Below are 113,466 nucleotides of genomic sequence, written 5' to 3'. Positions count from 1 at the left end.
AATCATGGCTGAAATCACCAACGCCGTGCGTTTCCCGAACGGTAACGCGGCTGCAACTCCGTTGGTCGATAAAGACATCACCAGCGACCCGGGCGTTTATCCGCCGGCGGACGTGCTGGCCAAGCTGTACGCGATTGCCGACTTGCCGGCCGCGACCCAGCGGATCATGACCCGCAGCTGGACCAAGATCAAATCGGGTAAATAAGTAAAACCCCTGTAGGAGCGAGCCCGCTCGCGATGGTCGTCAACGATAACGCTGGGTGCCTGGCACCCCGCGGTGCTCTCAGGTTCATCGCGAGCAGTCGAGCGTCGACCGGCTGCTCCTACAGGTATCTGTATAAAAGTTTTGCTGGAACGGTTTTTCGAGGGTAAGTTGCGCGCCGGTTTTGTTGCTGGGCAATCACGGTTGTCATGTAACGCGGGGCAACTTGGGCCCAACTAATTTCAGAGGACCTCCACGTGCCTATTTTTTCTTTGTTGCGCAATGCCATGCTGGTCGGCGCCGGGCTGACGATTGCCGTCAGTGTCCAGGCCGCCGGCACCGTGCATATTTATAACTGGTCGGATTATATCGGCGAGAGCACCCTGGCGGACTTCCAGAAAGAGACCGGGATCAAACCGGTCTACGACGTCTTTGATTCCAACGAAACCCTGGAAGGCAAGTTGCTGGCCGGGCATACGGGGTATGACGTGGTCGTGCCGTCCAATCACTTCCTCGGCAAGCAGATCAAGGCCGGCGCTTTCCAGAAGCTCGACAAGTCGCAGCTGCCGAACTATTCGAACCTCGACCCGGTGCTGCTCAAGCGCCTGGAGCAGAACGATCCGGGAAACCTGTACGCCGTGCCGTACCTGTGGGGTACCAACGGCATCGGTTACAACGTCGACAAGGTCAAGGCCGTGCTGGGTGTCGACAAGATTGACTCCTGGAGCGTGCTGTTCGAGCCAGAGAACATCAAGAAGCTGCACAAATGTGGCGTGGCGTTCCTCGATTCCGCTGATGAAATGATGCCGACGGTCCTTAACTACATGGGCCTGAACGCCAACAGCACCAACGAGGAAGACTACAAGAAGGCGACCGCCAAGTTGCTGGCCGTGCGCCCCTACGTCACCTACTTCAACTCGTCCAAGTACATCACCGACCTGGCCAACGGCGATATCTGCGTGGCGGTCGGGTTCTCCGGCGATATCTTCCAGGCCCGCAACCGTGCCCAGGAAGCCAAGAAAGGCATCAACATCGCCTACGCCATTCCGAAGGAAGGCGGCGCTCTCTGGTTCGACATGCTGGCGATTCCGAAGGATTCGGCCAACCCCAAGGAGGCCCATGCGTTCATCAATTATTTGCTGAAACCCGAGGTTATCGCCCAGGTCAGCGACTACGTCGGCTATGCCAACCCTAATCCGGGGTCGGACAAACTGATGGAACAGTCCATTCGCACCGACGAAGCGGTTTATCCACCGCAAGAGGTGCTCGACAAGACCTACGTGTCCGTCGAGTTGCCACCGAAGATTCAACGCTTGATGACCCGCAGCTGGACCATGGTCAAGTCGGGTAAATAGTTTCAAGGCTCAAATATCCAAGGTTGGCTCACCTTGAGCGAACTGCACTCTTTTTTTCTGGGAGTTTCGTAAATGGCAGTTGCCTCCGGCGCCTATAAGAAAGCCCTCGAGGGCGACCAGCAACCTAAACAGGTGCTGGTCAAAATCGACCGGGTCACGAAGAAGTTCGACGAGACGATTGCCGTGGACGACGTGTCCCTGGAAATCAAGAAAGGCGAAATCTTCGCCCTGCTCGGCGGCTCGGGATCGGGCAAGTCCACATTGCTGCGCATGCTCGCAGGTTTCGAACGGCCCACGGAGGGGCGCATTTTCCTCGATGGCGTAGACATCACCGACATGCCGCCCTACGAGCGGCCGATCAACATGATGTTCCAGTCCTACGCCTTGTTCCCGCACATGACCGTGGCGCAGAACATCGCCTTCGGCCTCAAGCAGGACAAATTGCCTGCCGCCGAAGTCGATGCGCGAGTGGCCGACATGCTCAAGCTGGTGCAGATGAGCCAGTACGCCAAGCGCAAGCCGCACCAGTTGTCCGGTGGCCAGCGTCAGCGTGTGGCCCTGGCTCGTTCCCTGGCCAAGCGACCGAAGCTGCTGCTGCTCGACGAACCGATGGGCGCACTGGACAAGAAGCTGCGCTCGCAGATGCAGCTGGAGCTGGTGGAGATCATCGAGCGCGTCGGCGTAACCTGCGTCATGGTGACCCACGACCAGGAAGAGGCCATGACCATGGCCGAGCGCATCGCGATCATGCACCTGGGCTGGATCGCCCAGATCGGCAGCCCGATCGACATCTACGAAACCCCGACCAGCCGCCTGGTCTGTGAATTCATCGGTAACGTCAACATCTTCGACGGTGAAGTGATCGACGACGCCGAGGGCCACGCGATCATCACCTGCAAGGACCTCGACCGGAAGATCTATGTGGGCCACGGCATCAGCACCTCGGTGCAAGACAAATCCGTGACCTACGCGATCCGTCCGGAAAAACTGCTCGTGACCCCGACCATGCCGACCTGCGAATACAACTGGTCCAGCGGCAAGGTGCACGACATTGCCTACCTCGGCGGCCACTCGGTGTTCTACGTCGAATTGCCGAGCGGCAAGATCGTCCAGTCCTTCGTCGCCAACGCCGAGCGCCGTGGCCAGCGGCCGACCTGGGGTGATCAGGTCTACGTGTATTGGGAAGACGATAGCGGCGTGGTACTTCGCTCATGAACATGCGCAAATTCAAGCGTCGACTCAATCGAATAATTCCCGGTGGCCGTCAGATGGTCATCGGGGTTCCCTTCATCTGGCTGTTCCTGTTCTTCATGCTGCCGTTCTTCATCGTCTTGAAGATCAGCTTCGCCGAAGCGGACGTGGCCATTCCTCCCTACACCGAAATCTACAGCTACGCCGAGCAGAAGCTGCAGTTGCTGCTTAATCTGGGCAACTACGCGATGCTGGCCGGTGACGAGCTGTACATCGCCGCTTACCTCGGCTCGTTGAAGATGGCGTTTTTCAGCACCATCCTCTGCCTGCTGATCGGCTACCCGATGGCCTACGGCATCTCCGTTGCCCGCAAGGAAGTGCAGACGGTGCTGGTGCTGCTGATCATGATGCCGACCTGGACCGCGATCCTGATCCGCGTGTATGCGTGGATGGGCATCCTCAGCAACAACGGCCTGCTCAACGGTTTCCTGATGAGCATGGGCTGGATCAACGAACCGCTGCAGATCCTAAACACCAACCTGGCGGTCTACATCGGTGTGGTTTATTCCTACCTGCCGTTCATGATCCTGCCGCTGTACGCCAACCTGGTGAAGCACGACCAGAGCCTGCTGGAAGCTGCGTCGGACCTGGGTTCGAGCACCTTCAACAGCTTCTGGAAAATCACCGTGCCGCTGTCGAAAAACGGCATCATCGCCGGCTGCATGCTGGTGTTCATCCCGGTGGTGGGTGAGTTCGTGATCCCGGAACTGCTCGGCGGCCCGGAAACCCTGATGATCGGTAAAGTGCTCTGGCAAGAGTTCTTCAACAACCGTGACTGGCCGGTGGCGTCTGCCCTGGCGGTGGTGATGCTGGCGATCCTGATTGTGCCGATCATCCTGTTCAACCGCAGTCAGGCCAAGGAAATGGAGGGTAAAGAATGAAGCGCTTCCGTTTCTCGAGCCTGATGCTGGTAGTGGGTCTGTTGTTCATCTACCTGCCGATGCTGATCCTGGTTATCTACTCGTTCAACGCCTCGAAACTGGTGACGGTGTGGGGCGGCTGGTCGATCAAGTGGTACGTCGGCCTGCTCGACAACTCGCAACTGATGGGCTCGGTGGTGCGCTCGCTGGAAATCGCCTGCTACACGGCGGTGGCGGCGGTGGCGCTGGGTACCCTGGCGGCGTTCGTCCTGACGCGTATTACGCGCTTCAAGGGCCGTACCCTGTTCGGTGGCCTGGTGACCGCGCCGCTGGTGATGCCTGAGGTGATCACCGGTCTGTCGCTGTTGCTGCTGTTCGTGGCCATGGCGCAGATGATCGGCTGGCCGCAGGAACGCGGCATCATCACCATCTGGATCGCCCACACCACGTTCTGTGCGGCCTATGTGGCGGTGGTGGTCTCGGCACGCTTGCGCGAGCTGGACTTGTCCATCGAAGAAGCGGCCATGGACCTGGGCGCGAAGCCGTGGAAGGTGTTCTTCCTGATCACCATCCCGATGATCGCACCGTCGCTGGCAGCGGGCGGCATGATGTCGTTCGCCCTGTCGCTGGATGACCTGGTGCTGGCGAGCTTCGTGTCGGGCCCGGGGTCCACGACCCTGCCGATGGAGGTGTTCTCGGCGGTACGTCTGGGGGTGAAGCCCGAGATCAACGCCGTGGCCAGCCTGATCCTGTTGGCAGTGTCGATCGTGACTTTCCTGGTCTGGTTCTTCAGCCGTCGCGCCGAAGAAGGTCGTCGTCGTGCGATCCAGCAAGCGATCGAAGAAGCGGCCGCCGACTCGTGGAAGCAACCGGACGTGCGTCGGGCGCAGGCGCCGGAAGCGGCTTGAGCCTGATGCCGGGTTGACCACAACACTGCGGTCAACCCGCCCCCCTGTGGGAGCGAGCTTGCTCGCGATAGCGGACTGACATTCAACATCGATGTTGACTGTGATGCCGCCATCGCGAGCAAGCTCGCTCCCACAGGTTCTTTGGCGGTCAGGAAATCCAAGGAGATTGGCGAATGACCTCGACGAAATTCATCGGCTTGAATCCCGGCTCCTGATCCACCAGCACATCCGTCTTCACATTCCCGAACGTAGTCTGCGGACGATGACGCAAGCCATCGGCAAACGCGCAAATGATGCACTCCTTGAACCCCTCACCCCGTGGATGCGCATGCACCACTTCTTCACGCTGCACGCTGGAGAACGCCGCGTAGTCCATGCCCAGCACGTCCATCTCGACTCCAGCCGTTACCAGCGCCACGGTGGGCCGCAAGTACTGAGTAACGCCCGGTGTGGTGTGCAGGGCAATCGATAGCCAGACCTGTTCGATATCGTCGTCGCTCAGCCCGTAAGGCTTGAGAAATGCGGCTGCCGCATTGGCGCCGTCGACTTCGAAACGCTCGTTGTCGCTGCGGTGCCCCTCCACCAGGCCGAGGTCATGGAACATCGCGCCGACGTACAGCAACTCCGGGTTGTAAGCCAATTGCTTGCGCTCACCGCTCAGGGCGCCGAACAGAAAGACCCGACGCGAGTGGTGGTAGAGCAGGTCCGATTCGATGTCACGGATGTATTCGGTGGTGGCCTTGGCCAGCGCGCTGTCGGGGATCCTGATGCCGGCGATGGTGGTGCTCATGGAGTTTTCCTCGTCGTGAACGCCTGGGTGGCGCTGAGGGTTTCAGTCTGTTCCGCCCCCCGAAACCGGACAATCGCGCCATGGCTGCGATCCCGGCCAATGAGCATGCATATCGCGCCAACCTCGCTTGTTGCGCCTGGTTTGGCTAGGGTTGCTCGCACTAAACCCGCTTTTGTGGCGAGGGGGCTTGCCCCCGTTGGGTCGCGAAGCGGCCCCAATGCTCATTCAGGTAAACCGCGTTCAAGCGGTTTACGACTGCTGCGCAGCCGAACGGGGGCAAGCCCCCTCGCCACAGGTACGCGTCAATCCTGATTCATAAAAGGCGTTTCGAACCATGAGTAAAACCATCGCCATCGTGGTCTTCGCCGGTGTCCAGTCGCTGGATGTCACTGGCCCCATGGATGTGTTTTCCGAGGCCAATCGATTCCTTGCCCCGCAGGATCACTATCGGCTGGAGGTGATCGGTGTCGAGCACGGGATAATGGCGTGCTCCAACGGTTTGGCACTCAATGCCCATCGGCATTTCAGCGAAGCGCTCGAGGCGTACGACTTGTTATTGGTGGCGGGCGGGCCGCAATTACCGTTCATGAGTTTCGGCGTGGCGTTCGACACCTGGCTGCGCGGGGCCTGCGGGCGGGCGCAGCGGTTTGGCTCGATCTGCAACGGCGCCTTCATGCTCGCCCGCGCCGGGTTGCTGGAGGGGCGCACGGTCACCACGCATTGGCAGGACGCATCGGATCTGGCGGCGCTGTGCCCCTCGTCCCGCGTGGAAGCGGATCGACTGTACGTTGAGGACGGCGACCTGTTTACCTCGGCCGGGGTCACGGCGGGGATCGATCTGTCGTTGTATCTATTGGGCCGGGATCACGGACCGGAAGTGGCGCTGAATGTCGCCAAGCGGCTCGTGGTGTTCACCCAGCGTTCGGGCGGGCAGTCGCAGTTCAGCCCGTTCCTCACGCCCCACGCCGAACCGGACTCGGCGGTGGCGATGGTCCAGCATTACGTGCTGGCCAACCTGACGGGCGATTTGGCCATCGCCGACCTGGCCAATGCGGCCAACATGAGCGCGCGCAATTTTTCCCGGGTGTTTGCCAGGGAAGCGAAAATCACCCCGGCCGAGTTCGTCGAACGCGCGCGGGTCGATGCAGCGCGGGTGATGCTCGAAAGCACTCGTGCGCCGCTCAAGACTGTGGCCTATCAATGTGGATTTCGCGATGCCCAGCACATGCGCAGTGTGTTCAATCGCAGGCTGGGGGTTACGCCGCAGCAGTTCAGGTTGAATTTTTCGGCGATGGTTTGAAGCATGAATCTGCATTGCTCTTGCGGGCCCCTTCGCGGGCAAGCCCGCTCCCACAGGTTTCTCTGGTGTTCACAAAATTTGTGTTCGACACAGATCCCTGTGGGAGCGGGCTTGCCCGCGAAGGGGGCGGTCCAGCCAATGCAAAATTACTGAGCCACCCGCGCCGGCAACAGCTTCAACGTACTGCGCGTATTGGCCGTGACTTCTTCATCATTGAGATGCGCCTGGAAGTACATCCCCTCGATGTAGGCCTCGGCCTGGTCATCATAGTGACTGTCGAACACTACGCCGCTCTGGCCAACCGGGTTGACGGTCAGGCTGTGGGCCGGGTCGGCGAAGTCGATCAGGCGCCGGGTCGAGGGGCCGTAGGTGACGGGCCAGGGTGCCGGGCCAATCTTCGCCGAGAGGTTGTTCGGTACTTCATGGCTGCCGGGGGCGGCGAAGGGGCCGACATTGAAGACCAGGTCCAGTGGCTTCTGCTGCCCCAGCGGATGACCATGGGTCAAGGTGTGCGCGCTACCCCACTGCCATTGCGAGGCGTCTGCGCCGAGGGTGCTCTTGAGGTGGGCGAGGCTGGCTTGCCAGGCGGTCTTCACCGTGTCGGCGCGGGTTTCCTTGCCGAGGGTGCTGCGGTTGTCCCACCACGGTGAATCGGCGCTGGCGGCCAGGCGGGGGAGCGCGGCGTCGATCACCCGGGTCGAGAGCAGTGTTTCGAAAAAGTCGTTACCCAGTTCATCGTGCATCGTCGCGTCAGTCAGGTTGAACAGCAACTGGTTGAACAGCGTGGCGCTGGTGGAATCGAGCGGGTAGTCGCCTTTCCACTGGGCCAGTTGCTCCACCAGTTTGAGTTCGGCGGGGTCGCTCACCACTTCGCGCAACACCGGCAGCAGCGGCGCCAACAAGCGCGGGCCGTAGGCGGTGGTGGTGCCCAGCTGCAGTTTCTGGCTGTTTTCCAGGTCCCATTTCACGGCTTTGTCGCTGAGCTGGCGATTGAGCTGCTGGCCGCGATCGGCAAGGTTGTAATAGCCGGGAATCTCCATGCCGGTCGGCGACACCGGCTGGAAGTTGGCCGAGACGATGTAGCCCCGCGCCGGGTTTTCTTCCTGAGGGTTGGCGCTGAACGGATAGAAGCCATCCTTGTCGGCCTCGGCGCTGCTGCCGTCGAGGATGAACCATGGGCGTACACCCGCCGGACGTTTCGGCAGTTGCGCCGCCGCCCACCAGCCGATGTCACCCTTGGCATTGGCCCATACAACGTTCAGGCCCGGTGCCTGGATTTTTGCTGCGGCACCTCGGGCCTTGGCCAGGGTGTCGGCGCGATTGAGCTGGTAGAAGCCCTCCAGGATCGGGTTCTGGCTTTCGAGAAACGCCCACCACATGGCAATCGGTGTCTTGCCGGCGCCGCTGCCCAAGGCATCGTTGACGATCGGGCCGTGGGGCGATTGACGCAGTACCAGCGTCACCGGTTCCTGGCCCTTGACCGCAATCTTCTGTTCGCTGGAGACCATGTCCACCCACTTGCCGCGATACCAGACCTGATTGGGATTGTCCGGGTTGACCTTCTCGGCGATCAGGTCGAGGTCGTCATTCTGGAACATGGTGATGCTCCAGCCGAAGTCGTTGTTCATGCCCAGGGAGGCGAACGGCATCAAGGCCTGGTAATGCCCGTAGAGTTCAAAGCCCGGCGCGGAGAGTTGGGCTTCGTACCACACCGATGGAGCGGAAAAACGTATATGCGGATCGCCCGCCAGCAGTGGCTTGCTGCTTTGGGTCCGGCTGCCCGCGACGACCCAGGCGTTACTGCCCTCGAACTGGGGCAGACCGTTGTCAGCCAAGGCTTGTTCGCTCAGGCGGGCGAGGGCGTTGAGGTCTTTCCAGTCGGCACTGGCCAGGGAAGGTGCGGTCCCGTCGAGCACGCCTTTGGGCTGCCAGTCGAGATCGAAAACGCTCAGGTAGTCAGGGCCCAGTTGATCGCGTACGAATGTCAGCAAAGGTTCGGTACGAAATGCCGCCGCAAAACTGTAGGCCATGTAACCGGCGATGCTGATGGTGTCCTGGGCGGTGAACGGGCGTTTTGGAATGCCCAGCACATCGAACTCCACGGGTTTGGCGTGGCTGTCCTGATACTGGTTGATGCCGTCCAGATAAGCCTGCATGGCGATGAAAGAGGATGACTGTTTGTCGAGATTGGCGAAGTAGGTTTCAGCGCGTTCGCGAATGCGCAGGCTGCGCATCAGTTTGTCGGTGTCGAGCAGCTTCGGTCCAAGCACCTCGGCCAGTTCGCCACGAGCCAGGCGACGCAGGACTTCCATCTGGAACAGGCGGTCCTGGGCATGCACGTAGCCGAGCGCGCGGTACAGGTCGAGTTCGTTGTCGGCGCGGATATGCGGAACGCCGCGCTCGTCGTAGCGCACGGTGACCGAGCCTTGCAGGTGTTGCAGTTCCACCATGCCCTGGCGTGACGGCTGCTTGCTGTAGAGATACCAGCCGGCTCCGGCGGCCAGCACGACAATCAACAGCGCGAGAGCGGTCAGGCTGCGTTTCATGGGGACTCCTTGTTGTTATTGTGATTCCAGGTGCCACTGTGTAACACGGCGCGCCGGCTTGGCGCATCGCCCATAGGAGGGATTCGTATTGGCGTGTCTTTGCCTACTTCGCCGGATCGACAGGCCACGGGCAGTAACACCCCACCGCCAGTGTGTGCGTGGCACTCACCGCTCGGCCTTCATCGAGCGCTTGCAGGATGGGTTCGATAAAGCTGTTGCTGGAATTGCAGGTCAGGCCCTCGCTGTAGGGGCCGAAGTACGCCAGTTTGCCGCTGCGATCCCAGATTGCCACGGCCGGGCTGGCGGGGATCTGTTCGGAACCGGGCAGGACGTCGATGGTTTTCAGGCGGCTCAGGGTGCCCGGTAACTGGCCATGGCTACCGGGTTTTTGCACGGTATAGAATTCCACGCCGTGGGGGACATAGCGCTCGACCAGTTCGGTCAGGTGTTGTTGATTGCCGACGTTGCATGGGCAGGCCGGGTCCCAGAAATGCACCAGGCGGATGGCGCCAGGGCCTGCGAGGTCATCGGGAAGGCGCAGCGGATCCCCCGAAAACATCGCCGTGTGCTCGCTGAACGCCCGCAGGTAACGCCCCTGGAACCAGTCGTAGGCCGCCCACAATACGCCGGCACACACCACGGCGAGCAGGCTGGCAAACAGGGTGGCGCGAAAGGGCGGGCGCATCGGTTCAGTCCTCGAAGGTCGGCTAGCTTGCCATGCTTGCCGCGACAGAAGAATATCGCAGGCCTATAAAGTCCGTTTCACGCTCTGGAATCGTCCATGCCGGCCACTTTCGACCCTGATCTTCTACGTGCAAGTCTGCTGCCACTGGCGGCCGGGCAGCCGTTGTCGACGCAGGCGAAGGCCTACCAGCAGTTCTACGGGCTGGATTTTGCGCAGCGTCAGGTGCGCAGCGGTCTTGGACGCTTCGAGGTTGATGGATATCAGTTGGTCAGCCAGTTCTGGTGGCCCGAGCGGGCGAAGGCGACGCTGTTTGTCATCCACGGTTTCTACGACCACACCGGTCTCTACCGGCATGTGATCGAATGGGCGCTGGACCAAGGCTTTGCGGTGATTGCCTGCGACCTGCCGGGACATGGCTTGTCCAGTGGCGAACGGGCGAGCATCAAGGATTTCGCCGAGTACCAGGACACGTTGCAGGGGTTGTTCAGCGAGGCGCAATCCCTCGAATTGCCGCAACCGTGGCACCTGTGCGGGCAAAGTACCGGCGGGGCGATCGTGATCGATCATGTGTTGAATGCGGGGGCGAGCAGCCCGGCCCAGGGGCAGGTGATCCTGTTGGCACCCTTGGTGCGGCCGCGCGCGTGGGGTTGGTCGCATCTGAGCTATTACGTGCTCAGGCCGTTCGTCAAAGCCATCGCCCGGCGCTTCAGCGAGAACTCCAACGACCCGGCCTTTCTGCCGTTCCTGCAAGCCGATCCGTTGCAGCCGCTGCGTCTGCCGACAGCCTGGGTGGGCGCGCTGGCACGCTGGATCAAACGCGTTGAAGCGGCGCCGGTCAGCACCAGGCGGCCGCTGATCGTGCAGGGGCAGGCGGACATGACCGTGGATTGGGAACATAACCTTGAAGTGTTGCGGGGCAAGTTTGATAGGCCGCAGGTCTTGATGTTGCCTGAGGCGCGACATCATCTGGCGAATGAAACACTGGCGATGCGCACGGAGTATTTCGGGTTTTTGAGCAGGCGGATGAGTCGTCAGAATCGGTAAGCAAGATCAAAAGATCGCAGCATTCGGCAGCTCCTACAGAGCGATCTTTTCACTGGGTCAGGTTCGAATTGCTCTGCCCCACCGCCAACCCCGCGCGAATCGCTGCCAGTGCCGCTTGATAGTAAGCCTGGCCTTGCGTCGATTCGGCAAAGGTCGCGAACTCTTCCAGCTCGTCGTCCGACAGGTCGCGATAGACATACAGCAGCGTGTTGTTCAGGTCGCTGCCAATCTGGTCCATCAGGCGCTGGCGCTGGCCGTTGAGCATGCCCTGGGCCTGACCGGCACCGAGCAATCCCGGGATCATCGAACTCAGGCTGTCGGCGGCCACACCGGCAATCGCCAGGCTGACTTCCGCGCCAGCCTCGCGAGCAGGCAGCGCTTGTGCCAGATGGCCGATGATCAAAAGGCGGCTGTCACTGGCCTGCATCTTTGGCAAGCCCTTGGCATTTTTCGCCAGTTGGTCGCGACGGGTCGCCAGCAACTCGGCAGCAACGATCTTCTTGCCCAGAGGCGACTGAAAAAACGTCAGTGCAGGTTTTGGATCGGCGAGGTTCTTGCGCAATTGCGCTTCGGCGCGCTGGTCCACGGCCTGGGCGGAAAATCGCTGATTGCTGTTATTGACCAGAGCCTGATACACCGCCGGAGGCAGGCTGCCCTGATAGCGTTGCTGGGCAGCCGAGAGGGCGTCGTTGAAATGCGCGCGTTGTTCCGGCCAGCCGGCGACCTTGTACAACTGGTCGTGGCCGTCTGCCCAGGCGGGCAAAACGCAGAACATCAGCAGTGATAAAAGCAAACGGCGCATAGGGACTCCTGTCAGCAGGCGACTATTCTCCGTGTGGTATCCGTACTTGTCGAGAATTCGTATCAACCCGCTGCGCGGCTCTGTCGGATTTTCGGGCACAGGAATACTATGCGCGGCATGCAAATATCCTCTGATCACCCGCTGCTGTTACGAATCGTCGACGACCTGGCCGAGCACGGCTGGTCGCAGCAGAATATTTTCCTGCCTCAGGACCTGACCAGAGCGCTGGCGGCCGAGTGTCGCAAACGTGCTGCCGAGGGTGAACTGGCTCCGGCCGCCGTGGGACGTGGGCCGTCGTCGGAGATCCGCGAAGGGATTCGTGGCGACCATATCCAATGGATCGACCCCGGCCAGGCCGAGGCTTGCGACAGCTATCTGAGTTTGATGGACAGCCTGCGCGAGGCGATCAACCGCGGTCTGTTTCTCGGCCTGGAGGATTTCGAAAGCCATTTTGCGATGTACCCGCCCGGGGCGTTCTACCTCAAGCATGTCGATCGCTTTCGCGATGACGACCGGCGCATGGTTTCGGCGGTGGTTTACCTCAATGACGGCTGGCTTCCCGAGCACGGCGGCTCGTTGCGCATGTACCTCGACAACGATCGCGTCCACGACGTGCAGCCTACCGGCGGCTGCCTGGTGGTGTTTCTCTCCGGAGAGGTTCCCCACGAAGTCCTGCCCGCGACCCGCGATCGCCTGTCGCTGACGGGCTGGTTTCGGCGGCGCGGCAACGAGCCGTTCTGATCATGCAGAAAATTCTCGTCAGCCGCTGCCTGTTGGGCCACCGCGTTCGTTACGACGGCGGGGCCAGCGGGCCGTTCGATCAGCTTCAGCAATGGCTCGACGAAGGTCGGGTCGTGCCGTTGTGCCCGGAAGTCGCCGGTGGCTTGCCAACGCCTCGGGCGGCCGCGGAAATTCCAGGCGGGCAGGGCGCGCAAGTCCTCGATGGCCAGGCCGTGGTGATCACGACCGAGGGCGAGGATGTCAGCGCGCAGTTTTTGTCGGGGGCGTATCAGGCGCTGGAACTGGTGCAAAAACACGGCATCCGCATTGCCGTCCTCAAGGCCAACAGTCCGTCCTGCGGCAATCTGCTGACCTATGACGGGACGTTCAGCGGGGTGAAGGTCAGTGGCGAGGGCGTGACGGCGGCGCTGCTCAAGCGCCATGGCGTGCAGGTGTTCAGTGAGCTGGAGTTGCCGCAGGCGGCTCAGGCGTTGGCAACACTCGATTAACGAGCGACAAAAGACACTGTGGGAGCGAGCTTGCTCGCGATGGCGGCCTGACATTCAACATCAATGTTGACTGGACTGGCCTCATCGCGAGCAAGCTCGCTCCCACAGGTTCTGCATTCACTTCAGTTCTGCAGCTTCGGCACCACATCCGCCCCCAACCACTTCTGCTCCAGCGCGTGCAGTCGCCCATCATCCTTGATTCGCTGCAAGGCGTTTTCCAGGCTGGCATGGAACGCCGGATTCCCCTTCTGAAACGGAATCGCCAGGCTCACGGCCGGGTTGGTTTTGGGCTTCCCTTCGGTCAGCGACTGCACCAGCAGAATGGAGCGCGGCTCTTCTTTCTGCGCGATCAATTGCGCATGGGCTTGAACGTAGGGTTCGCTGAAATCGAAACGATCACTGAGATCCGGGGTCACTGCTATGTGGTTGATAGCGATGTCGTATTTGCCGCTTTCGACGCCGGTCAGCAGATCGCTGCCGTCGGTGACGACAAAGTCGGCCCGGACATCGAGTTCACTTGCCAGCAGTTGGCCCAGTTCGACTTCGAAGCCGGTGAGCTTGTCGCCATCCTTGTAGTTGAAGGGGGGAGTGTTGGCTTCAACGGCTATGCGCAACTCGCCCCGGTCGTTGACGTCATCAATCAGTTCGGCATGAGCCAAAGGGCTCAGAAGGGGTAGCAGGCAGATCAGGCCAGGCAGAAAGCGCATGGTCACTCCTTTGAATTTATTATCGCGACCCTCTGATTCAGGCTCGCTTTGCTATGGTTGTCGAGTGCCTTCGACAACGAATGGCCATGAAGTTGTCATGGTCACGCGGATTTTACGAAAAAACTGGAGAAGAGAATGAAAACCTTTATGTCACGTGCTGCTTTGGCTGGCCTGTTGATGGGTGTTTCGGTGCTGGCCAGTGCTGCAACGCCGGCTCCGAAAGGCGCCGAAGTGTCCATCGTGTCTCCCAAGGACGGCGCGAATGTTCCACAGACTGTGGTCGTCAAGTTCGCTGTTGAGAATATTGCCTTGGCACCGGCGGGCGATACCACCAAGAACACCGGTCATCACCATTTGCTGATCGATGTCGATGAGTTGCCGGCCGCCGGAGCGCCGATCCCCAAAGATGCCAACCACCAGCATTTCGGCGCCGCGCAGACCCAGGCTGAAGTCACGCTCACGCCGGGCAAACACACCCTGCAGCTTGAACTGGGCGATAGCAACCATATGCCGTTCGATCCACCGATCGTTTCCGAGAAGATCACCGTCAATGTGAAATAAAAAAGGGAGCCCGCTTCGCTGGGGCTCCCTTTTTTATAGTTGCAAGCTGCAAGCTATAAGCTTCAAGTCAAAGCGAAAACGAACTCAACTTGCCGCTTGAAGCTTGCCGCTTGTAGCTGCTTTTAGAACAACACCCGACTACGGATGGTGCCTTTGACGTGTTGCAGCTTCTCTTGCGCCAGGTCCGAGTACTCGGCGTCGACGTCGATCACCACGTAGCCAACCTTCTCGTTGGTCTGCAGGAACTGACCGGAGATGTTGATGCCGTTTTCGGCGAAGACTTTGTTGATCTCGCTGAGTACGCCCGGAATGTTTTCGTGGATGTGCAGCAGGCGGTGCTTGCCAGGGTGAGCCGGCAGGGCCACTTCCGGGAAGTTCACGGACGATACCGAGGTACCGTTGTCGCTGTACTTGACCAGTTTTTCCGCAACTTCCAGACCGATGTTGGCCTGGGCTTCAGCGGTAGAGCCGCCGATGTGCGGGGTCAGGATCACGTTGTCCAGACCACGCAGCGGGCTTTCGAACTCTTCGTCGTTGGAGCGTGGCTCCACCGGGAATACGTCGATGGCCGCGCCGATCAGGTGCTTGTCCTTGATGGCGGCCGCCAGGTGGTCCAGTTCGACCACGGTGCCGCGGGCGGCGTTGATCAGGATGCCGCCTTTCTTGATGGCACGGATTTCTTTCTCGCCCATCATCCACTGGGTGGCGGCGGTTTCCGGTACGTGCAGCGAAACGATGTCGGACATCGCCAGCAGCTCGTGCAGGTTGCCTACCTGGGTGGCGTTACCCAAAGGCAGCTTGGTGATGGTGTCGTAGAAGTACACCTGCATGCCCAGGCCTTCCGCCAGGACCGACAGTTGAGTACCGATCGAGCCGTAACCGACGATGCCCAGCTTCTTGCCACGGATCTCGAAGGAGTTGGCCGCGCTCTTGATCCAGCCGCCACGGTGGCAGGAAGCGTTCTTCTCAGGGATGCCGCGCAGCAGCAGGATCGCTTCGGCCAGCACCAGCTCCGCTACGGAACGGGTGTTGGAGTAGGGCGCGTTGAACACCGCGATACCGCGTTCGCGGGCAGCGTCCAGGTCGACCTGGTTGGTGCCGATGCAGAAACAGCCGACCGCAACCAGCTTCTTCGCGTGATCGAAGATCTCTTCGGTCAGTTGAGTGCGCGAGCGAATGCCGATGAAGTGAGCGTCAGCGATCTTTTCCTTGAGCTGGGCTTCCGGCAGAGAACCCGTGAGGTACTCGATGCTGGTGTAGCCCGCCGCCTTGAGGACGTCGACAGCCGATTGGTGGACGCCTTCGAGAAGAAGGAACTTGATCTTGCTCTTATCGAGAGAAGTCTTGCTCATCTGCGTAAACCTGTATCCCGGAGAAAATTGGCAGGGAAGGGAGCAGCCCAGAGCTGACCCGGACGGCAAGAAAGCCGTGCCGCAGAATAGCCGTTGGGCACTATGCTGCGGGGTCGGTATGCTAGCATATGCGCCCCGCTAAACACTCATTCCTGCGACGTGAAGCGTTCTCAGGATGACCATGAATTGTTCGAGAGTTCTGTCGATGACCAATCCTGCCTTGATTGAAGAGCTGAAGACCCTGGTTGAGCCTGGCAAGGTGCTGACCGATGCCGACTCCCTGAATGCTTACGGTAAGGATTGGACCAAGCATTTCGCCCCCGCTCCGACCGCCATCGTGTTCCCCAAGACAACCGAACAGGTCCAGGCCATTGTCCTGTGGGCCAACAAGCACAAGGTGGCGCTGGTGCCGTCCGGCGGCCGTACGGGGCTGTCCGCTGCTGCCGTGGCGGCCAATGGCGAAGTAGTCGTGTCGTTCGACTACATGAACCAGATCCTCGACGTGAACCTCACTGACCGCACCGCCGTTTGTCAGCCGGGCGTGGTCACCGAGCACCTGCAGAACGTGGCCGAAGAAAACGGCCTGTACTACCCGGTGGACTTCGCTTCGGCAGGATCGAGCCAGATTGGCGGCAATATCGGCACCAATGCCGGCGGAATCAAGGTGATTCGCTACGGCATGACCCGTAACTGGGTCGCTGGCATGAAAGTCGTCACCGGCAAGGGCGACGTGCTGGAACTGAACCGCGACCTGATCAAGAACGCCACCGGCTACGACATGCGCCAGCTGTTCATCGGGGCTGAAGGCACACTCGGGTTCGTGGTCGAAGCGACCATGCGCCTCGATCGCGCGCCGAAAAACCTGACGGCGATGGTTCTCGGCACCGCCGATTTCGACTCGATCATGCCGGTGCTGCACGCCTTCCAGAGCAAACTCGACCTGACCGCTTTCGAATTCTTCTCCGACAAGGCCCTGGCCAAGGTCATGGCCCGTGGCGACGTGCCGGCGCCATTCGAGTCCGACTGCCCGTTCTACGCGCTGCTGGAATTCGAAGCGACCACCGAAGAAGTGGCTAACCACGCCCTGGAAACCTTCGAGCACTGCGTCGAGCAGGGCTGGGTGCTGGACGGCGTGATGAGCCAGAGCGAAACCCAGTTGCAGAACCTGTGGAAGCTGCGCGAGTACATCTCCGAAACCATCTCCCACTGGACGCCGTACAAGAACGACATCTCGGTCACCGTATCGAAAGTCCCGGCGTTCCTGAAGGAAATCGACGCGATCGTTGGCGAACACTACCCGGATTTCGAAATCGTCTGGTTCGGCCACATCGGCGACGGCAACCTGCACTTGAACATCCTCAAGCCGGATAACCTGAGCAAGGACGAGTTCTTCGCCAAGTGCGCCACCGTCAACAAGTGGGTGTTCGAAACCGTCGAGAAGTACAACGGTTCGATTTCCGCCGAGCACGGCGTGGGCATGACCAAGCGGGATTACCTGACCTACAGCCGTTCGCCGGTCGAGATCGAGTACATGAAAGCGGTCAAGGCAGTGTTCGACCCGAACGGCATCATGAACCCAGGCAAGATCTTCGCGGTTTGAGCTGCAAACCTTACGCACCCTTGAAGGCAGGAGACGGTAAATGAGCTATCAGCACCAGTATGTCGACGGTACGCGTATTCATTTCCCGTTGGGGAAAGTGGTGTGCATCGGCCGCAACTACGCCGAACACGCCAAGGAACTGGATAACCCGGTGCCGACCGAGCCGCTGCTGTTCATCAAGCCGGGCAGTTGCGTGGTGCCGCTGGAAGGTGGTTTCAGCATTCCCACCGAGCGCGGCTCGGTGCACTACGAATCGGAGATCGCGGTGTTGATCGGCAAGCCGTTGTCGACCAGGCCGAGCCGTGAAGAAGTGCTCGACGCCATCTCCGGTTTCGCCCCGGCCCTGGACTTGACCCTGCGCGACAAGCAGGCCGAGCTGAAATCCAAGGGTCTGCCGTGGGAAATCGCCAAGTCATTCGACGGTGCGGCGGTGATTGCTCCGTTCGTGTCAGGCAGCACCTTTGCCGACCTGACCGACATCGGCATCCGCCTGACCATCAACGGCGAACTGCGCCAGGACGGCAACAGCAGCGCAATGCTCAACCCGATCGTGCCGATGATCCAGCACATGGCCGGCTGCTTTTCGTTGCAGGCCGGGGATGTGATCCTCACCGGCACGCCAGTGGGCGTCGGTCCGCTGAATGTCGGTGACGAGATCGTCCTGGAACTCCCGGGCGCCAGCCGCTTCACCAGCAGCGTTCGCTAGTTGTAGCGCCGTTGTACCCTGTGGGAGCGGGCTTGCTCGCGAAGAGGGCGTGACAGTCGACATAAGTGTTGCCTGACACACCGCTTTCGCGAGCAAGTCGAATCGTCGCACCGCCGCTCCCACATTGGTTTTGTCGTGGCCTGTAGATGGCCCACCCTGTCATTTCCCGTTTTTTTCACATCCTGTCTGGATAATTTCAGGGCTTTCGGCCTCTGAGCCGGCCCCAAACTGTGCTATTACCCCTAGCCTGAATTTCTGGAACGCATTCCCCAATGGCCACTCCTCCGCTATCCACGCTTAAACCTGCACGTCGCTCTCGCTTCAGCCTGCGTTGGCACACCTGGCTGCTACTGGTGGCCGTTGTCGCCTACGGCGTTGCATTTGCCATGCACTGGGATGCGCGGGGCGTGCTCTGGGTGAAAGAGCAATTCAAAAGCCCGGCCGAGCGTCAGGCCAGTGTCTGGCTGCCGGACTATCGGGCGGTGATCGATGCCAAGCCGTTGCCGGGCATGGAGAAGGACGAAGCATCGGACGTGGCCTATGACCCTCAGACCAAGACCCTGTTTTCGGTCATGGGCAAGAACCCCTTCCTGGTCGAGTTGAACCTGCAGGGTGATGTGCTGCGCAAAATGCCATTGGTCGGCTGGAGCAACCCGGAGGGCGTCACCGTGCTGGGCGACGGCCGACTGGCCATTGTCGATGAGCGCGAGCATCTGATCTCTATCGTCAAGGTCGCTGCCGAGACTCGCGAACTGAACATCGCCGACTTCCCGAAATACGACCTCGGCCCTTCCAAAGACCAGAACAAAGCCTTTGAGGCTGTTACCTGGGATCCGGGCAATCAGCAACTGGTGTTGGGTGAAGAGCGCCCGCCGGCATTGTTTACCTGGAAGGGTGACGGCAAGGTCCTGACCGGCGACAAGCTGAAGCTGGCCAGTCATGCGCTGGACATGCGCAACCTGTCGGCGCTGGCCATCGACCCGCGGACCGGCCACATGCTGGCGCTGTCCGCCGACTCGCACCTGTTGCTGGAGCTGGACAAGAATGGCGAGCAGGTCAGTTTCATCACCCTGTTGGGCGGCTTCAACGGCCTGAAAAACACCATTCCGCGCGCCGAAGGCGTGACCATGGATGAAGCGGGTACGCTGTACATGGTGAGTGAGCCGAACCTGTTTTATCGCTTCGAAAAACAGAGGTAATGCCTCTGTAGGAGCTGCCGCAGGCTGCGATCTTTTGATCTTTAGCGATCTGGTGGACGCCAAAGTCAAAAGATCGCAGCCTGCGGCAGCTCCTGCGTTGATTGCGTATACGAAAAAGGCCCGCGGCCATTAAGCTTCAGTTCAGACGGGCGTGATATTTCATCCGCCTGTTTTGACCCTGAGCCCAGCCGAATGCGTCGATTTGCCCGCCCCAAATCCCTGATTCTGATCCTGTCGGTGATCTCGCTGATCGCCCTGGTTGCGCTCGGCCAATACCTGCGTCTGTTCGAGCGTGCCTGGTTCAATCTGCATACGCTGTGGCAGCCGGTGAGTTCCCAGGGCATGGGCCTTGATCAATACCGGGTCGTGACCGAAGCGCAGGTGATCGATGGCCTGGCGGACAATGTTTCAGCGTTGACCTACGACCCGGTGCGCAAAAGCCTGTTCACCGTCACCAACAAGCACAGCGAGCTGATCGAGTTGTCCCTCGACGGCAGGATTTTGCGCCGTGTGGCGCTGGTCGGTTTCGGCGATCCGGAGGCGGTGGAGTTCATCAGCGAGGACGTCTATGTGGTCACTGATGAAAGCCAGCAGCGGCTGATCAAGATTCGTCTGGAGCAGGACACCACTTTCGTCGATGCGGCAGACGCCGAGCAGATGACCATTGGCGTCCACATGGGCGGCAACAAGGGTTTCGAGGGCCTGGCTTACGATTCCGTGGGCAAGCGCCTGTTCGTCGCCAAGGAGCGCAACCCGATGCTGATCTACGAGGTGCACGGTTTCCCGCGCTTCAATCCTGAAGAGTCCTACTCGGTACACGTGATCAACGACCCCAAGCGTGATGCCGGGATGTTCGTGCGGGATCTGTCGAGCCTGCAATATGACGAGCGCAGCGGGCATTTGCTGGCGCTGTCGGATGAATCGCGGTTGATTCTGGAGCTGGATGTGAGCGGGCGTCCGCTGAGCACAATGTCGTTGGGCAAGGGGCGCCAGGGCCTGCAAAAAACCGTGCCGCAAGCGGAGGGGATCGCCGTGGACGACGACGGTACGCTGTACCTCGTCAGCGAGCCGAACCTGTTTTACGTGTTCAAGAAACCCGCACAACCCTGACCGACACCACAAAATACTGTGGGAGCGAGCTTGCTCGCGATTGCGGTCTGTCATTCAACATTTCAGTCGACTGACACGGCCTCATCGCGAGCAAGCTCGCTCCCACAGGTCATTCATCTGCCCAGAGAATTTGGGCAGTGTGGCTTATTGGGCGCGCAGGGTCTTTACGCCTTCGCTGGTACCCAGCAGCAACAGATCCGCCGGACGCGCCGCGAACAAACCATTGGTGACCACGCCGACGATCGCGTTGATCTGTGTCTCCAGCTCCACCGGGTTGGTGATCTGCATGTTGAACACGTCGAGAATGATGTTGCCGTTGTCGGTCAGCACGCCTTCGCGGTAGACCGGGTCGCCACCGAGCTTCACCAGTTCGCGGGCCACATGGCTGCGGGCCATCGGGATGACTTCCACCGGCAGCGGGAAAGTACCGAGGACCGGCACCAGTTTGCTGGCATCGGCGATGCAGATGAAGGTCTTGGCCACGGCCGCGACGATCTTCTCGCGGGTCAGGGCGGCGCCGCCACCCTTGATCAGGTTCAGGTGCTCGTCGCTTTCATCGGCGCCGTCGACATAGAACTCCAGGTCGCTGACGGTGTTCAGTTCGTACACCGGAATCCCGTGGCCCTTGAGGCGCGCGGCGGTGGCTTCGGAACTGGCGACGGCGCCATCGAATGCGCCCTTGTGCTGGGCCAGGGCATCGATGAAGCAGTTGGCGGTGGAGCCGGTGCCGACCCCGACGATGCTCTTGTCGTCGAGTTTCGGAAGGATGAAGTCGACGGCGGCCTGGGCCACTGCCTGTTTGAGTTGATCCTGGTTCATGCGGGCTCCGGAGTGCCGAGGAGGGGACGAAAGGCCGGCATTATAGGCTTCGGGGCGGTGAAGGTCATTGCCCGATTGGCAGGTCAAAACATCGAACCTGTAGGAGCTGCCGAAGGCTGCGATCTTTTCGCTGGCTTAAAACCACCTGTTTAGTGTGGTCGCCCGCCCAAAATGCGGGTTAGACTCCTTGGTCCCGCCCAACCCGCTCAGTGATGCTTTCCGATGCTTGAACAGTACGTCAAAAAGATCCTCACCTCGCGCGTTTATGACGTTGCCGTAGAAACCCCGCTGCAGTCTGCCCGCCAGCTTTCCGAGCGGCTGGGCAACAGCATTTGGCTCAAGCGCGAAGACTTGCAGCCGGTGTTCTCCTTCAAGATTCGCGGCGCCTACAACAAGTTGACCCAGTTGAGCGATGAAGAGCGCGCCCGCGGCGTAGTGACGGCTTCGGCGGGCAACCATGCGCAAGGCCTGGCCCTGGCGGCGAAGGTGCTGGGTGTGAAAGCGACCATCGTCATGCCCAAGACCACCCCGGAGATCAAGGTCGAAGGCGTGCGCTCGCGTGGCGGTAAAGTGGTGCTGCACGGCGATTCGTTCCCGGAAGCCCTGGCCTACTCGCTGAAACTGGTCGATGAAAAAGGCTACGTCTATATTCACCCGTACGACGATCCCCACACCATTGCCGGGCAGGGCACCGTGGCGATGGAGATTCTGCGCCAGCACCCGCAGCCACTGGATGCGATTTTCGTCCCGGTGGGCGGTGGCGGCCTGATTGCCGGCATTGCGGCGTACGTGAAGTACCTGCGCCCGGACATCAAGATCATCGGCGTCGAGCCAGATGACTCCAATTGCCTGCAAGCCGCCATGGCGGCGGGCGAGCGTGTGGTGTTGCCGACCGTGGGCATCTTCGCCGACGGTGTTGCGGTGGCTCAGATCGGTCAGCACACCTTTGACATCTGCAAGGATCATGTCGATGAAGTGATCACCGTCAGCACCGACGAAATCTGCGCCGCTATCAAGGATATCTACGACGATACCCGCTCGATCACCGAACCTGCCGGCGCATTGGGCGTGGCCGGGATCAAGAAGTATGTCGAGCAGCGCGGCGTCAGCGGTCAGACCTTCGTGGCCATCGACTCCGGGGCCAACGTCAACTTCGACCGCCTGCGCCATGTCGCCGAGCGTGCGGAGCTGGGCGAGGGCCGTGAAGCGATCATCGCCGTGACCATTCCCGAGAAGCCGGGCAGCTTCAAGGCGTTCTGCGAAGCCATCGGCAAGCGCCAGATCACCGAATTCAACTACCGCTACAACACCGGCAGTGAAGCGCACATCTTTGTCGGCGTGCAGACCCACCCGGAAAACGACCCGCGCAGCGCCCTGATCGCCAGTCTGAGCGAGCAGGGTTTCCCGGTACTGGACCTGACCGACAATGAACTGGCCAAGTTGCACATCCGCCACATGGTCGGCGGGCGTGCGGCGCATGTGGTCGACGAAGTGATCCTGCGTTTCGAATTCCCGGAGCGTCCGGGGGCGTTGTTCAACTTCCTCAACAAGCTCGGCGGGCGCTGGAACATCTCGATGTTCCATTACCGCAACCATGGCGCGGCGGATGGCCGTGTGGTCGCGGGCCTGCAAGTGCCGCACGACGAGCGCCACCTGGTACCGGCGGCGCTGGAAGAAATCGGTTACCCGTACTGGGACGAAAGCGACAACCCGGCCTATCAGCTGTTTCTTGGCTGAGGGGCTACGCTGTTGGGCAGGTCATAAGGAAATCGAACAATGGAAACGTTAACTGCCCTGAAAGCGGCGCACATGGTGGCAACTGTTGTACTGCTGGCTTGTGCGCTGGGTCTGGGCGTCTGGGTTTTGCTGGCGCGGCGCAAGGGTGATGCGACGGCGGGAAGCCGCACCCTGCAACGGCCGCATGTATTTGTCTGGCTGTTGATGGGGCTGGCGCTGCTGAGCATGCCGTTTACCGGCTGGTGGATGGTGCACCTGGTGGGCTGGCCGCTGGGTCAGACCTGGTTGCTGGCCTCCAGTGTGCTCTACACCGTGGCGGCACTGGCGTGGTTCTGGCTGCTGGTGCGGCTGAACAAGCTGCGTAAAGCGCCGGGTGGCGTGGGGAAGTTCACCTTTGCCCTGGCGTTGTTCAGTTTTGTCTGTTTTGTTGCCATTGCGGGGTTGATGGGAGCGAAGCCGGTTTAGCCCGAAAAGATCGCAGCCTTCGGCAGCTCCTACAGGGGAAGCCTGTAGGAGCTGCCGCAGGCTGCGATCTTCTGATCTTCAGTCGCGCAACGAAATCACCGGCCAACCACGCTTCTCAGCCTCGGCCCGCAGATTCGGGTCCGGATCAACCGCCACCGGATTCGTCACCTGCTCCAGCAACGGCAAATCATTCATCGAGTCGCTATAGAAGTAGCTGTCTTCCAGCGTAAACCCGGTTTCTTCCAGCCAGCGATTCAACCGCGTCACCTTGCCTTCGCGGAAGCACGGCACGTCGGTGCTGCGTCCGGTGTAGCGGCCGTCGAGCATTTCGCATTCGGTGGCGATCAGGGTTTCGACGCCCAGGCGCTCGGCAATCGGCCCGGTGACGAAGCGGTTGGTGGCGGTAATGATCACCAGTTTGTCGCCGGCGTCGCGGTGCTTGGCCAGCAGCTCAATGGCCTTGGGCAGCACGATCGGTTCGATGCAGTCGCGCATGTAGTCGCTGTGCCACTGATCCAGCGTGGCCATTTCGGTACGCCCGAGGACTTCAAGGCAGAAGTTCAGGTAAGCAGCGTTATCCAGTTTGCCGGCCAGGTAATCCTGGTAGAACTCATCGTTGCGCGTCTTGTAGGCGACGGCGTCGAGAAAGCCGCGCTCGCACAGGTAATCGCCCCAAGCGTGATCGCTGTCACCGCCCAGGAGGGTGTTGTCCAAATCGAATAAAGCCAGGCGCATTGCAGTTACCCGCTGAAAAGTCAGTAAAAAGGCGACAAGAATACGGTCTTTTCACAAGAGTGCACATAAGGTAGGAACCTTCGTTGCCGCCTTAACAACCTTTGTGGAACAATGCGGCGACATGCGTTTGCGAGGTTGTTGCCGTGATCGACCCCGATGGTTTTCGCCCCAATGTCGGGATCATTCTGACGAATGACGCCGGCCAGGTGCTATGGGCTCGCCGAATCAATCAAGATGCCTGGCAGTTTCCACAGGGAGGAATCAACCCCGAAGAGACGCCGGAAGACGCCTTGTACCGCGAGCTGAACGAAGAAGTAGGCCTGGAGCGCGAAGATGTTGAAATTCTCGCCTGCACCCGGGGCTGGTTGCGCTATCGTTTGCCGCAACGTCTGGTACGTACCCACAGCCAACCGCTGTGCATCGGCCAGAAACAGAAATGGTTTCTCCTGCGCCTGGTCTCCAACGAGCAGCGGGTGCGGATGGATTTGACCGGTAAACCGGAATTCGATGGCTGGCGCTGGGTCAGCTATTGGTATCCGTTGGGCCAGGTGGTGACATTCAAGCGCGAGGTGTATCGACGCGCTCTCAAAGAGCTTGCCCCGCGCCTTTTAGCGCGCGACTGACGACGGAGTTCGACCCCGAGCCATGCTCAATACGCTGCGCAAGATCGTCCAGGAAGTTAACTCCGCCAAGGATCTCAAGGCGGCGTTGGGGATTATTGTGTTGCGCGTCAAAGAGGCCATGGGCAGCCAGGTCTGCTCGGTCTACCTGCTTGACCCCGAGACCAACCGCTTCGTGCTGATGGCCACCGAGGGCTTGAACAAGCGCTCGATCGGCAAAGTCAGCATGGCACCCAACGAAGGTCTGGTTGGCCTGGTCGGTACGCGCGAAGAACCCCTGAACCTCGAAAACGCTGCGGACCACCCGCGCTACCGCTACTTCGCCGAGACCGGTGAAGAGCGCTTCGCCTCATTCCTCGGGGCACCGATCATTCACCACCGCCGCGTCGTCGGCGTGTTGGTCATTCAGCAAAAAGAACGGCGCCAGTTCGATGAAGGTGAAGAAGCCTTCCTCGTGACCATGAGCGCGCAGCTCGCCGGCGTTATCGCCCACGCCGAAGCCACCGGCTCGATCCGTGGCCTCGGTCGTCAGGGCAAAGGCATCCAGGAAGCCAAGTTCGTCGGCGTGCCGGGTTCGCCGGGTGCGGCAGTGGGCACGGCGGTGGTCATGCTGCCGCCGGCCGACCTGGACGTGGTGCCGGACAAGACCATCACCGACATCGACGCCGAACTCGGGCTGTTCAAGACCGCCATCGAAGGCGTGCGCGCCGACATGCGCGCGTTGTCGGCCAAGCTTGCCACGCAGTTGCGCCCGGAAGAGCGGGCCCTGTTCGACGTCTACCTGATGATGCTCGACGATGCCGCGCTGGGCAGCGAAGTCACCACCGTGATCAAGACCGGTCAGTGGGCCCAGGGCGCGTTGCGCCAGGTGGTCACCGATCACGTCAACCGTTTCGAATTGATGGACGACGCCTACCTGCGCGAGCGCGCCTCGGACGTCAAGGACCTCGGCCGGCGCTTGCTGGCTTATTTGCAGGAAGAGCGCCAGCAAACCCTGGTCTACCCCGACAACACCATTCTGGTCAGCGAAGAACTGACGCCGGCGATGCTCGGTGAGGTGCCGGAAGGCAAGCTGGCCGGCCTGGTGTCGGTGCTCGGTTCCGGTAACTCCCACGTCGCCATCCTCGCCCGCGCCATGGGCATCCCGACTGTGATGGGCCTGGTCGATCTGCCGTACTCCAAGGTCGACGGCATCCAGATGATCGTCGACGGCTACCACGGCGAGGTCTACACCAACCCGAGTGACGTGCTGCGCAAGCAGTTCGCCGAAGTGGTCGAGGAAGAGAAGCAACTGGCCCTCGGGCTGGATGCGCTGCGCGATCTGCCGTGTATCACGGTCGATGGCCACCGCATGCCGCTGTGGGTCAACACCGGCCTGCTGGCGGACGTGGCGCGTGCGCAAAAGCGCGGTGCCGAAGGCGTGGGCCTGTACCGCACCGAAGTGCCGTTCATGATCAATCAGCGGTTCCCGAGCGAAAAGGAACAACTGGCGATCTACCGCGAACAACTGGCTGCGTTCCACCCGCAACCGGTGACCATGCGCACCCTGGACATCGGTGGCGACAAGTCGCTGTCGTACTTCCCGATCAAGGAAGACAACCCGTTCCTCGGCTGGCGCGGCATTCGCGTCACCCTCGACCACCCGGAAATCTTCCTGGTGCAGACCCGTGCCATGCTCAAGGCCAGCGAAGGCTTGAACAACCTGCGCATTCTGCTGCCAATGATCTCCGGCATTCATGAACTGGAAGAAGCGCTGCACCTGATCCACCGCGCCTGGGGCGAAGTGCGCGACGAAGGCTGCGACGTGCCGATGCCGCCGATTGGCGTGATGATCGAGATCCCCGCGGCGGTGTACCAGACCAAGGAACTGGCGCGGCAGGTGGACTTCCTGTCGGTCGGTTCCAACGACCTGACCCAATACCTGTTGGCCGTGGACCGCAACAACCCGCGGGTCGCCGATCTTTACGACTACCTGCACCCGGCGGTGCTTCAGGCCTTGCAGAACGTCGTGCGTGACGCCCATGCCGAAGGCAAGCCGGTGAGCATCTGCGGTGAGATGGCCGGTGACCCGGCGGCGGCCGTGCTGTTGATGGCGATGGGTTTCGACAGCCTGTCGATGAACGCCACCAACTTGCCGAAGGTGAAGTGGATGCTGCGCCAGATCAACCTGAGCAAGGCCAGGGAATTGCTGGCCGAGCTGATGACCATCGACAACCCGCAGGTTATCCACAGCTCGCTGCAACTGGCGCTGAAGAACCTCGGGTTGGCGCGGATGATCAATCCGGCTGCGATCTTTCAGATCTTGATCTCCACTTCCCCAAGATGCCCGCCATACGGCCCGAAACTGCGTTCGACGATATGCCGCGTGCCATCCGCCTGTACAATCAACGCCGTACTCGCCCGCGTCCCATAACTCTGGCTGGCAATGAACACACTCGACAGCAACGTCTCGGTCGCCAGCCCCACGCCGGTATCCGGCAACTCGGCAAACGGCGCGGTCTGCGCATCGCTCAATAACGCCAGCAGTGCCTGAGGCTGCGGATCATCCAGCACCTCGCTCAACGCCGCCCTGGCCTTGAGCAGCTTTGGCCACGGCGTATCCAGCCCGGCATTGGATAAACCGTAGACCCCCGGGGGCAGCATGACGGCTTCCGATTCACGTTGATTGAAGTGCCAGAGCTCATGGGGATTGCCGACCAGCAGGTTAAAGCCGCCATATTCCAGCGAACGGTCGACAACGTCGGCTAAATAGTCGTCAATTGTCAGCTCCCCGGTGAGAAAACGCGCGACCAGTTCCCCACGAGACTTGCGCCCAGGCGGTCGGTGGGGGTCGCGGATATTGGTCAGCGCCGCAAAGCGTCCGTTGGCGCCGACACCGAGCCAGGTGCCACCGGCCTCGAGATCACGCCCCGCATGCACGTGCGGGGCTTCGGGCCATGGCGCCAGAGGAAGGCTGGGGCGGGCGTAGAATTCATCGCGATTGGCCGCCACGACCAGCGGTTGGGCATGGCCCGGGCGCCAGGCAAAAACAATCAGGCACATAAGGGAGTCCTTGTGTGTTTTTTGCCCACTCTACGCAGACATCGCTCATCGATCCATCGCCTTGCACAGTGGAGCTTGAGGCCATGCATCCGTTACCATGCCGCTCCGGTTTTGGGGATGCGGGCGGGACAACCATGGAATTTCTGCTCTATCTGGCGCTCGGCGCCTGTGCAGGTGTGCTCGCCGGGCTGTTTGGCGTGGGTGGCGGAATCATCATCGTCCCGGTGCTGGTGTTCAGCTTCAAGGCCCAAGGCTTCGATCCGTCGATCCTCACGCACTTGGCCGTGGGGACGTCCCTGGCGACGATCATCTTTACCTCGGTCAACGCGGTACGCGAACATCACCGCCGTGGCGCCGTGCGTTGGCCGATCTTCATGTGGATGACCGTCGGCATTCTGATCGGTGCCGGGTTCGGCGCCTTGACGGCGGAAGCGATTTCCGGCCCCAACCTGCAGAAACTCATCGGTGTATTCGCCCTGGTGATCGCCGCTCAACTGGCACTGGACGTCAAGCCCAAGGCCAGCCGAACCGTGCCGGGCAAACTCGGTCTGACCGTGGCCGGCAGCGTAATTGGCTGGGCCTCGGCGATTTTCGGCATTGGCGGCGGTTCGTTGACCGTGCCATTCCTGACCTGGCGCAGCGTACCGATGCAGCAAGCCGTGGCCACTTCATCGGCCTGCGGTCTGCCGATTGCCCTGGCCAGTGCATTAAGTTTCATGATTCTGGGCTGGCACGATCCGTTGCTTCCGGCCCATAGTCTCGGTTTTGTTTATTTGCCGGCGCTGCTGGGCATTGCCCTGACCAGCATGGTGTTCGCCCGTTTGGGCGCGCGACTGGCCCACAGGTTGTCGCCGAGGTTGCTGAAAAGGCTGTTTGCCGCTTTGCTGTTCTGCGTCGGTCTGAACTTTCTAGTCTGAAGCATCTGCTCTGACGCACAGCGCAATCCTGGCTTAATCCTGAGGTGGCAGCGTCGCCCGGGAATTTTTAAGATTTGAACTCTAACGAGGAGTCGCAATGCTGCCTTACCCGCAGATCGACCCGGTGGCCCTGGCCATCGGTCCGCTGAAAATCCACTGGTACGGCCTGATGTACCTGATCGGCATCGGCGGCGCCTGGCTGCTGGCCTCCCGCCGGTTGAACCGCTTCGACCCGACCTGGACCAAGGAGAAGCTCTCCGACATGGTGTTCTGGATGTCGATGGGGGTGATCGTCGGCGGACGCCTGGGTTATGTGCTGTTCTACGACCTGAGCGCCTATCTGGCCAACCCGACGCTGATTTTCGAAGTGTGGAAGGGCGGCATGTCGTTCCACGGCGGTTTCATCGGCGTGATGCTGGCGGCGTTGTGGTTCGGTAAGAAGAACAACAAGTCGTTCTTCCAGCTGATGGATTTCGTTGCGCCGATGGTGCCGATTGGCCTGGGGGCCGGGCGTATCGGCAACTTCATCAATGCCGAGCTGTGGGGCAAGCCGACCGACGTGCCGTGGGCGATGATCTTCCCGCCGTTCAGCGACCCGGCGCAGTTGCCGCGTCACCCCTCGCAGCTGTACCAGTTCGCCCTCGAAGGTGTGGCGCTGTTCCTGATCCTCTGGCTGTTCTCGCGCAAGCCGCGGCCGACCATGGCGGTATCGGGGATGTTCGCGCTGTTCTATGGCATCTTCCGTTTCATCGTCGAGTTCGTCCGCGTACCGGACGCGCAGCTGGGCTATCTGGCCTGGAACTGGCTGACCATGGGCCAGGTGCTGTGCCTGCCGATGATCGTCGGCGGCCTGGTCCTGATCTGGCTGGCGTATCACCGCGCCCCGGCAACTCCAGCAGCAGCCGTATAAAATTCGAACCCCGCAGCGATGGCTGCGGGTTCAAGGACACAGGTAACTCATGAAGCAATATCTCGAACTGGTCGCACACGTCATCAAGAACGGCACCAAGCAGGCCAACCGTACCGGCGTGAACACCATCAGCTTTCCCGGTGCGATGCTGCGTTATGACCTGCAGGAAGGTTTTCCGGCGATCACCACACGCAAGATGGCCTTCAAATCGGCCATCGGCGAAATGTGCGGATTCCTCCGTGGCGTGAACAACGCTGCCGAATTCCGCGCCCTGGGCTGCAAGGTCTGGGACCAGAACGCCAACGAAAACGCCCAGTGGCTGGCCAACCCGTTCCGCCAGGGCGAAGACGACCTTGGCGAAATCTATGGCGTGCAATGGCGCAAATGGCCGGCGTACAAGCAGATTCCGCTCAGCAACCCGGCCGCCATCGAGCAGACCCTGAAGCAAGGCTACCGCCAGATTGCCGAAGGCGAGGAAAACGGCCAGGCCTATGTGGTGCTGTACAAGGCCATCGACCAGGTTCGCCAGTGCGTCGACACCATCATCAAGGACCCGGGCAGCCGTCGCATCCTGTTCCACGGCTGGAACTGCGCCCAGCTTGATGAAATGGCCCTGCCGCCGTGCCACCTGCTGTACCAGTTCCACCCGAATGTCGAGACCAAAGAGATCTCCTTGACCCTCTACATCCGCTCCAACGACCTGGGCCTGGGCACGCCGTTCAACCTCACCGAAGGCGCCGCGCTGCTGAGCCTGATCGGTCGCCTGACGGGCTACACGCCACGCTGGTTCACCTATTTCATCGGTGATGCGCACGTCTACGAAAATCACCTGGACATGCTCAACGAACAGCTCAAGCGTGAGCCGTTCCCGATGCCGAAACTGGTGATTTCCGACCGTGTGCCGGAGTTTGCCAAGACAGGTGTGTATCAGCCGGAATGGCTGGAGCTGGTGGAGCCGGGCGACTTCTCACTGGAAGGCTACGAGCACCACGCGCCAATGACCGCGCCGATGGCGGTCTGAAGTACAACACCTGAACCTGTGGGAGCGGGCTTGCCCGCGATGGCGGCGGCACATCCAACATTGATGTGACTGACATACCGCTATCGCGGGCAAGCCCGCTCCCACAGGGATTTGTGGTGTTCTCAGTGGCCGTGACTGCGGCCGACATGGGAATGCTCAGCCTCTGTCGCCACAACCCCGCCGCTCACTTCCAGCCGCTGCAAAATCCCGCATTGATCGATACCCGGCCCCTCGCCGCAGCGTTGGCGCAGGTCGAGCAGTTGTGCCTGCAAGGCCAGCAGGCCGTCGATCCGCGATTTGACGTGGTGGATGTGTTCGTCGATCAGTGCGTTGACGCTTTCGCACTGGTCCTGCGGACTGTCGCGAAACGCCAGCAGACTGCGGATTTCCTCGAGGGTCATGTCGAGGGTGCGACAGTTGCGGATGAAGGTCAGGCGCTCGGCGTGGGCCTGGGTGTAGACGCGATAGTTGCCGTCACTGCGGGCTGGTTCCGGCAGAAGGTTCTCGCGCTCGTAGTAGCGGATCGTCTCTACGGCGCAGTCCGTGAGTTTCGCCAATTCTCCAATCTTCATGACGACAATCTCCAAAACTCCAAAATGGGTGCTTGACCCTATAGTGGCTACAGGGTCTTTACTGGGCAACAGGCACTCTTATGGACGCAACCAATGAGCGATTCTCAGCATACCCACAAACCTGTAGCCGAACATGAAATCGGCGTTAAGCTTCGCCCCTTGCCCAAGCATGACCATGGCGGTCACGGCGACACTTGCTGTTCATCAAGAACGGCAGCGCCTGCGCGGGTCACGCTGAGCGAATCGCCGACGGCGGGTGCCCGTCTGAGCAGCTTTCGCATCGAGGCGATGGACTGCCCGACCGAGCAGACGCTGATCCAGAACAAGCTAAGCAAGCTGACAGGCGTGCAGCAGCTGGAGTTCAATCTGATCAACCGGGTGCTCGGCGTGACCCACGATTTGCCTGGCACCGAGCCAATCATCGAGGCGATCAAGTCCCTGGGCATGCACGCCGAACCGCTGGAGCAGGAGACTGAAACACCGGCAGCGAAACCCGACAGGAAACACTGGTGGCCATTGGCGTTGTCCGGTGTGGGCGCATTGCTGGCGGAAGTCATCCACTTCACCGCGACCGCGCCTGATTGGGTGGTCGCGGTCATTGCGCTGGTGTCCATCCTCAGCGGCGGTCTCGGCACCTATAAAAAGGGCTGGATCGCGCTCAAGAACCTCAATCTGAACATCAACGCACTGATGAGCATTGCCGTCACCGGCGCCGTCCTGATCGGTCAATGGCCAGAAGCGGCGATGGTGATGTTCCTGTTCACCGTGGCCGAGCTGATCGAGGCTCGCTCCCTGGATCGCGCGCGCAACGCCATCGGCGGGCTGATGCAGATGGCGCCGGAGCAGGCGACGGTGTTGCAGGCCGACGGCAGTTGGGTCGAGCAGGATGTCAAAATCATCGAAATCGGCGCTCGGGTGCGGGTGCGTCCCGGCGAACGCATCGGTCTGGACGGCGAAGTGCTGTCCGGGCGTTCGACCATCGATCAGGCGCCCATTACCGGGGAAAGCCTGCCGGTAGAGAAAACCGTCGGCGACAAAGTGTTCGCCGGCACCATCAATCAGGCCGGTTCCCTTGAGTACGCGGTCACTGCCGCCGCGGGTAATTCGACCCTGGCACGCATCATCCACGCCGTTGAACAGGCCCAGGGCGCGCGGGCGCCGACCCAGCGATTCGTCGATCAGTTTTCGAAAATCTACACCCCGGCAGTGTTTGTTCTTGCACTGGCCGTGGCGGTCATCCCACCGCTGTTCATGGGTGAGTTGTGGTTCGACTGGATCTATCGGGCGTTGGTGCTGCTGGTGGTGGCGTGCCCGTGCGCGCTGGTGATTTCCACGCCGGTGACCATCGTCAGCGGTCTTGCGGCGGCGGCGCGCAAAGGGATCCTGGTCAAGGGCGGCGTCTATCTGGAGGGCGGTTACAAGCTCGACTACCTGGCCCTGGACAAGACCGGCACCATTACCCACGGCAAGCCGGTGCAGACCGATTACCTGTCGCTGGACCCGACCGCCGATGCATCGGCGCCAGCCATTGCCGCCGCGCTGGCCGGGCGTTCGGATCATCCGGTTTCCCTGGCCATCGCCAAAGCGGCTGTGGATAACCAGGGTGCGACGCTGATTGTGGATAACTTCGAAGCCCTGGGCGGGCGCGGTGTGCGTGGCGAGATCAACGGCCAGCTCTACCATTTGGGCAACCATCGTCTGGTGGAGGATCTGGGCCTGTGCTCGCCGGCGCTGGAAGAAAAACTGTTTGCCCTGGAAAAGCAGGGCAAGTCGGTGGTGCTGCTGCTTGATTCGTCCGGTCCTTTGGCACTGTTCGCTGTCGCCGATACGGTAAAGGCGTCCAGTCGCGAAGCCATCGAGCAACTGCATGACCTGGGCATCAAAACCCTGATGCTCACCGGCGACAACGTCCACACCGCGCAGGCCATTGCCGCGCAGGTCGGCATCGACGAAGCCAGGGGCGACCTGTTGCCGGGGGACAAATTGCAGTCTATCGAGGCCCTTTATGCCCAGGGGCACCGGGTCGGCATGGTCGGCGACGGCATCAACGACGCGCCTGCACTGGCGCGCTCCGAGATTGGTTTCGCCATGGCCGCCGCAGGCACCGATACCGCGATAGAAACCGCCGATGTGGCCCTGATGGACGATGATCTGCGCAAGGTCCCGGCATTCATTCGCCTGTCGCGGCAGACGTCGAGCATCCTCAAACAGAACATCGCCCTGGCGTTGGTCATCAAGGCGATCTTTCTTGGGGTAACCTTCGCCGGGGTCGCTACCATGTGGATGGCAGTGTTCGCCGACATGGGCGTGAGTTTGCTGGTGGTGTTCAACGGTTTGCGCCTGCTGCGCAAGTAAAGAATGAGGGGTGGTTGTGCTGAGTGCCGAGCTGAAGGCGTTTTACATGGTGGCCCGCCTGGGCAGCATTACCCAGGCTGCCAAAAAGCTTGGCCTGAGCCAGCCGACGGTGACGACGCAGATCCGCAACCTCGAAAGCCAGTATGCAGTCGAGCTGTTCTACCGTGGCGGTCGGCGTCTGAGCGTCAGCGAGGAGGGCGCGCGGCTGCTGCCGATGGTCAAGGTGCTGATGCAGCAGGAAGCCGACATCGAGTTTTTCCTGCGTAACTGCGGCCAGGTCCAGGGCACATTGCGCATTGCCGCCACGGCGCCGTATTACATCCTCGACCTGGTAAAAACCTTTCGCGAGCGTTTGCCGCAAGTGGAAGTGTCGGTGGAAATCGGCAATTCCCAGCAAGTGCTCGAAGCGCTGGAAGAGTACCGGGTCGATGTCGCGGCGTCGTCGCAGTTGCTCGATGACGCGCGGCTGATTCGCCGGGTGCTTGGTAGCGATCCGCTGGTGCTGGCGGTGCATCGCAATCATCCACTGGCGGTTCATGATCACGTACCACTCGGCGCCCTGGCCGGGCATACCCTGCTGATGCGCGAGCCGGGCTCAACCACCCGCCGCCTGACCGAAGAATTGCTGGCAAGCGCCGGAGTGAGTTTCGGGCCGCTGCTGGAAATCGGCAGCCGCGAATCGATCCGCGAAGCGGTGCTGCGCAACATCGGCATCAGCATCATCGCCCGCCAGGAAGTACCTCATGATCCGCAACTGCGGGTGCTGACCATCGAGAAAGCACCGCAGATTCCCGAATACCTGTATTGCCTCAAGGAACGCAAGGGCGCGCGATTGCCGGCGGCGTTCCTTGGGTTGGCGCAGGAAGTTTCAGGTTGTTGAAAATCAGGTGTGCACTACGGTTTTAACCTACGGGGCGACGTTTCGATCAATTATGGTTAGTTGAAAGGCAGCGAGCTCTAAATCCTCTTCATATTCGTCAGTGAAGGCAGCAGAGAAGCCGGGAAGACGGTAGTTATATAGATGTCTGCGTCCTCCGGCGAGAATGTAAATGGTGTGCTGGTCGGTTAATGTGTTTTCTACTGTAAAATTACCGCCATTGCCTCGAACAAGACTGACGTAATAACCGGTCGGATTCGTACCGGAATAAGCGGATAGTAACCGCTCGCTGCCTTCCAGACTCAGTAAATGGTCATTGTATCGACCAGGCCCTCGTGTCCTGATCAAATAACGGTCGCCGTCGCGTTGAAAGTAAAGTAACTCCGGCTCCATGTTGAGGTCAGTTACAACGTGCTCGGGAATTCTTTCCAGCTGTTTTATAAAAGATTCACGTTTTTTGGCAGGAGTGTTCTGGTCCGTGATATAGCTTATAAGGCGATTGTAATTCAAGACAACCGATTTTCCATCAAAGCTTAATGTTCCGGTAAAGGAAAGAAGTTGTTCAGTTGGCGTCATGATGTCTCTCAATGTTTTGGGGTTGATGGTTGGAGTGTATTTGTTAGAGGCGAGATTTTGTAGGGTGTGAGGTTTGTATTGTTTTATTTCGTTGGAAGTTTGCGTAATTAAATATATGTTTATTGTGGTTTGGATGAGTATTTATTTGAGGCGCACAACGCTCCTGCCGAACTCCACCGGCACTCTAAAATTTACCAATACCACTATCAGCCGTTTTTGCCTCGCTGCCATATGACGGAAGCATTACAACCCTAGGATGGCCTTCATCTGCCAGATGAGGCCCGTCCATGAACAACTCGATCACTACTGCCCTGACCAACCCTGGCGCCCCGATGAAGGTGCGCGGCGTACAGAAACGTTTCGGCGCTTTCACCGCGCTGGATAACGTTTCACTCGACGTGGCGGCCGGTGAGCTGGTGTGTCTGCTGGGGCCGTCGGGCTGTGGCAAGACCACCTTGCTGCGCTGCATCGCCGGCCTGGAAAAGCAGGACAGCGGCGAGTTGTACCTGGGTGATCGCGACGTTTCCCACCTGGCTCCCCAGGCGCGGGACTACGGCATTCTGTTCCAGTCCTACGCGTTGTTCCCCAACCTCACCGTCGAAGCGAACATTGCCTACGGCCTCGCCGGCAATGGTCGCGACCCGATTCGCCAGCGTGTCGGTCAGATGCTGGAACTGGTAGGCCTGAGCGGCAGCGAGAAAAAATATCCCGGTCAGTTGTCCGGTGGCCAGCAGCAGCGGGTTGCACTGGCTCGCGCTCTGGCCCCGGCGCCTTCGCTGTTGCTGCTCGACGAGCCGATGTCGGCTCTCGATGCCCGGGTGCGCGAGCATCTGTGCACCGAACTGCGCCAGCTGCAACGCAACCTCGGCATCACCACCCTGATGGTGACCCACAATCAGGACGAGGCCATGCTGATGGCCGACCGTATCGCCGTGATGAACAACGGCAAGGTCGAGCAGTACGCCACGCCCCAGGAAATCTATAACCGCCCGGCCACGCCGTTCGTGGCGGAGTTCGTCGGCCAGGGCAACTGGTTGCCGTTCCAGCGCAGCAGCGACAGCCACGCCCAGGTCGGCGGGATGAGCATGCGTCTGGCCGATGGCGGTGCCAAGACCGCGTCGGGCCGTTTGTTCTGCCGTCCGGAAGCGATCAACGTCAATCCGCTGGTGCACGAGGAAAACCTGTTCCCGGCCAAGGTTCGCGAGATCACCTTTCTCGGCAACCGCTGCCGCATGAGCTTCGAGCTCGATCATTTGCCGGGCCATGCGCTGTTGGCGGAACTGGCACCGGAAGCCATGCCGCGCCTTGGCGCCCGGCAGATCATGGTCGCCTTGCCGCCGCGCAGCCTGCAGGTGTTTGCCTGATGAGCGCGAACATCGCGCTGCCGCTGCCACACAAGCAGGTTCGGCAGACTTCCCGTGCTGAGATCGGTGACCGGCTGTTCGTGGTCGGCGGCAAAGTGCTTCTGCTGGTGTTGTTGGGTGTTGCCGTATTGATGCCGTTGCTGGCGATCTTCTGGCGTGGTTTCAGCGCTGAAGCCGGGCAGGGTGGTGGTTGGGTTGCAGCGAAAGAGCTGGTGACCAGCGAGAACTTCCACTGGTTGCTCGGCAACAGTCTGAAGGTTTCCCTCAGCGTCGCGGCGATTGTCGTACCCCTGGCTTACCTGTTTGCCTACGCGCTGCAACGCACCCTGATTGCAGGTAAAGGTATCTGGCGTGGCATTTCCCTGCTGCCATTGATGGCGCCGTCGATGCTGCCCGGGATTGCGCTGGTTTACCTGTTCGGCAACCAGGGCATGCTGCGTGGCCTGCTGTCGGACAACATCTACGGCTTCTGGGGCATTGTTCTGGGTGAGGTGATCTACACCTTCCCGCACGCCTTGATGATTCTTCTGTCGGCCTTGTCCCTGGCGGATGCGCGACTGTTCGATGCGGCTTCGAGCATGGGCGCCAGTCCTGCGAAAGCGTTCCGCAGCATCACTTGGCCGGCGACCCGTCAGGCGGTTTTCGCTGCGTTCTGCCTGGTGTTCACCCTGACCATCACCGACTTCGGGGTTCCGGTGGTGGTCGGTGGGGACTATCAAGTGCTGGCGCTGGAAGCCTATAAAGCCGTGGTCGGCCAACAGCAATTCGGCCGCGGTGCCTTGATCGGCATGGTGTTGTTGCTGCCAGCGCTGTTCAGCTTTGGCGTCGATGCCTGGTTGCGTCGACGCCACGGCGACTCCATGAGCGGTCGTGCCCAGGTGTTCAAGCCTGTGCCATCGAAACTGCGCGACGCTTGCTACCTGGCCATCGTCCTGTTGATCAGCGCGGCATTGCTGCTGGTATTCGGCATGGCGGTGTTCTCGTCCCTGGTGAAATTCTGGCCGTACAACCTGTCGCTGTCGCTCAATCACTACCAGTTCAATGAAACCGCCGGTGGTGGCTGGCTGGCCTATGGCAACAGCTTGAAGATGGCCTTGGGCACGGCGTTGATCGGCAGCCTGCTGATTTTCACCGGCGCCTACCTGATGGAAAAAACCAGGGGGCAGCGCGGCCTGAACCTGACCTTGCGCATGCTCAGTTTCGTACCGATGGCGGTACCGGGCCTGGTGTTGGGGTTGGGTTATGTCTTCTTCTTCAACCTCACCGGCAACCCGCTGCATGTGCTGTACGGGACCATGACCCTGCTGATCGTCTGCACGATTGCGCACTATTTGACCACCGCACAAATGACCGCCACCACCGCATTGCGTCAACTCGATGCCGAGTTCGAAGCCGCCGCGCTGTCGCTCAAGGCGCCGCTGTACCGCCACTACTTGCGCGTCACCGTGCCGATCTGTCTGCCGGCTTTGCTGGACATCGTGCGCTACCTGTTCGTCTCGGCCATGACCACCGTCTCGGCGGCGATCTTCCTCTACAGCCCCGACACCATCCTCGCGGCGGTGGCGGTGCTGAACATGGACGACGCCGGCAACGTCGGCGGCGCGGCGGCGATGTCGACCCTGATTCTGTTCACCTCGGCGGGCGTGTCCCTGCTGCTGGCCTGGGCCTCGCGCGGATTGCTGCGCCGCTCCCAGGCCTGGCGGCAGACCGCGCCCGGTCACTGATTCACACCCTCAACTCAAATACAGGAAAAGATCATGTTCAAGCCTATGGCCCTGGCCGCCGCTGTCCTCACCGCTTTCAGCCTGAACGCCTTCGCGGCGAAAACCGAGTTGACGGTGTACACCGCCCTCGAAGCCGAACAGCTGAAAACCTATAAAGAAGCCTTCGAAAAGGCCAACCCGGACGTCGAAATCAAATGGGTGCGTGATTCCACCGGCATCATCACCGCCAAACTGCTGGCCGAAAAAGAACGCCCGCAGGCGGACGCCGTGTGGGGCCTGGCGGCTTCCAGCCTGGCGATCCTCGACCAGCAGGGCATGCTGCAAAGCTATGCACCCAAGGACCTGGGCAAGATCGGCGCCAACTACCGTGACGCCGCCAACCCGCCAGCCTGGGTCGGCATGGATGTCTGGGCCGCGACCATTTGCTTCAACACCGTCGAAGCCGAAAAGCAGGGCCTGAGCAAACCCGTGAGCTGGCAGGACCTGACCAAGCCTGAGTACAAAGGCAAGATCGTCATGCCGAACCCGGCATCGTCCGGCACCGGCTTCCTCGACGTCAGCGCCTGGCTGCAAACCTTCGGCGAGAAGCAGGGCTGGGCCTACATGGACGGCCTGCACCAGAACATCGGCCAGTACGTTCACTCCGGTTCCAAGCCTTGCAAACTGGCGGCTGCGGGTGAGTTCCCGATCGGTATTTCCTTCGAGTACCCGGCCGTTCAACTGAAACGCCAGGGCGCACCGCTGGACATCATCCTGCCGAAGGAAGGCCTGGGCTGGGAAATCGAAGCGACTGCCGTGATCAAGGGTACGGCCCACGAAGAAGCCGCGAAGAAACTGGCTGACTTCTCCGCCAGCCCTGAGGCGATGGAGTTGTACAAAGAAAACTTCGCCGTGCTCGCCCAGCCTGGCATCGCCAAGCCGCAGACCGAACTGCCAGCCGACTACGAACAGCGCCTGATCAAGAACGACTTCGCCTGGGCCTCGAAGAACCGCGACGAGATCCTGACCGAATGGCGCAAGCGTTATGACGGCAAGTCCGAGAAAGTGGCGGCCAAGTAAGATCTCCGCAGTCTGACAGGGCCTCATCGCGGGCAAGCCCGCTCCCACAAGGTATTGGTGATCCTTGTGGGAGCGGGCTTGCTCGCGAAAGCGGTCTACCATTCACCACAAATCTCACTGATCAGGAGACTTCTGATGCACAGCCATGAACAAACCGTCGCCAAGGTCTTCGCCCTCTACGAACGCTTTGGCGACAGCGATTACATAGGCGAGCCGGTGTCGCAGATCGAGCACATGTCCCAGGCCGCCCAATGCGCGATGGCCGAAGGCTTCGACGACGAAGTCGTGCTGGCGGCGTTCTTCCACGATATCGGGCACATCTGCGCCGAGGGTGCCGAGAACATGGGCGGCTACGGCGTGGTCAGCCACGAACGGCTGGGCGCCGATTATTTGCGCAATGCCGGCTTCAGCGAACGCATGGCCCGGTTGGTGGAGTACCACGTCCAGGCCAAGCGTTATCTGACACTCAGGGAGCCTGGGTACTACGAACGCCTGAGCGAAGCCAGTCGCCGGACTCTGGAATATCAGGGTGGCGTGATGACCGAGGCCGAGGCAGAAGCTTTCGCGCAAGATCCTCTGTGTGCCGTGAGTTTGCGCATGCGCCAGTGGGATGAGCTGGCGAAAGAGATGCATGTGCCGGTGATTGATCTTGGGGTGTTGAAGGAAAAAGCGGTGCGGCTGTTGGCGGCGTAAAGCTTCGGCACCGAGTAGCTGCCTTCGCGAGCAAGCCCGCTCCCACATTGGATTTGTGACTGGTCACTGATGGATGGCCCAGCACAAAACCCTGTGGGAGCGGGCTTGCTCGCGAAGACGTCAGCCCAGGCAAAACAAGTGTTCCTTCCTCTACAGCTGTTGTGCCAGAACCTCTATCTGTTCCTGCCGCTCAGCCTGATTCAACTTGGCATGAGGATTAAGCGACGACCACTGCGGATGCGCCCGCGCCTTGTTCAAAGCCTCGGGCAGTTTGCCTTCGCGCCAATTTTTGTCCTGAGGCGTGGCCACCTGGATGCTGTCCATCGCCGCATGCCCACGGGCGTTCAGCGCCTGCAGCAATTGCCGCTGGCGCAGCGCCAACAGGCGCAGCACGTTGTCATCCACCGTCAGTTCGCGCTGGCCCTTGATCTTGCCCAGCAAGCGGCTGCCATAACTGCGCGCGGTTTGCAGGGCGCCACCGGCGATGGCGCCGGCCAGTGCAGCGGCGCCGAGGGTAATCCCGCCCACCAGCAAATCGACCCCGGCCCCCGCAGCAGCACCCGCCGCGATACCGCCACCGACGCGCACACCCAGTTGCTTGAGAGTTTCCGGGTTGAACAGATCATCGCCCCAACGGCCATCGAGCAGCGGCAAATCACTGGCCGCGGCATCCTGTGGGCGGAAGGCGTAGAGCTTGAGCAGGGCCTCGACGCAACGCTGCTCGCGCTGGCGTACGGCTTTGCGCAATTCGCTGATCGCCTGTTGTTCCTGCTTGGCTTCACTGACCACGCTACGCCGGCAAGCCGCGCAATCGATCAGCAATTCGGCAATCAGTCGCTCCGCGCTTTGCTGGCGAGCCAGACGCTGGGCCTGCTGATCGGCGATCAGGCGTTCGAGTTGCGGCCGGGCCGTTTCCAGCAGCAAGGCGAGACTTTCATAGAGTCGACGCTCGCCGTCTTCCGGCGGCGCGACACTGTCGAAACGCACCAGGGCATGCAGGCCCAGCCGCGCCAGCGCTTCACGCCAGGCCGGTTCGCGGTGGTTGGCGCTGCTGACGAAATTCAGCACCGGCAGCAAGGGTTTGCCGCAACTGGCCAACACTTCCAGCTCGTCGCGATACTTGGCCAGCACCGGCTCACGGGCGTCGATCACATAGAGACCGGCATCCGACGCCAGCAACTGGCGCAGCACCTTGGCTTCCTGCTCGAAGCGTTGCCGGGCTTCGCTGCCCTCAAGGAAACGCGCCAGGCGTGCCGGACCGTCGAGGCGTTCACCCGGACGTTCCAGGCGTTCAAGGTAATCGAGCAGGGCGATGGCGTCTTCCAGGCCAGGGGTGTCGTAGAGGTCGAGCAGTGGCTCGCCGTCCACCGAAAGACGGGCGCCTTCGACGTGCCGCGTGGTACTGGGACGATGGGACACTTCACCGAAACCGACGTCGCGGGTCAGGGTGCGCAACAACGAGGTTTTACCGACGTTGGTGTGACCGACCACGGCGAGTTTCAGAGGCTGCTTCCTGGTGTCAGTCATGACCCGTCTCCAGCCAGTTCATTGGTGCACAATCGGCAAACGGCAACTCAAGCTGTTGCAGCGCCACGTGCCAGTCGCCCAGGCGTTCGGCGTCCAGCGCTTCACCGGGCGGCGCTTGCAACAACCACACGCGGGTGGCGCTGGCGCTGCGGGCCAGCTCGGCAATCAAGGCCAGGCTGCCGCGATCCGGCGAGCGCTGTGGATCGCAGGCGATGGCCAGGCGTGCCGGGGGAAAGCGGCTCAGTTGTTCGAGGAGTTTGTGCCGCGACTCGCGACTGTCGAGGATGCCGGCGTTACTGACGTTTTTCGGTAATTGCGGTGGCCACGGGCGTTGGTCGTCCAGTTCGATGGCGACCAACAGTGCGCCGTCGCTTTGCTGCTCGGTGACACCGCTTTCCACGCGATGCAGTTGCGCCGGTGCCGCATCGCTGACGCCGAGGCGTTCGCTGGTGGGCATCAAGCGTTCGCGCAGTTGCGCGTAGCCGGGCAGGTTCAAATCCAGGCGCAGCGCCGTTTGCCCTGTCTTCCAGCGCCACAGGCATAACAGCGCGAGCAGCAGGCGCGGCAAAACGCCGTAGACCAGCAGTACGCCCACCAGCCAGGCGGCCCAGGCCTGGCGAGCGCTTTCGATGTTCAGTGCGGCATCGCCACTGGCGCGGATCATCTCTACGGTAGGCACACTGAAGCCAAGCAGGGCCGGCAACGCTCCAAGGGCCTGAGTGACGGCGATAAAGGTGTCGGCACTGAGGATCGTGGTTTCCCAGACGAAGCCGTAGCGCCGGGTCGCCATCAACATCAGCAGGATCACCAGCGCGCTGAGCATCGCCAGCAACCACAGGCTGTTGACCAGCACGCCGATGGCCCAGCGATTGAGTTTCTGCCGTTGCAGTAACAGGAGCAGGGCGGGGGCCAACTGCGCGGCCTTGGCGTCACGAGCGAGTTTTTCACTGAGCCATAGCCACAGGCGTCCGAGGCTGGCGCCGTGTTCGCCGGCAAATACCAGCCCCAGGGCCCAGCTCAGCAGCAGGACCAGATTGAGCCCGAGCAGGCTGCCCAAGGCCCAGAACACATTCACCGGGTGCAGGCCGTCGCCCATAGCCGCGAAGGCCAGGCCGGCGCCGCTGATCACGGCCAGTACCGCCAACACCAGCAGCGCCAGCCGCGAGCCTTGCAGCCAGTGATTGAGGGCTGTAGTCAGGCCATCGCGTTCAGCCAGCCACAGGGCGCGGCGTTGAATGCGCGCCGGCAAATCGCCGCCGGCGCTGCGGGCCAGTCGGTTGGCTTCCAGGTCTTCCAGAGGGCCTGCATGTTCTTCGCGCAGGCGGATGGTTTCTGTCAGCCAGAGGGTATTGAGTTCAGTCACGCGGCATCCCGTCGCTTAATTGAGCTGTGAGCATAACCGCTGTGGCGCTTATCGGCGAAAGCGAGGCTCTGGTATCCTCGCCGGCATGACTAAATCACTCCCCCTCAGCCTGATCGCAGCCCTCGGTGAAAACCGTGTGATCGGCGTCGACAACAGCATGCCCTGGCACTTGCCGGGGGACTTCAAATATTTCAAGGCCACCACCCTCGGCAAGCCGATCATCATGGGTCGCAAGACCTGGGATTCCCTCGGTCGTCCGCTGCCGGGCCGCCTGAACATCGTGGTCAGTCGCCAGGCGGATCTGCAGCTCGAAGGCGCGGAGGTTTATCCGTCGCTGGAAGCCGCCGTCGTTCGCGCCGAAGCATGGGCGAAGGAACAGGGCGTTGATGAATTGATGCTGATTGGCGGCGCGCAGTTGTATGCGCAAGGGCTGGCGCAGGCTGACCGGTTGTACCTGACCCGCGTGGCGCTGAGCCCGGAAGGCGATGCGTGGTTTCCGGAGTTTGATTTGAAGGAATGGAAACTGGTTTCCAACGTTGAAAATCCGGCATTAGATGGTAAGCCAGCGTACAACTTCGAAGTCTGGGAAAAAGCTTAAAGATCGCAGCCTGCGGCAGCTCCTACAGGGTGAACGCAATTCCCCTGTAGGAGCTGGCGAAGCCTGCGATCTTTTGATCCTGGCTAAACAGTCAAGCGTGCGCCAACGCCGAATGCTCATCCGCATCCAGCAGCGCCTTGTCCGTCTGCTGCATCACCTGACTGGTGATCGCCCCGGCCGTCATCGAACCACTCACGTTCAGCGCCGTACGCCCCATATCAATCAGCGGCTCGACCGAAATCAGCAACGCCACCAGAGACACCGGCAAGCCCATCGCCGGCAGCACGATCAACGCGGCAAAGGTCGCACCACCACCGACACCGGCCACACCGGCCGAGCTCAGCGTCACAATCGCCACCAGCGTCGCGATCCACAATGGGTCCAGCGGGTTGATGCCCACGGTCGGCGCCACCATCACCGCCAACATCGCCGGGTACAGACCGGCACAGCCGTTCTGGCCAATGGTCGCGCCGAACGAAGCGGCGAAACTGGCGATGGACTGCGGGATGCCCAAGCGGCTGGTCTGCGCTTCGATGCTCAACGGAATCGTCGCTGCGCTGGAACGGCTGGTGAAGGCAAACGTCAGCACTGGCCAGATCTTGCGGAAGAACCGCAGCGGGTTGATCCCGGCGGCCGACACCAGCACGCCATGCACCACGAACATCAGGCCCAGACCGATGTAGGACACCACCACGAAACTGCCGAGCTTGATGATGTCTTGCAGGTTGGAACCGGCGACCACCTTGGTCATCAGCGCCAACACGCCGTACGGGGTCAGCTTCATCACCAGACGCACCAGACGCATCACCCAGGCTTGCAGGGTGTCGATGGCGTTGATCACTTTCTGACCTTTCTCGGCATCATCCTTGAGCAATTGCAGCGCCGCGACACCCAGGAACGCAGCGAAAATCACCACGCTGATGATCGACGTCGGCTTGGCCCGCGCCAGATCGGCGAAGGGGTTTTGCGGGATGAACGACAGCAGCAGCTGCGGCACATTCAGCTCGGCGACCTTGCCGGCGTAATCAGTCTGGATGGTTTGCAGGCGCGCCATTTCCTGAGTGCCGGCCACCAGGCCTTCGGCGGTCAGGCCGAACAGGTTGGTCAGTCCGATGCCGATCAACGCCGCGATGGCCGTGGTGAACAGCAGCGTGCCGATGGTCAGGAAGCTGATCTTGCCCAACGACGAGGCGTTGTGCAGGCGGGCCACGGCGCTGAGGATCGAGGCGAACACCAGCGGGATCACGATCATTTGCAGCAACTGCACATAGCCGTTGCCCACCAGATCGAACCAACCGATCGAGGCTTTCAGCACTGGGTTGCCGGCACCGTAGACCGTGTGCAACGCCACACCGAACGCCACGCCCAGCACCAGCGCGAGCAGGACTTTTTTCGCCAGGCTCCATGTCGTGTGGCGGGTTTGCGCCAGGCCGAAGAGCAAAGCGAGGAACACCAGCAGATTGAGGATCAGCGGCAGATTCATGAAGACTCCGATAAGACTTGTGCTGGTTGCACCCTTGGGCAACCGCGAACCGGAAAGCCTAACAGCTTGAAAACTAATGAATTAATATCAAAAACGTATGATATCCGTCGTTTTTGGAATAAGCGGATGTCGCTGTCAGAAATGCAGCTGGCGCGAAAGGGACGCGGGCGGTCGCTGACAGACGAGGACTGTCACACTTATTTGTTAGCGTCGATCTCTTTCACATTCAGGGAGAAACGCCAATGAAGTTCGCACCGAAATTACTGGCTGCAGCACTTTGCCTGGGCCTTGCCGGCCAGGTTTTCGCAACGGATCTGAAACACTGGCCAGCCGATCAGGCCAAGGCGCTGGACGCGATGATCGCCGCCAACGCCAACAAGGGTAACTACGCGGTGTTCGACATGGACAACACCAGTTACCGCTACGACCTCGAAGAGTCGTTGCTGCCGTTCATGGAGAACAAGGGCCTGATCACCCGCGACAAGCTCGATCCCTCCCTGAAACTGATGCCGTTCAAGGACACCGCCGATCACAAGGAAAGCCTGTTCAGCTACTACTACCGCCTCTGCGAACTCGATGACATGGTTTGCTATCCATGGGTCGCCCAGGTCTTCTCCGGCTTTACCCTCAAGGAACTCAAGGGCTATGTCGACGAGATGATGGCGTCCGGCAAGCCGGTGCAGGCGACTTATTACGAAGGCGACGTGGTCAAGAAACTCGACGTCAACCCGCCGAAAATCTTCACCGGCCAGCAAGAGCTGTACAACAAGCTGATGGAGAACGGCATCGAGGTCTACGTGATGACCGCCGCCTCCGAAGAACTGGTGCGCATGGTCGCGGCCGATCCGAAGTACGGCTACAACGTCAAACCGCAGAACGTGATCGGCGTGTCGTTGCTGCTCAAGGACCCGAAGACGGGCGACCTGACCACCGCGCGCAAGCAGATCACTGACGGCAAATATGACGAGAAGGCCAACCTCGGCCTCGAACTGACCCCGTACCTGTGGACCCCGGCGACCTGGATGGCCGGCAAGCAGGCGGCCATCCTGACCTACATCGATCAGTGGAAAAAACCGGTGCTGGTGGGCGGCGATACGCCGAGCAGCGACGGCTACATGCTGTTCCACAGCGTTGATGTGGCTAAGGGCGGCATCCATCTGTGGGTCAACCGCAAGGACAAGTACATGACCCAGATCCAAGGCATGATGGCCAAGAACGCCGCGGCCCAGGCCAAGGAAGGTTTGACGGTGACTGCCGACAAGAACTGGGTAATCGTCAAACCCGAAGAAATTCAATAACCCCGGTCTGAAAATCCCCTGTAGGAGCTGCCGCAGGCTGCGATCTTTTGATTCTGTTTTTCAAGATCAAAAGATCGCAGCCTGCGGCAGCTCCTACATTTGATTCGGGTCATCTCCTGACAGTCGCAACCTACGCATTCTTGCGTAAGGGACTACGACTACGCCAGAATCCGCTGGCTTGTGCGCCTGGGGGGCGGCTTCTATCGTTTCCGCGTCACTGAACATCAGTGATCGGGTTTGGTAGCCCGTGTTCACCTCGGCGCATTGCGCCACCCTTTGCAGGGGTCGTTTCTGTCTCTGCTCATATGGTGGCCATGCGCAGGGCATCTTCGGACGCGCCGGGTTCCTGGTGACCGGTCTACCAACCTGCGTATGGCCGCCACCCTCGTTTGGTAGCGAGGGTGATGGCTCCATTTTTCTCACCCGGAGCTCCATCAAATGTTGAAAGTTACCCCCGATCCTCCCGATTGCGACAACCTCTCTGCCCGCATCAACGCTACCCCGCGCAAACCCAGCCAAACATTCGTCATCGCACCGGGCCTCGACACCGAAACCCTGTTGGCCCACGCCTGCGAAGCCCTCGCCTCGGCCAATGTCATGGCCAGCGATTTCGCCGGACTGCTGGAAGGCTCGCAGCGCAGCACGATGCTGGGGATCGCGCAGGTCATCATGCTGGGCGAACTGGCGGTGAACCAGGCGCTGGATAACCTCGACCCGCAGGAATAACGCCGACTCCCTTTGTTGGAGCTGCCGAAGGCTGCGATCTTTTGACTTTGATTGTAAAAAACAAGATCAAAAGATCGCAGCCTGCGGCAGCTCCTACAGGGGATCTGTGGAAACAAAATACCCCGCACTTGGCGGGGTATTTTTTGTTCAGCGATTAAGCATCACAGCCCGTCAAGCATCGCCTTGTTACGCACGGCACCCTTGTCGGCACTGGTGGCCAGCAGGGCGTAGGCTTTCAGTGCAGTGGTTACTTTACGTGGACGCACTTCCACCGGTTTCCAGCCTTTCTTGTCCTGTTCGACGCGGCGAGCGGCCAGTTCTTCGTCGCTGACCAACAGGTTGATCGAGCGGTTCGGAATGTCGATCAGCACTTTGTCGCCGTCCTGCACCAGGCCGATTGCGCCGCCGGCAGCCGCTTCAGGCGAAGCGTGGCCGATGGACAGGCCCGAGGTACCGCCGGAGAAACGGCCGTCGGTGAGCAGGGCGCAGGCTTTGCCCAGGCCTTTGGATTTCAGGTACGAGGTCGGGTAGAGCATTTCCTGCATGCCCGGGCCGCCTTTCGGGCCTTCGTAGCGAATGATGACGATGTCGCCTTCCTTCACTTCGTCGGCGAGGATGCCGCGTACGGCGCTGTCCTGGCTTTCGAAGATCTTGGCGTTGCCTTCGAAGACGTGGATCGACTCATCGACGCCAGCGGTTTTCACCACGCAGCCGTCCAGGGCGATGTTGCCGTAGAGCACGGCCAGGCCGCCCTCTTTCGAGTAAGCGTGCTCGACACTGCGGATGCAGCCGTTTTCACGGTCGTCGTCCAGGGTTTCCCAACGGGTCGACTGGCTGAACGCGGTTTGCGTCGGGATGCCCGCAGGACCTGCCTTGAAGAAGTGGTGCACGGCTTCGTCGTTGGTCTGGGTGATGTCCCACTTGGCGATGGCTTCTTCTATGCTGCGGCTGTGCACGGTCGGCAGTTGGGTGTGCAGCAGGCCGCCACGGGCCAGCGAACCGAGGATGCTGAAGATGCCACCAGCGCGGTGCACGTCTTCCATGTGGTACTTCTGGATGTTCGGCGCGACCTTGCACAGTTGCGGCACGTGACGGGACAGACGGTCGATGTCGCGCAGGTCGAAATCGATCTCGGCTTCCTGGGCGGCGGCCAGCAAGTGCAGGATGGTGTTGGTGGAACCGCCCATGGCGATGTCCAGGGTCATGGCGTTTTCGAACGCCTGGAAGTTGGCGATGTTGCGCGGCAATACCGACTCGTCGTTCTCGCCGTAGTAACGCTTGCACAGCTCGACGATGGTGCGGCCGGCCTGCAGGAACAGCTGCTCGCGGTCGCTGTGGGTGGCCAGGGTCGAACCGTTGCCCGGCAAGGCCAGGCCCAGCGCTTCAACCAGGCAGTTCATCGAGTTGGCGGTGAACATGCCGGAGCACGAACCGCAGGTCGGGCAGGCGCTGCGCTCGTACTCGGCGACTTTCTCGTCAGAAGCGCTGGAGTCGGCGGCGATCACCATGGCGTCGACCAGGTCGAGGCCGTGGGAGGCGAGTTTGGTCTTGCCGGCTTCCATCGGACCGCCGGAAACGAAGATCACCGGGATGTTCAGGCGCAGGGACGCCATCAGCATGCCCGGGGTGATCTTGTCGCAGTTGGAGATGCAGACGATGGCGTCGGCGCAGTGGGCGTTGACCATGTACTCGACGGAGTCGGCGATGATCTCGCGGCTCGGCAGCGAATACAGCATGCCGTCGTGGCCCATGGCGATGCCGTCATCGACAGCGATGGTGTTGAATTCCTTGGCCACGCCGCCAGCGCGTTCGATCTCGCGGGCGACCAGTTGCCCCAGGTCCTTGAGGTGCACGTGGCCCGGTACGAACTGGGTGAACGAGTTGGCAATGGCGATGATCGGCTTCTTGAAGTCGTCATCTTTCATCCCCGTGGCGCGCCACAGTGCGCGGGCGCCGGCCATGTTGCGGCCGTGGGTGGATGTTTTCGAGCGGTAATCAGGCATGAAGCACTCCGGGCGGCTAATCAGGTATCAAAAGGGAAGTGAGCTTCTATTGACGTCTGGAACACTCAGAAATGGCCGCGTGTCCGGAAGTTGCCGATAACTTTGCGGGATCGCCGCGCGCTTCAGCTTGAGCTCATAAACCCGCCGGGGATGACTGGCGATGAATGTTCGCGATTCTACACGGCTGGCGTCAGTTGGGAATGCCGGGAAGCATGGACTTGGCATTCACGAGACGTGCGGACTGAATCACTGTAGGAGCGAGCTCGCTCGCGATGGTCGTCAACGATAACGCTGGAAGGCTGGCACCCCGTGGCGTTCTCGCGTTCATCGCGAGCAAGCTCGCTCCTACAAGGGATACGTATTAGAGCCAAATGGCATCCCACAGCGAGTAATCACCTACATGAGCGACAAGCCCGGCGCGCAATGGGTTGGCGATGATGTATCGCGCTGCTGCTTTCAAATCTTCCTCGCGACGCAAGGCCCGGTCGAAGTAGCCCTTTTGCCATACAGGTGCACACAGACTTCGCTGCTTATTGATGTGTCGTGCACAGCGGGATTTAGTGGCTTGCATCAGTTTCGGCAGATCACCGTTATGCAGTTCCACCAGCCAGTGAAAATGGTCTGGCATCACCACCCAGGCTACAGAGGTGGCAATGCCGGTTTCCTGAGCTTTTCTGAATTCCTGCACCACCAGACGACCCATGCGCCAATCTTTGAAGATCGGTTGCCGTTCGTGGGTGACTGCGGTCAGTAGATAGATGCGACCAGGCTCTGAATGACGACCGGTACGTAATTGATGGGCTTTCGGCGTGCTGGACATTCCGTTGTCCTCTTCTGAGATGTGAAGAGAAACGATAGGTATGCAATGGGTGCTTGTCGCAGTGACAGTGGTTCTGGATATGTCATGTAAATGTAGGAGCGAGCTTGCTCGCGATGAATCCGAGAGCGCCGCGGGGCGCCAGACTCCCCCGCGTTATCGTTGACGACCATCGCGAGCAAGCTCGCTCCTACAGGAAGGGCGGCGATTGATCAGGGTATTAAGGCCGAGCGCCACCGCGCTGAGCAGCAGGAACGCCAGTGCCAGGGTCGTTTGCAGATCTATACCACTTAGATTGATCAATGCGCTGGTCAAGCCGCCAAAAATGAAAACCAGTGTGTTCCCGGCCGACGCCGAAGTGCCGGCGTTGTCCGCAAACACGTCCATCGCTTTGGATGTGGCAATGGGGCGGGCAATGGTCGTGCCGGCGGTGCAGATGATCATCGGCACCAATACCGTCAGGGTCGAAAGTCCAAGCCTGCTTGCGAGTAAAAGCATCACCACTCCCGAGAAGAAAATCAGGCCCAAGCCGACGATGATTTGAGTATTGGGTGTTATCCGGCTGGAAAGCATCCGGGCGGCGATGCCTCCAATGATATAAGCCGCGCCATAGAGCAGAAGGGTCAGGGAGAATGCATAGGGCGACATGCGTAGCTGATCCATGAAGATCAACGGCGAAACGACGATAAAGGAAAAATGGCAGGTAAAAGCGATGGCCGCGATTAACCAATAGCCCAAGAAGCTCGCATTGCCACACACCCGACGATAGGCGTGGAAAATGTTTTGGCGTGAGGTCACGGCAGGTCGCTGGTCTTCCAGCATGAAACACGCCTTCAGAAACACGACGACGGCCAAGGCTATAAACAGGAAAAAGCTACCGGGCCAATCAAGTGCTTGCTGCAAGACACTGCCCAACAACGGCGAGACGGAAATGAATACCCCGCTGGCCGTGACCATCAGAATCCGCAGCCGATCCCGCTCCTTGCCTTCAAACAGATCCTGGACCAGCGCCTGCGACAGCACGAAGCAACCGCAGCCGATGGCCTGCAGCATCCGGAAAAACAGGAACCAGACGTATTCGGTGGTCAGGATGCACCCAGTTGCACCGACAATCGATACCGCCATACCCGCCAGTAATAGCCCTTTTCGGCCGATAACATCGGACAGAGGGCCGATCAGTAGCTGAGACAGGGAGATGCCGACAGCGAAGAGGCTGATGGACAGGGAAATATCCGCAGTCGTGGTCCGAAAGTGTTTGGCCAGAGCGGGAAAGGAAGGGAGCAAAACATCAAGGGGAAAGACGCTCAGCAGCGTCATGGTCAGCAGCAATAGAATGGCTGATGATTTTTTTGCAGTGTCTTCTGAGTGTGTCATCAGCCCATTTACTCGAACTTTGCGAGGAGTCGAGGATTGGTTCGATGGCGGGCGAAGTCAATCTGCAGGGCGGTGGGAGCGTTCCTGATCAGCTGTAGGAATGTTCTTGTCTGTGTTGGGCGGGGCACCGCTCCCGCACTGGTTCAGCCCAGTACGGGAGCGCCAGCGTTTTAGCTGTTTGGCAGCAACCGGCAGGTAATGCTCTTGATATACCGAGTCTCGGCAATCGCTGGATGCACCGGATGATCCGGCCCCTGGCCGCCGCGTTCCAGCATCTGGATGTTGCGGTCCAGGTGGCGGGCGCTGGTGAGCAGGATGTTCTGCAGGTCGTCTTCCGGCAGGTGCATCGAGCACGATGCGCTGACCAGGATGCCGTCCTTGGTGAGCAGGCGCATGGCTTGTTCATTCAGGCGGCGGTAGGCGCCTTCGCCGTTTTTCATGTCTTTCTTGCGTTTGATGAACGCCGGCGGGTCGGCCACGATCACGTCGAAGCGTTCTTCGCTGGCTTTCAGTTCTTTGAGGGCTTCGAACACGTCGCCTTCGATGCAGGTCATCTTGTCGGCGAAGCCGTTCAGCGCGGCGTTGCGCTCGACGCCGTCAAGGGCGAAGGCCGAGGCGTCGACGCAGAACACTTCACTGGCGCCGAACGCAGCAGCCTGCACGCCCCAGCCGCCGATGTAGCTGTACAGGTCCAGCACGCGTTTGCCTTTGGCGTACGGCGCCAGGCGTGCGCGGTTCATGCGGTGGTCGTAGAACCAGCCGGTTTTCTGGCCCTGGATGACCGGTGCTTCGAATTTCACGCCGTTCTCTTCCAGTGCGACCCACTCCGGCACCAGGCCGAACACGGTTTCGACGTAGCGCGTGAGGCCTTCGGCGTCACGGGCGGCGGAGTCGTTCTTGAACAGGATGCCGCTTGGCTTGAGCACTTGGGTCAGTGCTGCAATCACGTCGTCTTTATGGGCTTCCATGGTCGCCGAGGCGATCTGCACCACCAGGATGTCGCCGAAACGGTCAACCACCAGGCCAGGCAGCAGGTCGGAGTCGCCGTAGACCAGGCGATAGAACGGCTTGTCGAACAGGCGCTCGCGCAGGGACAGGGCCACGTTCAGGCGGTGCACCAGCAGCGATTTGTCCAGCGGCAGCTTGATGTCGCGCGACAGCACGCGGGCGCAAATCAGGTTGTTCGGGCTCATGGCAACGATGCCCAGCGGCTTGCCGCCGGCGGCTTCGAGGATCGCCTGGTCGCCGGCCTTGAAACCGTGCAATGGCGTAGCGGCTACATCGATTTCGTTGCTGTAGACCCACAAGTGACCGTTGCGCAGACGACGGTCGGCGTTGGCTTTGAGGCGCAGGCTAGGCAGGGACATGTCGTCGCTCCGGAAAAAAGAGCGGGAGTATAGCGTGTTGAGACCCCGGATTGGCCTGCAAGTGGACATGTGGCGAGGGTTGTCTTGCGATTTGGTATGTCGGATCCAACTTCATAAAGGTTAGAATCGCCGTCTGACCCAGAGTGTGTACTTATGTCCCAAGAGCTGACTTCCGAACAGATCCAACAAGCCCTGCAGGGCATCAGCGTACCGGCCCAGCCGCAGATCATGGTGGATTTGCAGATGGAGCAGTACATGCCCGATCCGGATCTGGAAGTCATTGCCAAGCTGATATCCCAGGATCCGGGCCTTTCCGGTTCCCTGCTGAAGATCGTCAATTCGCCGTATTACGGGCTGAGCAACAAGATTGCCTCGATCCAGCGCGCGGTCAATCTGCTGGGCAGCCGCTCGGTCATCAACCTGATCAATGCGCAGTCGATCAAGGGCGAGATGAATGACGACACCATTGTCACCCTGAACCGTTTCTGGGACACCGCTCAGGACGTGGCCATGACCTGCCTGACCCTGGCCAAGCGCATCGGCGTTGAAAATGGCGACGAAGCCTATGCCCTGGGCCTGTTCCACGACTGTGGCGTGCCCTTGATGCTCCAGCGTTTCCCCGACTACATGGGGGTTCTGGAGCAGGCCTACGCCAACGCCAGTGCCGAATGCCGGGTGGTGGACACGGAGAATCAGGTGTTCAATACCAATCACTCGGTGGTCGGCTATTACACGGCCAAGTCCTGGCGTCTGCCGGAACATGTGAGCGCGGCGATCGCCAATCATCACAATGCGTTGGCGGTATTCAGCGATGAGACTTCGCGCAACAGTTCGTTGAAGAACCTGTTGGCGATCCTGAAAATGGCCGAGCACATTTGCGCGTCGCATCGGGTGCTGGGCAATCAGGCCGAAGATCACGAGTGGAACAGCATCGCGCCGCTGGTGCTCGATTATGTCGGCCTCTCGGATTACGACTTCGAGACGCTCAAGCAGACGATCCGCGACCTCGGCACTCATCGCTGAGTGTCGGACCTTTCCAGGCCATGCGCCTGATCCGAGAGCACCATGCCTGAATTGCCAGAAGTCGAAACCACCCGTCGCGGCATCGCGCCGTACCTGGAAGGCCAGCGAGTCAGCCGGGTGATCGTGCGAGATCGCCGTCTGCGCTGGCCGATCCCCGAGGACCTCGATGTGCGCCTGTCCGGCCAGCGCATCGTATTGGTGGAGCGGCGCGCCAAGTACCTGCTGATCAACGCCGAAGTCGGCACCTTGATCAGCCATTTGGGCATGTCAGGCAACTTGCGCCTGGTGGAGGCCGGGGTGCCGGCGGCCAAGCATGAGCATGTGGACATCGAGCTGGAATCGGGCCTGGCCCTGCGTTACACCGATCCGCGACGTTTCGGCGCAATGCTCTGGAGCCTCGATCCGCTCAATCACGAATTGCTGATTCGCCTGGGGCCTGAGCCGCTGACCGACCTGTTCGACGGCGAGCGGCTGTTCCAGCAGTCCCGTGGCCGTTCGATGGCGGTCAAGCCGTTCATCATGGATAACGCGGTGGTGGTGGGTGTCGGCAATATCTACGCGACCGAAGCGTTGTTCGCCGCTGGAATCGACCCGCGTCGTGAAGCCAAGAGCATTTCCCGTGCGCGGTATTTGAAACTGGCCATCGAGATCAAGCGCATCCTGGCGGCCGCCATCGAGCGCGGCGGTACCACGCTGCGGGACTTTATCGGTGGTGACGGTCAGCCTGGTTATTTCCAGCAGGAACTGTTCGTGTACGGCCGTGGTGGCGAACACTGCAAGGTCTGTGGCACGGGGCTGCGGGAAGTGAAGCTGGGGCAGCGTGCCAGCGTTTTTTGCCCGCGTTGTCAGAGCTGAAAGTCAAAAGATCGCAGCCTTCGGCAGCTCCTACAGGGGAATTGTGTTTTCTGTAGGAGCTGCCGAAGGCTGCGATCTTCTGGTGCGTCAAGCCTTGCCGGTAATCTTGCGGTACTTCTCCATCAACTGTTCTTCAGTCTCCGGATGGGCTTCGTCCAGTGGAATGCAATCCACCGGGCAGACCTGCTGGCACTGCGGTTCGTCGTAGTGGCCGACACACTGGGTGCACAGGTTCGGGTCGATCACATAGATCTCTTCGCCCTGGGAAATGGCGGCGTTCGGGCACTCGGGTTCGCAGACGTCGCAGTTGATGCAATCGTCGGTGATGATCAGGGACATGCTAACTCCAGCCGGGGCGGCAGGCCCGGGCGCAATAAACCAATGCGTGTAATTGTGCCGCATTGGCGCCCGTGTTGCACGCAGGTGCGACGCGCTGTAGGAGCCAGCCTGCTGGCGATGAAGCCGAGAACGCCGCGGGGTGTCAGGTTTCCCGCGTTATCGTTGACGTCCATCGCGAGCAGGCTCGCTCCTACAGATTGCGGGGTTATTTCTTGAAGCGCTCGGTCAGGGCGTCCGCCACCGCTGGGTGTACGAACTTGGTGATATCGCCACCCAGGGCCGCAATTTCACGGACCAGCGTCGAGGAAATGAACGAATAACGCTCGGACGGGGTCAGGAACAGGCTTTCCACATCCGGCGCCAGTTGGCGGTTCATGTTGGCCAGCTGGAATTCGTATTCGAAGTCCGACACCGCACGCAAACCACGCAGGAACACGTTGGCATTCTGCTCTTTGGCGAAATGCGCCAGCAGCGTCGAGAAACCGACGACTTCAACGTTCGGCAGATGTTTAGTGACCTCGCGCGCCAGTTCCACCCGTTGTTCCAGAGGAAACAGCGGGTTTTTCTTCGGGCTGGCCGCGACGGCGATGATCACGTGATCGAACAGGCGCGAGGCGCGTTCGACCAGATCGCCATGGCCCTTGGTAATAGGGTCGAAGGTACCTGGGTACAACACTCGGTTCATCGCGTCGTCCTGGCGGGAATCCGTTGGGGAGTCGGATGGTATCGCAGCCTTCCCGGTCGGCCAAGTCGCCTGTTGGGTAAGAAAGCACTATAGACGATGGGAATAATCGTCATTTTCATGGGTTTTTTAAACGTTCGGCCAGGGAAGTCGCCAGTTGTGCCGTCAGTCCGTAGACCGATAATTGCGGATTGGCGCCAATGCTGGTGGGGAACAGCGAGCCGTCGTGGATCGACAGATTGCCCAACTGATGGTGTCGGCCGAGGCTGTCGGTCACTGCGTTTGTCGGGTCTTCACCCATGGCGCAGCCGCCCATCACATGGGCACTGCCCAGGCGTGTGCGGTACAACTCCAGGCTCAGGCCGTCGATCAGCGTACGGGCTTCGGCGAGGGTCTTCACGTAGCGGGCGTCGGCGTGCATCGGCATCACGGCCCTGGCGCCACCGGCAAACTGGATCTCGGCCATGCTGTGGAATGCCCGGCGCAAGCCATCCCAGGCGTAAGGCGAGAGCTGGTAATCCAGCACCGGCGTGTCGTCGCTGCGCAATTCGACGCTGCCACCGGGGCTGTCCGGGTGAAAACCGTCCCGCAGCAACGCCAGCATGGCGTGGGTATGGGGCAGATTGGCCATGTGCTGTGAATTCTCTTGGCCGAAACCGCCGAGCAAGGTGGCGGCCAGCGCCGGATGCAATGGCGGGACCTCCAGTTTGAAGGACATCTTGCCCGTGGTGCCGTCCTGCCACTGGAAATGGTCGGAATAGATCGACTGCGGCGCGCCGTAGAAGGGGTTGACGACTTCGTCGAACAACGCGGCGGACATGTTCACCGGGTGCAGGAACGTACGTTTGCCCAGGCGCTTGTGCGGGTCGGGTGCCCCGGAGCGCATCAGCAAGGCCGGGCTGTTGATGCCGCCACCGGCCAGCACGAAATGCCGCGCCTTGACCGTGATGGTGCGCCCGGTCGGTGCGACGCAGCGTTCATCCATCGCCGAACAGTGCAGGCCGGTGATCTTGTCGCCGCTGATCGTGAGTTTTTCGGCGCGGGCCAGGTAAAGCAGCTCGCCGCCTTTTTCCAGGGTCGCCGGAATGGTGGTGACCATCATCGATTGCTTGGCGTTGGTCGGGCAGCCCATGCCGCAATAGCCGAGGTTCCAGCAGCCACGAACGTTGCGCGGGATGACGTGCCAGCTGTAACCCAGTTCCTGGCAGCCCTTGCGGATCACATCGTTATTGGCGTTGGGTGGCACCATCCACGGCGCGACGCCCAGGCGCTGCTCCATTTTCTCGAACCACGGCGCCATGTCCGCCGGGCTGTGACCCTTGACGTTGTGCTCTTTGGCCCAGTGTTCCAGGGTCGGTTCCGGGGTGCGGAAACTGGAGGTCCAGTTGATCAGCGTGGTGCCGCCCACCGCCCGGCCCTGGAGGATGGTGATTGCGCCATCCTTGCTCATGCGGCCGATGCCTTCCTGGTAGAGGCTGCTGTAGGCCTGGTCTTCAAGCAGCTTGAAGTCGCTGCTGGTCTTGAGCGGGCCTTCCTCGATCAGCAGCACTTTGTAACCGGCCGCGCTGAGGATTTCGGCGGTGGTGCCGCCGCCGGCACCGCTGCCGATGATCGCCACGTCTGCTTCGAGTGTCAGGTCCTGGGTCAGTTGTGAGCCGTTGTAGGTTTTCCAGCCTCGGGCCATGCCTTCGCGAAACGGATCGGGTACGGGCATCTTCGGGTTCTCTTTTTATTATGGTTCAGGTGCTGTGGTGATAAGACTGACGCCTTCGCGAGCAAGCCCGCTCCCACAGGGGCACGCGGTCAATGTGGGAGCGGGCTTGCCCGCGAAGGGGGCGACTCGGTCTCAGACAGTGGGCGGCCCGGGATACCCGCAATGCGCCCACGATTCCTTGCGGCCATACCAGGCCATCATCACCAGTTGCAGCAAAGAGCTGTGGCCCATGCGCAACAGGCTCAACGAGCTGTTTTCCCAACGATCGAGGAATTGCCGGATATCGTCGGCGCTGGCGTTTTCCCAGCTGCCCCAGATTCCGGTCAACGGTCCGCGGGTGACGGCCATGCCCAGCACATCGAACAGTTGGCGGGTCAGTTTGAGCATTTCCGGCGACAGGTGCGCGAGGTTGTCATCCAGGCTTTCAAGTGTGCCTTCGACAGCCTCCGGCATCCGTTCGGAGGTCACGGCGCCATCGAGCATGACCGGAATCAACGCTCGCAAGAACAGTAGGTCGCCGCTGCGCAGCGTGACGAAGCCACTGGCCGGGACGCTCGCCGAACAGCCGCTGAGGCTGGCGCCCAACCCGGCAGTGGCGAGAAAGGCGCTGGCGCCGAGGCTGAATTTAAGCAACCCGCGCCGTGACAGCGCGGGTGTATCGGACAGACTGGGATTCATTATTGTTATTACCCGGCGGTGATGATCGTTAGCGGATGAACAGTTTCTGGATCAGCTTCTGGATCGATTTGCCATACGGCGGGTAAATCAGTTTCGCCGCGTTGAACCGCTGTTTGATCAAGACACCCTTGGCCTTGCTGAAGGTCAGGAAGCCTTCATGGCCATGGTAGTGACCCATGCCCGAGGCACCGATGCCGCCGAACGGCATGTCGTCCTGGGCGACGTGCAGCAGCGTGTCGTTCAGGCACACGCCGCCGGAGTGGGTTTCGTGCAGCACGCGCTGTTGTTCGCGCTTGTCGTAGCCGAAGTAGTACAGCGCCAGTGGGCGCGGGCGTTGATTGATGTAAGCAAAGGCCTGGTCCAGATCCTTGTACGGCACGATCGGCAACAGCGGCCCGAAGATTTCGTCCTGCATCACCGTCATCTCGTCAGTGACATTGAGCAGCAGGCTATGGCTCATGCGGCGGCCCTGGCCCTGGTCGAACAGCGGCATCAGCAACGCACCCTTGCTGGTGGCGTCGCTGATGTAGCCGTTGAGGCGGGCCAGTTGTCGCTCATTGATGATCGCGGTGTAGTCCGGGTTGTCGGCCAGCGTCGGATAAAACCCGCGGACGGCAGAGCGGTAGGCTTCGACGAAACCTCCCACGCGATCCTCCGGCACCAGCACATAGTCCGGGGCCACGCAGGTCTGGCCGGCGTTCAGGGTTTTACCGAAGGCGATGCGCTCGGCGGCGTCCTTGAGCGGTACATCGCGGGAAACGATGGCCGGGGACTTGCCGCCCAGCTCAAGGGTCACCGGGGTCAGGTTTTCCGCAGCGGCGCGCATCACGTGTTTGCCGATGCTGGTGGCGCCGGTGAACAGCAGGTGATCGAACGGCAGACGTGAAAACGCCACGCCAATGTCTGCCTCGCCAAGGACCACGCACACCAGGTCTTCGGGGAAGATACGCTCCAGCAGTTGCTTCATCAGCAGGCCGGTCGCGGGGGTCGACTCACTGAGCTTGAGCATCACCCGGTTGCCCGCCGACAGCGCGCCGACCAACGGACCGATGGCCAGGTACAGCGGGTAGTTCCACGGCACGATGACCCCGACCACGCCCAGCGGTTGGTAAACGACTTTGGCAGAGGCGGGCTGGAAAGCGACACCGACCTTGCGCCGCGAAGCTCGCATCCAGCCCTTGAGGCGTTTGCTGGCGTAATGGATACCGTGCAGGCTGGGCATCAGTTCGGCGACCAGGGTTTCATCGGCGCTGCGATGGCTGAAGTCCTGGCTGATCGCGTCGATCAAGGCCTGGCGTTCGCTGTTCAATAAATCCTTCAGGGCCTTGAGCCATTGCTGGCGCTGCGCGGCGGGTGGCATCGGGTTGGCGGCGTAGGCAGCACGCTGGGCGTCAAACAGGGCCTGAAGCTCTTCCAGCGGCTGCTGTAGGTTTTGCAGGTAGGAAATGTCAGCAGTCATGGTCGGCTCCGGATTTATTGTAATGAGGTACTTTTTAGAGTCTATGCTCTAAAAAGTCAAATGACATCCTGGAACAGCTTTGTTTTATCCGCTCGCGGATAGATCTAAGATGCCCGTCAACGCACTCTGAATTTAAGCTCAAGCCATGGCCCCACGGATCAAAACCAGCGAGCGCATCGTGCAGAACAGCCTGGAGCTGTTCAACCAGCAGGGCGAGCGCAGCATCAGTACCAACCACATTGCCGCCCATATGGAAATTTCCCCGGGCAACCTGTACTACCACTTCCCTAACAAGCAGGCGATCATCGCCGTGCTGTTCAGCGAGTACGAAAGCCTGGTGGACAGCTTCCTGCGCCCGCCCCAGGGCCGCGCCGCCACGGTGGAAGACAAACGCTTCTACCTCAAGGAGCTGCTGTCGGCGATGTGGCGCTATCGCTTTCTGCATCGCGATCTCGAACATTTGCTCGACAGCGATCCGGACCTCGCCGACCGCTATCGACGTTTCTCCCAGCGTTGTCTGATCCAGGGGGCGGCGATCTACGAAGGTTTTGTCGCCGCCGGTATCCTGGAGATGGACAAAGTGCAGATCGAATCCCTGACGCTCAATGCCTGGATCATCCTCACGTCCTGGGTGCGCTTCCTGTGCACCACGCGGGAAAACTCCAGCCACTTGAGCGAACAGGCCATTAAACGCGGGGTTTATCAGGTGCTGGTGCTGGAAGCCGGGTTCGTCACGGATCAGTCCCGCGATGCGGTCAAGGCCTTGTTCGAAGAGTTTTACGTGCCCCTGGCCCAGGCGCTCGAGGAAGTGTCGTAGGATCGATGTCTGATAAAAATCACAGGAGCCCGTTATGCCCATTGCGCAACTGATCAGCCCGCAAGCACTGGACCTGAAAAAGGACCAGGCGGGGCTGGTGATTCTGGATTGTCGTTTTGCCCTTGAAGACCCGGATTACGGTCAGCGCAGCTATGCCGAAGGGCACATCGCCGGTTCGAGCTATGCCGACCTCGAGCGAGATCTGAGTGGCGTGGTGGTCAAGGGCGTGACCGGGCGCCATCCGCTGCCCGAGCCTGCGCAACTGATCGAGCGCCTGCAGGCCTGGGGCATCAACGCCGATAGCGAAGTGGTTCTGTACGACGACGGTCCGGGGGCCTATGCGGCGCGGGCCTGGTGGTTGCTGGCCTGGTTGGGCAAACGCGACGGTGTATTTATCCTCGATGGTGGTCTCAAGGCCTGGCACGCGGCCGGTTTGCCGTTGAGCCTGGATGCGCCGGCGATCACTCGTGGATCCTTCACCGGCAGTCCTGACACGGCATTGCTGATCAGTGCCGAACGGCTGCAAAAGCGCCTCTCCCGGCCGGAACTGACCCTGCTCGATGCCCGCGCACTGCCGCGTTTCAAGGGGGAAGTGGAACCGATCGATCCGATTGCCGGGCACATTCCTGGCGCTCAATGTGCGGCGTTTACCGACAACCTGGGCAGTGACGGGCGTTTTCTGCCGGCCGATCAGCTCAAGCAGCGCTTTGCCGCAAAACTGGGCGATCGTTCGCCGAAGGATCTGGTGGCGTACTGCGGTTCCGGCGTGACGGCGTGCCACAACCTGTTTGCGTTGTGTCTGGCCGGTTATCCACTTGGCTCGTTGTATGCGGGGTCGTGGAGCGAGTGGATCAACGAGCCTGCGCGGGGCATAGCCACGGGCGAATGAGACAAAAGCAGGATCAAAAGATCGCAGCCTTCGGCAGCTCCTACAGATGTACTCATACCATGTAGGAGCTGCCGAAGGCTGCGATCTTTTAGTTTTTAAAGCCGAGCTGTGCGATACGCCCCCGGTCCAACCCCATACACCTGCTTGAACTGTCGACTCAGGTGGCTCTGGTCGGCAAACCCCAGCTGCATGGCGACTTCCAGCGGCAGACAACCACTCTGCAGCAACGCCCGCGCCCGGGCGATGCGCTGTTGCATCAGCCAGGTGTGCGGCGGCATGCCGGTGGCCCGGCGGAACACCCGGGCGAAATGGAAGGGCGAGAGGTTGACCGCCGCCGCCAACGTCTCCAGTGAGGGCGGCGCTGCCAGTTGCGCGTGTAGCAATTCCTTGGCCAGGCTCACGGCCCGGTGTTCCTTGCCGGGTTTAGCGGCATCGGGCACCGCCGCGTGACGCTGCAACAGCGACAGCACCAGTTCGCGCCAGACCGTTTGTTGCTGCAAGGCGGTGGCGGGGCTTTCCAGCAAGCGATGGAGTTGGCAGAAGCCGTTCACCAGGTCCTGATCGCGATACAGCGTGGCGCCAAAGGCCGGCAGGTGGTGGGTCGGCAGTTCGAGTTCGGCCAGCAGCGAGGTTATCTGCCCGCTGTCCGGATAAAACGCCCGGTAAAGCCAGCCATCCTCGGTGCCTTTGTGGCCGGTATGCAATTCGTCAGGGTTGATCAGCACCAGCGTGCCGCTGCCAGCCAGGTGTTCGGCACCGCGATAGCGATACCGCTGGGCGCCGGCCATGATCATGCCGATCACATAGCCGTCATGCACGTGCGGGGCGAAACGATGATCGATGTAGCGGGCGGACAACAACTCGACCCCGGCCAGGGGCGGGGTTTGCCAGAAGTGGATTGACTCGCCCTGGTCAGCGTCCATGATTCAAGCGCGCCCCGTGGCGGCCAGCCACTCGGGGATGCGCCGTTCAAGGTAGTAACCCGGTTGCCTGAGCGTGCCGTCGACGAAGCCGACATGCCCGCCCTTGGCTTGCAGCTCGAATTGCGTGGATGCGGACAACTCATCGGCGTGCGGCAGGCTGTGGGGAAACACGAAGGGATCGTCGGCGGCCTGAATCATCAAGGTCGGCGTACGGATCTCGCCGAGGAAGTAGCGGCTCGAGGCACGGCGATAATAATCCTCGGCATCGACAAAGCCGTTCAGCGGTGCGGTAACCCGGCCATCGAAATCCCAGAACGTACGCATGTTTTCCAGCGAGCCGAGCGCAGCCAATGCGGCCAGTCCATCCTCGCGTCCGTCGTGCTGGAACTGTCGCTGTTTGTTCTTGATGTAGGCGACCATCTCGCGCATGAAATGTGCCTGGTAAACCTTGGAGAAACCCTGGCCGATGCGATCGGCGCACTGGTCCAGGCGGAACGGCACCGATACCGCCACGGCGGCCGTCACCCCGCTGTCGCTGCCGGTTTCGCCCAGATGCTTGAGCAGAACATTACCCCCGAGGGAGTAACCCACCGCAAAGAGTGGTGCGAGAGGTCGTTTGGCCCGCAAGTGTTTGATCGCTTCGGCCAGGTCTTCACTGGCACCGGAATGGTAACTGCGTGGCAGCAGATTGGGTTCGCCCGAGCAACCGCGCCAGTTCAGCGCGACGCTGGCCCAGCCCCGGTCACCCAGGGCTTTTTGCAGGCCGGCGACATAAGGTGAATTCGAGGACCCGGTGAGCCCATGCAGCACCAGCACCAAAGGCGCGTCGGCGCTGTGCGGACCGTGCCAGTCCAGATCGAGAAAGTCGCCATCTTCAAGCCACAGGCGTTCGCGTTCGCGGCCGATGTGCACGGTTTTGCGCCACAGCGGCCCCCACAAGGTTTGCAAGTGCGGATTGCCGAGGCCGAAGGCTGGGGTGAACGGTGACTGGGCCATTGCGGGGTGCGGGTGCACAGCGATTCTCGGAGAAAGTGCTCATGGGTCTGCCCGAAGGCGCGGCGGGACAGCGCCGCGACCGCGTCGTCGGGGGGTAACTAACTTGCCACAATCTCGTCAGGTGCGCGACACATGGCGTTGGTTGCGCTTTCGATTGGAGCGGGTAGCGGTTGTTGATCTGCCTTCGGCCCCAGGATGACAACGCGCCATTGGTCGGCGTGGTAATGCCGGTTGAGCGCGGTTTTGATGGATGCGAGGTTCAGCTTCAAGGCGGCTTGCGTGGAGAAGTCGAGGTCCAGCGGCAGATTGTGGGTACTGATGGCGTACAACTGGCTCAAAATCTGCGCATTGGTAGCGCTGTTCAACGGTGCGCTGCCGGCCAGTTGCTGCTGGCTGTCGTCAAGTTCCTCTTGGGTCGGCCCTTGGGCCAGGAAGTCGCTGAACATCGTCTTGATATGGGCCAGTACGGCATCGACCTGCTCTGGTGGGGTCTGCAATCTAATGGTCAGCAATCCTTGTGCCTGTAGGGCTGAGAGGTCGGCTTCGACGTGGTAGGTCAGGCCTCGGCGTTCACGGAGTTCATTGCTCAGTCGGTTGCTGAAAACCCGCATGGCCATCTGCAGCGCGTCGTAGTCCGGGCTGCTGCGCAGGACACTTGGCTGGGCAAGGCGCAGGTAAGCCTGGGTCGTTGGTCGCTCAACCCGCAGCAGACTCGGGGCCGTTGGACTTGTCACTGGCTGGATCGCGGCAGTGGCCGGCCCCAGGGGCAAGGCCGCGGATATCTGCGCACCGATGCGCTGGGCTTCTTCCTCGGTGAGGTCGCCGACCAGTGTGATCTGGGCATTGCCTGCGGCATAAGCCTCGCGATGAAAGTCTTGCGCCTGAGTGCGGGTGATGGAGGCAAGCCCGGCCCGGGTGCCGTAGAGGGACTGAGCATAACCGTGGTCGGGAAACAGTTGGCCGAGGTTCATTTGCCGGGATTGAGTGGCATGGGACTGATCCTCGAGGTCCAGAAAGTACTGCAGTTGGGATTTCACCGAAGGCAGGGATGCCTGCGGCAACAGCGGTTTGCCGAGTACCTGGGCAAACAGTTCCAAGGCTGGAGTACGCCGTGTTTCGTCACTCAGGCTGCGCAGGGAAAACCAGGCCTGGTCCTTGCCGATACCCATGTCCATCCTTGCACCCAGATTATCGAATGTCGCCTGTATGGCATTGACGTCCTTGCCTGCCACGCCCTCATTCAAAAGACTTAAGGTCACCGCTGCCAGGCCGGGTTGATGGGGGGTGTGGGCGCTGCCGGCAGCAAAGCTCACCAGAGCGTCGAACATCGGCAGGCCAGGCGTGCGGATGAACAGGATCTTGGTTCCACTGAGGGTTTTGTAGCCCTTGATCGACAATGTGCGATGGATTTCCGCAGCCTGAGACTCATTAAGCGATTGCAGCCCTGGTTTCTGGGGTGCCGTGGTTGCATCGGCATGGGCCTGAGCAGCCAAAAGCATGCCGGCCATGATCAATCCATTGATGAGGCCTTTGAGCTTATCCATTGTTTTTCTCCGGCAAGATTTTCGCGGTAGTCAGGCGCTCACGCGTCAGGTAAGTGATTGCGGCGTGTTGAATGTCCTTGGGGGTGACCTGGTTCAGCTCATCCGTATCCTGACCGGCCAACCGCCAGTCGAGGCCGATACTTTCCAGCACGCCAAGGGCACTGGCCTGCGCTTCCAGGTCGTCCTGTGCATAAACCGTGTTGGCGATCAGGATGTTTTTCGCGCGCTCCAGTTCTGCCGGTTCCGGTGCCTTGCTTTTCAGTGAATCGATCACTAGCCAGACACGGGTGAGGGCTTCGTCAGGGTCGTCGAGCTTGTCCGGGTTGAGTTGTGCGCTGATGGTGAGCAACGAATCGCCGCGATTGAAGGCCTCGTACCCTGCCTGGACTTCGGTAAACATCGCCTCGCTCAGTTGCAGTTGCTGTTTGATCCGCGCGCTGTTTGACCCGGCCAGTAACGTATTGAGCAGGCGCAAGGCATGAACGCTCCGGCGGTTTTCAGCTGTGGTCAGACTGGGTGTGTTGAAGCTCATGATGAGGCGCGGGGACGATATCGGTGCATGCAGGGTCAATGACCGCTCGCCGACATCAGCCAACTCAATGGGGGCAGGAGTCATGGGTGTCGCACGCCGCTGCAGGTGGCCGAAGTACTGCTGTGTCAGCGCCTTGATCCGCTCGGGCGCAACATCGCCAACGACCACCAGCGTGGCATTGCCCGGCGAATACCAGGCCTGATACCACTGCCGCAATTGAACGGCGTTCATTCGTTGCAGGTCGTGCATCCAGCCAATTATCGGCGTGCGGTAGCCGCTGGCCGGGTAGGCGATGCTATTGAGTCGTTCGTGAGCCGACGCGGTGATTTCATCATCAACGCGCATCCGACGCTCCTCCTGAATGACCTTGAGCTCCGGTGCGAAGTCTTGTGCATCCAGCTCGGCCGTGCTCATCAGGTCGGCGAGTATTTCGAAAGCGACGCCGGCGCGTCCGGAAGACAGTGTCTGGTGAAAGACCGTGAAGTCGGTGCCGGTAAAGGCGTTTTGGCTGGCCCCCAGTTTGCCCAGTATCGCCGCGAACTCTCCGGCGCAGGCTTTGCTGCTGCCCTTGTACACCATGTGTTCGAGGGCGTGGGACAAGCCCGACTGACCGGGCAGTTCGTAGCTTGAGCCGACCTTGATCCAGAGTTGGACGGTGACGATGGGGGACCGATGGTCCTCGCGCACGACGACCTTTAGACCGTTATCCAGCAAAAAGTCTTGTGTTGCAGGGGGGGAAACCGCAGCAGCCATGAGCGGCAACCAGGCGATAAAGGACAGCACCAGCGTGTTGCGGGAGATGATCATCCGTGTACATCCTCAGTGGTTTGCAGGAATTTGCGCAAACCACTGTGGATCATCCGGAAAGATGTCAGGCGGTAACTATGTAGCGCACACCCCAAGCGGCTGCGGTTCGGCAGCCCCTTGGTTCGCTGTTCGTCTTTCAACAGCAGGATTTAAAAAATCAGCAACAGAATTATTCCGGTGAGCCCGCCATTGGAAAGATGTGGGCTGTTGTCATTCGCTGCTCTGTAAAGTATGTGTTGGCGAAATTCTGAATGTCCATGGACGTGATGTTCAGCAGCGCTTGGTATCGTTGCGCCCTACTATCCAGAGGCAGTTTTGCATAGTGATAGGTGGTGAGGAGGTAGGGCAAAGCCGAAGGGGTGTGCTCCCATCCGGCCCATCGTGTAAGTATGTTTTCACGAGCGTGCTCCAAACTTTGTGCTTCGATTGGATTTCGCTTCAGCTTATTGAGATAAGTGCGCAGTCCGCTTTCCAGTTGACTTGGAGTCTGATCTGCCGATAGAGCCTTGACGCTTAAGAAAAAAATACCCGAATTTTGGTTGAGGATTTTCCGCGCAGCGCCAGATCCGCCGGGCATAAGCCGGAAGTAGTTGTTCAGAAGCTCCACGATGATATCCAGAGCGCCAAGAGCGTTAGGATCATCTTTGAAAAAATCGAAGTCAGGCAGATTGAACGCCATGATCGCTAGAGGCTCTTTAGTGTCTTTGCGCACTTCGATGTGTCGCTTGCCCGGTTCGGCAGCTTCTTTGTCGTACTTGAAGTCTTCAAGAGGTTTGTGTGGGATCGCGGAGAAATGTTGTTCTGCCAAAGAGAAAATATTGTCGGCGCTTACATTCCCAACAACGATCAGCGTTGCATTGTTGGGCATATACCATCGTTGATGCCATTGCTGTAACTGATCGAGATCAAGGTGTGACAGGCTGGTTGGAGTGCCGTCTGGATTGTTGGAGTAGCCGCTGAAAGGGTAAAGTAGTTCGGTGACTTCCTGGGGCGTGAGGTAGTTGGATATAAAAATATTCCGCGCGGCCCGATGGCTATTTTTCCGTTGAATGGCTTTCTGTAAAGTTGCTTCGGTCATTTTTGGTGCGGACATCATTGCTGCGAGTTGGCTGAAGGCTACGTCTAAATCGGCAAGACGTACACGCTGCCTATAGCTTGTGAAGTCATCAAAGTGGAATGAAGTAAGCCCCTTTTCGTCAGGGCCTGGTATATATTCGTTGTCATTAAGTAATACACTGGGAAGAATGATGTTTATACCTGCGTTTTCCGGTGATTCGTTACAGCGGCTGACTTTGTAAACGAGATCGATGTAAGCATCGGCAGCCTGACCGATTTCGGCGGTAATGATTTTCAAACCATTGTCGAGGGTGAGTTCTTTTGTTGGCGTGGTGGGGTATTTTAGCTGCATGGGTTTGCAAGTCCATTTGCGGTTGTGCGAGTTATTTCGCCAGCCTAAGATGGCTCACCAGTTATATATCTATCTAGCGTAAATATATTTCTCATTACGACGTTTGAGGATTAATCGGGTGAGTTGATGCTCACCCGAAGTTGGCTATGCGGACAGGACAGCGTTGCGCTGCCAAAGCGAATAATAAACCCGCCCGGATTTCTTCTCGCGGTGCCGGCGCCAATTGTCCGGTAGGCCCAGGGTCGACGGTGCGGTTTCGCTTTCGGTGTACACCCAGGCATCTTCGGCCAGCCATTGACGCGCCACGGGACAGGGCTTCGAGGAACAGCGCGCCGCCGCTTTCGCCCAGGTCTTCGCTTGCGCTGGAGTGGTCGCTGCTCGGCAACAGGTTGGGGGCGCCCGGCGCGCCTGGGAGCGCTGGGCCGGTGATGCACAGAAGGACCTGTGGTCTATTCCGAGGCTTTGGTTGCTTCGGTTTCTTTTTCGGCGAGGGGCAACACATAAGCAACACTGGCGCACTCTCGGGTGAGGCAGGCGTTGGCAGTCCGATGGACATCGTCCGGGGTGACACTCTGTAGCTGCGCTACTTTAAGGTCAATTAACTGCCACGGTTGGCCTGATAGGATTAAGGCGGTGATTTGGCCCGACTGCCCCTCAAGGGTGTCGAGGCGTTGCTGTATCTCGGTGCATTGTTTCGTGATGGCAGGCTCGATTTCCTCAGCGGAGAAAGGCTCGCGTTTCACCTCTTCCAGCAACTTCAAAAGATCAGCTTCAGCCTCAGATGGATCACCTTCGAAGTAGAATGCAATGATAAATCGGTTACTGAATCGCGAATATCCAGACGTCGTCGATGTTAATTTAGAGCGGTTCTTCCCGAATGTTGCCAAGCGGGTTGGAATAGTGCCCTCAAGTAGAGAGCCCAATACCTGCAATGCCCGGTGGGATTCTGCGCCGGCGGTAGTTATCAATCCCGGCGTGTTGAATGCGATCAGCATTAACGGGTATTTGCTATCCAAATGCTGGGTCATTTGGCGATATCCGGGTGCTGGAGGTGCATGCACAAAAGGCCTGAATGGTATATCGCGCCTGATATTTGCCCCGAAACAGTTCTCGATCAGAAGTTTTACTTCATTTAATTGAATATCGCCAACCACTACCAACACGGCATTGTTTGGCGCATACCAACTTTGGTACCAATGCCGTATTTGTTCGAGGGACAGTCGTTCGAGGTTGGCTGTAAGCGCTTCAGGGGCTCTGTAGTACAGACTGCCCATGTCGATCAAGGCTTCAAATTCCGGGCTGTAACTCACAGCCGAAACAAACGATGACTTTTCCTTGCTGTCCAGGATATTGATATCCAGAGTGTGACGCAGCATTTCATCAGAAAGTTTTGCACTCATTGTGGTGGACAGAGTATTGAGGGCAAACTCCAGATGATTGCTGGGTGTCAGCAACTGGTTAAGGTGAAAGTTGTCCCCGCCGGCGCTGTAATAAGTAGCTCCGATTTCTTCGAGGAAGTCGGTGTCATATTCATACAGCAGCGCGTCTAGAAGGATGCGACTGATCCCGAAATCTTCAGGGCATTCAAGGTCGGGACCTGTGAAATAAGACAACATCAGTCCTACCTCAGATTTGCGGCGATCCTCGCGAACGATGACTTTCAGGCCATTGTCGAGGGTGAACTCTCTTGTGGGGGGAGCGGGTAGTTCGGTCATTGGTTTGATCATCCATTAATTGTTCATTGCATCCATGCGAATTATTTCGCTCGTACACGATGATCAAAGAGGTAGGATCAAGCCACTTCAGATGTGTTGCGATTTTAGACCGAAGCCGCGAGCGGTAACTGGGCAGGCTGTTGACCCGCCCAGGTGATTTCAAGAAGATTTTTCAGTGAGTCGATGCCACAACGCATAGTAGACCCGCCCGGATTTCTGCTCGCGGTGCAGGCGCCAATTGTCCGGCAGGCCCAGGGTCGACGGTGCGGATTCGCTTTCGGTGTACACCCAGGCATCTTCGGCCAGCCATTGACGCTCTTCGAGCAACTTGCAAACGGCGGGCAGCAGGTTCTGGTTGAACGGCGGGTCGAGGAACACCAGGTCATAGGCCGTTGCGGTCTGGGTTTCCAGATAGCGCAGGGCGTCGGCGGTCTGGACCTGGCCGTTGGTGCACCTCAGGGTGCCCAGGTGCTCCTTCAGGCTGGACACCGCGATACTGCTGGCGTCCAGCGCCTGGCCCATGGCCGCGCCACGGGACAGGGCTTCGAGGAACAACGCGCCGCTGCCGGTGAACGGGTCGAGCACCTTGGCGCCCGGCACGTAAGGCGCGAGCCAGTTGAACAGGGTTTCACGTACGCGGTCCGGTGTCGGGCGCAGGCCCGGGGCGTCGGGGAAGCTCAGTTTGCGGCTGCGCCATTCGCCACCGATGATGCGCAACTGGTTCACACCGTTATGGACGTTTTTGGCGGGTTTCTTGGGACTGGCCATTAATGCTCCGGAACCCCGAGCGGCTGCTCGGAAGGTTTATCAGTAGGGGCCGGTAACGGCTTTTGCGGCACGGTCGGGCCAGCGCTGACGATGACCATTTTGTCCGTGCCCAGGTGTTTGTTCATGGCGGCTTTGACCTGTTCGACGGTCAAGGCCTGGGACTGCTGCATGAATTCTTCCAGGTGGCTCAACGGCAGGTTGTAGAAACCGATGGCGCCCAGTTGGCCGACGATATCGGCGTTGCTGGCGGTGGACAGCGGGAAACTGCCGGCCAGTTCGCGCTTGGCGTCGTCGAGTTCCTTTTCGGTCGGGCCGGTTTCAAGGTAGTCGGCCAGGACGTCCTGCACCAGTTTCAGGGTGCCTTCGCTCATCTCTGCGCGGGTCTGCAGGTTGATCATGAACGGGCCGCGCACCTGCATCGGGGTAAAGCCCGAATACACGCCGTAAGTCAGGCCACGCTTCTCGCGCACTTCGCTCATCAACCGGGTGCCGAAACCGCCGCCACCGAGAATCTGGTTACCCATGGACAACGCCGCGTAGTCCGGATCGTCGCGATCGATGCCCAACTGCGCGAGCAACAGGTTGGTCTGCTTGGACGGGAACTCTATGTGGCCGATACTCGCCTTCGGCTCAGTCGGCTGCGCGATTTTTGGCAGCGCCGGACCTTTGGGCAGGGCGGCGGAAACCTGCTCGGCAATTGCTTCGGCTTCCACGCGGGACAGGTCGCCGACCAGTGCGATCACCACGTTACCCGCTGCGTAGGCTTTCTCGTGGAAAGCACGCAGTTGTGCCTGAGTGATCGCCGGTACGCTTTTCGCCGTGCCGTCGCTGGAATGCGCGTACGGGTGATCACCGTACAAGCGGTTCATCAGTTCCAGGCTCGCCAGCTTGCCGGGGTTCTGTTTCTGGTATTCGAAACCGGCGAGCATCTGGTTCTTGATGCGCAGCAGTGAGTCAGCCGGGAAGGTCGGTTTGCCGATGACTTCGGCGAACAGCTTCAGGGCCGGCTCGCGCTTGTCCTTGGCACTCAGGCTGCGCAGTGAAGCGATTGCCATGTCTTTGTAAGCACCGTTGCCGAAATCGGCGCCCAGGCCTTCGAAGCCCTGGGCAATGGCGCCGACGTCCTTGCCGGCCACGCCTTCGTTGAGCATGGCGTTGGTCAGAAGCGCCAGGCCTGGTGCATCGCCATCCTGGCTGCTGCCGGCGGCGAAGATCAGGCGCATGTCGAACATCGGCAGCTCATGGGCTTCGACGAACAGCACCTTGGTGCCTTCGGCCGTGTTCCAGGTCTGCACGTCCAGCTTGCGGTGGTCCGGCGCCTTGCCGTTGAGTTCGGTCAGCGATTGCAGTTTCTGGCTGGCCTTGGCTTTGTCCAGGGCTTCACTGGCACTGGTTTCGCCGGAGCGCGACAGATAGAACGCGGCAGAGCCGATAACGGCGGCAGCGATCAGCCCGATCAGGGCCAGGCGGGAGGGTTTACGCTCACTCATGAGTCGTCTCCAGAGGCAGTACATGGGCAACGCTGAGACGTTCGCGGGTGAAATACAGCTTGGCGGCTTTCTGGATATCTTCCGGGGTCACGCTTTCCAGGTCGGCCAGTTCGGTGTCCATCAGTTGCCACGACAGGCCGACGGTTTCCAGTTGGCCGATGGCGGTGGCCTGGCTGGTGATCGAGTCGCGCTCGTAGACCAGGCCGGCGATGACTTGTGCGCGAACCCGTTCTAGCTCTTCGGCCGTCGGCGCAGTGGTTTTCAACTGATCGAGCAGCTTCCACAATCCGGCTTCGGCCTGGGCGATGGTCTTGTGTTTCTGTGTGTTTGGCGATGCAGACAGGGTGAACAGGCTGTCGCCACGTGTGTAGGCGTCGTAACTCGACGAGCCGCCGGACACCAGTTCTTCTCCGCGCTCCAGTTGCGTCGGGATGCGCCCGCTGTAGCCGCCATCGAGCAGCGCCGAGATCAGGCGCAGGGCATTGACCAGGCGTTTGTCTTCGGCGGTGGCAATGCTTGGCACGTTGAAGGCGAGCATCAGGCTGGGCAGTTGAGTTTGCACATGCAGGGTGATCTGGCGCTCGCCCGGTTCGGCCAGTTCCAGCGGCTTTTTCGCGGCCGGCACATCACGCTTGGCGATCGGGCCGAAATAGCGTTGGGCCAGAGCCTTGACTTCGTCCGGCGTCACGTCGCCGACCACCACCAGCGTGGCGTTGTTCGGCACGTACCAGGTCTGGTACCAGTTGCGCAGTTCTTCGACCTTCATCCGCTCAAGATCGGCCATCCAGCCGATGGTCGGCGTGTGATAGCCGCTGGCCGGGTAAGCCATGGCCTTGAAGCGCTCATAGGCTTTGGACATCGGCTTGTCGTCGGTGCGCAGGCGACGTTCTTCCTTGATGACCTCGATTTCCTTGGCGAACTCGTCGGCCGGCAGGCGCAGGCTGGCCATGCGGTCGGCTTCCAGTTCGAAGGCCACGCCCAGGCGATCCCGGGCCAGCACCTGGTAGTACGCGGTGAAGTCGTCGCTGGTGAATGCGTTCTCTTCGGCGCCGAGGTCGCGCAGGATCAGCGAGGCTTCACCGGGGCCGACCTTCTCGCTGCCCTTGAACATCATATGTTCCAGAGCGTGGGACAGGCCGGTATTGCCCGGCGTCTCGTAGCTGGAGCCGACCTTGTACCAGACCTGGGAAACGACAACGGGTGCGCGATGGTCTTCGCGCACGACCACCTTCAAGCCGTTGTCGAGAGTGAATTCGTGGGTGGGTTGCGGGTCGGCAGCCAGGGCCGAAAGGGGCAGGCAAACTGTGCTGAGCAGCAGGCCTGCGGCGCGGCGGGCAAGAGCATTCATTCGTTTTCAAACCTTTGGGGCTGCCCGCTTGTTCTTAGCGTCAGCGGGCGAGAGGGTGCTAGGATACTGATCCGTTTTACTGGCGGCCACGCCTATCAGGCCTTTGATTGGCCTGCGGGTTGTATGGGTTACCGGCAGAAACTTTGAGTTTGTCAGCTAAACTCTGCGTTTTCGCCGACGATGCCGTTCCAGTCCTTCGTATTAGTCGACCTTTGAGGTGCCATTGAGCACCTCGACAAAATGTTGCGCGTGAACAAGCTGGGTGAAACACAGTCTGTTCTGCATCGATTATTTATTTGCCGGGGCGCCATTGGCGCGTCGCTACCGTGAGATAGCCGTCCTCCATGTTTGGTTCCAACGACGACAAGAAGACCCCAGCTGCGGCTGGCGAGAAAAAAAGCCTGTTCGGATGGCTGCGCAAAAAGCCGCAGGAACCCGTCGTCGAACAGCCACAAGCCATTCCTGAGCCCGCGCCGACGCCGGTCCCGGTAATAGAAGAAGCGCCCGCACCGGTTGCTCTGCCGATTGCCGAGCCGTTGCTGCAACCCAAGGTTGAAGCCGCTCCCGAACCCGTCACCGAACAGCCGCTGGCCCCGACGACCGAACCGTGGTTGACCCTGCCGGTGGCCGAAGAGCCCGTGGCGTTGGTCGAAAATGACCTGGCTCCCCATGTGACCCCGCCGATTCCGGCCCCGGCCCCGGCCCCGGCAGCGTTTGCGCCTGCACCGGTTCATGCGCCTGTGGTCGAAGCGATGGTTGAACCCGTCGTCGTGGCCGAGCCTGTTCCCGTTGTCAGCCAGCCAGAGGTTCCGGTATTCGTTGCTCCGGTTGCTCCGGTTGCTCCGGTTGCTCCAGTTGCTCAAACACCGGCACCCGCTCCGATTCCTGCGCCGATCGCGACGCCCGTCGAAACCCCGGTAGAACCCGCACGCACGGAAGAAACCAAAGCCGGTTTCTTCGCCCGCCTCAAGCAGGGCCTGTCCAAGACCAGCGCCAGTATCGGCGAAGGCATGGCCAGCCTGTTCCTGGGCAAGAAGGTTATTGATGACGAACTGCTCGAGGACCTCGAAACCCGTTTGCTGACCGCCGACGTCGGTGTCGAAGCCACCTCGGTGATCATTCAGCGTCTGACGCAGAAGGTTGCGCGCAAGGAGCTGGCCGACGCCGACGCCCTGTACAAATCCCTGCAAGCCGAACTGGCCGCGATGCTCAAACCTGTCGAGCAGCCGCTGAAAATCGCCTCGCAGAACAAGCCGTTCGTGATTCTGGTCGTCGGCGTCAACGGTGCCGGCAAGACCACCACCATCGGCAAGCTGGCGAAGAAACTGCAGCTGGAAGGCAAGAAAGTCATGCTCGCCGCCGGCGACACCTTCCGTGCGGCGGCGGTAGAGCAGTTGCAGGTCTGGGGCGAGCGCAACAAGATCCCGGTGATCGCCCAGCATACTGGCGCCGACTCGGCTTCGGTGATCTTCGACGCCGTGCAGGCCGCCAAGGCCCGTGGCATCGATGTGCTGATCGCCGACACCGCCGGCCGCCTGCACACCAAAGACAACCTGATGGAAGAACTGAAAAAGGTTCGCCGCGTCATCGGCAAGCTCGACGCCGACGCACCTCACGAAGTGCTCCTGGTGCTTGACGCTGGCACCGGCCAGAACGCCATCAACCAGGCCAAGCAATTCAACCAGACCGTCGAACTGACCGGCCTGGCGCTGACCAAGCTCGACGGCACCGCCAAAGGCGGGGTGATTTTCGCCCTGGCCAAGCAATTCGGCCTGCCGATCCGCTACATTGGCGTCGGCGAAGGCATCGACGATTTGCGTACCTTTGAAGCAGAACCCTTTGTCCAGGCATTGTTTGCCGAGCGGGAGCGTTCATGATTCGTTTCGAACAGGTCGGTAAGCGCTACCCGAACGGTCACGTCGGCTTGCATGAGCTGAGCTTTCGAGTCCGTCGTGGCGAGTTCTTGTTTGTCACCGGCCATTCCGGCGCCGGTAAATCCACGCTGTTGCGCCTGTTGCTGGCCATGGAGCGCCCGACCAGCGGCAAGTTGCTGCTCGCCGGGCAAGACCTGAGCACCATCAGCAACGCACAGATTCCTTTCCTGCGTCGGCAGATCGGCGTGGTGTTCCAGAATCACCAGTTGTTGTTCGATCGCACGGTGTTCAATAACGTCGCGTTGCCTTTGCAGATCCTCGGGCTGTCCAAGGCCGAGATCGCCAAGCGCGTGGACTCGGCACTGGAGCGTGTGGCGCTGTCGGATAAAACCGATCTGTACCCAGGCGACCTGTCCACTGGCCAGCAGCAGCGCGTCGGCATCGCCCGCGCCATCGTCCATCGCCCGGCCTTGCTGCTGGCGGACGAACCGACAGGTAACCTCGACCCGCGTCTGGCCGCCGAGATCATGGGTGTGTTCGAAGATATCAATCGCCTGGGTACCAGCGTGCTGATCGCCAGTCACGACCTGGCCCTGATCGCCCGCATGCGCCACCGCATGCTGACGCTGCAACGCGGTCGATTGATCGGTGACGGGGAGGCCGCGGTATGAGTGCGACACGCAGCCCCAAGGTTTCCGAGCGCGTGGCCCCGAAAGCCGCCGATCCGCAGCCGCAAAAGAAAAAACACGACGATGACGACGGGCCGGACTTCGCCACGTTGTTCCGTGCCTGGATCGAAAGCCATCGCGCCAGCATGGTCGACAGCCTGCGTCGCCTGGGCAAGCAGCCCATCGGCAGCTTTTTCACCTGCATGGTGATGGCGGTGGCCCTGAGCTTGCCCATGGGGCTGTCACTTTTGCTAAGTAACGTCGAGCGCCTGGGTGGTTCCTGGCAGCGCGCGGCGCAGATTTCCCTGTATCTGGACCTTGAGGCCAAACCGGCCGAAGGCGAATCGCTGCGCGATCAGATCAAGGGCATGCCGGGCGTCGCCGACGCCGAATACGTTGGCCGGGATCAGGCGCTGGAAGAGTTCCAGCAACAGTCGGGGCTGGGCGAGGCGCTCAAGGAATTGCCGGAGAACCCGTTGCCAGGCGTGGTGTTGGTAACGCCGACCGAAGTCGACAAGCCGGCCCTTGAAGCATTAAGACAAAAACTATCCGAGCTGCCGAAGGTACAACAGGCGCAACTTGATTTAGTCTGGGTCGAGCGTCTGGCAGCCATCCTCAAGCTGGGTGACCGTTTTGTCTTCGGTCTGACCGTGCTTCTGGTTTCTGCATTACTTTTGGTGATAGGCAATACCATTCGTCTTCATATTGAAAACCGCCGCACAGAGATAGAAGTGATTAAACTGGTCGGCGGCACTGACAGCTATGTACGCAGGCCCTTTCTGTATATGGGTGCGCTGTATGGCTTCGGTGCGGGGATTCTGTCCTGGGGCGTGCTTGCGTTCGGCCTTGATTGGCTGAACGACGCGGTGGTAGGGCTGGCCGGTTTGTACGGCAGTGATTTTGCGCTGGCTGGAGTGCCAGTTGCCGACGGTCTGTCTCTCTTGCTTGGCGCGGTGCTGTTGGGGTATATCGGTGCATGGATTGCAGTCGCACGCCACCTGAGGGAGCTTGCGCCTAAGTAGTATCATTTTGCTCGTATTGACCTTTCAGCGTTTATGGGTTTTAGGGAACTTGTCTTTCGGTTTCCGGTCAATTTTCGCAGTGCTGAACTGCACGAGTTTGTAAGTCGGAGGTTTTTTCGTATGACCAATTCTTTGCAACCTGCATATGCTCTGGTCCCGGGTGCGAACCTGGAGGCCTATGTGCACACCGTCAACAGCATTCCATTGCTGTCGCCGGAGCAGGAGCGTGAACTGGCCGAGAGTCTCTATTATGAGCAGGATTTGGGGGCGGCTCGGCAGATGGTGCTCGCCCACCTGCGTTTTGTTGTACATATCGCCCGTAGCTATTCCGGCTACGGCCTGGCTCAGGCTGACCTGATTCAGGAAGGCAACGTCGGCCTGATGAAGGCTGTTAAACGCTTCAACCCGGAAATGGGCGTGCGCCTGGTGTCCTTTGCCGTGCACTGGATCAAGGCGGAAATCCACGAGTTCATCCTGCGCAACTGGCGCATCGTGAAAGTCGCGACCACCAAGGCCCAGCGCAAGCTGTTCTTCAACCTGCGCAGCCAGAAAAAACGCCTGGCCTGGTTGAACAACGAGGAAGTTCATCGCGTCGCTGAAAGCCTGGGCGTAGAGCCACGGGAAGTGCGCGAGATGGAAAGCCGCCTGACTGGCCACGACATGGCCTTCGACCCGGCTGCCGAAGCGGACGACGACAGTGCATTCCAGTCGCCGGCCAACTATCTGGAAGACCACCGGTATGACCCGGCGCGTCAACTGGAAGACGCCGACTGGAGCGACAACTCCAACCACAACCTGCACGAAGCGCTGGAAGTGCTGGACGACCGTAGCCGTGACATTCTCTACCAGCGCTGGCTGGCGGAGGAAAAAGCCACGCTGCACGACCTGGCGCAGAAGTACAACGTGTCGGCCGAGCGTATTCGTCAGCTTGAGAAGAGCGCGATGAACAAGCTCAAGTTGTCGATCGCTGCGTAACTGGCGATCAAACAAAACGCCCCGATCATTGATCGGGGCGTTTTGTTTTGGGGGCAAAAGATCGCAGCCTTCGGCAGCTCCTACAGGGTTACGCGATCCCCTGTAGGAGCTGCCGAAGGCTGCGATCTTTTGATCTTGGGAATCACTGGGACCAAGGCGCCCGACGCGAATCGTTCAGCCCGACCAGATAGCTGTCGCCACCCAGTTGGCTCATCTGGCGCCGAATCCAGCCTGCACGTCGCGCCACGTAAGCGGTCGGGTGGCTCGCACTCCACACACGAGGGTTGGGCAGTACCGCAGCCAACAAGCTCGATTGCTGACGGCTGAGGTTCCTGGCGCTCACACCAAAATGATGCCGTGCCGCAGCCTCCGCGCCAAACACCCCGTCATCCCACTCAACGCTATTCAGGTACACCTCAAGAATTCGCTGCTTGGGCCAGAACACTTCGATCAGTCCGGTGAACCAGGCTTCCAGGCCTTTGCGCAGCCAGCTGCGGCCAGACCACAGGAACAGGTTTTTCGAGACTTGCTGGCTCAGGGTGCTGGCGCCACGGATCGAACCGCCGCGCTCGTTATGGGCAAACGCCGCTTGAATCGCGCCGATATCGAAGCCCCAGTGCTCCGGGAATTTCTGGTCTTCGCCGGCAATCACCGCGACTTTCAGGTCGTCGGAGATCTCGTCCCAGGGTTTCCAGCTCCGTTGCAGGTCGATGGGTTCGCCGTCAAACCAGGATTCGATCTTGCGCTCGACCATCAGCGCCGTCCCCGGAGGCGGCACCACGCGAAAGATCAGCACCAGCAATACGCTGCCGCCCATGAACCAGAGCACGGCCTTCGAGAAATGACGGAAATAGATACGCAGCATAGAGATGGCTTGGCCGAACCCGTTGAGCGGGCCATTATACAGACCCTTTGGATCGAAACTGACTGGAGTTCTGCATGCTGCGTGGCTTTCTGATGCTGGCCGCTTTTTTCGGTTTCACTGGTGTCGGTCTTGGCGCCTTTGCCGCCCATGGCCTGAAGAGCCGCCTGAGCGCCGAGTACCTGGCGATCTTCCACACGGGGGTCACCTATCAACTGGTGCACGCCCTGGCGTTGCTCGGTATCGCAGCGCTGGCCACGCAAATTCCCGGTCGACTCGCCATCTGGGCCGGTGCATCGTTTGCCATTGGCATCCTGCTGTTCTCCGGCAGCCTGTATGTATTGACGCTGACCGGCATCAGCAAGCTCGGCATCATCACGCCTTTCGGCGGTCTGGCATTCCTGGTCGGCTGGCTCTGCCTGGGCCTCGCCGCCTGGCGCCTGACCTGATCCGGAATACGACCTCATGTAGGAGCTGCCGTAGGCTGCGATCTTTTGATCTTAAAAAACAAAAGGCAAAAGATCGCAGCCTGCGGCAGCTCCTACATGAAATGCACGAATCGCATTTCAAGACGAATGGCTTGGGTCGGCCTGACTGATCGGGCTAGAATGCCTGCCCCAAAAAATGATGGCGGCATCCGGCATGCGCATTCAGTTGAACGGCGAATCCTTTGAACTGCCCGACGGTGAGACCGTTGCGGCCCTGCTGACCCGTCTGGACCTGACCGGACGCCGGGTGGCGGTCGAGCTCAATCTGGATATTGTCCCGCGCAGCCAGCATGCAGACACCACGTTGAACGACGGCGACAACGTCGAAGTGGTGCACGCCATCGGCGGCGGCTAGTAGTCTCGGCCGAGTGGCCACAGAATTCTGCAAGTACCTCACCCCTACAGAGGATTTCCCATGAGCATCGTTCGCAGCGACAAGCCTTTCGTCCTGGCCGGTCGTACTTACCAGTCGCGTTTGCTGGTCGGTACCGGCAAGTACCGTGACATGGAAGAAACCCGCCTGGCCATCGAAGCCTCGGGTGCCGAGATCGTCACCTTCGCCGTGCGCCGCACCAACCTCGGTCAGATCGAGGGCGAGCCGAACCTGCTCGAAGTGCTGTCGCCGGATCGCTACACCTTCCTGCCGAACACCGCCGGTTGCTACGACGCCATCGAAGCCGTGCGCACCTGCCGCCTGGCCCGTGAACTGCTCGACGGCCACAACCTGGTGAAGCTGGAAGTGCTGGCCGATCAGAAAACCCTGTTCCCCAACGTGATCGAAACCCTCAAGGCCGCCGAAACGCTGGTCAAGGAAGGCTTCGACGTGATGGTCTACACCAGTGATGATCCGATCATCGCCCGTCAGTTGGCGGAAATCGGCTGCATCGCGGTGATGCCGCTGGCCGGTCTGATCGGTTCGGGTCTGGGGATCTGCAATCCGTACAACCTGCAGATCATCCTCGAAGAAGCCAAAATTCCGGTGCTGGTGGATGCCGGCGTCGGTACCGCTTCCGACGCCACCATCGCCATGGAATTGGGTTGTGATGCGGTGCTGATGAACTCGGCCATCGCCCACGCTCAGCAGCCGGTCATGATGGCTGAAGCCATGAAACATGCGATCGTCGCAGGCCGCCTGGCTTACCTCGCCGGCCGTATGCCGAAAAAACTCTATGCCAGCGCCTCTTCGCCGCTGGATGGTCTGATCAAGTAAGAGCCATTGATGACTGAATCGAACGACACGCCAATCCAGACGGAAGAAGGCGACGAGCGCCAACACCGCCGCATCAAGAGTTTCGTGATGCGCGCCGGGCGCATGACCGAAGGCCAGCAACGCGGCCTGGAGCAGGGCGCGCCCCTGTTCGTGCTGCCGCTGGCCGACGCACCGGTGGATTTCGACCAGGTGTTCGGTCGCTCGGCACCGCGCTCGCTGGAAATCGGTTTTGGCATGGGCCATTCGTTGCTGGAAATGGCAGCGGCTGCGCCGGACCAGGACTTCATCGGTGTAGAAGTGCACCGTCCGGGTGTCGGGGCGCTGCTCAATGGCGTGTTGACCCAGGGCCTGACCAACCTGCGGGTCTACGATTGCGATGCGATCGAAGTGCTCAACCGCTGCGTGGCCGATAACAGCCTTGATCGCCTGATGCTGTTTTTCCCGGATCCGTGGCACAAGAGCCGCCACCACAAGCGCCGTATCGTCCAGGCGTCCTTCGCCGAGCTGGTACGCAGCAAGTTGAAGGTCGGCGGCATTCTGCACATGGCCACCGACTGGGAGCCGTACGCCGAATACATGCTGGAAGTGATGAACGTCGCCCCGGGTTATCGCAACCTGGCCGAAGACGGCAAGTGCGTACCGCGCCCGGCCGAGCGCCCGATCACCAAGTTCGAACGCCGTGGCGAACGTCTTGGGCATGGCGTGTGGGATTTGAAGTTCGAGAAACAGTCTTAAACTGTACTCAATACAAACTGTGGGAGCGGGCTTGCTCGCGAAGGCGTCGTGTCAGTCGACATTAATGTTGTCTGATACACCGCATTCGCGAGCAAGCCCGCTCCCACATTTGTTTTGTGTGTGGCTTGAGATCAGCGGCGGTCAGCTACTACGCCGATGAGTACCAGCACCACCAACAATACCGGCGCCAGGCTGTAGTTGTTGAATTGGCTCAAGCCGCGTACGACCCATGGCGTGGCATAGATCAGCGCTGCACCGCTACCGATCATGCACAGCAGGGCCATCAGTGGTACGCGCAAGGCGCCGGCGATGCTGCCCAGGCGCTGCTCGACCCAGCCTTTGAAATCCGCACCAAACAACACCAGCAGGCAGCCCACCAGGGCCAGGGCGATTTCCGAGAGGTTGCTGCGGCTCCAGCGAGATACGGTGGCAAGCAGGTCGAGTACCAAATCCATTCGATTTCCTTATGTCAGAAATTTCTGCAGCAAGTCGTTGAGGAAGAGTTGTCCGCGCATCGTGGCTACCAGGCGTGACGGTTCGACCTGCAACAGGCCGCTTTGTTCGGCTTCACGGCGACCTTCAGCAAGGCTTTCCAGGGGCATGCCGGTACGTTCAGGGTACAGCCGCGATTCGACGCCTTCAGTCAGGCGCAGCGCGTTCATCAGGAATTCGAACGGCATTTCATCGTTGCCCAGCGCCTTCTCGCCGGCCCGGAAGCTTTTCGCCGGATTCAGGTAATCCTTCGGCAGGCGGGTTTTCCAGGTGCGGACAATGCGCCCGTCCGGGTGGCTGAGCTTGCCGTGGGCGCCGGCACCGATGCCGATGAAGTCGCCAAAACTCCAGTAATTGAGGTTGTGGCGCGCCGGGCGACCGGGCAGGGCATAGGCCGAGACTTCGTACTGTGCGTAACCGTGTTCGGCCAGCAGCGCTTGCCCGGCCTCCTGGATGTCCCACAGCGTGTCGTCTTCCGGCAGTGTCGGCGGCTGGTTCCAGAACACCGTGTTCGGTTCCAGGGTCAGTTGATACCACGACAGGTGTGTCGGTTTCAGGGCGATGGCTGTGCGCAGGTCGGCCAAGGCATCGTCCAGGGACTGATTCGGCAAGCCATGCATCAAGTCCAGGTTGAAGTTATCGAAACCGGCCTGCCGCGCCATGCCGGCGGCGCGTACGGCTTCGTCGCCGTTGTGAATCCGGCCCAGGGCCTGGAGTTTTTCCTGCTGGAAACTCTGGATGCCGATCGACAGGCGATTGATCCCCAGTTTCCGGTACGCCACGAACTTGTCTTGCTCGAACGTACCCGGATTGGCCTCCAGCGTGATTTCGATGTCGCTGGCAAAGGGGATGCGTTGTTCGACGCCTTTGAGCAGGCGACCCAGGGAATCGGCACTGAACAGGCTCGGCGTGCCGCCACCAAAGAAGATCGAACTCAATTCACGGCCATAGACGGCGTGCAGGTCCTGGTCGAGATCGGCCAGCAACGCGTCGACATACTCTTCTTCCGGCAGCACAGGGCTGGCGGTGTGGGAGTTGAAGTCGCAATAAGGGCATTTGCGCACACACCACGGGATGTGGATGTACAGCGCCAGGGGCGGCAACACAGGCAGTGCCGCCCGGGACGATGAAGCATCGCCGCCGAAGATCAGCGGCGACGCGGATGATTCACGGGTCATTTCAAGCCCAGACGCTGGCGCAGCAGATCCATTGCACGGGCGCGGTGGCTGATCTGGTTCTTGTCGGCAGGACTCAGTTCGGCGCTGGAGCAATCGCGCTCCGGCACCCAGAACAGCGGGTCGTAGCCAAAACCGTGTTCGCCGCTGGCCTGGGTCAGGATTCGCCCGTGCCACAAACCTTCGCAGAGGATCGGCAACGGATCGTCGGCGTGACGTACCAGTGCCAGCACGCAGACGAACTGCGCCCCGCGCTCGGCTTCAGGCACGTCTTTCAGCACGTCGAGGAGCTTGGCGTTGTTCGCCGCATCGCCCTTGCCGTCGGCATAACGCGCCGAGTAGATACCCGGCGCACCGCCGAGGAAGTCCACGGCCAGCCCGGAATCGTCGGCCAGTGCCGGCAATCCGGAAATGCGTGCGGCATTACGGGCCTTGAGGATGGCGTTCTCGACGAACGACAGGCCGGTTTCCTCAGGCTCGACGCTGCTGAACTCGCCGATCGAGCGCAGATGCACCGACTCGCCGAGCATGGCCTGGAGTTCCTTGAGTTTGCCGGCGTTATGGCTGGCCAATACGAGTTGCGTGAAGTTGATCATTGGCCAGGGAAGAGCTCTTGGTTGAAATTGATGGTGTTGATTTTGTCACCGGTCTGCACCTTGATGTCGAAGGTGCGGACTTCCTGCTGATCCACCGGATATTGCGCGATGTAGTAGATCGCGCCTTGTTCGGTGATCTGTTTGAACTGCAGTGGCACCGTCTGGCTGGTCAGGTCTTTGACCGAACCGCTCACCTGGGCCATCAGTGGCTTGCCTTCCTTGAGCACCGAGATGTTGATCACGCCCTGGTTCTTGCTGCGGATCAGTTCGGCGGACTTGGCAATGTCCGGGGTCAGGTAGGTGGAGTTGAAGGTGTTGTAGTGCACCGTCACGTCGCCGAAGGTTTCCTGGCGCTCGCCCTTGATGGCTTCGGCGCCCATGGCGGTGACGCTCAGGCAGGCAGTGAGTAGAAACAAAGCAAGACGACCCATGATCGTTCTCCTTGAAATAGGGTGGATCAGACCGCGACCTTGTGGTCGGAAAGTCCCGGACTGCTGACGCGGTAGATTCCGATCTCACCTAACAGATTAGGCCATAGCTTACTGGCCCACCCGTGCCGATGCTGTTGATCCACGGCAAGCCGATCAATGACCTTCGCTTCACGTTCGCGACACAAGGCTTCAAAGTCCGCGAAGGTGCAGAAGTGGATGTTCGGCGTGTTGTACCAGGTGTACGGCAGGAACTCGGAAACCGGCATCCGACCCTTGCTCGCCAGGTACCAGCGGCAGCGCCAGTGACCGAAATTGGGGAAGGTGATGATGCACTGACGGCCCACGCGCAGCATTTCTTCGAGGATCTTGTCCGGGTAGTGCACTGCTTGCAGCGCCTGGGTCATGACCACGATGTCGAAACTGTTGCTGGCGAAGTTGCCCAGGCCCTTGTCCAGGTCCTGTTCGATGACGTTGATGCCCTTGGCCACGCACTCGGCGATGTTGTCGGCGTCGTTTTCCAGGCCATAACCGGTGACTTGCTTGTTGTCGCGCAGCCAGGTCAGCAGTTCGCCATCGCCGCACCCGAGGTCGAGCACGCGGCTGCCGGCGGGGATCCATTCCTGGATGATTTCCAGATCAGCTCTCATGGCTTTCTCACAGCGTAATGCGGTTCATGTAATTGCCGAATGCCTGCAGGTAGCGCGGGATCGGAATCAGGAAGGCGTCGTGGCCTTGCGGTGCGTCGATCTCCAGGTAGCAGACGTCCTTGCGCGCGGCCATCAGCGCGTCCACCAGCTCTCGCGAGCGGGCAGGGGAGAAGCGCCAGTCGGTGGTGAACGACATCACACAGAACTTGGCTTTGGCGCCTTCGAAGGTTTTCGCCAGGTTATCGTCGAAGTTCGCCGCCGGATCGAAGTAATCGAGTGCCTTGGTCATCAACAGGTACGTGTTGGCGTCGAAGCGCCCGGAGAACTCTTCGCCCTGATAGCGCAGGTAGCTTTCAACCTGGAACTCGACACTGTGGAAGTCGTAGTTGAGCTTTTCGCTCTTCAGGCCACGGCCGAATTTCTCGCCCATGGAGTCGTCCGACAGGTAGGTGATGTGCCCGACCATCCGCGCCAGCATCAGGCCGCGCTTGGGGATCACGCCCTGTTCCTGGAACGAACCGCCGTGGAATTCAGGGTCGGTGAGGATCGCCTGGCGCGCCACTTCGTTGAACGCGATGTTCTGTGCCGACAGCTTGGGTGCCGAGGCGATGGCCAGGCAGTGACGGATGCGGTCGGGGTAGGTGATGCTCCATTGCATCGCTTGCATGCCACCGAGGCTGCCGCCGATCACGGCCGCGAATTGGGCGATGCCGAGGCGATCGGCCAGGCGCGCCTGACTGTGCACCCAATCTTCGACGGTCAATACCGGGAAATCGGCGCCGAACGGCTTGCCGGTGTCCGGGTTGATGCTGCTCGGGCCGGTGGAGCCGTTGCAGCCACCGAGGTTGTTCAGGCTGACCACGAAGAACTTGTTGGTGTCGATCGGCTTGCCGGGGCCGATGCAGCTGTCCCACCAACCGGGTTTGCGGTCGTCGGCGCTGTGGTAGCCGGCAGCATGGTGGTGTCCGGACAAGGCGTGGCAGATCAGCACGGCATTGCTCGCCGTGGCGTTGAGCGTACCGTAGGTTTCGTAGATCAGGTCATAGGCCGGGAGCGAACGACCACAGGCCAAAGCCAGCGGCTCGCTGAAGTGCGCCACTTGCGGCGTCACCAGACCAACAGAATCGGGGGGAAAGGCAGCTGGCATCGACCCTGCTCTCATTGAAATGAGGCGTAAGTCTAAAGACCGCTGGGGTTAGCGGCAAGCAAAGGCCGGGCCTGATTTCTTTCAGTAAGACCGAGGTGCCTCATTCGCGAGCAAGTCGGATCGCCGCACCGCCGCTCCCACATATGAACGCATTCCAATGTGGGAGCGGGCTTGCTCGCGAATGAGGCACCTCGGTGGATCAGGCTGGACGCACCAGATCAGGCAAGTCCGGCAACTTCTTCGGCGAGCAAATGCGCACCCGCTTCTGCCGGTTCAACTCGCCACTGATCAAACTGACCTGGCTCTTGGACACGCCAAAGGCCTTGGCCAGAAACGCCATCAGATACGCGTTGGCCTTGCCCTCGACTGGCGGCGCGGTCAGGCGGATCTTCAGGCGATCACCGTGCAGCCCGGCGAAGTCGTCGCTACGGGCTGCCGGTTGCAGGTGACACTCCAGAATCAGGTCGTCACCGTCCCAGCGAAACCAGCTCACCGGGTCAGATCAATACGCGGAGGATTTGCGGCATCATGGTCAAGGCGGCGAGGTTGTTGATCACCAGCATGTCGATCAGTTTGATCGCCAGGAACGCAAAGATCGGCGAGAGATCAAGTCCACCCAGGTTCGGCAGGAACTTGCGGAACGGCGCCAGGGCCGGCTCGCAGACGTCGTTCACCAGTTCGGCGCCAGGGTTATGGCTGCCCGGTGCGACCCAGGACAGGATCACACTGATGATCAGGGCAAAGAAGAAGATGTTCAGGAATAGCGCGGTCACACCGATGATCGACCAGATCAGCAGTTGCAGCGGATTGCCGGTGGTGCCGTAGGTCAGCAATAGGGTCAGGGCCATCAGGGCCAGTTGCACCAGGATCGCCAGCACCAGCGAGGACATGTCCAGGCCGAACACGCTCGGGATGATCCGGCGCAGCGGCTTGAGCAGCGGCTGGGTGGCCTTGACGATGAACTGGCAGATCGGGTTGTAGAAGTTCGCCCGCACCAGTTGCAGCACGAAGCGCATCAGCACGATCAGCAGGTACAGGCTGCCGAGGGTTTGCAGCACGTAGACCGCTGCGGTGTTCAATCCAATCATGAAAAGCTCCTTATTGGCCCAGTTGTTCGGCCATCTCGGCCGAGCGATGCGCAGCAGCGCCGAGTGCTTTTTCGACCAGGGCTTCAAAACCATTGGCCTGGAACGACTTGATTGCAGCTTCCGTGGTGCCCGCAGGGGAGGTGACACGGCGGCGCAGTTCGGCCGCGTCGACGTCGCTGGAGACCGCCATGTGCGCGGCGCCCAAGGCGGTCTGCAAGGTCAGTTGCGCGGCGATGTCCGCCGGCAGGCCCAGTTTCACGCCGGCGGCGGTCATGGCCTCGATCAGCAGGAAGAAATACGCCGGGCCCGAGCCGGAAACGGCGGTGACGGCATCCAGTTGCTGCTCTTCATTGAGCCATAAGGCGATGCCGACCGCGGACAGCAGCTCCTGGGCTTGCTGGCGCTGTTCGGCGCTCACTTGGGCTGTTGCGAACAAACCGCTCACGCCCTGACGCAGTAGCGCCGGGGTGTTGGGCATGCAGCGCACGATCGGCTGGGCGCCAAGCCAGTTGTTCATGCTGGCGCAGGTGATGCCTGCGGCAATCGACACCACCAGTTGATGGGGCTTGAGGCTTGGGCGAATCGCTTCGCACACGGCTTTCATCGCCTGCGGCTTGACCGCAAGGACGACGACGTCGGCGCCTTCGATGGCCTGGGCGTTGTCGGCGAAGGTTTCGATGCCGTGTTCAACGCTCACGCGGGCGCGGGTTTCTTCGCCCGGATCGCTGGCGCGGATCTGGGCGGCTTCCAGACCCTTGGCCCGCAGGCCGCCGATCAGGCTGGCGGCCATGTTGCCGGCACCGATAAAGGCAATACGCGTCTTGCTCATGTCAGGTCCTTATAAAGAAGAGAGTCGGTCATGGGTTATGGCCGATCGTAATCACGGGCGCCAAACAGGGCCGTACCGATACGGACCCAGGTGGCGCCCTGGGCAATGGCCGACTCAAGGTCGTGGCTCATGCCCATGGAAAGTGTGTCGAGTGGCAGGTTCAGGCTGGCTTGCAGGCTTTGCACGGCCGCAAACGCGGCGTCCTGGGCGGCGCGATCTTCAGTCGGCTCAGGGATGGCCATCAGCCCGCGCAACGTCAGGCGCGGCAGGGCGCTGATGGCACTGGCCAGGGCCGGCAGGTCGGCCGGGGTGCAGCCGGACTTGCTGGCTTCACCGCTGACGTTGACCTGAATGCAGATATTCAGGGGCGGCAAATCGGCAGGACGTTGTTCGGACAGGCGTTGCGCGATTTTCAGACGATCCACGGAATGCACCCAGTCGAAGTGCTCGGCGATAGCACGAGTCTTGTTCGATTGAATGGGGCCGATGAAGTGCCAGATCAAGGGCAGGTCGGCCAGTTCAAGCTGTTTGCCCAGGGCTTCCTGCAGGTAGTTCTCGCCAAAGTCGCGCAGGCCGGCGGTGTAGGCTTCACGCAGGTCCTGTGCAGGTTTGGTCTTGCTCACCGCCAGCAGATGGACGCTGTTTTCGGCGCGATTGGCGGCAAGTGTTGCGGCATGGATGCGCGAACTAACTTCGAGAATGTTGTCTGCTATGGTGGACATCAAGAGGCGCCAGCGGTCTGAAGGTTCGCGGCATTCTACTGGAATTGAGAGGCGCTATGGATATCACTGAGCTGCTGGCGTTCAGCGCCAAACAGGGGGCATCGGACCTGCATTTGTCTGCTGGCCTGCCACCGATGATTCGGGTGGATGGCGATGTGCGGCGCATCAACCTGCCGGCTTTGGACCACCAACAGGTGCAGGCGCTGATCGGTGCCATCATGAACGACACCCAGCGGCTGGACTTTGAGAAGCATCTGGAAATCGACTTTTCCTTTGACGTGCCCGGTGTGGCGCGTTTTCGGGCCAATGCGTTCAATCAGAGCCGTGGCGCGGGTGCGGTGTTTCGCACCATACCGGCGAAAGTGCAGAGCATGGACGAGCTGGGCATGGGAGAGGTGTTTCGCAAAATGACCGACGCTCCCCGGGGCCTGGTGCTGGTGACCGGCCCGACCGGTTCCGGAAAATCCACCACGCTGGCGGCGATGATCGATTACCTCAATAACCATCGCCATCATCACATCCTCACCATTGAAGACCCTATCGAGTTTGTCCACGAGCCGCGCAAGTGCCTGATCAACCAGCGTGAGGTCCACCGCGATACCCGCAGCTTCGCCACGGCCCTGCGCTCGGCGTTGCGGGAGGACCCGGACGTGATTCTGGTGGGGGAGATGCGCGATCTGGAAACCATACGCCTGGCGTTGACCGCCGCCGAAACCGGCCATCTGGTGTTCGGCACGCTGCACACCACGTCGGCGGCGAAGACCATTGACCGGGTGGTGGACGTGTTTCCGGGGGACGAGAAGTCAATGGTGCGCTCGATGCTCTCCGAGTCGCTGTTGGCGGTGGTGTCCCAGACGCTGATGAAGAAGGTCGGCGGCGGACGCATCGCGGCCCACGAAATCATGCTGGGGACGTCGGCGATCCGCAACCTGATCCGCGAGGACAAGGTGGCGCAGATGTACTCGGCGATTCAGTCGGGAGGGGCGTTGGGCATGCAGACGCTGGATATGTGCTTGAAGGATTTGGTGACCAGGGGGTTGATCAGTCGTGATCATGCGCGGGAGAAAGCGCGGTCGCCGGATAACTTGTGAGGATTGCAATGCTACCTGTGGCGAGGGAGCTTGCTCCCGTTGGGTTGCGAAGCAGCCCCAAAAAAGCCGGGAGCGCTACGCACTCCAGCGGGAGCAAGCTCCCTCGCCACAAGTGTTCGCTATCAGGTGTGCATCAGCGCTGAACAACCCGCATCTGATTCGGTTCTTTCGGCAGAACCCGCTTGGCAACCACGTAGTGGTTTTCCCAGTACGGTTTTTTCAAGGTGTCGATGCTCACCGACTTGCCGCGACGTGGCGCGTGGATGAAACGGTCGTTGCCCAGGTAAATGGCGACGTGATTGACCCGGCGGCTCTTGATGTTGAAGAAAATCAGGTCGCCCGGCTTCAGGTCGTTGCGATCGACTTTCTCCCCATGACCGCTGGCCATGGCGTTGGAGGTGCGTGGCAGGTCGAACGTGGCGTCGTTGAACGCGTATTTCACCAGGCCGCTGCAATCGAAGCCTTTGCTTGGGCTGCTGCCGCCCCAACGATAGGGAGTGCCAAGGACGTTCACGGCGCGGCTCAGCACGTCGCTGCTTTCCTTGGTGCCCATCGGTGGAACCAGGCCGCTTTTGCTGCTGGCCAGGCTTGGAGCATATTTGGCGGATTTCTTGTCTTTGCTCGAAGGAGCAGAGACATGGGATTTTGGGGTGTAACCATTAACGTTAGGAAGACGTTGCTCACGATTGGTGGCGTGGGCGGCCAGTGGCATCAAAAGGCAAATGGTTAGCCATGTCTTGAAAAATGAACGCATTAGGCAAGGCTCTTAATAAGTTAGCGCGCAACTTTATAACAGCTTTTTTGCCGCTTCCGAGGCCGTTGGTCGATTCAACCTGGGGGACAATGGTGGCAAAAAAGCGGCAAAATGGCGCAATTGTCGGACAGAAGTCCGGTGTTACAAGGCTTTGACGGGAGTGAAGGTAGCATTTGCCATACGTCGGGTGCCTGTAAAAAAGTCACAAAGAATTAAAGAATATTTATCTATCGCGTGAATCGAGGTCATTCATGAACCCCTATCAACAGACTTTTCCGCAGCAAGACACCCACAGCAAAGTGATCGGTTATTTGCTGTGGATTTTCGGATTTACCGGCGCTCACCGCTTCTATTACGGCAAGCCGGTGACCGGGACGATCTGGTTCTTCACCTTTGGTTTGCTGGGCATCGGCTGGCTGATCGACCTGTTCCTGATCCCGGCGATGGATCGCGAGGCTGACCTGCGGTTTACCGCGGGGCCTATCGAATACAACGTGGCGTGGATTCTGCTGACGTTTCTCGGGGTGTTCGGTGTGCACCGGATGTATCAGGGGAAATGGATCAGCGGGCTGCTGTACCTGCTCACCGGCGGGTTGTTCTTTCTCGGGGTGCTGTATGACTTCTGGACGTTGAATGACCAGGTTTCCGTGCGTAACGCGCAGCGTCGATAAGCAAAGAGCAAAAGATCGCAGCCTGCGGCAGCTCCTACACAGGAATATGCATTTCCCTGTAGGGGCTGCCGCAGGCTGCGATCTTTTTTTCAAGCCTGGTGGCTGATCCGCCCGTCCACCAGGGTGTAACGCACCACACCCGGCAGGCTGTGGCCAATGAACGGGCAGTTCTCGCCCTTCGACAACCAGGTTTCGCCCGCGACGGTCGAGGCCGCCGGGTCGAACAGCACGATGTCCGCAGCACCACCCACTGCCAGTTTGCCTGCCGGCAGGCGCAAGGCCTCGGCAGGGCCGGCGCTCAGGCGTTTCAGCAACGTCGGCAAGTCCAGCAAGCCGTCTTCGACCAGGGTCATCGCCAGTGGCAATAGCAGTTCAACGCTGCTGATGCCCGGCTCGGTGGCGCCGAACGGTGCCAGCTTGGCGTCACGCTCATGGGGTTGGTGATGGCTGGAGATGGCCGAGATCACGCCGGATTTCACCGCTGCGCGCAGGCCATCGCGGTCGGCGCGGGTGCGTAGCGGCGGCTGGACGTGATACAGGCTGCTGAAGTCGATCAGGGCTTCGTCGGTCAGGATCAGCTGGTACAGGGCGACATCCGCGGTCACCTTCAGGCCCCGGGCCTGGGCCTGGGCGATCAGTTCCACACCGCGGGCACTGGTGAGCTGGCTGAAGTGCGCACGCACGCCGGTCTGTTCAACCAGCAGCAGGTCCCGGGCCAGGGCGACGGTTTCGGCGCTTTCCGGGATGCCCGGCAAGCCAAGGAAACTGGCGGTCGGGCCTTCGTGAGCCAGGCCACCTTCGGCCAGGTCGTGATCCTGGGAGTTGAAAATCACCGTGAGGTCGAACGTTGCCGCGTAGTCCAGCGCCCGGCACAGGGTGCGGGTGTTGCGGAAACTCTCCAGGCCGTTGCCGAAGGCCACGCAACCGGCGTCGCGCAAGGCAACCAGCTCGGCCAGTTGCTCACCGTCCAGGCCTTTGCTCAGGGCGCCAATCGGGAAGACTTTGGTGTTACCGGCCTCACGGGCGCGGTCGAGGATCAGTTCGGCCACCGCCGAGGTGTCCAGCACCGGTTTGGTCTTCGGCGGGCAGCACAGGCTGGTCACGCCGCCAGCCGCCGCCGCGCGGGTTTCGCTGACAATCGAGCCTTTGCGGCTGTAACCCGGCTCGCGCAGGGCAACGTTGAGGTCGACCAGGCCGGGAGCGGCCACCAGGCCTTTGGCGTCGATTGTGTCGACGGCGACAAAACCGGCGGGCGCCGCGCCAAGGGCGACGACTTTGCAGGCTTCAATGTGGATATCGGTCACTTGATCCAGGCCGCTGGCCGGATCGATCACGCGGGCGCCGAGAATGCTGAGCTTCACTGTGCGTTCTCCTGTTCGAATTGGCCCTGCTCGAATTGACGCTGCGCAGTCTGCCCGCTCATGGCCATGGACAGCACGGCCATACGAATGGCGATCCCGTAGGTCACCTGGTTGAGGATCACCGAGTGTGGGCCGTCGGCCACTGCCGACTCGATTTCCACGCCGCGGTTGATCGGCCCCGGGTGCATCACGATGGCATCGGGTTTGGCGCCGGCCAGGCGCGCGGTGGTCAGGCCAAACAGGCGGTAGAACTCGCCTTCGCTCGGTAGCAGGCCGCCGGTCATGCGTTCACGCTGCAGACGCAACATGATCACCACGTCGACGTCCTTCAGGCCTTCGGTCATGTCGGTGTAGACCTTCACGCCGTATTGCTCGATGCCGATCGGCAGCAGGGTCTTCGGTGCGATCACGCGAATGTCCGGGCAACCGAGGGTTTTCAGGGCCAGCATGTTCGAGCGCGCTACCCGCGAGTGCAGGATGTCGCCGACGATGGCCACCGAAAGGTTTTCGAAGCCGCCCTTGTGCCGGCGAATGGTCAGCATGTCGAGCATGCCCTGGGTCGGGTGCGCGTGCCGGCCGTCACCACCGTTGATGATCGCCACTTGCGGGCAGACATGTTCGGCGATGAAGTGCGCGGCGCCGGAATCACCGTGGCGCACGACGAACATGTCGGCGGCCATGGCTTCCAGGTTGCGCAGGGTGTCGAGCAGGGTCTCGCCCTTGCTCGCCGACGACGTGGACACGTTGAGGGTGATCACGTCCGCCGAGAGCCGCTGGGCCGCCAGTTCGAAGGTGGTGCGGGTACGGGTCGAGTTCTCGAAGAACACATTGCACACGGTCTTGCCGCGCAGCAACGGGACTTTTTTCACGGCCCGGGCGCCGACCTCAAGAAAGGAGTCGGCGGTGTCGAGGATTTCCGTCAACAGCTCACGGCGCAAACCGTCGAGCGAGAGGAAGTGGCGCAGCTGGCCCTGATCATTGAGCTGCAGCGGGCGCTTGGTGTCTAGAGGCGTCATCGCAAGGGGGACTCTCAATAGGGCGAATTAAAGGGCGAGGTCTTGCAGTTCGAGCGCGAGTTCCGGGCCGGACAGCTTCACCCGTTCGTGGGCGGCCAGCGACAGGGTCGCGCCCACCACGTTCGGGCGGATCGGCAGTTCGCCGGCGTCCAGGTCCAGCAGGCACACCAGCGTCACGCTGGCCGGGCGGCCGTAGTCGAACAGTTCGTTCATGGCGGCGCGGATGGTCCGGCCGCTCATCAGCACGTCGTCGATCAGCACCAGGTGCTGGCCTTCGATCTCGAACGGCAGCGCCGAAGGGCGAACCTGCGGGTGCAGGCCGTTCTGGCTGAAATCGTCGCGGTAGAAGGACACGTCGAGGGTGCCGAGGGGCTCATTGCTGCCCAGTTCCTTGAGCAGGGCCTGGGCCACCCAGACGCCGCCGGTACGAATGCCGATGAAACGCGGGTCGCTGATGCCACGGTGTTCCAGGTGGGCCTTCAGGCGCGTGGCCATCTGGCTGATCAGTTCGGCGGGATTGGGCAGGCTCATGGTTGCTCCTTCTTGGGCCCGAGCCGGGTTTCACGCGAGGTGGCTCGGGTTGTAGCTAAGAGAGACGCATCGCGGCTCTTCAGGATTCGAACAGTGCGCCATTTTCGTCGAGCCAGCCTTGCAGCAGCAGGGCGGCGGCGATGGCGTCGACCGGGTTGTCGCGGTAACTGCCTTTCTGGCCGCCACGAGCCAGGCGTTCGCCCTTGGCCTCGAAGGTGGTCAGGCGTTCATCGTGGGTATAGAAGGGCAGGTTGAAGCGGCCGTTCAGGCGCCGGGCGAACTTTTCCGCGCGGGCGCACATGTCGCTGGGCGTGCCGTCCATGTTCAGCGGCAGGCCGACCACCACGGCATCGGGTTTCCACTCTTTGATGAGGGCTTCGACCTGGTTCCAGTCAGGAATGCCGTTCTGCGCTTTCAGGGTGCACAGCTCACGGGCCTGGCCGGTAATCACCTGGCCGACCGCAACGCCGATCTGTTTGGTGCCGTAGTCAAAACCCAGAATCAGCTTCAGGGCCATCAGGCGTGCCCCGCCTGGCTGGTCAGCAGGCTGAGGTTGACACCCAGGTGTCTGGCGGCCGCTTCCAGGCGAAGTTCGCTGCTGGTGTTGAACAGGATGTCGGCGTCAAACGGGCAGTTCAGCCAGGCGTTCTGCGCCAGTTCGGCCTCCAGTTGCCCGGCTTCCCAGCCGGCATAACCGAGGGCGATCAGGCTTTTTGCCGGGCCGACGCCGTCAGCGATGGCGAACAGGACGTCCTGGGACGTCGACAGGGACAACTCATCTTCCAGATCAACGGTCGCCTGGAAACTCTGCCCCTTGGGGTGAAGGACGAAGCCGCGATCGGTTTGCACCGGGCCGCCGATGAAGATCGGCACATGCTGGCAGAGCGCTGGCGGTTCGATTTCCGGGCGTAATTGCTCAAGGATATCGGCCAGGTTCAGCTCTTGCGGACGGTTGACCACCAGCCCCATGGCACCATTGGCCGTGTGCTCGACGATGTAGGTCAAGGTGTGCGCAAAGTTCGGGTCGGCCATGTGCGGCATGGCGATCAGGAATTGATGCTTGAGGTAGCTGGGGCTGACGTTTTTCATGTGCGCTAGTGTGGCGTTCGAGGGGCGAACTGACAAGCTTGAGAGCGCCAAAAGATCGCAGCCTTCGGCAGCTCCTACAGGGTGAATGTGTACATCTGTAGGAGCTGCCGAAGGCTGCGATCTTTTAATTACTGGAAAGTCGATCGCCGCGGGCAAACTTCCAGGTCCGGATAATCTCCAGCCGGTCAACATCCGACAGATCCCCGGAAAAGGGTGCGAACGGCGCCGCCAGCCGGACGATCCGTTGCGCCGCCTGGTCCAGCAGCGGCTGGCCTGAAGATTCCAGCACCAGCACCTCATACAGCGAGCCGTCACGGTTGATCGACACCATCAGGCGCAAATTGCCGTAGATCTGTTTGCGTCGTGCTTCGTCGGGGTAATTGAGGTTGCCGATGCGCTCGACTTTCTTGCGCCATTCGTCCTTGTACCAGGCGCCCTTGTCGCGCATGGTCGAGGCGGCGCTCAAGCGGTGGATGCGCGGGCGCTTGGCGTACAGTTGTTGTTCGGCGGCCAGTTCGGCTTCGAGGCTGGCGATGTCGCTGGACAGCCGCTCACTGTCGAACGTCGGCGCCTGGACCTGGGGTTTGACCTCGGTCTTGGGCTCCTCGGTCTTGGCGGGGGCTTTTTTCGGCTTCGGCGCCACGGTGGTCACGGCAGCCTTCGGCGGGGCTTCCTGCACTTCAGGCTTGGCGGCCGGCGGTGGCGTGACTTTCTGTACCTTGTTGTCCTGGAAGGGCGCGACCTCGGTGGTCTTGGGTATCGCCTTTTTATCCAGGGTGCCGCTGCCTTGCTGGTTCTCTTGCGCCAGGAAATCGGCCTTTTCAGGCTTCTTTTCGCTTTTGAAGGTGGCGAGGGTGATTTCCAGGGTTTTGCTGATCTGCTTGGGCTCGACCACGGCAAACCCGACACCCAGCAGCAAGGCCAGGTGGATCAGCGCCGCCAGGAACAGAGTAAAACCGAGGCGATCGGCCGGGCGCACGCCACGGTGGGCGAGTTCGGCAGGCAGATCGGACGGGAGGGTCATGGCAAAAAAACCAACATCGCGTTTTTACGGGCCCGGCATGATAACGCAATGTTGGTTTTTAGCTTCAAGCTTCAAGCTGCAAGCGACAAGCTGTAAGAGGATCAGCTTCAAGCTTCAAGCTTCAAGCTTCAAGCTTCAAGCTTCAAGCGAAAAGCAAGTGCGCGTGCTTCAAGCTTGCCGCTTGAGGCTTGCAGCTTGTAGCTGCTTTTCTATGGCATCCATCAGCAGGCCGCCGATATCGGTGCCAAAGGCATTGTCAATTTCGCGGATGCAGGTCGGGCTGGTGACGTTGATCTCGGTCAGGTGCTCGCCGATCACGTCCAGGCCAACGAACAACAGGCCTTTTTCACGCAGGGTCGGGCCGACTTGTGCGGCGATCCAGCGATCCTTGTCGGTCAGGGGACGGGCTTCGCCACGGCCGCCGGCGGCGAGGTTGCCACGGGTTTCACCCTGGGCCGGAATCCGTGCCAGGCAATAATCCACAGGCTCGCCGTCGATCATCAGGATGCGCTTGTCGCCGTCCTTGATGGCCGGCAGGTAGGCCTGGCCCATGATCTGCTGGGCGCCGAGGGCCGTGAGGGTTTCGAGGATCACCGACAGGTTCGGGTCGCCCGCGCGGTGGCGGAAGATCGACGTGCCGCCCATGCCGTCCAGCGGCTTGAAGATCACATCGCCGTGTTTGGCGGCGAATTCACGCAACACGTCGGCGCGGCGGCTGACCACGGTCGGCGGCGTGCATTGCGGGAACAGCGTGGCGAACAGCTTTTCGTTGCAGTCGCGCAGGCTCTGCGGCTTGTTGACCACCAGCACACCGGCGCGCTCGGCCTGTTCCAGCAAGTAGGTGGAGTAGACGAACTCCATGTCGAACGGCGGATCCTTGCGCATCAGGATCACGTCCAGATCGCTCAGCAGTGCGTCGCTTTCGGCACCCAGTTCGAACCATTTTTCCGGGTTGGCGAACACCTGCAGCGGACGCATCCGCGCCCGGGCCTCACCTTCGCCCTGATACAGGTCGCGCTGTTCCATATAGAACAGCTCCCAGCCACGCTTCTGCGCGGCCAGCAGCATGGCCAGCGAGCTATCCTTTTTATAGGAAATGCTGGCGATAGGGTCCATGACAATCCCGACGCGAACGCTCATTGGGTTTTCCTCGAAATTTGGGGGCTATGTTGATCTCTGTAGGAGCGAGCTTGCTCGCGATAAACCTGAGAACCCCACGGGGTGTCAGGCTTTGCGCGTCATCGTTGACGATCATCGCGAGCAAGCTCGCTCCTACAAATGACCCGTATAAAAGTGGCGTCAGAGTGGCGCTGAGTGTGTTTGCGGTCAAGGAAAAACCATCGCCCCGGTCGGCCGATAGATTGGTTCTGGAGACTGTGCTAAAAAGGCTGCCATGCCGTGCTGGCCCTTGAGTATCAAGGGTTTCGAGCCGCCAATTACCCGCAAACGGACAATTTGATTCGTAAAGGCGACGCAGAGCATCTTATGGAACAGCACCCCAGCGCCTTGAAGGTCATGGTGATCGACGATTCGAAGACGATCCGTCGCACCGCCGAAACGCTGCTCAAGAACGTGGGTTGTGAGGTCATCACGGCCATCGACGGCTTCGATGCCCTGGCCAAGATTGCCGATAACCACCCCGGCATCATCTTTGTCGACATCATGATGCCGCGCCTGGATGGCTATCAGACCTGCGCCCTGATCAAGAACAACAGTGCGTTCAAGTCCACCCCGGTGATTATGCTGTCATCCAAGGATGGCCTGTTCGACAAGGCCAAGGGGCGCATCGTCGGCTCCGACCAGTTTTTGACCAAGCCTTTCAGCAAGGAAGAATTGCTCGATGCGATCCAGGCCCATGTACCTGGTTTCGCCGCCGTTTTGCCGCAGTAGGACACGCACAGTGACGCTCGGCCACCGGGCCCTGCGTCGACAAGAATGGGGAAGACCATGGCACGTATTCTGATCGTCGATGATTCGCCGACCGAAATGTACAAACTGACCGGCATGCTGGAAAAGCACGGTCATGAAGTGTTGAAAGCCGAAAACGGCGCCGATGGCGTGGCCCTGGCCCGCCAGGAAAAGCCCGACGCCGTCCTGATGGACATCGTCATGCCCGGCCTCAATGGCTTCCAGGCAACACGCCAGTTGACCAAGGACCCGGAAACCGGACACATCCCGGTGATCATCATCACCACCAAGGACCAGGACACCGACAAGGTCTGGGGTACGCGCCAGGGCGCCAAGGACTACCTGACCAAGCCGGTCGATGAAGAGACCCTGATCAAGACCCTGAACAACGTGCTGGCCGGTTGATCGTCAGGCCATGAACGAGTCGCTGACGGCTTTCGAACTGCTGCTGCAGATCGACCAGCGCTGTCGTTTGCTGGCGGCGGACTTGCCGTCCCAGCCGACCCGCCGGGACAGCTGGAGCGGCATCGGTTTTCGCCTGGGCGAGCACTGGTATGTCGCGCCCATGAGTGAAGTCAGCGAAGTCTTGCATGAGCCGCGACTCACTCAGCTGCCGGGGGTCAAATCCTGGGTCAAGGGTGTCGCCAACCTGCGCGGGCGATTGCTGCCGGTCATGGATCTGAGCGGTTTCTTCGGGCACGAACTTTCGGCGGTGCGCCGCCAGCGCCGGGTGTTGGTGGTGGACCACGATGAGGTGTTTGCCGGGTTGCTGGTCGATGAAGTCTTCGGCCTCCAGCACTTTGCCCGGGACAGCCTGGAGCCGGTCCCAGCAGACGCGTTGAAGGGGCCGGTGGCGGCATTCGTCAAAGGCCGGTTTCAGCGCGGGCAGTGCTGGCAGGTGTTCAGCCCGTTTGCGTTGACGCGGTCTCAGGGGTTCATGAACGTCGCGGTGTAGCCGGTACAACGGAAAACCTGTGGGAGCGAGCTTGCTCGCGATGACGGACTGACAGCCAGAATCAGTGTCGACTGATACACCGCTATCGCGGGCAAGCCCGCTCCCACAGTTTCTTCGGCGGGCATTACAGGGTGTTGGTTAACAGGCGAGGACCGATGACAAAAACAAAAGCAGGCAAGCCAATGGAAGGGTCGCGCAGCCGGTCGCAGATCATCGTGCTGTTCATCGCGCTGATCGTCTTCATCATGCTGCTGTTCGCCAACTTCGCGTACCTCAACACCCAGGCTACCTACGACAAACAGTACATCGGCCACGCCGGCGAACTGCGCGTGTTGTCCCAGCGTATCGCCAAGAACGCCACCGAAGCGGCCGCCGGCAAGGCTGCCGCATTCAAGTTGCTCAGCGATGCGCGCAACGATTTTGCCCGGCGCTGGGGCTATCTGAAGAAGGGCGACCCGGCCACCAGCCTGCCACCGGCCCCCGCCACCGTGCGTCCAGAGATGCGCGCGGTGCAACAGGACTGGGAACGCCTGTTGAAAAACACCGACGCGATTCTCTCCAGCGAGCAAACCGTACTGTCCCTGCATCAGGTCGCCGCGACCCTGGCCGAAACCGTGCCGCAATTGCAGGTCGAGTACGAAAAGGTCGTCGAGATCCTCCTGCAACGGGGCGCCCCGGCAGCCCAGGTGGCCATGGCCCAGCGCCAATCGCTGCTGGCCGAGCGGATCCTCGGTGCGGTCAATACGGTATTGGCCGGCGACGAAAACTCACAGCAGGCCGCCGATGCGTTCGGGCGTGACGCGACGCAGTTCGGCAAGGTGCTCAACGGCATGCTCCAGGGCGACCCGGCGCTCAAGGTCAGCCAGGTCGAAGACCACGACGCCCGTGCACGACTGGCGGAAATCGCCGAGCTGTTCGAGTTCGTCTCGGGCTCGGTGGACGAGATCCTCGAAACCTCGCCAGAGCTGTTCAAGGTCCGTGAATCGGCCTCGAACATTTTCAGTCTGTCGCAAACCCTGCTCGACGAAGCCTCACACCTGGCCAGCGGTTTTGAAAACATGGTCGGCGGGCGCACCACTGACACCATAGGCGGTTATGTGCTGGGCTTGCTGGCGCTGACTTCGATCATCCTGATCGGCCTGGTGATGGTGCGCGAAACCAATCGCCAGCTGCGCGAAACCGCCGAGAAAAACGAGCGTAACCAGAACGCGATCATGCGTTTGCTCGACGAGATCGAAGACCTGGCCGACGGCGACCTCACGGTGACGGCCTCGGTGACGGAAGACTTTACCGGCACCATCGCCGACTCGATCAATTACTCCGTCGACCAGTTGCGCGATCTGGTCGCGACCATCAACCTCACCGCCGGCCAGGTCGCCGCCGCCGTGCAGGAAACCCAGGCCACCGCCATGCACCTGGCCCAGGCCTCGGAACATCAGGCCCAGCAGATTTCCGAGGCCTCGATGGCGATCAACGACATGGCCGAGTCCATCGACCAGGTGTCGGCCAACGCCGCTGAATCTTCGGCGGTTGCCGAGCGCTCGGTGGAAATCGCCAACAAGGGCAACGAGGTGGTGCACAACACCATCCACGGCATGGACAACATTCGCGAGCAGATTCAGGACACCGCCAAACGGATCAAGCGCCTTGGCGAGTCGTCCCAGGAAATCGGCGACATTGTCAGCCTGATCGATGACATTGCCGATCAGACCAACATCCTCGCCCTCAACGCGGCCATCCAGGCGTCCATGGCCGGCGACGCCGGTCGCGGTTTCGCCGTGGTGGCCGATGAGGTGCAGCGGCTGGCCGAGCGCTCGTCCGCCGCTACCCGGCAGATCGAGACCCTGGTGCGGGCGATCCAGACCGACACCAACGAAGCGGTCATCTCCATGGAGCAGACGACGACTGAAGTGGTGCGCGGCGCCCGTCTGGCGCAGGATGCCGGTGTGGCCCTGGAAGAAATCGAGGGTGTGTCGAAGACGCTTGCGGCGCTGATCCAGAGCATCTCCAATGCCGCGCAGCAGCAGACGTCGTCGGCCGGCCAGATTTCCCTGACGATGAACGTGATCCAGCAGATCACCTCGCAGACGTCGTCGGGTTCCACCGCCACGGCCGACAGCATCGGCAACCTGGCTAAAATGGCCAGTCAGTTGCGTCGTTCGGTGTCCGGTTTCACCTTGCCGGATGCCAAGGCGCAGGTTGTGGACAAAGCTTGAACCGCCCATGGGTATCTGAATTGTGATTGGAGTGGTTATGGGTGATCGGCACGACTATGTGGCCCTCGAGTGGGTCAAGGGCGAGATTGCCGAAACGCTGAAACAGGCTCATCACGCGATTGAAAACCTGCTCGATGACCCGCAGGCGACGCACGCGCTGGATGAATGCCTTGCGTGCATCCATCAGGTCCACGGCAGTTTGCAGATGGTCGAATTCTACGGTGCGGCGTTGCTCGCCGAAGAAATGGAACAGCTGGCCATGGCCTTGCAGGGCAACCGTGTCAGCCATCGCGACGAGGCGTTGCACCTGTTGATGCAGGCCCTCGGGCAGTTGCCGATCTACCTGGACCGGGTGCAAGGCGCGCGCCGCGACCTGCCACTGGTGGTGTTGCCCCTGATCAACGACCTGCGCAGCGCCCGTGGCGAAAGCCTGCTGTCGGAAACCAGCCTGTTCAGCCCGCAATTACCCGAGTTGCCTGCGCTGGACGCAGAAACGCTGGCGCAGCTTGAGCCGGCCGAATTGCCCAATGTGCTGCGCAAGCTGCGGCAGATGCTGCAAATGGCGTTGGTCGGGTTCCTGCGTGAGCAGGACAACGAAAACAACCTCGATTACCTGGCCAAGGTCTTCGCCCGCCTCGAAGCACTGTGCGCCAATGCACCCCTGAGCCCGCTATGGCAGGTGGCCTCGGCGCTGGTCGAAGGCATGCAGGGCGGTGCGATTGCCAACAGCCCGGCCTTGCGTAGCCTGTTCAAGGATGCCGACAAGGAACTCAAGCGCCTGCTCGAAGAAGGCATGCGCGGCATCAACCAGCCGGCACCACCGGAGCTGCTCAAGAGTTTACTGTTCTACATTGCCAAGGCCGAACATCCCACCGGGCAGATGCTGACCATGAAAGAACGCTACTCACTGGACGACGCGTTGCCCGACAGCGCGATGGTCGATGAAGAACGCGCGCGGCTTGCCGGCCCCGACCGTGACGCCATGCGCTCGGTGCTGGCAGCGCTGTGCGAAGAGCTGGTGCGGGTCAAGGAGCGCTTGGATCTGTTCGTGCGCAGTGACCGCCAGCACACCGCCGACCTCGACAGCCTGCTGGCACCGCTGCGGCAAATCGCCGACACCCTGGCGGTCCTGGGCTTCGGCCAGCCGCGCAAGGTGATCATCGATCAATTGGCAGTGGTGCTCAGCCTCGCCCAGGGCCAGCGCGAACCCAATGATGCGATCCTCATGGACGTTGCCGGGGCCCTGTTGTACGTCGAGGCGACGCTGGCCGGCATGGTCGGAACCGTGGAGCCGGAGAGCCAGGATGACAACCGCCTGCCGACCACCGACCTGACGCAGATCCATCAGATCGTGATCAAGGAGGCCCGCATCTGTTTGCAGCAGGCCAAGGACATGATCGTCGACTACATCGACGCCGATTGGGACCGCCAGCATTTGCAGGCGCTGCCGGCCTTGCTGACCCAGGTGCGCGGCGCGCTGGCGATGATTCCGTTGAGCCGGGCGGCGAGCCTGGTCGACACCTGCAATCACTTTATTCGCGAGCACCTGTTGCTCGAGCCGGGTCAGCCGGGCTGGCAGGAGCTGGACAGCCTGGCCGACGTGATCACCAGCATCGAGTACTACCTCGAGCGCCTCGGCGATGACCCGCAGGCGCAGGGTGAAAACCTGCTCGATATCGCGGAAAAAAGCCTGGTGAGCCTCGGGTTTTTCCCCAGTGAGCAGCATGTGCCCGTGCTGGATGATGTGCTCAACCCGAGCGAAGCGCAGGTCATGCAGATGATGCAGGAGCTGGATGACCCGCAGATCGTCCAGACCCTGGCCGATGTGCTCGCCAGCCCGGTTTCGAGCCTGAACCCGCCCGCCCTGGACACCCCGGGCAGCCTGCTGCCGCCACCCCCGGGCGAAGAGCCGGTGGACGAGGAACTGCGCGAGGTGTTCCTTGAAGAGACCGACGAAGTCCTGGAAATCCTGCGCGAGTATTTGCCGCGCTGGTCGGTCAACCCTGACAACCGCTCGGCCCTGAGTGAACTGCGCCGCGCCTTTCATACCCTCAAGGGCAGTGGCCGCATGGTGCGTGCCCTGGTGCTGGGCGAGCTGGCCTGGGCCGTGGAGAACCTGCTCAACCGCGTACTGGAAAACAGCGTGGAGCCGGGCGCTACGGTGCAGCAACTGATCGGTGATGTGCTGCAACTGCTGCCGGAGCTGGTGGCTGAATACGCCGCCAATGCCCAGCGTCAGCGCAACGATGTCGACCAGTTGGCCGCCCGCGCCCATGCCCTGGCCAAGGGCGACGAACCGGTGTCCGATGAGGATACGCAGGATGTCGCGGCCCTCGACCCGCTGTTGCTGGAGATCTTCCGCAAAGAGGCGCAAACCCATTTGGGCAGCCTCAATCGCTTCCTCGATCAGGCCGCCGAGCACGTGCCGTTGCAGGCCAGCGACGAATTGCAGCGCGCCTTGCACACCCTCAAGGGCAGTGCCTCCATGGCCGGTGTCTTGCCGATTGCCGAGCTGGCCGCGCCGCTGGATCAACTGGCCCGGGAATACAAGGCGCACCTGATCGCGCTGGACCTGGACGAAGTGGAATTGCTGCTGGAAGCAGAAGGGCTGTTCCGCCTCGGTTTGCGCCAGCTCAAGTCCGATCCGCTGGCGGAAATTCCCGGCGCCCGGGGTTTGACCGAGCGAGCCAAAGCGCTGCTGGCCGAGCGCCTGGAGAACCTCCTGAACACTCCGAACACCGGGCTGCGGATCAAGCGCGATCCGCAACTGATCAACAACTTCCTCGCCCAGGGCATGGACATCCTGCTGGACGCCGAGAGCCTGCTACAACGTTGGCAGCAACACCCCGGCGAACGCCAGGAACTCAGCGCGCTGCTGGATGAATTGACCACCCTCGGCGAAGGCGCCCACCTGGCCGACCTGCACCCGGTGGATGAACTGTGCGAGGCGTTGCTCGACCTCTATGGTGCCGTGGAAGAAAGCAGCCTGGCGGTCAGCGAGCGGTTTTTTCATGAGGCTCAGGGTGCCCACGAAGCGCTGATCAATATGCTCGACGAACTGGCCGCCGGTCAGGAAGTCAGCCCGCAGCCGCAACGGATCAGGGCCTTGCGCGAGTTGCTCGACGAGAGCCTCGACCCGTCGGCCATGGGCCTGATCCGCAGTGATGGCAGTCGCACCCTGAGCATCCGCGAATTGGGAGCGGCCACCGCCGATCTAGAGCACACGCTACCCCCTGCCCCTGTAGGAGCGAGCTCGCTCGCGATGGACGTTAACGATGACGCGTTATCATTGGATAAACGCGGCGCCGGTGAGACCATCGCGAGCGAGCTCGCTCCTACAGGAGAGGGGCGCGAACTGGACGATGAAATCGTTGCGATCTTCCTTGAAGAAGCGGTGGACATCCTCGAAAGCGCCGGTCAGGCCTTGCAGCGCTGGTTGCGCGACTCGGACAACGCCGCGCCGCTGTCGTCCCTGCAACGGGATTTGCACACCCTCAAAGGCGGCGCGCGCATGGCCGAGGTCGGGCCGGTCGGTGATCTGGCCCATGAACTGGAAAGCCTTTACGAAGGCCTGGTGGATCGTCGCTACGCCTACAGCGACTCATTGGCGGTGCTGTTGCAGCAGAGCCATGACCGCTTGGCGCAGTACCTTGACCAGTTACAGCACAACCAGCCCCTGGGCGATTGCGCTGAGCTGATCGAGGCCATTCGCGCCTACCGACAGGGCCACTCGGGCGCCGCCGAAGTCAGTGAACTGGCGGCCACTAATGACTCGGCCGCCCATGATCCGGAGTTGCTGGAGATCTTCCTCGAGGAAGGTTTCGACATCATCGAAAGCTCAGGTGCGGCGCTGGAACGCTGGCAGGCCCAGCCTTCAAGTCGCCAGGAAGTGGAAACCCTGCTGCGCGACCTGCACACCCTCAAGGGCGGCGCGCGCATGGTGGAAATCGCCGCGATTGGCGACCTGGCCCATGAGTTGGAATTCCTCTACGAAGGCTTGTCCACCGGCGTGCTGCAACCGACGGCGCCGCTGTTCGCGCTGCTGCAACGCAGCCATGACCGCCTGGCGCAGATGCTCGACGCGGCCCGCGCCGGTGAGCCGATGCCGCCCGCCGACCGCTTGATCGATGCGATCAAGAACTTCAGCCACCCGGCCGTGCCCGAAGCGCCCGCGCCGGTTGCGTCGCCGGCCACGCCCAAGGCCGAGCCACTGACGCCGCCGTCCGATGTCGGCGCCGACATGGTCAAGGTCTCGGCGGAGCTGCTCGACGATCTGGTCAACCTGGCCGGTGAAACATCGATCTTCCGTGGCCGGATCGAACAGCAGGTCAACGATGCGCACATCGCCCTGAGCGAAATGGAGACCACCATCGAGCGCATGCGCGACCAGTTGCGCCGCCTCGATACCGAAACCCAGGGGCGGATCCTCAGCCGCCAGCAAGTCGACGCCGAACGCCTGGGCTATGAAGAGTTCGACCCGCTGGAAATGGATCGCCACTCGCAATTGCAGCAACTGTCCCGCGCGCTGTTCGAATCGGCCTCTGACTTGCTCGACCTCAAGGAAACCCTCGAACGACGCAATCACGACACGGAAAACCTCCTGCAACAGCAGGGCCGCATCAACACCGAGTTGCAGGAAGGGCTCATGCGCACGCGCATGGTGCCGTTCGAACGCATGCTCCCGCGGTTACAGCGCATTGTCCGCCAGGTGTCCAGCGAACTGGGCAAGGACGTGGATTTCATCGTCGAAAACGCCGAAGGCGAGATGGATCGCAACGTGCTTGAACGCATGGCCGCGCCGCTGGAACACATGCTGCGCAACGCCGTCGACCACGGCCTGGAGTCCGTCGAAGCGCGGCTGGCGGCGGGGAAACCGGCCAAGGGCAAGATCACCCTCGATCTGCTGCGTGAAGGCGGCGACATCATTTTCGACATCCGCGACGACGGCGCCGGTGTGCCGCTGGACGCGGTGCGGCGCAAGGCGATCAAGCGCGGCATGCTCGCCCCGGACAGCGTCATCAGTGATCACGACGTGTTGCAGTTCATCCTGCAACCGGGGTTTTCCACGGCCGAGAAAATCACCCAGATCTCCGGGCGCGGTGTCGGCATGGACGTGGTGCATGAAGAGGTGCGGCAGCTGGGCGGCACCATGAGCATCGACTCGGTGCCCGGGCAGGGCGTGCATTTCCGCATTCGCCTGCCGTTTACCGTATCGGTCAACCGGGCGTTGATGGTGCAGTGCGGTGAGGACCAATACGCGATCCCGCTCAATACCATCGACGGCATCGTTCGTGTCCTGCCCAATGAGCTTGAAGGCTATTTCCGTTTCGATTCGCCCACCTACGAATACGCCGGGCAACGTTACGAGCTGTGCTACCTGGGTGAGCTGCTGAAAACCATCCCGCGCCCGAAACTGTTGGGCCAGAGCCTGCCATTGCCGGTGTTGCTGGTGCAGTGCAACGAACGGCACATCGCGGTGCTGGTGGACGCCATGGCCGGTACTCGCGAGATCGTGGTCAAGAGCCTGGGGCCGCAATTTGCGGCACTGCAAGGGGTGACCGGGGCGACGATTCTCGGCGATGGCCGGGTGGTGCTGATTCTGGATCTGCTGGCGCCGATTCGCGCCATGCAGGCCCGCGTACCCCAACATCCCGCGGGACAGGAGATCGAAGTCGAACCGCATCGGCCGTTGCTGGTGATGGTGGTCGACGACTCGGTCACCGTGCGCAAGGTCACCAGCCGCTTGCTCGAACGCCACGGCATGAACGTACTGACCGCCAAGGACGGGGTCGATGCCATGCTGCTGCTGGAAGAGCACATGCCCGACCTGATGCTGCTGGACATCGAGATGCCGCGCATGGACGGCTTCGAGGTCGCGACCCAGGTGCGCAACGACGAACGCCTGCAGCACCTGCCGATCATCATGATCACTTCCCGCACCGGGCAGAAACACCGCGACCGCGCCATGGCCATCGGCGTCAACGACTACCTGGGCAAGCCGTACCAGGAATCGGTGCTGCTCGAAAGCATCGCCTTTTGGAGCAAGACCCATGCTTGAACACCGCACCAGCAACCTCACCGGCCTGCTGCTGCCGTTGGCCGACCGCAACCTGATCCTGCCCAACGTCGCCGTGGCCGAGCTGATCGATTACCAGCAACCGGGGACCTTCGATCTCGACACACCGCCGTGGTACCTGGGCCTGGTGACATGGCGCGAACGGCAGATACCACTGCTGAGTTTCGAGTCGGCCTGCGGGCAGAAAATCGTCATCGGTGAACGCGCGCGGATCGTCATCCTCAACGCCCTGGGCGGGCGACCCGAGCTGAAGTTCATCGCGCTGCTGGTGCAAGGGATTCCGCGCTCGTGCAAGCTCGATAGCCAGTTGAGTTATGTGGATGTGCCGTTGTGTGCGCTGGAGCAGGCGGCGGTGCAGGTGGCGGAGCAGGTGGCGAAGGTGCCGGATCTGCTGGCGCTGGAGGCGTTGCTGGTGGATGCCGGGTTGGCCATCTGATCGCGGCCTTGCGTTGACTGCACCGGCCTCTTCGCGGGCAAGCCCGCTCCCACAGTGTCCGTGTGTTGCCCAAATTCAACGGCAACCACTAACCCTGTGGGAGCGGGCTTGCCCGCGAAGAGGCCAGCATGAGCGACGCAGATCTCGATCATTACCCTGAGCGTAACGATCCGCCACTCTGCTTGATTGATGCCCCCACCCAACACTCCTAATGTGACCCCCACGACAGCGAACCCGTGGAGTGGTCATGACAACAACAATATCCCCCGACTCGCGATGGACGCGGCGGCGCAGCGAAAAGCAGCGGCGTCTCGAGCTGGTGCGAGGTCTTGCCGACGGTGTGGTGTTGCCCACCGATAACATCGTCGCGGCGCTGGAGGCGTTGATCCTGCCGGGCGACCGCGTGGTGCTCGAAGGCAACAACCAGAAGCAGGCGGATTTCCTTTCACGTTCCCTGGCCAAGGCAGACCCCGCGAAGCTGCATGACCTGCACATGATCATGCCCAGCGTCGGGCGCTCCGAGCACTTGGACCTGTTCGAACGCGGCATCGCGCGCAAGCTCGACTTCTCTTTCGCCGGCACCCAAAGCCTGCGCATCAGCCAGTTGCTCGAAGACGGCCTGCTGGAAATCGGCGCGATTCATACCTACATCGAACTCTACGCACGGCTGGTGGTGGACCTGATTCCCAACGTCGTGCTCTCGGCCGGCTTCATGGCCGACCGCGCCGGCAACATCTACACCGGGCCGAGCACCGAAGACACCCCGGCGCTGATCGAACCGGCGGCCTTCAGCGACGGCATCGTCATCGTCCAGGTCAACCAGTTGGTGGACGATGTCAGCGACCTGCCACGGGTGGACATCCCGGCGTCCTGGGTCGACTTCGTGGTGGTGGCCGACAAGCCGTTCTACATCGAACCGCTGTTCACCCGCGACCCACGGCACATTAAGCCCGTGCACGTGCTGATGGCGATGATGGCGATCCGCGGCATCTACGAAAAACACAACGTGCAGTCGCTCAACCACGGCATCGGTTTCAACACCGCGGCCATCGAGCTGATCCTGCCGACCTACGGCGAATCCCTCGGCCTCAAAGGCAAGATCTGCCGCAACTGGACACTCAACCCGCACCCGACCCTGATTCCGGCGATTGAAAGTGGCTGGGTCGAAAGCGTGCATTGCTTCGGCACTGAACTGGGGATGGAGAACTACATTGCGGCGCGGCCGGATGTGTTCTTTACCGGGCGCGACGGTTCCCTGCGCTCCAACCGGATGTTCAGCCAACTGGCCGGCCAATACGCCGTGGACCTGTTCATCGGCGCGACCTTGCAGGTGGATGGCGACGGCCATTCCTCCACCGTGACCCGTGGGCGCCTGGCCGGTTTCGGTGGCGCGCCGAACATGGGCCACGACCCGCGCGGTCGTCGCCACGGCACCCCGGCCTGGCTCGACATGCGCAACACCGACGTGGCCGAGCCGATGCTCGAGCGCGGCAAGAAACTGGTGGTGCAGATGGTCGAGACCTTCCAGGAGGGCGGCAAACCGACCTTCGTCGAAACCCTTGATGCCGTTGATGTGGCGAAGAAAAGCGGCATGCCGCTGGCACCGATCATGGTCTACGGCGACGACGTCACCCATTTGTTGACCGAAGAAGGCATCGCCTACCTGTACAAGGCGCGCTCGCTGGAAGAACGCCAGGCGATGATCGCCGCCGTCGCCGGGGTGACCGCCATCGGCCTGCGCCACAACCCCAAAGACACCGCGCGTATGCGCCGCGAAGGCCTGATCGCCTTGCCCGAAGACCTCGGCATCCGTCGCACCGACGCCACCCGCGAACTGCTCGCGGCGAAAAGCGTGGCTGATCTGGTGGAGTGGTCCGGTGGCCTCTACAACCCGCCCGCCAAGTTCAGGAGCTGGTAATGCACGCATTCAACCTGCAACCCAAAACCCTGAGCCTGGCCGAGCGGCTGGCGGACCTGGCGGTGGACGCGCTGATCGACGAGGCTGATCTGTCGCCGAAACCGGCACTGGTCGACCGTCGCGGCAATGGCGCCCACAGCGATTTGCACCTGGGGCTGATGCACGCTTCGGCGCTGTCCCTGTGGCCGGCCTTCAAGGCGATGGCCGATGCCGCGATAGCGTTCGGTGAGATTGGCTTGCCCCTGCGCGAAGCCGTCGGCCGCATCGGTCGCGAAGGCGAGCAAGCGATGCTCGACACCACGGGCGGCGTGAATACTCATCGCGGGGCGATCTGGGCCTTGGGCCTGTTGGTCACTGCCGCTGCGCTGGACCCTGAATCCACGGCTGCAAGCAGCGTATCGATTCGTGCGGCGCGTCTGGCGCTGCTCGATGACCGTTACGCGCCGCGTCCACTCAGCCATGGTGCTCAAGTCGCTCAACGCTACGGCGCTCGGGGCGCCCGTGAAGAAGCGCAACTGGGCTTCCCGGCGGTGTTGCAACGCGCGTTGCCGCAACTCAAATGCAGCCGCACCGCCGGCCATGGCGAACAGAACGCCCGGCTCGATGCGCTGCTGGCGATCATGACGAATCTGGCCGACACCTGCGTGCTGTACCGCGCTGGAGAACAAGGTCTGCACACCATGCAACTCGGCGCCCAGGCCGTGCTCGATGCCGGGGGGAGCGCCAGCCTCGCCGGACGTCGCCGCTTGCATGAGCTGGACCAACAACTCATCGCGTTGAATGCCTCGCCCGGTGGTGCTGCGGACCTGCTCGCAGCCTGCCTGTTCATCGACCGTATCGAGTCGGGCGACAGCCTCAAACAGGGAGCTTTTTGATGGAAACCTTATCTTTTGAATTCCCCGCCGGGCAGCCGCCACGTGGCCGCACCCTGGTGGGCTGTGTCGGCTCGGGCGATCTGGAAGTGCTGATCGAACCGGGTCAGGCCGGCAAGCTGACGATCAACGTGCAGACCTCGGTCAATGGCAGCGAACAACGCTGGCAGCATCTGTTCGCACGGATGTTCGACGGCCAGACGCCGCCGGCGATGGACATCGACATCCACGATTTCGGCGCGACCCCCGGCGTGGTGCGCCTGCGTCTGGAACAGGGTTTCGAGGAGATTGGCCATGACTGACAGCGCATCCCTGCTGAACAAGCACAGCTTCGTCGAACTCGGTGCGCGGCAGCGGGCCAAGGCCCTGCTCGACACCGGCACCTTCCGCGAACTGCTCGACCCTTTTCAACGGATCATTTCGCCGTGGCTGTCGCGCCAGGGCGTGGTGCCGCAAGCCGACGACGGCGTGGTGATCGCCAAGGGCAACCTCGATGGTTTGCCGGTGGTGATCGCCGCCATCGAAGGCGCGTTTCAGGGCGGCAGCCTCGGTGAAGTCGGCGGGGCAAAAATCGCCGGTGCGCTGGAACTGGCCGCCGAAGACAACCGCAACGGCATCCCGACTCGCGCCGTGCTGCTGCTGGAAACCGGCGGCGTGCGTTTGCAGGAAGCCAACCTCGGCCTGGCGGCCATTGCCGACATCCACGCGGCGATTGTCGATTTGCAGCAGTACCAACCCGTGGTCGGCGTCGTGGCGGGCAGCGTCGGTTGCTTTGGCGGCATGTCGATTGCTGCCGGGTTGTGCAGCTACCTGTTGGTGACCCAGGAAGCGCGACTGGGCCTGAACGGCCCACAGGTGATCGAGCAGGAAGCCGGACTCGAGGAATACGACTCCCGCGACCGGCCCTTCATCTGGAGCCTGACCGGTGGCGAGCAGCGCTTTGCCACTGGCCTGGTGGATCGCTATGTGGCCGACGACGTGGCGCAGATTCGCCAGCAAGTCGGCGAGTTGCTCCAGCAAGGTTTGCCTGCGCAACAACGTAGCCAACAGGCCGAACTGTTCCTGCAACGCCTGGCGCGTCTGGACGCCGAACCGCAAATCGAGCCGTCCGTGGTTCGCGATCTGTACCAAGGAGAACGCCCATGAGCTCGTATTCCCTGCGTGGTTTGAACTGGTTCAACGCCTTGAGTGCCGGGGCGAAAGCGGTCGAGGGTTTGCCGGCTTCGCTGAAGGTCGCGGACGGTGCGCTGGGCGATCAGCCTGTGCGTTTCATCGCGGTGGTGGCCGACCCGGAAAACCGCTTCGTCCGTGCACGCAATGGCGAAGTGGGTTTGCTCGAAGGCTGGGGCCTGGCCAAGGCCGTGGATGAAGTCATCGCCGCCGATCACAACAAGGCCCGCAAACGCGCCCTGATCGCCATTGTCGACGTGCCGAGCCAGGCTTACGGTCGCCGCGAAGAAGCCCTCGGCATTCATCAGGCGCTGGCCGCAGCGGCGGGCAGTTACGCCCGTGCCCGTCTGGCCGGCCATGCAGTGATCGGCTTGCTGGTGGGCAAGGCGATGTCCGGGGCGTTCCTGGCCCACGGGTATCAGGCCAATCGTTTGATCGCCCTGCGCGATCCGGGGGTGATGGTGCATGCCATGGGCAAGGCGTCGGCGGCGCGGGTGACCTTGCGCAGTGTCGAAGAACTCGAAGCCCTGGCGGCCAGCGTGCCGCCGATGGCCTATGACATCGACAGCTATGCCAGCCTCGGGCTGCTGTGGGAAACCTTGTCGGTGGAACAGATCGAGCAGCCGACTGCGGCGGATCTGGCGCGGGTGACCGAGTGCCTGGGTCAGGCGATGGGCGATATCGCCGAGAAGGGTGCAGATCTCAGCGGTCGTCTCGGTGCGGCCAATCGTGCGGCGTCGAGCAAGGTTCGCCAATTGCTGAGAGCACAGTGGTGAATGCGCTTCTGGCTCACGACCTGTTGTGGGGCATGACGCCGCGGCAGTTGCCTGCGGATGCCCCGACCTGGGTGATCGACTCGATCAGTGCCGGCCAGCCGGTGGTGGTCCGTCGCGCCTTGAGCGCGGCGGGGCAGGTGGCGGTGGGCGTGCGCGGGCCGTTGCGCGAACAGCGGTTTGCAGCGGTGATGGAAGTCGCCGCCATCACGCGACGAGTGCGGCCGGAAGAACTCTGCGATGTTCAGGGCCTGCGTGATTTCCCGGCGCTGCGTGCCTTGGCGCAACTGCGCTCGCACCTTGATGAGAGTGGTTGGGTCTGGGGTGTCAGCGGCAGTGCCGGGTTTGAGTTGGCCAGTGGGTTTGCCGCATTGCACGAGGGCAGCGACCTCGACCTGATCCTGCGAACGCCGCGGCCGTTGAGTCGTACCGACGCGCAGGCGCTGGTGGCCATTCTCGACACGGCCGTGTGCCGCGTGGACCTGCAGTTGCAGACCCCCTTGGGCGCCGTTGCCTTGCGCGAGTGGGCCGGCACTGCGTCGCGGGTCCTGTTGAAAAGTGCCACTCAGGCCAGTCTGGTCACTGACCCGTGGCATCCACAGGAGCAGGCAGCGTGAGCAGCTTGCTGGTGTTCCCCGGCCAGGGTGCGCAGCAACCCGGCATGCTGGCGCGTTTGCCTCGGGAAACGTTGAACGAGGCGAGCGATTGGCTCGGTGAAGACGTGACGCAGCTGGATTCTGCCGAAGCACTGCGGTCGACGAGGGCAGTTCAGCTTTGCCTGCTGATTGCTGGCGTCGCCGCTTCACGCCAGTTGGCCATGGCCCCGGACTACGTGGCCGGCTTGTCGATCGGCGCATATCCGGCGGCAGTGGTGGCGGGTGCCTTGGGTTTCAGCGATGCACTGCATCTGGTCAGCCTGCGCGGTGAGCTGATGCAGCAGGCTTATCCACAGGGCTACGGCATGACCGCGATCATCGGTCTGGAGCTGGCCACGGTGGAAGGACTACTGGCCCGGGTGCACAGCGTAGAAATGCCGGTTTATCTGGCCAATATCAACGCCGATAACCAGGTGGTGATTGCCGGCAGCGATGCGGCGATGAACGCGGTGGCCGAGTTGGCGAAAGGTCGCGGGGCTGGCCCGGCCAAGCGTCTGGCAGTGAGCGTGCCGTCCCACTGCCCATTGCTTGAAGCACCCGCGCAACGGTTGGCCGAAGCCTTCGCCAAAGTGCCGCTGCAAACCCCGAAGATGGGCTACCTGAGCGGCAGCCGTGCGCGTCCGCTGATCAAGCCTGAAGCCTTGCGTGACGACCTGGCTTTCAACATGTGCCGCATCGTCGATTGGCGCGGCACGGTACAAAGCGCCTACGAGCGCGGCGTACGTCTACAGATCGAACTGCCGCCCGGCGCGGTGCTGACCGGGCTGGCGCGCCGGGTGTTCGAACAGGGCACCGTGATTGCCTTTGACGGTGCGCGGCTCGATACCCTGCAGGCGCTGATGCGTGAGGAGGGAAGCCGCCACTCCTAAAACTCAGGCTTCGAACAACAAAAACAACATTCGAAATGCACTTTGAGGACTACGACAATGATTATTTACGGTGTGGCGCTGTTGGCGATCTGTACGCTGGCAGGGGTGATCATGGGTGACATGCTCGGCGTGTTGCTGGGCGTGAAATCAAACGTCGGCGGCGTCGGGATCGCGATGATCCTGCTGATTTGCGCACGGTTGTGGATGCACAGGCGTGGCGGCATGACCCGGGAGTGCGAGATGGGCGTCGGCTTCTGGGGCGCGATGTACATCCCGGTGGTGGTGGCGATGGCGGCGCAACAAAACGTGGTCACGGCGCTGCACGGTGGCCCGGTGGCGGTGCTGGCGGCGATCGGTTCGGTGGTGGTTTGCGGTTGCACCATTGCCCTGATCAGCCGGACTCACAAAGGTGAACCCTTGCCCGATGAACCGGCGGATGTAACGCAGGTTGGCGCACCGGCAGGAGGTCGCTGATATGTGGGATCTGATCAAGAACGGTCTGGAACACAACGGTCTGGTCACCGCATTCGCCTTCGTCGGCGTGATCATGTGGGTGTCAGTGGTGATCTCCAAACGCCTGACCTTCGGACGCATCCACGGTTCGGCGATTGCCATCGTCATCGGCCTGGTGCTGGCCTGGGTTGGCGGAACTATGACCGGCGGGCAAAAGGGCCTGGCGGACTTGACGCTGTTTTCCGGCATCGGGTTGATGGGCGGCGCCATGCTTCGGGACTTCGCCATCGTTGCCACGGCATTCGAGGTGCAGGCCACGGAAGCGAGAAAGGCCGGTTTGATCGGCGTGATCGCGCTGCTGTTGGGAACGGTGCTGCCGTTCATTGTCGGCGCGTGCATGGCCTGGGTATTCGGTTACCGCGATGCGGTG

Annotated in this window: 109 protein-coding genes and 2 pseudogenes (2 of these 111 running past the window's edge); 59 read left to right on the top strand and 52 right to left on the bottom strand. The window is 61.0% G+C overall.

What is annotated here, in order from left to right; translation table 11 throughout:
• From C9422_RS03225 to C9422_RS03205, 5 genes are all read left to right on the top strand, one after another.
• A protein-coding gene (locus C9422_RS03225) for a polyamine ABC transporter substrate-binding protein (RefSeq protein WP_104450197.1) crosses the window boundary here: on the top strand, positions 1-205 show its final stretch. The gene continues 908 nt to the left of window position 1, outside the view; only the last 205 of its 1,113 coding nucleotides appear in the window; the start codon falls outside the window, past its left edge; it ends in the stop codon at positions 203-205.
• 254 nt (positions 206-459) lie between these two features.
• Complete coding sequence (locus tag C9422_RS03220; protein WP_007976363.1) at positions 460-1,557, top strand: polyamine ABC transporter substrate-binding protein; 1,098 nt, start codon at positions 460-462, stop codon at positions 1,555-1,557.
• Between the two features lie 72 nt (positions 1,558-1,629).
• Positions 1,630-2,772 carry an ABC transporter ATP-binding protein gene (locus tag C9422_RS03215; protein WP_007976366.1) on the top strand — a complete coding sequence of 381 codons (1,143 nt, stop codon included), beginning with the start codon at positions 1,630-1,632 and terminating at the stop codon, positions 2,770-2,772.
• A gap of 35 nt (positions 2,773-2,807) precedes the next feature.
• The gene (locus tag C9422_RS03210; protein WP_177323535.1) at positions 2,808-3,689 is read left to right on the top strand and encodes an ABC transporter permease subunit; all 882 of its coding nucleotides are present in this window, start codon (positions 2,808-2,810) and stop codon (positions 3,687-3,689) included.
• Positions 3,686-4,576 carry an ABC transporter permease subunit gene (locus C9422_RS03205; RefSeq protein WP_007976370.1) on the top strand — a complete coding sequence of 297 codons (891 nt, stop codon included), beginning with the start codon at positions 3,686-3,688 and terminating at the stop codon, positions 4,574-4,576. Before C9422_RS03210 ends, C9422_RS03205 begins: the two co-directional genes overlap by 4 nt.
• Before the next feature lie 148 nt (positions 4,577-4,724).
• Here the strand turns inward: C9422_RS03205 and C9422_RS03195 are convergent, their stop codons facing one another.
• Positions 4,725-5,366, bottom strand: a complete 642-nt coding sequence (locus tag C9422_RS03195) for an HD domain-containing protein (protein ID WP_116579679.1) — start codon at positions 5,364-5,366, stop codon at positions 4,725-4,727.
• A gap of 334 nt (positions 5,367-5,700) precedes the next feature.
• On the opposite strand from C9422_RS03195, the gene C9422_RS03185 reads away from it, so the two are divergent.
• Positions 5,701-6,666 (top strand): GlxA family transcriptional regulator, encoded by a 966-nt coding sequence (locus C9422_RS03185; RefSeq protein ID WP_116579677.1) that lies wholly within the window; start codon positions 5,701-5,703, stop codon positions 6,664-6,666.
• Positions 6,667-6,812: 146 nt separating this feature from the next.
• On the opposite strand, the gene C9422_RS03180 is transcribed toward C9422_RS03185, so the two are convergent.
• Positions 6,813-9,212, bottom strand: coding sequence for a penicillin acylase family protein (locus C9422_RS03180; RefSeq protein ID WP_116579676.1), 2,400 nt, complete (start codon positions 9,210-9,212; stop codon positions 6,813-6,815).
• Between the two features lie 103 nt (positions 9,213-9,315).
• Complete coding sequence (locus tag C9422_RS03175; RefSeq protein ID WP_116579675.1) at positions 9,316-9,897, bottom strand: DUF6436 domain-containing protein; 582 nt, start codon at positions 9,895-9,897, stop codon at positions 9,316-9,318.
• 96 nt (positions 9,898-9,993) lie between these two features.
• Between C9422_RS03175 and C9422_RS03170 the strand changes: the two genes are divergently transcribed.
• Complete coding sequence (locus tag C9422_RS03170; protein WP_116579674.1) at positions 9,994-10,941, top strand: alpha/beta hydrolase; 948 nt, start codon at positions 9,994-9,996, stop codon at positions 10,939-10,941.
• Between the two features lie 49 nt (positions 10,942-10,990).
• Here the strand turns inward: C9422_RS03170 and C9422_RS03165 are convergent, their stop codons facing one another.
• On the bottom strand, positions 10,991-11,743 hold the full coding sequence (locus C9422_RS03165) for a DUF2059 domain-containing protein (protein ID WP_102699611.1): 753 nt from the start codon (positions 11,741-11,743) through the stop codon (positions 10,991-10,993).
• A gap of 108 nt (positions 11,744-11,851) precedes the next feature.
• Between C9422_RS03165 and C9422_RS03160 the strand changes: the two genes are divergently transcribed.
• Together C9422_RS03160 and C9422_RS03155 are read left to right on the top strand one after the other, a co-directional pair.
• Positions 11,852-12,484 (top strand): 2OG-Fe(II) oxygenase, encoded by a 633-nt coding sequence (locus tag C9422_RS03160; RefSeq protein ID WP_007976386.1) that lies wholly within the window; start codon positions 11,852-11,854, stop codon positions 12,482-12,484.
• 2 nt (positions 12,485-12,486) lie between these two features.
• Positions 12,487-12,972: a DUF523 domain-containing protein gene (locus tag C9422_RS03155; protein WP_116579673.1), complete on the top strand. Its 486-nt coding sequence runs from the start codon at positions 12,487-12,489 to the stop codon at positions 12,970-12,972.
• Between the two features lie 122 nt (positions 12,973-13,094).
• Here C9422_RS03155 and C9422_RS03150 read toward each other — a convergent pair whose 3' ends face one another.
• Positions 13,095-13,679 (bottom strand): transporter substrate-binding domain-containing protein, encoded by a 585-nt coding sequence (locus C9422_RS03150; RefSeq protein WP_116579672.1) that lies wholly within the window; start codon positions 13,677-13,679, stop codon positions 13,095-13,097.
• 135 nt (positions 13,680-13,814) lie between these two features.
• Between C9422_RS03150 and C9422_RS03145 the strand changes: the two genes are divergently transcribed.
• Positions 13,815-14,240 carry a DUF4399 domain-containing protein gene (locus C9422_RS03145; protein WP_102673493.1) on the top strand — a complete coding sequence of 142 codons (426 nt, stop codon included), beginning with the start codon at positions 13,815-13,817 and terminating at the stop codon, positions 14,238-14,240.
• A gap of 122 nt (positions 14,241-14,362) precedes the next feature.
• Here the strand turns inward: C9422_RS03145 and serA are convergent, their stop codons facing one another.
• Entirely contained in the window at positions 14,363-15,592 is a 1,230-nt protein-coding gene (gene serA, locus C9422_RS03140; RefSeq protein ID WP_007976393.1) for a phosphoglycerate dehydrogenase, read from the bottom strand.
• Between the two features lie 205 nt (positions 15,593-15,797).
• Here serA and C9422_RS03130 point away from each other — a divergent pair, with 205 nt between their 5' ends.
• The 4 genes from C9422_RS03130 to C9422_RS03110 all read left to right on the top strand — a co-directional run bounded on the left by C9422_RS03130 (position 15,798) and on the right by C9422_RS03110 (position 20,207).
• A complete protein-coding gene (locus C9422_RS03130; protein WP_032829505.1) occupies positions 15,798-17,192 on the top strand; it encodes an FAD-binding oxidoreductase in 1,395 nt (464 codons plus the stop codon).
• Between the two features lie 40 nt (positions 17,193-17,232).
• A complete protein-coding gene (locus tag C9422_RS03125; RefSeq protein ID WP_116579671.1) occupies positions 17,233-17,898 on the top strand; it encodes a fumarylacetoacetate hydrolase family protein in 666 nt (221 codons plus the stop codon).
• A gap of 272 nt (positions 17,899-18,170) precedes the next feature.
• On the top strand, positions 18,171-19,097 hold the full coding sequence (locus tag C9422_RS03115) for an SdiA-regulated domain-containing protein (RefSeq protein WP_116579670.1): 927 nt from the start codon (positions 18,171-18,173) through the stop codon (positions 19,095-19,097).
• 192 nt (positions 19,098-19,289) lie between these two features.
• Positions 19,290-20,207, top strand: coding sequence for an SdiA-regulated domain-containing protein (locus C9422_RS03110; RefSeq protein WP_116579669.1), 918 nt, complete (start codon positions 19,290-19,292; stop codon positions 20,205-20,207).
• A 144-nt stretch (positions 20,208-20,351) separates the two neighbouring features.
• On the opposite strand, the gene rpiA is transcribed toward C9422_RS03110, so the two are convergent.
• Positions 20,352-21,026 carry a ribose-5-phosphate isomerase RpiA gene (gene rpiA / locus C9422_RS03100; RefSeq protein ID WP_007976402.1) on the bottom strand — a complete coding sequence of 225 codons (675 nt, stop codon included), beginning with the start codon at positions 21,024-21,026 and terminating at the stop codon, positions 20,352-20,354.
• A gap of 222 nt (positions 21,027-21,248) precedes the next feature.
• Here rpiA and ilvA point away from each other — a divergent pair, with 222 nt between their 5' ends.
• Together ilvA and C9422_RS03090 are read left to right on the top strand one after the other, a co-directional pair.
• Complete coding sequence (gene ilvA, locus C9422_RS03095) at positions 21,249-22,763, top strand: threonine ammonia-lyase, biosynthetic (RefSeq protein WP_007976404.1); 1,515 nt, start codon at positions 21,249-21,251, stop codon at positions 22,761-22,763.
• 39 nt (positions 22,764-22,802) lie between these two features.
• The gene (locus C9422_RS03090; RefSeq protein WP_116579668.1) at positions 22,803-23,228 is read left to right on the top strand and encodes a DUF2269 domain-containing protein; all 426 of its coding nucleotides are present in this window, start codon (positions 22,803-22,805) and stop codon (positions 23,226-23,228) included.
• Positions 23,229-23,306: 78 nt separating this feature from the next.
• Here the strand turns inward: C9422_RS03090 and C9422_RS03085 are convergent, their stop codons facing one another.
• The gene (locus C9422_RS03085; protein ID WP_116579667.1) at positions 23,307-23,963 is read right to left on the bottom strand and encodes an HAD family phosphatase; all 657 of its coding nucleotides are present in this window, start codon (positions 23,961-23,963) and stop codon (positions 23,307-23,309) included.
• Between the two features lie 143 nt (positions 23,964-24,106).
• Between C9422_RS03085 and C9422_RS03080 the strand changes: the two genes are divergently transcribed.
• Both C9422_RS03080 and ptsP read left to right on the top strand, forming a co-directional pair.
• A complete protein-coding gene (locus C9422_RS03080; RefSeq protein WP_053163553.1) occupies positions 24,107-24,586 on the top strand; it encodes an RNA pyrophosphohydrolase in 480 nt (159 codons plus the stop codon).
• Between the two features lie 22 nt (positions 24,587-24,608).
• Positions 24,609-26,882 (top strand): annotated as a pseudogene (gene ptsP, locus C9422_RS03075) (phosphoenolpyruvate--protein phosphotransferase); the annotation flags it as partial.
• On the opposite strand, the gene C9422_RS03070 reads toward ptsP, so the two are convergent.
• On the bottom strand, positions 26,879-27,625 hold the full coding sequence (locus C9422_RS03070) for an NRDE family protein (protein ID WP_116579666.1): 747 nt from the start codon (positions 27,623-27,625) through the stop codon (positions 26,879-26,881). The pseudogene ptsP and the gene C9422_RS03070 overlap by 4 nt on opposite strands.
• Before the next feature lie 134 nt (positions 27,626-27,759).
• Between C9422_RS03070 and C9422_RS03065 the strand changes: the two genes are divergently transcribed.
• The 3 genes from C9422_RS03065 (at position 27,760) to C9422_RS03055 (ending at position 30,473) form a co-directional block, all read left to right on the top strand.
• Positions 27,760-28,542: a sulfite exporter TauE/SafE family protein gene (locus C9422_RS03065; RefSeq protein ID WP_116579665.1), complete on the top strand. Its 783-nt coding sequence runs from the start codon at positions 27,760-27,762 to the stop codon at positions 28,540-28,542.
• Positions 28,543-28,639: 97 nt separating this feature from the next.
• Positions 28,640-29,452, top strand: a complete 813-nt coding sequence (gene lgt / locus C9422_RS03060) for a prolipoprotein diacylglyceryl transferase (RefSeq protein ID WP_007976415.1) — start codon at positions 28,640-28,642, stop codon at positions 29,450-29,452.
• Between the two features lie 49 nt (positions 29,453-29,501).
• Complete coding sequence (locus C9422_RS03055; protein ID WP_007976417.1) at positions 29,502-30,473, top strand: thymidylate synthase; 972 nt, start codon at positions 29,502-29,504, stop codon at positions 30,471-30,473.
• Between the two features lie 122 nt (positions 30,474-30,595).
• Here the strand turns inward: C9422_RS03055 and cadR are convergent, their stop codons facing one another.
• A complete protein-coding gene (gene cadR / locus C9422_RS03050; RefSeq protein ID WP_116579664.1) occupies positions 30,596-31,045 on the bottom strand; it encodes a Cd(II)/Pb(II)-responsive transcriptional regulator in 450 nt (149 codons plus the stop codon).
• A 93-nt stretch (positions 31,046-31,138) separates the two neighbouring features.
• On the opposite strand from cadR, the gene C9422_RS03045 reads away from it, so the two are divergent.
• Together C9422_RS03045 and C9422_RS03040 are read left to right on the top strand one after the other, a co-directional pair.
• Positions 31,139-33,400, top strand: a complete 2,262-nt coding sequence (locus C9422_RS03045) for a heavy metal translocating P-type ATPase (RefSeq protein WP_116579663.1) — start codon at positions 31,139-31,141, stop codon at positions 33,398-33,400.
• Between the two features lie 16 nt (positions 33,401-33,416).
• Positions 33,417-34,280, top strand: a complete 864-nt coding sequence (locus tag C9422_RS03040) for a LysR family transcriptional regulator (protein ID WP_116579662.1) — start codon at positions 33,417-33,419, stop codon at positions 34,278-34,280.
• Between the two features lie 27 nt (positions 34,281-34,307).
• Here the strand turns inward: C9422_RS03040 and C9422_RS03035 are convergent, their stop codons facing one another.
• Positions 34,308-34,853: a hypothetical protein gene (locus tag C9422_RS03035; protein WP_007976425.1), complete on the bottom strand. Its 546-nt coding sequence runs from the start codon at positions 34,851-34,853 to the stop codon at positions 34,308-34,310.
• Positions 34,854-35,140: 287 nt separating this feature from the next.
• Between C9422_RS03035 and C9422_RS03030 the strand changes: the two genes are divergently transcribed.
• The 4 genes from C9422_RS03030 to C9422_RS03015 all read left to right on the top strand — a co-directional run bounded on the left by C9422_RS03030 (position 35,141) and on the right by C9422_RS03015 (position 39,693).
• Positions 35,141-36,217, top strand: coding sequence for a putative 2-aminoethylphosphonate ABC transporter ATP-binding protein (locus C9422_RS03030; protein WP_116579661.1), 1,077 nt, complete (start codon positions 35,141-35,143; stop codon positions 36,215-36,217).
• Positions 36,217-37,941 (top strand): putative 2-aminoethylphosphonate ABC transporter permease subunit, encoded by a 1,725-nt coding sequence (locus C9422_RS03025; RefSeq protein WP_116579660.1) that lies wholly within the window; start codon positions 36,217-36,219, stop codon positions 37,939-37,941. The genes C9422_RS03030 and C9422_RS03025 overlap by 1 nt, the downstream gene beginning before the upstream one ends.
• A gap of 33 nt (positions 37,942-37,974) precedes the next feature.
• Positions 37,975-39,000, top strand: coding sequence for a putative 2-aminoethylphosphonate ABC transporter substrate-binding protein (locus C9422_RS03020; protein WP_116579659.1), 1,026 nt, complete (start codon positions 37,975-37,977; stop codon positions 38,998-39,000).
• A gap of 135 nt (positions 39,001-39,135) precedes the next feature.
• On the top strand, positions 39,136-39,693 hold the full coding sequence (locus C9422_RS03015) for a phosphonate degradation HD-domain oxygenase (protein ID WP_116579658.1): 558 nt from the start codon (positions 39,136-39,138) through the stop codon (positions 39,691-39,693).
• A gap of 150 nt (positions 39,694-39,843) precedes the next feature.
• Here the strand turns inward: C9422_RS03015 and C9422_RS03010 are convergent, their stop codons facing one another.
• A complete protein-coding gene (locus C9422_RS03010) occupies positions 39,844-41,220 on the bottom strand; it encodes a GTPase/DUF3482 domain-containing protein (protein ID WP_116579657.1) in 1,377 nt (458 codons plus the stop codon).
• On the bottom strand, positions 41,213-42,583 hold the full coding sequence (locus C9422_RS03005; protein ID WP_116579656.1) for a DUF2868 domain-containing protein: 1,371 nt from the start codon (positions 42,581-42,583) through the stop codon (positions 41,213-41,215). Before C9422_RS03005 ends, C9422_RS03010 begins: the two co-directional genes overlap by 8 nt.
• An 85-nt stretch (positions 42,584-42,668) precedes the next feature.
• Here C9422_RS03005 and C9422_RS03000 point away from each other — a divergent pair, with 85 nt between their 5' ends.
• The gene (locus tag C9422_RS03000; protein ID WP_116579655.1) at positions 42,669-43,181 is read left to right on the top strand and encodes a dihydrofolate reductase; all 513 of its coding nucleotides are present in this window, start codon (positions 42,669-42,671) and stop codon (positions 43,179-43,181) included.
• A 91-nt stretch (positions 43,182-43,272) separates the two neighbouring features.
• On the opposite strand, the gene C9422_RS02995 is transcribed toward C9422_RS03000, so the two are convergent.
• Positions 43,273-44,664: an L-cystine transporter gene (locus C9422_RS02995; protein WP_116579654.1), complete on the bottom strand. Its 1,392-nt coding sequence runs from the start codon at positions 44,662-44,664 to the stop codon at positions 43,273-43,275.
• Between the two features lie 242 nt (positions 44,665-44,906).
• Between C9422_RS02995 and C9422_RS02990 the strand changes: the two genes are divergently transcribed.
• Together C9422_RS02990 and C9422_RS02985 are read left to right on the top strand one after the other, a co-directional pair.
• Positions 44,907-45,962, top strand: a complete 1,056-nt coding sequence (locus C9422_RS02990; RefSeq protein ID WP_116579653.1) for a haloacid dehalogenase-like hydrolase — start codon at positions 44,907-44,909, stop codon at positions 45,960-45,962.
• A 438-nt stretch (positions 45,963-46,400) separates the two neighbouring features.
• Positions 46,401-46,688 (top strand): DUF6124 family protein, encoded by a 288-nt coding sequence (locus C9422_RS02985; RefSeq protein WP_116579652.1) that lies wholly within the window; start codon positions 46,401-46,403, stop codon positions 46,686-46,688.
• Positions 46,689-46,849: 161 nt separating this feature from the next.
• Here C9422_RS02985 and ilvD read toward each other — a convergent pair whose 3' ends face one another.
• From ilvD to C9422_RS02965, 4 genes are all read right to left on the bottom strand, one after another.
• On the bottom strand, positions 46,850-48,691 hold the full coding sequence (ilvD, locus tag C9422_RS02980; RefSeq protein WP_116579651.1) for a dihydroxy-acid dehydratase: 1,842 nt from the start codon (positions 48,689-48,691) through the stop codon (positions 46,850-46,852).
• A gap of 361 nt (positions 48,692-49,052) precedes the next feature.
• The gene (locus tag C9422_RS02975) at positions 49,053-49,511 is read right to left on the bottom strand and encodes a transposase (protein WP_102673478.1); all 459 of its coding nucleotides are present in this window, start codon (positions 49,509-49,511) and stop codon (positions 49,053-49,055) included.
• A gap of 153 nt (positions 49,512-49,664) precedes the next feature.
• The gene (locus C9422_RS02970; protein WP_116579650.1) at positions 49,665-50,882 is read right to left on the bottom strand and encodes an MFS transporter; all 1,218 of its coding nucleotides are present in this window, start codon (positions 50,880-50,882) and stop codon (positions 49,665-49,667) included.
• 170 nt (positions 50,883-51,052) lie between these two features.
• Complete coding sequence (locus tag C9422_RS02965) at positions 51,053-52,249, bottom strand: class I SAM-dependent rRNA methyltransferase (RefSeq protein ID WP_102673476.1); 1,197 nt, start codon at positions 52,247-52,249, stop codon at positions 51,053-51,055.
• A gap of 153 nt (positions 52,250-52,402) precedes the next feature.
• Here C9422_RS02965 and C9422_RS02960 point away from each other — a divergent pair, with 153 nt between their 5' ends.
• Complete coding sequence (locus C9422_RS02960) at positions 52,403-53,272, top strand: HDOD domain-containing protein (protein WP_102699978.1); 870 nt, start codon at positions 52,403-52,405, stop codon at positions 53,270-53,272.
• A gap of 42 nt (positions 53,273-53,314) precedes the next feature.
• Entirely contained in the window at positions 53,315-54,127 is an 813-nt protein-coding gene (gene mutM / locus C9422_RS02955) for a bifunctional DNA-formamidopyrimidine glycosylase/DNA-(apurinic or apyrimidinic site) lyase (RefSeq protein WP_116579649.1), read from the top strand.
• An 87-nt stretch (positions 54,128-54,214) separates the two neighbouring features.
• Here mutM and C9422_RS02950 read toward each other — a convergent pair whose 3' ends face one another.
• The 5 genes from C9422_RS02950 to C9422_RS02925 all read right to left on the bottom strand — a co-directional run bounded on the left by C9422_RS02950 (position 54,215) and on the right by C9422_RS02925 (position 58,999).
• Positions 54,215-54,466 carry a YfhL family 4Fe-4S dicluster ferredoxin gene (locus C9422_RS02950; RefSeq protein WP_003195146.1) on the bottom strand — a complete coding sequence of 84 codons (252 nt, stop codon included), beginning with the start codon at positions 54,464-54,466 and terminating at the stop codon, positions 54,215-54,217.
• Between the two features lie 205 nt (positions 54,467-54,671).
• Positions 54,672-55,151 (bottom strand): pantetheine-phosphate adenylyltransferase, encoded by a 480-nt coding sequence (gene coaD, locus C9422_RS02940; RefSeq protein WP_007975368.1) that lies wholly within the window; start codon positions 55,149-55,151, stop codon positions 54,672-54,674.
• Between the two features lie 115 nt (positions 55,152-55,266).
• Positions 55,267-56,862 (bottom strand): GMC family oxidoreductase, encoded by a 1,596-nt coding sequence (locus C9422_RS02935; protein WP_116579647.1) that lies wholly within the window; start codon positions 56,860-56,862, stop codon positions 55,267-55,269.
• Between the two features lie 132 nt (positions 56,863-56,994).
• Entirely contained in the window at positions 56,995-57,540 is a 546-nt protein-coding gene (locus tag C9422_RS02930) for a twin-arginine translocation pathway signal protein (RefSeq protein WP_116579646.1), read from the bottom strand.
• Positions 57,541-57,568: 28 nt separating this feature from the next.
• Positions 57,569-58,999, bottom strand: a complete 1,431-nt coding sequence (locus C9422_RS02925) for a coniferyl aldehyde dehydrogenase (protein ID WP_116579645.1) — start codon at positions 58,997-58,999, stop codon at positions 57,569-57,571.
• Positions 59,000-59,144: 145 nt separating this feature from the next.
• Between C9422_RS02925 and C9422_RS02920 the strand changes: the two genes are divergently transcribed.
• Both C9422_RS02920 and C9422_RS02915 read left to right on the top strand, forming a co-directional pair.
• Positions 59,145-59,816 carry a TetR/AcrR family transcriptional regulator gene (locus C9422_RS02920; RefSeq protein ID WP_007975372.1) on the top strand — a complete coding sequence of 224 codons (672 nt, stop codon included), beginning with the start codon at positions 59,145-59,147 and terminating at the stop codon, positions 59,814-59,816.
• Positions 59,817-59,850: 34 nt separating this feature from the next.
• Positions 59,851-60,705 (top strand): sulfurtransferase, encoded by an 855-nt coding sequence (locus tag C9422_RS02915; protein ID WP_116579644.1) that lies wholly within the window; start codon positions 59,851-59,853, stop codon positions 60,703-60,705.
• A gap of 95 nt (positions 60,706-60,800) precedes the next feature.
• On the opposite strand, the gene C9422_RS02910 is transcribed toward C9422_RS02915, so the two are convergent.
• From C9422_RS02910 to C9422_RS02865, 10 genes and pseudogenes are all read right to left on the bottom strand, one after another.
• The gene (locus C9422_RS02910) at positions 60,801-61,628 is read right to left on the bottom strand and encodes an AraC family transcriptional regulator (RefSeq protein WP_116579643.1); all 828 of its coding nucleotides are present in this window, start codon (positions 61,626-61,628) and stop codon (positions 60,801-60,803) included.
• 3 nt (positions 61,629-61,631) lie between these two features.
• Entirely contained in the window at positions 61,632-62,624 is a 993-nt protein-coding gene (locus C9422_RS02905) for a hydrolase (protein WP_116579642.1), read from the bottom strand.
• Positions 62,625-62,722: 98 nt separating this feature from the next.
• Positions 62,723-64,168 (bottom strand): pitrilysin family protein, encoded by a 1,446-nt coding sequence (locus C9422_RS02900; protein ID WP_116579641.1) that lies wholly within the window; start codon positions 64,166-64,168, stop codon positions 62,723-62,725.
• Positions 64,161-65,507, bottom strand: coding sequence for a pitrilysin family protein (locus C9422_RS02895; protein ID WP_116579640.1), 1,347 nt, complete (start codon positions 65,505-65,507; stop codon positions 64,161-64,163). Before C9422_RS02895 ends, C9422_RS02900 begins: the two co-directional genes overlap by 8 nt.
• A 169-nt stretch (positions 65,508-65,676) precedes the next feature.
• Positions 65,677-66,915: a pitrilysin family protein gene (locus C9422_RS02890; RefSeq protein WP_116579639.1), complete on the bottom strand. Its 1,239-nt coding sequence runs from the start codon at positions 66,913-66,915 to the stop codon at positions 65,677-65,679.
• Positions 66,916-67,059: 144 nt separating this feature from the next.
• A pseudogene (locus C9422_RS02885) lies at positions 67,060-67,215 on the bottom strand (RsmD family RNA methyltransferase); the annotation flags it as partial.
• A 149-nt stretch (positions 67,216-67,364) separates the two neighbouring features.
• A complete protein-coding gene (locus tag C9422_RS02880) occupies positions 67,365-68,630 on the bottom strand; it encodes a pitrilysin family protein (RefSeq protein ID WP_165824747.1) in 1,266 nt (421 codons plus the stop codon).
• Positions 68,631-68,789: 159 nt separating this feature from the next.
• Positions 68,790-69,398: a 16S rRNA (guanine(966)-N(2))-methyltransferase RsmD gene (rsmD, locus tag C9422_RS02875; RefSeq protein ID WP_116579637.1), complete on the bottom strand. Its 609-nt coding sequence runs from the start codon at positions 69,396-69,398 to the stop codon at positions 68,790-68,792.
• Positions 69,398-70,888 carry a pitrilysin family protein gene (locus C9422_RS02870; protein ID WP_116579636.1) on the bottom strand — a complete coding sequence of 497 codons (1,491 nt, stop codon included), beginning with the start codon at positions 70,886-70,888 and terminating at the stop codon, positions 69,398-69,400. The genes rsmD and C9422_RS02870 overlap by 1 nt, the downstream gene beginning before the upstream one ends.
• On the bottom strand, positions 70,881-72,236 hold the full coding sequence (locus C9422_RS02865) for a pitrilysin family protein (protein ID WP_007975381.1): 1,356 nt from the start codon (positions 72,234-72,236) through the stop codon (positions 70,881-70,883). The genes C9422_RS02870 and C9422_RS02865 overlap by 8 nt, the downstream gene beginning before the upstream one ends.
• A 344-nt stretch (positions 72,237-72,580) precedes the next feature.
• Here C9422_RS02865 and ftsY point away from each other — a divergent pair, with 344 nt between their 5' ends.
• The 4 genes from ftsY (at position 72,581) to rpoH (ending at position 76,775) form a co-directional block, all read left to right on the top strand.
• Positions 72,581-74,113: a signal recognition particle-docking protein FtsY gene (gene ftsY / locus C9422_RS02855; RefSeq protein WP_116579635.1), complete on the top strand. Its 1,533-nt coding sequence runs from the start codon at positions 72,581-72,583 to the stop codon at positions 74,111-74,113.
• Positions 74,110-74,781, top strand: coding sequence for a cell division ATP-binding protein FtsE (gene ftsE / locus C9422_RS02850; protein WP_007975383.1), 672 nt, complete (start codon positions 74,110-74,112; stop codon positions 74,779-74,781). The genes ftsY and ftsE overlap by 4 nt, the downstream gene beginning before the upstream one ends.
• Positions 74,778-75,800 (top strand): permease-like cell division protein FtsX, encoded by a 1,023-nt coding sequence (ftsX, locus tag C9422_RS02845; protein ID WP_095964214.1) that lies wholly within the window; start codon positions 74,778-74,780, stop codon positions 75,798-75,800. The genes ftsE and ftsX overlap by 4 nt, the downstream gene beginning before the upstream one ends.
• A gap of 120 nt (positions 75,801-75,920) precedes the next feature.
• Positions 75,921-76,775 carry an RNA polymerase sigma factor RpoH gene (gene rpoH, locus C9422_RS02840; protein ID WP_007975386.1) on the top strand — a complete coding sequence of 285 codons (855 nt, stop codon included), beginning with the start codon at positions 75,921-75,923 and terminating at the stop codon, positions 76,773-76,775.
• Positions 76,776-76,917: 142 nt separating this feature from the next.
• Here rpoH and mtgA read toward each other — a convergent pair whose 3' ends face one another.
• Entirely contained in the window at positions 76,918-77,640 is a 723-nt protein-coding gene (mtgA, locus tag C9422_RS02835; protein WP_116579634.1) for a monofunctional biosynthetic peptidoglycan transglycosylase, read from the bottom strand.
• Between the two features lie 74 nt (positions 77,641-77,714).
• Between mtgA and C9422_RS02830 the strand changes: the two genes are divergently transcribed.
• The 4 genes from C9422_RS02830 (at position 77,715) to trmB (ending at position 80,070) form a co-directional block, all read left to right on the top strand.
• Positions 77,715-78,086, top strand: a complete 372-nt coding sequence (locus C9422_RS02830) for a DUF423 domain-containing protein (RefSeq protein WP_116579633.1) — start codon at positions 77,715-77,717, stop codon at positions 78,084-78,086.
• A gap of 193 nt (positions 78,087-78,279) precedes the next feature.
• Entirely contained in the window at positions 78,280-78,480 is a 201-nt protein-coding gene (gene thiS / locus C9422_RS02825; RefSeq protein WP_007953386.1) for a sulfur carrier protein ThiS, read from the top strand.
• Positions 78,481-78,540: 60 nt separating this feature from the next.
• On the top strand, positions 78,541-79,335 hold the full coding sequence (locus C9422_RS02820; protein ID WP_007975390.1) for a thiazole synthase: 795 nt from the start codon (positions 78,541-78,543) through the stop codon (positions 79,333-79,335).
• Between the two features lie 9 nt (positions 79,336-79,344).
• Positions 79,345-80,070 (top strand): tRNA (guanosine(46)-N7)-methyltransferase TrmB, encoded by a 726-nt coding sequence (trmB, locus tag C9422_RS02815; protein WP_085716366.1) that lies wholly within the window; start codon positions 79,345-79,347, stop codon positions 80,068-80,070.
• A gap of 131 nt (positions 80,071-80,201) precedes the next feature.
• Here the strand turns inward: trmB and C9422_RS02805 are convergent, their stop codons facing one another.
• From C9422_RS02805 to C9422_RS02760, 10 genes are all read right to left on the bottom strand, one after another.
• The gene (locus C9422_RS02805) at positions 80,202-80,525 is read right to left on the bottom strand and encodes a DUF3392 domain-containing protein (protein WP_007975393.1); all 324 of its coding nucleotides are present in this window, start codon (positions 80,523-80,525) and stop codon (positions 80,202-80,204) included.
• Positions 80,526-80,534: 9 nt separating this feature from the next.
• Positions 80,535-81,740, bottom strand: coding sequence for a radical SAM family heme chaperone HemW (gene hemW, locus C9422_RS02800; protein ID WP_116579632.1), 1,206 nt, complete (start codon positions 81,738-81,740; stop codon positions 80,535-80,537).
• Positions 81,737-82,333 carry an RdgB/HAM1 family non-canonical purine NTP pyrophosphatase gene (gene rdgB, locus C9422_RS02795; RefSeq protein ID WP_007975395.1) on the bottom strand — a complete coding sequence of 199 codons (597 nt, stop codon included), beginning with the start codon at positions 82,331-82,333 and terminating at the stop codon, positions 81,737-81,739. The genes hemW and rdgB overlap by 4 nt, the downstream gene beginning before the upstream one ends.
• Complete coding sequence (locus tag C9422_RS02790) at positions 82,330-82,764, bottom strand: DUF4426 domain-containing protein (RefSeq protein ID WP_007975397.1); 435 nt, start codon at positions 82,762-82,764, stop codon at positions 82,330-82,332. Before C9422_RS02790 ends, rdgB begins: the two co-directional genes overlap by 4 nt.
• A gap of 26 nt (positions 82,765-82,790) precedes the next feature.
• On the bottom strand, positions 82,791-83,411 hold the full coding sequence (metW, locus tag C9422_RS02785) for a methionine biosynthesis protein MetW (RefSeq protein WP_007975398.1): 621 nt from the start codon (positions 83,409-83,411) through the stop codon (positions 82,791-82,793).
• Positions 83,412-83,418: 7 nt separating this feature from the next.
• Positions 83,419-84,558, bottom strand: coding sequence for a homoserine O-acetyltransferase (locus C9422_RS02780; RefSeq protein ID WP_015097209.1), 1,140 nt, complete (start codon positions 84,556-84,558; stop codon positions 83,419-83,421).
• 199 nt (positions 84,559-84,757) lie between these two features.
• The gene (locus tag C9422_RS02775; protein ID WP_015097208.1) at positions 84,758-85,051 is read right to left on the bottom strand and encodes a DUF167 domain-containing protein; all 294 of its coding nucleotides are present in this window, start codon (positions 85,049-85,051) and stop codon (positions 84,758-84,760) included.
• A gap of 4 nt (positions 85,052-85,055) precedes the next feature.
• Positions 85,056-85,646: a YggT family protein gene (locus tag C9422_RS02770; protein ID WP_007975402.1), complete on the bottom strand. Its 591-nt coding sequence runs from the start codon at positions 85,644-85,646 to the stop codon at positions 85,056-85,058.
• A 10-nt stretch (positions 85,647-85,656) separates the two neighbouring features.
• Entirely contained in the window at positions 85,657-86,475 is an 819-nt protein-coding gene (gene proC, locus C9422_RS02765; RefSeq protein ID WP_116579631.1) for a pyrroline-5-carboxylate reductase, read from the bottom strand.
• A 35-nt stretch (positions 86,476-86,510) separates the two neighbouring features.
• A complete protein-coding gene (locus C9422_RS02760; protein ID WP_116579630.1) occupies positions 86,511-87,197 on the bottom strand; it encodes a YggS family pyridoxal phosphate-dependent enzyme in 687 nt (228 codons plus the stop codon).
• 56 nt (positions 87,198-87,253) lie between these two features.
• Between C9422_RS02760 and C9422_RS02755 the strand changes: the two genes are divergently transcribed.
• A complete protein-coding gene (locus tag C9422_RS02755) occupies positions 87,254-88,288 on the top strand; it encodes a type IV pilus twitching motility protein PilT (protein ID WP_116579629.1) in 1,035 nt (344 codons plus the stop codon).
• A gap of 133 nt (positions 88,289-88,421) precedes the next feature.
• On the opposite strand, the gene C9422_RS02750 is transcribed toward C9422_RS02755, so the two are convergent.
• Positions 88,422-89,042 (bottom strand): C40 family peptidase, encoded by a 621-nt coding sequence (locus C9422_RS02750; protein ID WP_007975406.1) that lies wholly within the window; start codon positions 89,040-89,042, stop codon positions 88,422-88,424.
• Positions 89,043-89,293: 251 nt separating this feature from the next.
• Here C9422_RS02750 and C9422_RS02745 point away from each other — a divergent pair, with 251 nt between their 5' ends.
• Complete coding sequence (locus C9422_RS02745) at positions 89,294-89,713, top strand: NINE protein (RefSeq protein ID WP_116579628.1); 420 nt, start codon at positions 89,294-89,296, stop codon at positions 89,711-89,713.
• Between the two features lie 89 nt (positions 89,714-89,802).
• On the opposite strand, the gene C9422_RS02740 is transcribed toward C9422_RS02745, so the two are convergent.
• The 7 genes from C9422_RS02740 to gshB form a co-directional block, all read right to left on the bottom strand.
• Positions 89,803-91,074, bottom strand: a complete 1,272-nt coding sequence (locus C9422_RS02740) for a dihydroorotase (RefSeq protein ID WP_102699956.1) — start codon at positions 91,072-91,074, stop codon at positions 89,803-89,805.
• A complete protein-coding gene (locus C9422_RS02735; protein WP_104450136.1) occupies positions 91,071-92,090 on the bottom strand; it encodes an aspartate carbamoyltransferase catalytic subunit in 1,020 nt (339 codons plus the stop codon). The genes C9422_RS02740 and C9422_RS02735 overlap by 4 nt, the downstream gene beginning before the upstream one ends.
• Positions 92,091-92,117: 27 nt before the next feature.
• Positions 92,118-92,621, bottom strand: coding sequence for a bifunctional pyr operon transcriptional regulator/uracil phosphoribosyltransferase PyrR (gene pyrR, locus C9422_RS02730; protein WP_015097201.1), 504 nt, complete (start codon positions 92,619-92,621; stop codon positions 92,118-92,120).
• Positions 92,622-92,700: 79 nt separating this feature from the next.
• Positions 92,701-93,138, bottom strand: a complete 438-nt coding sequence (gene ruvX / locus C9422_RS02725) for a Holliday junction resolvase RuvX (protein ID WP_007975412.1) — start codon at positions 93,136-93,138, stop codon at positions 92,701-92,703.
• Positions 93,138-93,710 carry a YqgE/AlgH family protein gene (locus C9422_RS02720; RefSeq protein WP_015097200.1) on the bottom strand — a complete coding sequence of 191 codons (573 nt, stop codon included), beginning with the start codon at positions 93,708-93,710 and terminating at the stop codon, positions 93,138-93,140. The genes ruvX and C9422_RS02720 overlap by 1 nt, the downstream gene beginning before the upstream one ends.
• Before the next feature lie 124 nt (positions 93,711-93,834).
• Complete coding sequence (locus tag C9422_RS02715; protein WP_116579627.1) at positions 93,835-94,734, bottom strand: energy transducer TonB; 900 nt, start codon at positions 94,732-94,734, stop codon at positions 93,835-93,837.
• Between the two features lie 168 nt (positions 94,735-94,902).
• Positions 94,903-95,874 (bottom strand): glutathione synthase, encoded by a 972-nt coding sequence (gene gshB / locus C9422_RS02710; RefSeq protein WP_116579626.1) that lies wholly within the window; start codon positions 95,872-95,874, stop codon positions 94,903-94,905.
• A gap of 345 nt (positions 95,875-96,219) precedes the next feature.
• Between gshB and pilG the strand changes: the two genes are divergently transcribed.
• The 15 genes from pilG to madM form a co-directional block, all read left to right on the top strand.
• A complete protein-coding gene (gene pilG / locus C9422_RS02705; protein WP_007987791.1) occupies positions 96,220-96,624 on the top strand; it encodes a twitching motility response regulator PilG in 405 nt (134 codons plus the stop codon).
• Between the two features lie 57 nt (positions 96,625-96,681).
• On the top strand, positions 96,682-97,047 hold the full coding sequence (gene pilH, locus C9422_RS02700; RefSeq protein WP_007975417.1) for a twitching motility response regulator PilH: 366 nt from the start codon (positions 96,682-96,684) through the stop codon (positions 97,045-97,047).
• 10 nt (positions 97,048-97,057) lie between these two features.
• Positions 97,058-97,597 carry a chemotaxis protein CheW gene (locus tag C9422_RS02695; RefSeq protein ID WP_116579625.1) on the top strand — a complete coding sequence of 180 codons (540 nt, stop codon included), beginning with the start codon at positions 97,058-97,060 and terminating at the stop codon, positions 97,595-97,597.
• A gap of 155 nt (positions 97,598-97,752) precedes the next feature.
• Entirely contained in the window at positions 97,753-99,813 is a 2,061-nt protein-coding gene (locus C9422_RS02690) for a methyl-accepting chemotaxis protein (RefSeq protein WP_116579624.1), read from the top strand.
• A 37-nt stretch (positions 99,814-99,850) separates the two neighbouring features.
• Entirely contained in the window at positions 99,851-105,871 is a 6,021-nt protein-coding gene (locus tag C9422_RS02685; RefSeq protein ID WP_116579623.1) for an Hpt domain-containing protein, read from the top strand.
• Positions 105,864-106,325: a chemotaxis protein CheW gene (locus tag C9422_RS02680; RefSeq protein ID WP_116579622.1), complete on the top strand. Its 462-nt coding sequence runs from the start codon at positions 105,864-105,866 to the stop codon at positions 106,323-106,325. Before C9422_RS02685 ends, C9422_RS02680 begins: the two co-directional genes overlap by 8 nt.
• 247 nt (positions 106,326-106,572) lie before the next feature.
• Positions 106,573-108,243, top strand: a complete 1,671-nt coding sequence (mdcA, locus tag C9422_RS02675; protein WP_116579621.1) for a malonate decarboxylase subunit alpha — start codon at positions 106,573-106,575, stop codon at positions 108,241-108,243.
• Positions 108,243-109,118 carry a triphosphoribosyl-dephospho-CoA synthase gene (locus C9422_RS02670; RefSeq protein ID WP_116579620.1) on the top strand — a complete coding sequence of 292 codons (876 nt, stop codon included), beginning with the start codon at positions 108,243-108,245 and terminating at the stop codon, positions 109,116-109,118. Before mdcA ends, C9422_RS02670 begins: the two co-directional genes overlap by 1 nt.
• Positions 109,118-109,417 (top strand): malonate decarboxylase subunit delta, encoded by a 300-nt coding sequence (locus C9422_RS02665; RefSeq protein WP_007975424.1) that lies wholly within the window; start codon positions 109,118-109,120, stop codon positions 109,415-109,417. The genes C9422_RS02670 and C9422_RS02665 overlap by 1 nt, the downstream gene beginning before the upstream one ends.
• Positions 109,410-110,261, top strand: coding sequence for a biotin-independent malonate decarboxylase subunit beta (locus tag C9422_RS02660; protein WP_116579619.1), 852 nt, complete (start codon positions 109,410-109,412; stop codon positions 110,259-110,261). The genes C9422_RS02665 and C9422_RS02660 overlap by 8 nt, the downstream gene beginning before the upstream one ends.
• Entirely contained in the window at positions 110,258-111,061 is an 804-nt protein-coding gene (gene mdcE, locus C9422_RS02655) for a biotin-independent malonate decarboxylase subunit gamma (RefSeq protein WP_116579618.1), read from the top strand. Before C9422_RS02660 ends, mdcE begins: the two co-directional genes overlap by 4 nt.
• Complete coding sequence (locus C9422_RS02650) at positions 111,055-111,675, top strand: malonate decarboxylase holo-ACP synthase (protein WP_116579617.1); 621 nt, start codon at positions 111,055-111,057, stop codon at positions 111,673-111,675. The genes mdcE and C9422_RS02650 overlap by 7 nt, the downstream gene beginning before the upstream one ends.
• Complete coding sequence (gene mdcH / locus C9422_RS02645) at positions 111,672-112,583, top strand: malonate decarboxylase subunit epsilon (protein WP_116579616.1); 912 nt, start codon at positions 111,672-111,674, stop codon at positions 112,581-112,583. Before C9422_RS02650 ends, mdcH begins: the two co-directional genes overlap by 4 nt.
• Before the next feature lie 57 nt (positions 112,584-112,640).
• Complete coding sequence (gene madL, locus C9422_RS02640; protein ID WP_008050285.1) at positions 112,641-113,057, top strand: malonate transporter subunit MadL; 417 nt, start codon at positions 112,641-112,643, stop codon at positions 113,055-113,057.
• 1 nt (position 113,058) lies between these two features.
• Positions 113,059-113,466, top strand: the 5' portion of a protein-coding gene (gene madM, locus C9422_RS02635; RefSeq protein ID WP_116579615.1) for a malonate transporter subunit MadM. The gene runs 357 nt beyond the window's last position; the window shows 408 of its 765 coding nt (coding positions 1-408); it begins with the start codon at positions 113,059-113,061; its stop codon lies off the right edge, out of view.

The sequence above is a fragment of the Pseudomonas sp. B1(2018) genome, from assembly GCF_003097365.1.
GTDB lineage: Bacteria > Pseudomonadota > Gammaproteobacteria > Pseudomonadales > Pseudomonadaceae > Aquipseudomonas > Aquipseudomonas laurylsulfatiphila.
This window is presented reverse-complemented; position numbering and strand designations above follow the sequence as displayed.

Coding starts and splice junctions, on each gene's coding strand:
- C9422_RS02900 (WP_116579641.1), bottom strand. CDS start 64,168: ATGGATAAGCTCAAAGGCCTCATCAATGGATTGATCATGGCCGGCATG.
- C9422_RS02985 (WP_116579652.1), top strand. CDS start 46,401: ATGTTGAAAGTTACCCCCGATCCTCCCGATTGCGACAACCTCTCTGCC.
- metW (WP_007975398.1), bottom strand. CDS start 83,411: ATGAGAGCTGATCTGGAAATCATCCAGGAATGGATCCCCGCCGGCAGC.
- rpiA (WP_007976402.1), bottom strand. CDS start 21,026: ATGAACCAGGATCAACTCAAACAGGCAGTGGCCCAGGCCGCCGTCGAC.
- mtgA (WP_116579634.1), bottom strand. CDS start 77,640: ATGCTGCGTATCTATTTCCGTCATTTCTCGAAGGCCGTGCTCTGGTTC.
- C9422_RS02870 (WP_116579636.1), bottom strand. CDS start 70,888: ATGAGTGAGCGTAAACCCTCCCGCCTGGCCCTGATCGGGCTGATCGCT.
- C9422_RS02880 (WP_165824747.1), bottom strand. CDS start 68,630: ATGACCGAACTACCCGCTCCCCCCACAAGAGAGTTCACCCTCGACAAT.
- C9422_RS03020 (WP_116579659.1), top strand. CDS start 37,975: ATGTTCAAGCCTATGGCCCTGGCCGCCGCTGTCCTCACCGCTTTCAGC.
- ruvX (WP_007975412.1), bottom strand. CDS start 93,138: ATGGCCCTGAAGCTGATTCTGGGTTTTGACTACGGCACCAAACAGATC.
- mutM (WP_116579649.1), top strand. CDS start 53,315: ATGCCTGAATTGCCAGAAGTCGAAACCACCCGTCGCGGCATCGCGCCG.
- C9422_RS02750 (WP_007975406.1), bottom strand. CDS start 89,042: ATGCGTTCATTTTTCAAGACATGGCTAACCATTTGCCTTTTGATGCCA.
- proC (WP_116579631.1), bottom strand. CDS start 86,475: ATGAGCAAGACGCGTATTGCCTTTATCGGTGCCGGCAACATGGCCGCC.
- rdgB (WP_007975395.1), bottom strand. CDS start 82,333: ATGATCAACTTCACGCAACTCGTATTGGCCAGCCATAACGCCGGCAAA.
- ftsY (WP_116579635.1), top strand. CDS start 72,581: ATGTTTGGTTCCAACGACGACAAGAAGACCCCAGCTGCGGCTGGCGAG.
- C9422_RS03045 (WP_116579663.1), top strand. CDS start 31,139: ATGAGCGATTCTCAGCATACCCACAAACCTGTAGCCGAACATGAAATC.
- C9422_RS03085 (WP_116579667.1), bottom strand. CDS start 23,963: ATGCGCCTGGCTTTATTCGATTTGGACAACACCCTCCTGGGCGGTGAC.
- C9422_RS02970 (WP_116579650.1), bottom strand. CDS start 50,882: ATGACACACTCAGAAGACACTGCAAAAAAATCATCAGCCATTCTATTG.
- C9422_RS02790 (WP_007975397.1), bottom strand. CDS start 82,764: ATGGGTCGTCTTGCTTTGTTTCTACTCACTGCCTGCCTGAGCGTCACC.
- C9422_RS02690 (WP_116579624.1), top strand. CDS start 97,753: ATGACAAAAACAAAAGCAGGCAAGCCAATGGAAGGGTCGCGCAGCCGG.
- C9422_RS02990 (WP_116579653.1), top strand. CDS start 44,907: ATGAAGTTCGCACCGAAATTACTGGCTGCAGCACTTTGCCTGGGCCTT.
- C9422_RS03205 (WP_007976370.1), top strand. CDS start 3,686: ATGAAGCGCTTCCGTTTCTCGAGCCTGATGCTGGTAGTGGGTCTGTTG.
- C9422_RS02910 (WP_116579643.1), bottom strand. CDS start 61,628: ATGGACGCTGACCAGGGCGAGTCAATCCACTTCTGGCAAACCCCGCCC.
- C9422_RS02780 (WP_015097209.1), bottom strand. CDS start 84,558: ATGCCAGCTGCCTTTCCCCCCGATTCTGTTGGTCTGGTGACGCCGCAA.
- C9422_RS02930 (WP_116579646.1), bottom strand. CDS start 57,540: ATGAATCCCAGTCTGTCCGATACACCCGCGCTGTCACGGCGCGGGTTG.
- lgt (WP_007976415.1), top strand. CDS start 28,640: ATGCTGCCTTACCCGCAGATCGACCCGGTGGCCCTGGCCATCGGTCCG.
- C9422_RS03015 (WP_116579658.1), top strand. CDS start 39,136: ATGCACAGCCATGAACAAACCGTCGCCAAGGTCTTCGCCCTCTACGAA.
- serA (WP_007976393.1), bottom strand. CDS start 15,592: ATGAGCAAGACTTCTCTCGATAAGAGCAAGATCAAGTTCCTTCTTCTC.
- thiS (WP_007953386.1), top strand. CDS start 78,280: ATGCGCATTCAGTTGAACGGCGAATCCTTTGAACTGCCCGACGGTGAG.
- C9422_RS02905 (WP_116579642.1), bottom strand. CDS start 62,624: ATGGCCCAGTCACCGTTCACCCCAGCCTTCGGCCTCGGCAATCCGCAC.
- C9422_RS02735 (WP_104450136.1), bottom strand. CDS start 92,090: ATGACGCCTCTAGACACCAAGCGCCCGCTGCAGCTCAATGATCAGGGC.
- C9422_RS03145 (WP_102673493.1), top strand. CDS start 13,815: ATGAAAACCTTTATGTCACGTGCTGCTTTGGCTGGCCTGTTGATGGGT.
- C9422_RS03150 (WP_116579672.1), bottom strand. CDS start 13,679: ATGCGCTTTCTGCCTGGCCTGATCTGCCTGCTACCCCTTCTGAGCCCT.
- C9422_RS03215 (WP_007976366.1), top strand. CDS start 1,630: ATGGCAGTTGCCTCCGGCGCCTATAAGAAAGCCCTCGAGGGCGACCAG.
- C9422_RS03155 (WP_116579673.1), top strand. CDS start 12,487: ATGCAGAAAATTCTCGTCAGCCGCTGCCTGTTGGGCCACCGCGTTCGT.
- C9422_RS02830 (WP_116579633.1), top strand. CDS start 77,715: ATGCTGCGTGGCTTTCTGATGCTGGCCGCTTTTTTCGGTTTCACTGGT.
- C9422_RS03175 (WP_116579675.1), bottom strand. CDS start 9,897: ATGCGCCCGCCCTTTCGCGCCACCCTGTTTGCCAGCCTGCTCGCCGTG.
- gshB (WP_116579626.1), bottom strand. CDS start 95,874: ATGAGCGTTCGCGTCGGGATTGTCATGGACCCTATCGCCAGCATTTCC.
- C9422_RS02745 (WP_116579628.1), top strand. CDS start 89,294: ATGAACCCCTATCAACAGACTTTTCCGCAGCAAGACACCCACAGCAAA.
- ftsX (WP_095964214.1), top strand. CDS start 74,778: ATGAGTGCGACACGCAGCCCCAAGGTTTCCGAGCGCGTGGCCCCGAAA.
- C9422_RS02720 (WP_015097200.1), bottom strand. CDS start 93,710: ATGAAAAACGTCAGCCCCAGCTACCTCAAGCATCAATTCCTGATCGCC.
- mdcA (WP_116579621.1), top strand. CDS start 106,573: ATGACAACAACAATATCCCCCGACTCGCGATGGACGCGGCGGCGCAGC.
- C9422_RS02665 (WP_007975424.1), top strand. CDS start 109,118: ATGGAAACCTTATCTTTTGAATTCCCCGCCGGGCAGCCGCCACGTGGC.
- C9422_RS02950 (WP_003195146.1), bottom strand. CDS start 54,466: ATGTCCCTGATCATCACCGACGATTGCATCAACTGCGACGTCTGCGAA.
- C9422_RS02670 (WP_116579620.1), top strand. CDS start 108,243: ATGCACGCATTCAACCTGCAACCCAAAACCCTGAGCCTGGCCGAGCGG.
- ilvA (WP_007976404.1), top strand. CDS start 21,249: ATGCTTGAACAGTACGTCAAAAAGATCCTCACCTCGCGCGTTTATGAC.
- C9422_RS03010 (WP_116579657.1), bottom strand. CDS start 41,220: ATGACTGACACCAGGAAGCAGCCTCTGAAACTCGCCGTGGTCGGTCAC.
- C9422_RS03165 (WP_102699611.1), bottom strand. CDS start 11,743: ATGCGCCGTTTGCTTTTATCACTGCTGATGTTCTGCGTTTTGCCCGCC.
- C9422_RS03195 (WP_116579679.1), bottom strand. CDS start 5,366: ATGAGCACCACCATCGCCGGCATCAGGATCCCCGACAGCGCGCTGGCC.
- C9422_RS03185 (WP_116579677.1), top strand. CDS start 5,701: ATGAGTAAAACCATCGCCATCGTGGTCTTCGCCGGTGTCCAGTCGCTG.
- C9422_RS02865 (WP_007975381.1), bottom strand. CDS start 72,236: ATGAATGCTCTTGCCCGCCGCGCCGCAGGCCTGCTGCTCAGCACAGTT.
- C9422_RS03115 (WP_116579670.1), top strand. CDS start 18,171: ATGGCCACTCCTCCGCTATCCACGCTTAAACCTGCACGTCGCTCTCGC.
- C9422_RS03025 (WP_116579660.1), top strand. CDS start 36,217: ATGAGCGCGAACATCGCGCTGCCGCTGCCACACAAGCAGGTTCGGCAG.
- C9422_RS02660 (WP_116579619.1), top strand. CDS start 109,410: ATGACTGACAGCGCATCCCTGCTGAACAAGCACAGCTTCGTCGAACTC.
- C9422_RS02915 (WP_116579644.1), top strand. CDS start 59,851: ATGCCCATTGCGCAACTGATCAGCCCGCAAGCACTGGACCTGAAAAAG.
- C9422_RS02920 (WP_007975372.1), top strand. CDS start 59,145: ATGGCCCCACGGATCAAAACCAGCGAGCGCATCGTGCAGAACAGCCTG.
- C9422_RS03090 (WP_116579668.1), top strand. CDS start 22,803: ATGGAAACGTTAACTGCCCTGAAAGCGGCGCACATGGTGGCAACTGTT.
- rpoH (WP_007975386.1), top strand. CDS start 75,921: ATGACCAATTCTTTGCAACCTGCATATGCTCTGGTCCCGGGTGCGAAC.
- C9422_RS03170 (WP_116579674.1), top strand. CDS start 9,994: ATGCCGGCCACTTTCGACCCTGATCTTCTACGTGCAAGTCTGCTGCCA.
- C9422_RS02975 (WP_102673478.1), bottom strand. CDS start 49,511: ATGTCCAGCACGCCGAAAGCCCATCAATTACGTACCGGTCGTCATTCA.
- C9422_RS02925 (WP_116579645.1), bottom strand. CDS start 58,999: ATGACTGCTGACATTTCCTACCTGCAAAACCTACAGCAGCCGCTGGAA.
- C9422_RS02960 (WP_102699978.1), top strand. CDS start 52,403: ATGTCCCAAGAGCTGACTTCCGAACAGATCCAACAAGCCCTGCAGGGC.
- C9422_RS02965 (WP_102673476.1), bottom strand. CDS start 52,249: ATGTCCCTGCCTAGCCTGCGCCTCAAAGCCAACGCCGACCGTCGTCTG.
- pilH (WP_007975417.1), top strand. CDS start 96,682: ATGGCACGTATTCTGATCGTCGATGATTCGCCGACCGAAATGTACAAA.
- cadR (WP_116579664.1), bottom strand. CDS start 31,045: ATGAAGATTGGAGAATTGGCGAAACTCACGGACTGCGCCGTAGAGACG.
- C9422_RS03130 (WP_032829505.1), top strand. CDS start 15,798: ATGACCAATCCTGCCTTGATTGAAGAGCTGAAGACCCTGGTTGAGCCT.
- C9422_RS03065 (WP_116579665.1), top strand. CDS start 27,760: ATGGAATTTCTGCTCTATCTGGCGCTCGGCGCCTGTGCAGGTGTGCTC.
- C9422_RS02685 (WP_116579623.1), top strand. CDS start 99,851: ATGGGTGATCGGCACGACTATGTGGCCCTCGAGTGGGTCAAGGGCGAG.
- C9422_RS03160 (WP_007976386.1), top strand. CDS start 11,852: ATGCGCGGCATGCAAATATCCTCTGATCACCCGCTGCTGTTACGAATC.
- pyrR (WP_015097201.1), bottom strand. CDS start 92,621: ATGAGCCTGCCCAATCCCGCCGAACTGATCAGCCAGATGGCCACGCGC.
- ilvD (WP_116579651.1), bottom strand. CDS start 48,691: ATGCCTGATTACCGCTCGAAAACATCCACCCACGGCCGCAACATGGCC.
- C9422_RS02680 (WP_116579622.1), top strand. CDS start 105,864: ATGCTTGAACACCGCACCAGCAACCTCACCGGCCTGCTGCTGCCGTTG.
- C9422_RS03030 (WP_116579661.1), top strand. CDS start 35,141: ATGAACAACTCGATCACTACTGCCCTGACCAACCCTGGCGCCCCGATG.
- C9422_RS02805 (WP_007975393.1), bottom strand. CDS start 80,525: ATGGATTTGGTACTCGACCTGCTTGCCACCGTATCTCGCTGGAGCCGC.
- C9422_RS02935 (WP_116579647.1), bottom strand. CDS start 56,862: ATGCCCGTACCCGATCCGTTTCGCGAAGGCATGGCCCGAGGCTGGAAA.
- C9422_RS02895 (WP_116579640.1), bottom strand. CDS start 65,507: ATGATCATCTCCCGCAACACGCTGGTGCTGTCCTTTATCGCCTGGTTG.
- C9422_RS03000 (WP_116579655.1), top strand. CDS start 42,669: ATGACTAAATCACTCCCCCTCAGCCTGATCGCAGCCCTCGGTGAAAAC.
- C9422_RS03110 (WP_116579669.1), top strand. CDS start 19,290: ATGCGTCGATTTGCCCGCCCCAAATCCCTGATTCTGATCCTGTCGGTG.
- C9422_RS03035 (WP_007976425.1), bottom strand. CDS start 34,853: ATGACGCCAACTGAACAACTTCTTTCCTTTACCGGAACATTAAGCTTT.
- C9422_RS02715 (WP_116579627.1), bottom strand. CDS start 94,734: ATGACCCTCCCGTCCGATCTGCCTGCCGAACTCGCCCACCGTGGCGTG.
- C9422_RS02820 (WP_007975390.1), top strand. CDS start 78,541: ATGAGCATCGTTCGCAGCGACAAGCCTTTCGTCCTGGCCGGTCGTACT.
- ftsE (WP_007975383.1), top strand. CDS start 74,110: ATGATTCGTTTCGAACAGGTCGGTAAGCGCTACCCGAACGGTCACGTC.
- hemW (WP_116579632.1), bottom strand. CDS start 81,740: ATGACCCGTGAATCATCCGCGTCGCCGCTGATCTTCGGCGGCGATGCT.
- C9422_RS02760 (WP_116579630.1), bottom strand. CDS start 87,197: ATGTCCACCATAGCAGACAACATTCTCGAAGTTAGTTCGCGCATCCAT.
- C9422_RS03125 (WP_116579671.1), top strand. CDS start 17,233: ATGAGCTATCAGCACCAGTATGTCGACGGTACGCGTATTCATTTCCCG.
- C9422_RS03055 (WP_007976417.1), top strand. CDS start 29,502: ATGAAGCAATATCTCGAACTGGTCGCACACGTCATCAAGAACGGCACC.
- C9422_RS02770 (WP_007975402.1), bottom strand. CDS start 85,646: ATGATTGGATTGAACACCGCAGCGGTCTACGTGCTGCAAACCCTCGGC.
- trmB (WP_085716366.1), top strand. CDS start 79,345: ATGACTGAATCGAACGACACGCCAATCCAGACGGAAGAAGGCGACGAG.
- C9422_RS02695 (WP_116579625.1), top strand. CDS start 97,058: ATGAACGAGTCGCTGACGGCTTTCGAACTGCTGCTGCAGATCGACCAG.
- C9422_RS02755 (WP_116579629.1), top strand. CDS start 87,254: ATGGATATCACTGAGCTGCTGGCGTTCAGCGCCAAACAGGGGGCATCG.
- coaD (WP_007975368.1), bottom strand. CDS start 55,151: ATGAACCGAGTGTTGTACCCAGGTACCTTCGACCCTATTACCAAGGGC.
- rsmD (WP_116579637.1), bottom strand. CDS start 69,398: ATGGCCAGTCCCAAGAAACCCGCCAAAAACGTCCATAACGGTGTGAAC.
- C9422_RS03070 (WP_116579666.1), bottom strand. CDS start 27,625: ATGTGCCTGATTGTTTTTGCCTGGCGCCCGGGCCATGCCCAACCGCTG.
- pilG (WP_007987791.1), top strand. CDS start 96,220: ATGGAACAGCACCCCAGCGCCTTGAAGGTCATGGTGATCGACGATTCG.
- C9422_RS03180 (WP_116579676.1), bottom strand. CDS start 9,212: ATGAAACGCAGCCTGACCGCTCTCGCGCTGTTGATTGTCGTGCTGGCC.
- C9422_RS02995 (WP_116579654.1), bottom strand. CDS start 44,664: ATGAATCTGCCGCTGATCCTCAATCTGCTGGTGTTCCTCGCTTTGCTC.
- madL (WP_008050285.1), top strand. CDS start 112,641: ATGATTATTTACGGTGTGGCGCTGTTGGCGATCTGTACGCTGGCAGGG.
- C9422_RS02890 (WP_116579639.1), bottom strand. CDS start 66,915: ATGCAGCTAAAATACCCCACCACGCCAACAAAAGAACTCACCCTCGAC.
- mdcE (WP_116579618.1), top strand. CDS start 110,258: ATGAGCTCGTATTCCCTGCGTGGTTTGAACTGGTTCAACGCCTTGAGT.